Below are 114,026 nucleotides of genomic sequence, written 5' to 3'. Positions count from 1 at the left end.
AACGTCGTAGGCCAGGCCCCGCTCCTCCCTCATGGTGACGAATAGGCGGCTAGACATACCCATGCCCAGGTGGGCCTGAAGCAGCCTCAGGGCCAGCCCATCCGGATCGCCCAGTGGAACGGTAGCGGTACCCAGCATCAGTACCAGTTGCTCAATGTCCTGATCTAAGCAGGCAAAGCGCTCCTGCCCGGAGGCTGCTCCCGGTCCGGCGCCGGGGCTTGGCGGGGCCGTAGTCCAAGGGCACTGATTCAGGAGGGGATTAAGCAGCTGGGGAAGCTCGTCATCCAGATCGCCGCAGGCCACCAAAAGGGCGCCGTTCTGGCCGAGATCAGGCACCAACGCCCCTATCTGTTCGGTGTGCAGGGCAGCTAATTCCCCATCTACACCGAGGGGATCGTGGCCATAGGGCCCATCGCCGTAGAGCATGTGGCGCAGCTGGTCGTGGGCTAGCTGGAACGGATCTTCCCGCTGGCGCTGCAGACTTTGGAGGTTCAGGTCCCGCTCTAGCTCGAGTTGGTCAGGGCTGAGCCAGGGCTGCCTGGCCATTGACAGCAACAGGGGCAGCAGCTCGCTCGTGTCGCTGCTGGCGCACTTGAGGCTGATCACCAGGAAGTCTTCGGCGGCTTCAGCACGCAGGGCCGCCCCGCGACCCTCCACTAGGTCGGCCAAGGCTTCTGGCCCATAGCTGCCGCAGCCGCGGGTCATCAAGCCCGCCAGCAATTGACCAGCACCGCGCTGGCCAGGAAGATCCTGACTGCTGCCTCCCCGTATCCACAGCCTGCAGGCCACGATCGCCGGTCCAGGCCGGCGCTGCCAGATCAGCGGTAGGCCGCCCTGAAGACTGGTGTGCTGCCAGTTGGCCGAGGATGGATGGGTGCTGGTGCTGGTCATGCCGGTACCGCCTCGAGCACGCAGGCCCGGCTGGGATCCAGCAGGGGAACGGCCTGCTGCAGCAATTCGGACGCACTCCAGCAACCAATCTCTTCTAGTGGCAGCTCCAACCTGTGGTGGCGCCCCCAGAGGCGGCTGTTGCCTATCAGGCCAGCCACGCCGCCAGCGGCCTCTAAACCAAAGCGGTAGCCATTGGCCACCAGGCGCTGGGCTCGCTGCCATTCAGCCTCAGCCATACCCTCCTGAAACAGCTCGTACCAGACCGCATCAATCGCTTTGCGAACGGAGGCCAGCTCTTCCGTTTCGCAGATCGCCTCCAGCAGGGCAAAGCTGCCGAACTCCATTACGTGCAGATCGAGATCAATACTTTCCACGATGCGCAGTTGCTCTCGCAGCCTCTCCACTAAGCGGCTGCGGCGCCCCTCGGCCAGCACGGTTGTGAGAAGGTCTGCGCCCATCACGTCGTGCAATTGAGAGGCGGGAGGCAGACCCCAGAGCATCAGTAGGCGCGCCGATTCGAGGCGCGGCACTTCGATCCGGTGCTCCCCTGGCTGCACCAGAAGGGCTGGTCGGCGGCAGGGCTCCTCCACCAGCGGCAATTGGGCCAGGCCACTGGCGTCGATACGTTCGGCCAGGGTCTCCAGCTCGAGGGCGCCGCCCATGGCCAGCACGCAACGGTTGGCGCCATAAAGACGCCGATGGAAGGCGGCCATGGCAGCGGGTGTCTGTTCAAGCAGCAGTTCGCGCTGGCCCAGAATCGGTTCGCCGTAGGCGTGCTTTGGGCAGCCAAGTCGAAGTAACTGCTGCAGAGCGATTTCATCGGGCTGATCTTCGCTCTGGGCCAGCTCCTCGAGCACCACCTGCCTCTCCATGTCGAAGGCTGCAGCATCGAGGCGGGGATGCAGCACCAGATCAAGCAGTAGGTCGAGGGCGTCTGCAGCCGCCTCCGGTGGGATCAAAACGTGGTAGTGAACGTCGTCGAAGCCGGTGGCTGCATTGCTGTTGCCACCCATCGCCTCGATGCGAAGGTCGAATTCACCAGGCCCAAGCCGCTCGCTGCCCTTAAACACCATGTGTTCAAGAAAATGGGCCATGCCGCTTTCTGCGGAAGATTCAAAAACGCTGCCTGCCCGACACCAAAAGTCAAGGCAAACCAGCGGCGAGTCGGGCAAGGACAGGCTGACCACGGTGGCGCCGTTGGCAAGAAGTTGGTCGCTGGGATTAGCCAGGCCTGGCAGCAGGGGCTGGGATGGGGCCAGGGGCAAGGCTCAGATGCGTGGCAGGATCTGCATTCTGCTGGCTGCACCTCCTGTTGTGAGTTCCGCCCCCGCTTCGTCTCAGAGTCCCGACGGTGGCCCCGAGGGCTTTGGCGCCGAAAGCGGCGCGATTCATCCCCTGATGGAGGCCCTAGCGGCGCGGATTCGTACGTTCTGGCAGGGCCTGCCCGAATTGGAAGCGTTTGCGGTTTCTCCCGATCTCGAAGCCATCAGTGGCAGCCTCGATGGCGAATCGCTATTCATACGCAACGAGCTGCGTCGCTGCCTAGGACTGCGCAAGCTGCACCTGGAAACCGCTCGCCTTGGAGCGGGATTGCAGATTTTGCACTGCGTACTCTTCCCGGATCCCCGCTTCAACCTGCCTGTTTTTGGGGCAGACATCGTGGCCGGCCCGGCTGGGGTCTCCGCAGCCATCGTCGACCTCTCGCCAGTTTGCGGCGAGCTACCAATTGGTATCGCCGAAGCTCTTGCTGCCATGCCCCGCATCAGCTTTGAACAGGAACGGGAGCTGCCGGGCTGGGCGTCAATCTTTTCGCCCTACGTTCGCTTCGTGAGACCCACGAGCGACGCTGAGGAGGCCGGGTTTCTCTACGAGGTCAGCGGCTTTCTCGATGTGCTGGCGTCGGCCATGGCCACTAGCGAGGCTCAGGCACCAACCCATCCAGCTACGCTCGCCAGATGGCAGGGTCAGCTCCGGTATTGCAAGCAACAGAAACAAAACGACAAGACTCGCCGGGTGCTGGAGAAGGCCTTCAACCCGGAGTGGGCCGATCGTTACATCGAGGAGTTGTTGTTCGACGATCCGCCAGCACCGTGAAGCGCGCCTTGTTGGGGGTTAACCGGCTGTGGTGGCTCGGCGGAGCGGCCCTGGTGTTGATTTTGGCTGTCGCCCTAGTCCGCCAGCAGCGACCTTCCCCTGTGACTGCACCGGTGGTTGCCGTCACTCCCCGTAATCAGGAGGCGGTGGCAGCGCTTGGCCGGCTGGAGCCGGCTGGTGATGTGCGCTTGCTGGCGGCCCCCATCAGCGGCATCGGCGGTAGCCCCCGTATCTCCGAGCTGTTGGTTGAGGAAGGCGACCGCGTGAGCAGTGGCCAGCTGCTGGCCCGCTTTGACACAGCTCCAACCCTTGTGGCCCAGCAACGGCTAATCGAGGCTCGCCTTCGCAACCTTGACACCAGATTGGCTGTACAAACCCGCGACGTCCGTCGCTACCGCCAGCTGAGTCGTTCCGGAGCCATACCCAGCGGTGAGCTGGACAACCGCGAGACAGACCTGCTCAAGCTTCAAGGGGATCGCAACGAGGCATGGGCTGAACGCGAGAAACTCAAAGCGGAGTTGCTGCTTACCGAACTACGGGCGCCTATGGCAGGCACCGTGCTCAAACTCCATGCCCGAGTTGGAGAGCGCCCTAGTGAAACAGGCGTGCTTGAACTCGGCGCCAGCAACCGCATGCAGGCCTTGGTTGAGGTTTACGAAAGTGACATCGACCGAGTGCGCCTTGGCCAGAGCGTCACTTTGACCAGCGAAAACGGCGGTTATCAAGGCACGCTTACAGGCGAGGTGATTCGGATCAGTCCCCAGGTGCGGCAGCGTTCAGTGCTTTCAACTGATCCCACCGGAGACGCCGATGCCAGGGTTGTGGAGGTGCGGGTGGCCCTAGATCCTGCTGATAGCCAGCGGGTGCGTGATCTGACGGGCTTAAAGGTGATTGCGCGCCTCGCTGCCACCAGGGCGCCTGGGCAGCCCTGATGCTTGGCCGTATCTGGCAGGGCCGCCGCATTCCCCTTGCCTGGCTACTGTTGACTCGCCAGCCCGTGCGCCTGGCTGTCGCCCTGGCTGGCATCGCCTTCGCCGGCATCTTGATGTTTATGCAGCTGGGCTTCAGGGACGGCCTGTTTGATGCCAGCGTCACTATTCACCGCCTCTTTGACACCGACCTGGTGTTAATTAGCCCCCGTTCCAGCAGCTCGGTGAGCATGGCCGGCTTTCCCCGCCGCCGTCTGGTGCAGGCCATGGCAGATCCAGATGTGGAGGGGATTACTCCGGTTCACTGGAATTTGCTGCTTTGGCGCAACCCAGACACCAAGGCAACCCGCTCAATCCTCACCCTGGGCTTTGAACCTGCCGATCCCCTATTCACCGACCCCAGCCTCGCGCCTAAGGCAAAGCTTTTGCAGGATCGGGGCCGAGTGCTGTTTGACGAGCTCTCCAGGCCAGAGTTTGGGCCTGTAGCCGAATGGTTTCGCGGCGGACGCACCGTCGAAAGCGAGATCAATGGCAAAAAAGTAAGGGTGGCCGGTCTGGTGGGGCTCGGCACCTCCTTTGGCGCTGATGGCAATCTGCTCACCAGCCAGGAGACCTATCTCCAGCTACTGCCAAATACTCCTCCAGGCAGCATTGAGGTGGGACTGATCCGCTTGCGAGCTGGGGCCGATGCCGATGAGGTAGTTGAGAGGCTGAAGCGGGATTTACCAGATGACGTCAACGTGCTGACCAAAACAGGTTTTATCGCCTTTGAGCAGAACTACTGGAGATCCAGCACCTCCATCGGTTTCATTTTCACCCTCGGCGCTGCCATGGGTTTCGTGGTGGGCTGCGTAATCGTTTACCAGATTTTGTATTCGGACGTTAGCGATCATTTGCCGGAATACGCCACCTTGATGGCGATGGGCTACCGGCTCCCCACCCTGCTTGGAGTGGTGGCTAGGGAGGGGATGCTCCTGGCAGTGTTCGGCTATCTGCCTGCCTACGCAGCCGGCCAGGGCCTCTATCTACTGGTGCGCAACGCCACCCAGCTACCGGTGTCAATGAATCTGACCCGGGCACTGACAGTGTTCATCATGATTTTGGTGATGTGTATGGGCTCGGCAACCCTGGCAATGCGGCGCCTTGGTGATGCCGACCCCGCGGAGATTTTCTGATGGCAGCGATGGTGCGCCTGGAAGGCTTAAAGCATTCATTTGGCAGTGGCGTCAATCGCCGCCAGGTTCTCCAGGACATCAGCCTTTGCGTTGATCCCGGTGAGGTGGTGCTACTTACCGGCCCCTCCGGCTGCGGCAAAACCACCCTCTTGACCCTGATTGGAGCTCTACGGCAGGTGCAGGAGGGCTCGGTACAGGTGTTTGGCGAAGAGCTCAGGGGAGCAAGTCGCAGCGCCCGGCTCAAGCTGCGCCGCAGGATCGGCATGATCATTCAGGGCCACAACCTGCTCAGGTGCCTTACGGCGGAGCAAAACGTACAGATGGGTGCAGACCTGCTGCAAGGGCTCAGTTATCGAGCCCGTAGGGATAGATCTCGGGAGTGGTTGCGGGCCGTAGGATTGAGTGACCATCTCGGCAAGCTGCCCCACGATCTATCCGGAGGGCAGAAGCAAAGGGTCTCGATCGCCCGAGCTCTAGCCGCCAGGCCCCAGCTCCTACTGGCCGATGAGCCCACCGCATCTCTCGATTCCCGTACCGGGCGAGAGGTGGTCGAGCTGCTTAAGGGGCTAGCCAAGGACCAGGGATGCGGTGTGTTGATGGTGACCCACGACCCTCGGATTCTTGATGTGGCAGACCGTCTGGTGCAGATGGAGGACGGTCAGTTGAGCAAGGGCGCCTTCGCAATTGAGTAGGGTGGAAATTCGCATCTCTCCAACACGCCGCTCGCATGGCTAAGCGCAGGAATCTCAAGAAGGAAAAGCAAGAGCGAAATCGCCTCTACGCGCGCAAATTCAAGAAGCGCAAGCTGCGTAACGACGGTCGCGGTGAAGGCGCCGGCAATGGTGTGACTGGCACAGCCAACAACGGTGGCGCCGCCGACTGATCAGTGCAGCCCATGCATCGTTGAGGGGATCCGGAAGGATCCCCTTTTTGCTGTTTAGACCCTCGCGGCGACCCCGATGTTCCTCAGCGTCGTCATCCCCACCTACAACCGCCTGCCGATCCTGCAGAAGTGCCTGCTGGCCCTAGAGGCCCAGGATCCTTCAGCCTCGATCATGGGCTACGAGGTTGTGCTGGTCGACGATGGCTCAACCGATGCCACCGTTAGCTGGCTGCGGCAGCACAGCCTGCAGCTGCCGCACCTGCGACTGATCGAGCAGAAGCACGGTGGTCCGGCTCAGGGGCGCAATCGAGGTGTGGAGGCAGCCCGTGGCGACGTGGTCGTTTTTATCGACAGCGACCTGGTGGTCACCCCCAGCTTTCTGCGCAGCCACGCTGCAGCCCTAGAGCACGAGTGGCAGCGGCGCGGCAACCGCCGCTGTTTCACCTATGGGGCCGTCATAAACACCGCCAATTTCCAAGATCCCTGCAGCGAACCACACAAGCTTCAGGATCATTCCTTTGCCTATTTCGCCACCGGCAACGTGGCGATCGATCGGCAGCTGCTTGAGCAGGCCGGCCTGTTTGACACGCGCTTCCGTTTGTATGGCTGGGAAGACCTGGAGCTCGGCGAAAGACTGAGGCGGCTAGGAGTTGGGCTGGTGCGCTGCCCGGAGGCCGTTGGCTATCACTGGCATCCGGCCCTGAATTTGGAGCAGATCCCCGATTTGATTCGGGTGGAGCGGGAGCGAGCAAAAATGGGATTGGTCTTCTACCAAAAGCACCCCACCCGGCGGGTGCGGCTGATCATTCAGTTCACTTGGCTGCATCGCCTGCTCTGGGAGACACTCACCCTGGGCGGCCTGCTCAACGAACGCAGCCTGCGGCCCCTGCTGGCCTGGTTGATCCGTCGCGGCCATCCAGGGGTGGCCATGGAGCTGTTGAGAGTGCCGCTCAACCGCCTGGGAGTGCGGGCCCTGTTTGCAGAAGCCAAAGCACTCAAGGTGACAGGTCCAGCCCCTAGCCCTATTTGATAGGGTGCCTAAGTACAAATCACACCGCACACCTGCGTGTTTCGGGTGATCCGAGCAGCAATGCCCGTCGGCCCTTCTGGTCGTATGGGTAGTTCTGGATCCCTGGCAGGTGGAGGCAAACCCGAAACCCCAACCCAAAATTATGGCTGTTGTAACTCTCTCCGAAATGATGGAGGCGGGTGCCCACTTTGGGCATCAAACGCGCCGTTGGAATCCCAAGATGTCGCGCTACATCTACTGCGCGCGCAACGGGGTTCACATCATTGATCTGGTGCAGACCGCCGTCTGCATGAACAACGCCTATAAGTGGACCCGCAGCGCCGCCCGCAGTGGCAAGCGCTTTCTGTTTGTTGGCACCAAGAAGCAGGCTTCTGAAGTGATTGCGATTGAGGCAACCCGTTGCGGCGCCTCCTATGTCAACCAGCGCTGGCTGGGCGGCATGCTCACCAACTGGACCACGATGCGTGCCCGCATCGATCGGCTCAAGGATTTGGAGCGCATGGAAAGTTCGGGAGCCATCGCTATGCGTCCTAAGAAGGAAGCTGCCGTGTTGCGCCGTGAACTCGAGCGCCTGCAGAAGTATCTGGGAGGTTTGAAGAATATGCGCCGCCTGCCCGACGTAGTGGTGCTGGTGGATCAGCGCCGTGAAACCAACGCGGTGCTCGAAGCTCGCAAGCTTGATATTCCCTTGGTGTCCATGCTTGACACCAACTGCGATCCCGACCTCTGCGATGTGCCGATCCCCTGCAACGACGACGCCGTTCGTTCCGTGCAGCTGGTGCTTGGCCGCCTTGCCGATGCCATCAACGAAGGCCGCCACGGAGCTCAAGATCAGGGTCGTGACGACGAGGGCTGACCCCCTTGCCCCTCATCTTCTCACCATTTCGTAACCCCTACCCCATACCAACCCATGGCAGAGATTTCGGCAAAGCTGGTTAAGGAACTGCGCGATAAAACCGGCGCAGGAATGATGGATTGCAAGAAGGCGCTCTCTGAATGTGGCGGTGATGCCACCAAAGCCACTGAATGGCTGCGCCAGAAGGGCATTGCAACCGCTGAGAAAAAGGCCGGACGCACCGCCGCTGAAGGTGCAGTAGGCAGCTACATCCACACCGGCGCTCGTGTGGGCGTGCTAGTTGAGGTGAACTGCGAAACGGACTTCGTTGCCCGTGGCGACGTTTTCCAGGAATTGCTGCGCAATGTGGCCATGCAGATCGCTGCCTGTCCTGGTGTGGAGTACGTAAGCACCGATCAGATTCCGGCTGAGATTTCTGAGCGCGAAAAGTCCATCGAGATGGGTCGTGATGATCTCGAGGGCAAACCAGAGCAGATGAAGGTCAAGATCGTTGAGGGCCGAATTGGCAAGCGCCTCAAGGAACTAGCCCTGCTAGATCAGCCTTTCATCAAAGACAGCGCTGTCACCGTGGCGGAGATGGTGAAGCAGGTGGCCGGCAAGGTGGGCGAAAACATCCAGGTGCGTCGCTTCACCCGCTTCACACTTGGTGAGGGCATTGAGGTGGAGAAATCTGATTTCGCGGCCGAAGTGGCAGCCATGAGCCAGACGGCCTTATCAGCAAGCTAGTGACCCCATTGGAGGCTGCCCATCAGCAGCTTGAGGATCTTGAATCCCAGCTGGGGGCCTCCAACCCCCAGCTCTATCGCCACTTGGCTCTCTATCTCCAGGTGCTCAGAGACGGCCTGTTGAACAGTGTTCAACAGGCTTGTTTTCATGTTGCGACCCAAGTGCATCCTGATCGTTACAGCGATCTGGATGGCAACAAGCGCCGGGTGCTGCATCGGCGCATCCGCAACCTGGTTCAGCGGGCTAGCAGCTTGCTCACAGTTGAGCAAACCGCCCACCTAGCCGCTCAGATAGCCAGCGAACACAACAAGCAACTCAGCCGCCAACGCAGCAGGCTGCTGACGGTCCTGGGAGGGGACGACTCTGAATCAGAGGAGCATGACCAGGCTGAGGAGACTCCAGCAAGGGGATCAATCAACCTTGGAATGGCCCTTCCCATTGGAGCTGACTTCCTCAGCCCCTCCAGCTTCACCCTCCGCCCCCCGGTTGGGCTGGCGGAGCCCAATAGCAATAACCCAAGGGCTGAGATCGAGGAAGCGGACGAGCAACTGGAAGAGGTAGATGGCCAGCAAGATCTTGAGGTGACGATGCGGGCCATGGCGGAAGCCTTCAGCGATTGGTTGGTGGAGCCGTCCAACCGGACTCCTACGCCATGGGACGGAGGGCGCCTACCTTCAGACCCTGCGCTGCTGCTCGCCTGGATCGGCGGCTTTGAGCAGGCTCTCAGCCGCCGCCTGCGCAATCTCTCCCATGCTCTCAACGTTGAGCTAATGCGGCTGGGGATAACCACAACCTTGTTGCCTGTCAGCCTGCTTGATGCTGCTCTTACAGCGCAATTGGAGAGCTTGGAAGCTCCAGCGAATCTGCTGCGCTTGCCCCTGCCCTTCGGCCCGGAGCCTGCAGCCGGTCGCCTTGAAGCTATAGCGGTGCTGCTTCGGCCTGCTGACCTTGAGCATTCCCTGCCCAAATTGCACACCTGTCGTACCCGGATCCAGCAGCACCGGCAGGAGGTGCGCAGAATGGCTCAGCACTATCGCCGTCTCAGGCGGCGGGTTCAGGCATTAGAGGCGGAACAGCTGTGGCTGCAGGACATCAACCCAGCCCAGAGCCTGCCGAGCTGCCCGGACTAGAGGCCTGGCTGCGGGCTCTGCAGCAAGCCCTGCAGGTGGAGGCCGACCGGGGATTTATCGACCTAAAGGGCCGTCAAACCTGCTTCAGCAGCTTTGTGGTGCAGCAATTGCAACTGCGGCCGCAGGATCTGCCTGCCGATGCCCTGCAGCGCTTACTTGATCTTTCAGCTGGTTTTCAGTCCTATGGCGAGTTGCCTCTTGCCAGGCGCCAGAGCCTGGTGCGAACGGCTAGGGAAAGGCTGCATGCCCTACGCCAGGCCCAGCAGCCAGTGCTGGCGGTGGCGCCACCCCGGCTGCGACTGGTATCAAACTCAACAGTCGCCGGCAAGGCCCCCAATTCAGCCAGCCTCAACGCCGATACGCCCCTCTCGGAAGTTCGAGGGGTTGGACCCAAGACCGCTAGCCGTTTAGCCCAGCTCGGCTTACTGCTGGTGCGCGACCTGGTGCACTACTACCCGCGTGACTATCTCGACTACGCCAATCTCGTGCGGATCAACGGGCTCAAACCGGGAACCACCGCCACGATTGTGGCAACGGTCCGCCGCAGCCATGCCTTTGCCAGCCCGCGCAATCCCAATCTTTCGATTCTCGAACTTCACCTAGTCGATTGCACTGGGCGGATCAAGGTGACTCGCTTTTTTGCCGGGCAGCGCTTTTCCAGTCCTGGATGGCTGCAATCCCAGCAACGCCTGTTTCCAGTTGGAGCCACCGTCGCGGTCAGTGGTCTGGTCAAGGAAACCCCCTATGGGCCGGTGTTTCAGGATCCGTTGATGGAGGTTTTGGAGTCGCCCCAGTCACCGGTGCGCTCCGAAACGATCGGCAGGCTCCTGCCTGTCTACGGCCTCACTGAAGGATTGGGTGCAGACCGGCTGCGCCAGGTGGTCGAAGCCGTGATTCCCTTAGTGAGTAGCTGGCCAGATCCCCTGCCTGAGGCCCTGCGCCGCAGCCAGAAGCTGATGGGCCGCTCCGAAGCGCTTACCCAGATCCATGGGCCCAGCGGCCAGGAACAGCTACAGGCAAGCCGTCGCCGCTTGGTTTTTGATGAGTTTTTGCTGCTGCAGTTGGGCCTGGCCCAACGGCGCCGCCAACTGAGCCTGAGACCTGCTCCACCCCTGGCCTTGCCCCCTGGTGGCGAGGGCCTGGTGCAGCAATTTCTAACCATCCTGCCCTTTGGCCTTACCGGTGCCCAGCAACGGGTTCTGGCTGAGATCCGCGCCGATCTGGCCCGCCCCCAGCCCATGGCCCGTTTGGTGCAAGGGGATGTGGGCAGTGGCAAAACCGTTGTTGCCCTGGCGTCCCTACTCACTGCGATCGAGGCGGGCTGCCAGGGGGCCCTGATGGCCCCTACCGAGGTGCTGGCCGAACAGCACTACCGCAAGCTGGCGGAATGGCTGCCCCAGTTGCACGTCACTTCAGCTCTTCTCACTGGCTCCACCCCAGCACCGCGACGGCGCCAGCTGCTGCAGGATCTAGTCAACGGTCAGCTGCAACTGCTGGTGGGTACCCACGCCCTGCTGGAGGACCCAGTGCAGTTCGATCGGCTTGGTTTGGTTGTCGTTGATGAACAGCACCGCTTCGGGGTGCGCCAGCGCAATCGCTTACTGGCCAAAGGGCTGCAGCCCCATCTGCTGACGATGACGGCGACACCAATTCCTCGCACCCTGGCTCTGTCTCTTCATGGCGATCTGGATGTCAGCCAGATCGATGAATTACCCCCGGGACGCCAGCCAATCCGCACCAGCATGATCAAAGGCAGTCAGCGCCAGCGGGGCTATGAGCTGATCCGCGAGCAAGTGGCCCTTGGGCAGCGGGCCTATGTGGTGCTGCCGCTAGTGGAGGAGTCGGAGAAGCTCGAGCTGCGCTCGGCTGTGGAGGTGCACCGCCAGCTAAGTGAGGAGGAGTTTCCGGATTTAGCGGTGGGGCTATTGCATGGCCGGCTAAGCAGCGCTGAGAAGCAGGCTGCCATCGGCGCCTTCGCCAGCGGACAAACCCAGGTGCTTGTAAGCACCACGGTCGTAGAGGTGGGCGTTGATGTGCCGGAGGCCAGCGTGATGGTGATTGAACATGCTGAACGCTTCGGCCTTGCCCAGTTGCACCAGCTGCGGGGTCGAGTGGGGCGGGGAGCTGCCGCCTCCTACTGCCTGTTGATCAACGACAGCAGCAACGTGCTGGCCCGCCAGCGGCTGGAGGTGCTGGTGCGCACCAGCGATGGCTTTGAAATAGCCGAGATGGATCTGCGTCTGCGGGGGCCAGGCCAAGTGCTGGGTACACGCCAGAGCGGCCTGCCTGATTTGGCCCTAGCGAGTCTCACCGAGGATGGAACTGTGCTCGAAGAAGCCCGGGACGTAGCCCGCATGATCACAACTGCTGATCCGGAATTACAGCAGCATCAGGGGTTAGCCCATGCTTTAGCTGAGCAGCGACGCCGCCAGATGGATCAAGCGGCCCGGCTTAACTAACTACAAAAACCCCAAACATGAGGTGGCGTGCTGCCTTACTAGGCGGATAGGTAGTCGGAAACCTGCCCTGATAAATCGCGCATAGAAGCAACAGCTCGACGCTCTAGTCCACGGGAAGTATCACGGCTGATGCCAAGTTCACGGGCAACCGCTGACAAACTCAAAGCCGTCTCCTGGTCGATGACGTAAAGCATCCTAAGTAGTTGGACCTCCTGTTCAGGCAGCTGATCCAGCAACCTACGGATATTAGTCTTGAGACAATCCTCTAGTGCTAGCTGATCAGGTTGCACTCCATCGCAGGCTACTTTATCAAGCAGATTGATGGCTTCCCCTTCGGCTGTGGTGTAATCGCAGCTGAGCGGCTGCACGGCTCGAAACATCAGCTCCTCTACGTCCAGTTCAGACATGCCTGCGGCTGAAGCAAGCTCATGAAGACTGGGCGGACGGCCTAATAGCTGGATTAGCTCACGCTGGCAGCGTTTGAGTTTGCTGAGGGCGGCCGTGATTGGTGCTGGTAGGCGAATCGTGCGGCTCTTGTTCTTGATTGCTTGAGTGATGCCCTCCCGTATCCACCAGTAGGCGTAGGTAGAAAACTTATATCCACGACTAGGATCAAATCTTTCCACGCCTCGCACCAGGCCAATCGTGCCCTCCTGGTTCAGATCTGCAAGCTCAAAGCTGCTGTTGGTGTAGTTCTTGGCGATTGACACCACCAAGCGCAGATTCGCCGACACCATTCTTTCCTTGGCCTGCCTGCCATCTCGGATCCTGGCTTGAAGCTCATCTATTTCCAGATCGGCAGCAACAGCAAACTCTTGGTCATTTGGGGCAACCCCGCCAGCCCTCAGGTGAGCTCCTCGCGAACCTCATCGAGTGCGACCAGTTGTTGAACCTTGCGCCCAAGGGTGATCTCCTGCTCGGCGCTCAACAGCGGCACCCTGCTGATGTCGCGCATGTAGGAGCGCAACAAATCTCGGCCACGGCTGCCATCTAGGGGGTGATCGCCGCTCAAAACGAAGCGAGTGGGCATGGCCGAGGCCTGGGTGATTGTCAGGGTTTCGAAACCTTAAGGGCTGGATACCCTGATCTGCCGGCCACCTCTGGCTTTGCTGCCCAGCTTGAATGGCAAAGCCTGACTGGCAGCTCCTTTGCGCCCCTGGAATTCCATTCCGATTACTGAGGTTGATGAGCCGCTGCAGAAAATCCCAACGGCCTTGCTGCGGCTCGAACCCCATCCCTACGCGGCCCTGGGAGCGCCCTATGGGCCTGATGCATCTCCATTTCGGCTGCGCCAGGGGGTGGTCACCCGGCTGCTGCAAGCCCAGCAGGAGCTGCAGAAGGAGCAGCCTGGCTGGAGCTTGGCGATTTTTGATGCCTGGAGGCCCGTGGCCGTGCAGCGCTTCATGGTGCGCCACTCCCTAGTGGCCGAGTGTGGCCGAATCGGCAGCAACCCCGACCATCCCTCCCCAGAGCGAGATCGGGCAGAGGCTGCCGTGGGCCGCTTCTGGGCCCCTCCCAGCGATGATCCGGCCACCCCACCACCCCACAGCACCGGAGCCGCCGTGGATCTCACCCTTGCTGATGCTGGCGGCCAGGCCCTGGCGATGGGGGGAGAGATCGATGCAATTGGCAGGGTTTCCGAACCCTTATTTCATCAAGCTGCCGCCTTGGCTGATTCCAGCAGCCCTGCCGCTACCTGGCATCAGCGGCGCCAGTTGCTGGGCAGGGTGATGGCTGGGGCAGGATTTGAGCAGCACCCCAACGAGTGGTGGCACTTCAGCTGGGGGGATCAGCTGTGGGCCTGGCGTAGCGGCGCCAGGGAGGCTTTTTATGGACGAGTAGGTGATTCGGCCAGTTCCCGGCTCAGCTGAGCGGCCTGTTCCGGGCTCAGCAACTGGCGGCCTACGCAGCGGCTGAGGGTTTTGGCTGTCATCTCTAGCTGAATCTGGCGTAGGGGTGCCAGCACGGCATCACCCTGGTCAGCAAAGGGCTGCAGTTGCTGCTGAAAGGCGGTTCGAATCCGCTCCGAATCGCAAGTGCTCAGATCGGGGTCGTAGAGCGTTTGGCGTGAGGCAGGTGGTGGTGACTGTTGCCGGCCCTGAGCCAAGAGGGGAGCCCTTATCAAGGACACCTGCAATGTGAATGAGAGGAACAGGGCAAAGCGGGCCCAGCTCATCCAGCCGCTGGTTCTAGCCATTGCTGCACGGTGTCACGGCCACTGTTGACCACAAAATCGCCAAAGCTGCGGCGGCCGCCGGCACTCTGCCAAGCCTTCAGCAGCGGTTCGAGAGTTACTTCTAGATCATCCAGCGGCATTTTCTCTAGGTAGGGCTCCGCTAATCGGCTGAGGTTGGGGGTGCCCCCGAGCCACAACTGATATTGGTCGACCCCACTGCCAACCAGGCCGATCTCAGCCATGTAGGGACGGGCGCAGCCATTGGGGCAGCCGGTTATGCGAACTAGCACCGAGCGGGAAATTTCAAGGCGCTTGAGCTGGGCTTCCAGTCGGTCCAGCACGCTTGGCAGGATGCGCTCAGCTTCCGTAACAGCGAGACCACATAGGGGCAGGGCCGGACAGGCCAGTGCGTGGCGCTGCAGCGGTGCAGGTGCTTCCGGCGCATCCATACCAAGCTCTGCCAAGGCAGCACGGATGGTGGAGCGCTGGGAGGTGCCGATGTTGCAGAGCAGCAGATCCTGGTTGGGGGTGAGTCGCACCTCCAGCTTGTAGGTGTCGACCAGTCGACGTAAACCACTCTTGAACTCACCGGAAAGGCGTCCGCACAGCACCGGCAGGCCCACAAACCAGAGGCCACGGCTCTGGCGATGCCAGCCGAGGTAATCCTCGAGTTTGGTTTTTGGCTCTAGCCGCATCGCCTTGATCGGGTGGGCGAAATAGCGCTCCTGCAGCTCCTGACGAAACCAGTCGACACCGCGGTCGTGGATCAAATACTTCATCCGGGCATGACGCCGTTGCTCCCGGTCGCCGTGGTCCCGCTGGAGGGCCACGATCGCCTGCAGCAGTTCAAGCACGTGCCCATAGGCCACATAGCCGAGGCGGTCCGCTGTACGAGCGAAGGTCTCCTCCTTGTTGTGGGTGCGGCCCATGCCACCACCTACGTAAACGTTGCAGCCGAGGGGGCTGCCTTGGGGGTCACAGAACAGCACCAAGCCGATGTCCTGGGTCAGCAGGTCCACCGAGTTGTCGCCGGGAACGGTGACCGCAACCTTGAATTTTCTTGGCAAGTAGGTGCCGCCATAGAGCGGTTCGGCCGCATCACCGCTGAAGACAGCACCCTCCTGCTGCAGTGCCTTGATTTTGGCTACCGCCGGACTGGGCTTGATCCTGTAGCTGAGCTCACCATCAACCCAGAGGTCGAGGTAGGAACCCTCAGCCGCCTGGGGGGCGAGCAAATCAGCGATGTCGTCGGCAAGCTTGCGGGCTGCCGGGTAAGCCCCCTTTTCAAAGGGTGCTGCCGGGGCCATCACATTGCGGTTGATATCGCCACAGGCAGCCAGGGTCGAGCCCAGCTCGCGCACGATCGTGCCAATTACCTCTTTGAGGTTCTCCTTTCGGACACCATGCATTTGAAATGCCTGGCGAGTGGTGACCCGCAAGCTGCCATTGCCCAGCCGGTCTGCAAGCTCGTCTATCGCCAGAAAGAGAGTCCCAGGTACTCGGCCACCGGGATTGCGCAGCCGGAGCATCATCTGCCAATCCTTCTCCGCGCCCTTGCGTCGGTTTTCGCGGTCGTCCTGCTGGTAACTGCCGTGAAACTTCAGGATCTGGACAGCACCTTCCGTGAAATTGGCGGAGTCGTTGCCGAGCTCCGTCAGCAATGGCTCTTTCAGATGGCCACTGCTGTCCTTGAGCTGCTCAAATTTGGAGGCGGCCGGCTTGACTTCGGGCATCAGGTCCTTTGCACAACGCTCGGCACATCAGTGAAGCTAGCGAACGGCGTTCAATACAGTTGTCTTGTGTTGCCCTGACGCCGTGTCGACTTTTTTGCTCGAAATCGGCACTGAGGAACTTCCGGCCGATTTTGCGCGGCTAGCCCTGCCCCAGCTGGAGCAGCTAGTGCGCCGCGATCTCGCCACCCTGAGGCTTAGTCACGCCGGCATCTACTGCACAAGTACGCCCCGCCGTTTGGTGGTCAGCGTGACTGGGCTGCCGCATCGCCAGCCAGACCTGGAGGAGGAGCGCAAGGGCCCTCCCCAGGCCCAGGCACTCAAGGATGGCCAACCAACTGCAGCAGCCCTTGGCTTTGCGAAACGCTGTGGCGTCGCTCCAGAGGCCCTGGAAATTCGTGACACGCCTAAAGGGCCCTTTTTATTTGCCAGCTGCCTCGAACCAGGGCAGTCCACCACCGATGTGCTGGCAACCCAAGTACCCCTCTGGATTGAGGCCCTGCAGGGACGCCGCTTCATGCGCTGGGGGGAGGGGGAGAGTCGCTTCTCCAGGCCAGTGCGGTGGCTTGTGGCTCTACTCGATGCCGAGCTTGTGCCCGTAAGCCTCATGGGTAGTGATCCGGTAGTGAGGGCGGGCCGGGAGAGCCGGGGCCACCGCCTGCATAAGGCCAGTGTCACCATTCTTAGCGCCGAGGCCCATACCAATTTGCTGGCCGCAGCCGGGGTGGAGGTTGATCGCGATCGCCGTGGAGCTCTGATCCGCAGCGCTGTTGAGGCTGCAGCCTCAACCCACAACGCCGATGCCGATCTGCCCGAGGCGCTCTTCCAGGAACTAATCGACCTGGTCGAATCGCCCAGCTTGCTGGAGGGTCAATTCGATGACCACTACCTAGGCCTGCCAGCCGAGGTGCTCAGCACCGTGATGCGCTCGCACCAACGCTATGTACCTCTGTATTCAAAGGGCCATAACCTTGATCCCCTGGCCCTTGATGCTCGAGCCAGCCTGCTGCCACGCTTTTTGTGCGTCAGCAACGCCCTGCCCGAAGCCGCTGCCAACGTGGCGCGTGGCAACGAGCGGGTGCTGAAGGCTCGTCTGGCCGACGCTGAATTCTTTGTACGGGCTGACCGCAATATCGCCAGTATTGATCGTAGGTCTCAGCTAGGGCGTGTCACCTTCGCTGAGGGCTTGGGCTCCCTGCTAGATCGCACTGAGCGGCTCGAATGGTGCACCGACGTCCTACTTGAGCAGCTCGAGCTCTCCTCTAGTTGTGGCAGCCATGCCCGTCGGGCGGCCCATCTGTGCAAACACGACCTTGTCAGCCAGATGGTGGGTGAATTCCCAGAGCTGCAGGGGGCAATGGGGGGCAAATACCTGGTGGCAGAGGGAGAGCCCTATCAGGTAGGCCTAGCTGTGCTGGAGCACTACTTACCGCGTGGTGCGGGCGACGCCCTACCAAGCTCCGATGCGGGAGCTGTTGTCGCCTTGGCTGAGCGCCTGGAGTTGCTCTTAAGCATTTACGCCAAGGGCGAACGTCCTAGCGGCTCCTCCGATCCCTACGCCCTACGCCGTGCAGGCCAAGGCCTGCTGCAGATTTTGTGGAAGAAGGGCTGGCGCCTGGATCTGCTCGCCCTGTTGCAGCGCTCATGTCAGCACTGGGCTGAGCTGCTGCCCCACTACACCATTGATGCGGAGGGATTAACCACTGAGCTCGCCGACTTTCTGCGCCAGCGACTGGTGAGCCTGCTTGAGGAAGGTGGGATGGATATCGACCTAGTACAAGCGGTGTCTGGGCAAACGGGAGATCAAGGACGGGTGCTTTCCGATCCAGAGGATGCACGCCAACGTGTTGAACTGCTTATGGAGCTGCGCAGCTCGGGTCAGTTGGCAGCGGTGCAGGCGGTAGTTACCCGTGCTGCGCGGCTCGCAAACCAGGCCGATCTGCCGTACAGCGACCTCAGTGCCGTGGCAGTAGTCGATCCTGGCCTATTTGAAAAAAGCAGTGAGGCAGCCATGTTGGCGGTGCTCAACAAGCTTGAGCCCTTCGCCACCAGTAGCGCCAACGATCGCTACCGCAACCTGGCTAGCGGACTTTCGGCTGGCGCCCCAGCCCTGGCGGCCTTCTTTGATGGCGAGCAGAGCGTGATGGTGATGGCCGAAGATGGAGCGGTACGCAAAAACCGTCTCCATTTGCTGGGGGTGCTGCGCAATCAAGCTGCCGTATTGGCTGACTTCAGTCGCATCATGGGATGAGATTCCCGTAGAGTGTTGGCATGTTATTGAACAAAATGCCTGTCCAAATTGAGGGTAATTAGTGAGTTTACTTCCTTCGCAACAGGCCCAATCGCCACAGGCCCAATTGCAACAGACACCTTCACCACAGGCCCCGCCGGCGATTTCCCCCCGCCGCCGAGATTTTCAGCTCGAGGCCTTTCGCCTAGGCGATAACCGTATCGCCAGCTGGCAGCTAATCAATACCCTCCTGCCGACAGCCCTGCTTTGGGTATCCGTGCCCACGCTCGCTGCCGCCGGGCCTGCTCTACGACTACTGCTGCTGCCAGTGCTGCTGCTACTAGTCCTCTTTTCGGCGCGCTCATTCGCGCTAATGCACGATTGTGGCCACGAATCTCTCTTCAAAACTCGCTGGTTAAACAGGCCCGTTGGTTTTCTCCTGGGTTGCTTAAATGCGATCCCCCAACATCCCTGGTCCCGCGGCCACGCTTTTCACCATAAACATAACGGCAACTGGGATCGCTACCGAGGCCCATCTGCGTTGTTGACCCTTAGCGACTACCTGGCCCTATCACCACGCCAACGTTGGTTTTATGGACTTAGCCGCCACCCTCTGATGCTTTTTCCAGGTGGTTGCTACTACCTACTGGTTCGGCCAAGGCTTGAGCTTGTGCTCGGTGTAGCTGAATGGCTGACATCTATGGCATCCCATATAGGCCATAAGGGGCTAGCTGGCCTTGCCGAGCTGCCAGAGCTGAGCCGTAATTTTCGCTCCAGCCATTGGTACACATCGGCTGAGTGCATAGATCTTTTTGCTAATAATCTAGTGGTGCTCACTAGTTGGTGGCTGATGGGATCCTGGCTTGGCCATAGCCTGTTTTGGAGCTGCTATTTTCTTGTAATGACTTTATCGGCAGCATTATTTCTCTGCATCTTTTTCGTTCAACACAATTTTGCAGATTCCTATGCCAGCAGCGACGAAGGCTGGGACTATCAGCGCGGCGCCCTAGAAGGTAGTAGTAACTTGGAAATGCCAGCAATACTTAACTGGTTTTGGGCAGATATCTCCTTCCACAGCATTCATCACCTCTGCGAAAGAATTCCTAATTACCGCCTGCGGGCCTGCCACGAAGCCAATTCAGCGTTATTGATCGATTCTCCGAAATTAAGTCTCAAAGACTTCCCCAGCAGCTTTAGGTACGTTCTGTGGAATTCAGAGGCAAAAAAATTGCTCACATTGGCAGAAGCCAATATGAGCGCTGGAGATACCAAAATCAAGTAGCAGCTAGCCAACTAGCTGTAGAGAATCAATCCTTTCCGGCCAGGGCCGGTTCGCGATCCTGTTCAGGCTCTGCGCTGTCTGCAGTGATGGTTTCAGTTTTGCGAGATTTAACACCCACTTTAATACCACCTTTGATGGTGCTAACCGCCAGCATGGCATTAACTTCAGCTTCGCCTCGCACAGCGCTATCCACCGGCTTGTAGCCCTGGGGAGCGAGAGCATTGCCCCTAAGTACCGAACCTAGGGTAAGCAGGGTCAGCTTCAACTGCTGCCACGGATTCATCATTACCACCCGCTTGTAGAGGTAACTGTCGAAGGTTAGTCGCTGCACGTCCTTGTCGTCGCACATTTCGACAAATGCTTCACGAGCTGCATCGTTTCGGTAGAAAATATTTTGAAGAATCTCAAGCACTTTGTAGGTGGCGCCGTATTGGCGATCCCATTTCTTCAGATACTTTTTGAGATCTGCCTCCGTAGGAACCTTGGCACCACCGGCACTAGATTCAACAATCTGTTCGGCGCACATACGGCCGCTTTTGGCTGCAAAATAAATGCCCTCGCCAGAGCTCTTGGTGACATAGCCAGCAGCATCGCCAACTAGAGCCATGCGGCCAACCACCCGACGGGGACGGGGATGTTCTGGGATCGGATGGGCTTCGACTTTGATTACTTCGCCGTTAACCAGCCGCTTTTTGGCCCGTTCGCGGATGCCTTCCTGAAGTCCCTTGATCAGCCCTTGGTTTTGTTGCATGGTTCCAGTACCAACCGCCACGTGGTCGTACTTGGGAAACACCCAGGCATAAAAGTCAGGAGATACATCAGTACCCACATACATCTCTGCCAGGTTTTCGTAGTACTTCATCTCCTCGGCAGGCAGCCTGATGCGCTCCTGGAAGGCAATGGCTACGTTGTAGTCGCCGGCATCCATAGCCTTGGCAACTCGACTGTTGGCTCCATCAGCCCCCACAATCAAATCAACTTCAAGAGTCTTGGTTTCTCCAGTTGCTTCTCCAGCACCATAATCAGAGTAAGTGAGAGTATAGGGGCCCTGTCGTTTGGCACCCGTATCAATTTTGGTAACCAAGCCGTTCACAAGCTGGGCACCTAGTTCGGCAGCTCGGTTGCGGAGAAAGGCGTCCATAACCTCCCTGCGGCACATGCCAATATACTCATTCTCATTTTCTAAATTAATATCTACCTCCCTATTTGAGGGGGAGATCATCTTCATGTTGCGCACCTTGCGGTCGATGATCGACTCAGGCAAGTCGAATTCCTCAACCATGCAAAGAGGAATGGCCCCGCCACATGGCTTGGCGTTGTCGAGCTTGCGCTCAAAAATCCAAGTTTGAATACCGGCCTTGGCAAGCTCCTCAGCCGCACAGGATCCACTGGGGCCGCCACCCACAACCGCGACTCGCAACATCAAAAAAACGCTCCGCCAATATGGATGCTGCTGGGAAGCTAACACCGATAACCGGTCAGGTGGTGGGCAATCCGACCTCCCCGCCTAGGATCTTCATTGCTTGTGTTTAGGAAGATTGATCGGTGCCAGGCAGGGAACCCGCGTGACGCATCGCAATTCCCGCAGGCCAGGCCAACCCCTAGCCCTGGGTGACATTCCTGTCGCCCGCCGCACCAGCCCGCCTTCAGCCAAGGCCAACCGCTGGCTACTAGGGGTCAGCGTGGGCACAGGTTCGCTTTTGATAGTCCTTGCCTTAGTTGTGGTTTGGCGCCCAGGGCCGCTGCAACGCCTATTGGCCCCACCGCCAGTAAGGGGACTAGACGCGCGCACAGGCCTTGATGGGCGCCTGCTGGGCCATTTCCCCTACGGCGAGCTGGCCGCCTACAAACGTGTGGCGATTGCCCCTGGGCTAAGCCTGCATCGAGACGCTGCAGCAGCTCTTCTGGCGATGCAGCGTGATGCAGCCAGCAGCGGGGTCGAGCTAGTGGTGCTGAGCGCCTTCCGATCTCATACGCTTCAAAAAGAGCTCTTTTTTGAAGTGAAATCGGATCGCAACCAGAGCGCTCGAGAAAGGGCCATGGTTAGCGCCCCGCCAGGGTTTTCTGAGCACAGCACCGGCTTCGCCATCGATCTCGGCGATGCCCTGGCACCAGCCACCAACCTCTCACCAAGCTTCGACCAAACCGCAGCCTATGCCTGGGTGCAGGCCAATGCCGCTCGCTATCACTTCACCCTCTCCTTCCCCCGGGGTAATTCCCAGGGGGTGAGCTACGAGCCCTGGCATTGGCGATTCGAGGGCAGCGCCGAGGCCCTGCAGTTGTTTGAGCCCGCCCAGCGGTTGGCGCGCTGATGACTGTTCCGGAACTTCTGGCCCCTGCGGGTAATTGGCAGGCCCTGCGCGCCGCGGTAGCAAATGGCGCCGACGCTGTTTATTTCGGTGTGGAGACATTCAACGCCCGCATGCGGGCCGCCAATTTTGACCAGGAGGAATTGCCAGAACTCATGCACTGGCTGCATCGGCGGGGTGTGAAGGGTTTTCTCACTGTCAATGTGCTCGTTTTCAGCGATGAGCTGGTTGAGGCGGCAAGCTTGATCAGGGCTGCGGCTGCGGCCCATGTCGATGCCCTAATTGTTCAGGACGTTGGCCTGGCCCGGCTGGCGCGCAGGCTGGCGCCCAAACTGGCTGTGCACGGATCCACTCAGATGTCGATCACCAGCGCCGCAGGGGTCGCCATGGCCGCAGAGCTTGGTTGTGCCCGGGTCGTGCTTGCACGGGAGCTGACTCTCACCGACCTAGGCCGCTTGCAAAGTCAGCTGCAACAGCGCCAGTTGGCCATTCCCCTGGAAGTGTTTGTGCATGGTGCACTGTGCGTTGCCTATTCGGGCCAGTGCCTCACCAGCGAAGCCCTGGGCCAGCGCAGTGCAAACCGGGGCGAGTGTGCCCAGGCTTGCCGCTTGCCATACCAGCTGATTGTTGACGGCGAAGAACGCGATCTTCAAGACCAATGATATCTGCTCTCACCCATGGATCTATCAGCCTGGGAGCTTTTGCCCCAGCTCGAGCAGATCGGCATCGCCAGCCTCAAGATCGAGGGGCGTCTTAAGGACGCCACCTACGTGGCAGCCGTTACCGATGCCTACCGGCAAGGACTCGATCGTTTAGCCGAGGGCCTACCCAGCGCGCCCCAGTCAGCTGAGCAGAAGCGCTCCCTGGAGTTGAGCTTCTCGCGGGGGCTTTCCACAGGGTGGTTGGGGGGCCTCGACCACCAGGCGCTCGTGCACGGCCGCTGGAGCAAAAAGCGTGGCCCGCAGATTGGGGTATTCGCGCGCGTGAGTGCCGACGGCTGGTGGATCATCCAGACGAAGGCGGATCTGAAACCAGGCGATGGTCTTGTGTTTGAGGCCGCTGGATATGGTCCACTCGAGCCACCAGCCGAAATTGGCGGCCGGCTGATGGCTGTGCAGCAGCGCCCGATGGGCCGGCTGGCCGTACGGCTCGGCCCTGGCCGGATCGAAGCCGGCGGGCTGTCAGCGGGTAGCCCCTGCTGGCTTACCAGCGATCCCGCCCTTGAAGGTCAATGGCAGCGCATGGCTGGCCAGGCAACTCCGGAATGCAGCCGAGGCTTGCGGCTTCGCCTGCAAGGACGGCTTGGCGAGCCCTTGGTGCTGCGGGTTGAGTGGGCGGAGGGTCTCGATCCAGCAGCAACTGCGCAAATAAAGCTGCTCTCCGCCTCGGCCCTGCAGGCAGCCAGCGAGCAAGCCCTAGACACCTCCAGACTTCAAACCCAGCTGGGGCGCCTTGGCGGCACCTGCTGGAAGTTTGAGCGGCTTGAGCCTGCTCTCGAGGGAGCCCTTTTTCTGCCGATAGCCCAGCTCAACAAGTTGCGCCGCGAGCTAGTTGAGGCGCTTGCCGCAATTGAGCCGGGACATAGCGGCTCGCAGGCCCCCCTTGCAGGGGACACAACCGATTTCACCGAGTTACTGCAGGTTCTTTCAATCCCTGCCCACGCTTCGCCCCAATCTGGGCCTGGTTCGAGCACGGCTGTGAATTCGGAGCCGCAGTTGGTTGTGCTGGTGCGCAGCCTTGAGCAATTGAAGGCCCTGCGGGATTAACCAGTTGCGTCAGTTATTGCTGACCTAGATCAGCCGGCCGAGCTGCGCGAGGCCGTGGCAATCGGCCGTGGCTGCTGGCCTGGAGGCATCTGGCTGGCTGGCGCTCGGATCACACGGACTGATGAGCGCTGGACCCTGGAGCCCCTGGTGCGGGCGGCCCCCGATGGCTACCTGGTGCGCAATGCCGACCAGCTCGAGGTGCTCACACCCCTTGCTCCCTACTGTGGCGATTTTTCTTTAAATGTCGCCAATCCACTGTCGGCCGCGTGGTTTCTGGACCATTGGAAGCTGCAGCGAATCACCGCCAGCTACGACCTTGACCTCAAGCAGATGCTGGCCCTGGTGCGGGTCTGCCCCCCCGGCCAGGTTGAGGTAACGGCCCACCAGCACATGCCCCTGTTCCACATGGAGCACTGCCTCTTTTGCGCCTTCCTATCCGACGGACACGACCACACCGACTGCGGCCGCCCTTGCGAAAAGCACACGGTGCTTCTGCGTGATCGCAGCGGCAGTGAGCACTTTCTGCGGGCTGGTCTTGGCTGCCGTAACACCTTGTTTAATGGCCAAGCTCAGACAGCTGCTGAGGCCCTGCCCAAGTTGATGCGTGCTGGGGTGAGGCAGTTCCGAATTGAGTTGCTGCAGGAATCAGCGTCCGAGAGCCAGCATCGGGTGCAGCAATATTCAGCGGCCCTGCGTGGTGAGATCAGCGTACGAAGCCTCTGGCAGCAGGAACAGTTGGACAGCCGTCTTGGCGTGACCCGGGGCAGCCTCAAAAGCGGTAGGGGTGTGGGATAGAGTTGGACCATGGCTTCAAGTCTGCGTAAACGTTCCATCAAACGTTCCGTCTACATAAACTTAAAGTCAACAGATTCCATTCAACGTAAAAGTAGAGTTTTATTTGTATGAGCGGTGCACACCCAGGTACGCCGATTCGCAACATTGCGATCATTGCCCACGTTGACCATGGCAAAACCACATTGGTGGATGCCATGCTCACCCAATCGGGCATCTTCCGCGAGGGAGAGGCGGTTCCGACCTGTGTGATGGACTCGAACGATCTTGAGCGTGAGCGCGGGATCACAATTCTTTCCAAAAATACCGCCGTCGATTACGAAGGAATTCGTATCAACATCGTTGACACTCCTGGCCACGCTGATTTCGGCGGCGAGGTGGAGCGGGTTCTCGGCATGGTTGATGGCTGCCTGCTGATCGTTGATGCCAACGAGGGGCCCATGCCCCAGACCCGATTTGTGCTTAAAAAGGCCCTTGAGAAAGGGCTACGTCCAATCGTTTTCGTAAACAAGATTGATCGGGTCCGAGTTGACCCCGAGGTTGCTGTCGACAAGGTTCTCGACTTGTTCCTTGAGCTGGGTGCCGACGACGATCAGTGCGATTTCCCCTATTTGTTTGGGAGTGGCATGGGCGGCTACGCCAAGCCAGACATGAAAACCGAGAGCGACAATATGAAGCCGCTCTTCGATGCAATCCTGCGGCACGTTCCGCCCCCGGTGGGCGATCCCGAGAAGCCGCTGCAGCTTCAAGTCACCACCTTGGACTACTCCGACTTTTTAGGTCGGATCATGATCGGTCGCATCCACAACGGCACAATCAGGGCTGGCCAACCTGCCGCCCTTATCCGTGACGACGGCAGCATCAAGCGCAGCCGCATCAGCAAGTTGCTTGGCTTCCAGGGTCTGCAGCGGGTTGAGATTGAGCAGGCCAGCGCTGGCGATCTCGTGGCCGTGGCCGGCTTTGACGAGGTCAATATTGGTGAGACGATTGCCTGCCCCGATCACCCTGAGGCCCTGCCCCTGATTCGGGTTGACGAACCCACCCTGCAGATGACTTTCGTCATCAATGACTCTCCCTTCGCTGGCAAGGAGGGCAAATTCGTGACCAGCCGTCAGGTGCGGGATCGCCTGCAGAAGGAGCTGCTCACCAACGTCGCCCTGCGGGTAGAGGACACCGACTCACCGGATCGCTGGGCTGTCAGCGGCCGTGGTGAATTGCACCTCGGCATCCTGATAGAAACGATGCGTCGTGAAGGCTATGAATTCCAAGTATCCCAGCCCCAGGTGATTTTCCGCACCATTGATGGCACCCCATCAGAGCCCTACGAAACCTTGGTTTTGGATGTGCCTGAGGAGTCGGTGGGCGGCTGCATTGAAAAGCTCGGCGTCCGCAAGGCCGAGATGCAGAACATGGAAAATACGAACGACGGCCGCACCCAGCTTGAGTTTGTGGTGCCAGCTCGAGGGCTGATTGGCTTCCGCGGCGAATTCATTCGCGCCACAAGGGGCGAGGGGATCATGAGCCACTCCTTCCTTGACTACCGGAAAATGCAAGGAGAGATGGACAACCGCCGTAATGGTGTGTTGATTGCCTTTGAGGAGGGCACAGCGACTTTCTACGCACTCAAGGGTGCGGAAGATCGCGGCCAGTTCTTCATTACGCCTGGCACCAAGGTCTACAAGGGGATGATTGTTGGCGAACACAACCGACCACCTGACCTAGAACTCAACGTCTCCAAAGCAAAGCAGGTGACCAACATCCGCTCGGCTGGCGCAGAGGTGCTCGACACCCTGCAGGCACCAATTCAGATGACACTTGAGCGAGCTCTCGAGTACATCGGACCCGATGAAATGCTTGAAGTCACACCCCAATCGATCAGACTGCGCAAACTGCCTTCCAAAAAGGCCGCTAAGCGCTGATCGGTGCGCCCGAATCCTGAGCAGCAGTTTTTAAGCGAAGAGCAGGAATTATTGGCGGACACCCGCTTGGGCGAGGCCATATGCTTGTTTAACGGCGCTGACTGGTATGCCTGCCACGACGGCTTCGAAGCCCTTTGGCATGAGACCGCTGGCCCTATGAGGCCGGTTTTGCAAGGAATTTTGCAGATCGCCGTGGCTGAACTGCACCTTGAACGGGGTAACTGCAGCGGCGCCACAATTTTGATGGGTGAGGGTCTCGGCCGCCTTAAGGCTTGTCCCCCTAACTCCCTAGGCATAGATTTAGCTGCCTTGATCGACTCATCTATGCAGCGTCTGCTGGCGTTGCAGCAGCAGAGGTCAATTGAGGGCTTGGAATCGCCCAGATTGGTTGGGACAGCGCCCCAAAACCCTTCTGTAGATTAAAAATTACGCCATGTCCCACACCCAACTGTTGCTATATCCCTTTGTGCGCTCCGCGTTCTTGCGGCTGACGGCCCTGCCCCTTTTCCTCTCGGCAATGTTGGCCCCTGCGCTTGCAGCCCCCGCCGTGGTGACTCCCACCAGCGGGCTGGTAACAATTGAATCCGACCTGCAAAAGGCCGATAACAGCACCGGAGTTGTGACAGCAACCGGCAATGTGCGCATCGTTTACCCCGACCAACGGGTGGTAGCCACGGCCCGTCAGGCCCAATACTTCAGTCGTGAGGGCAGGGTGGTGCTCAGCGGTGATGTGGATGTAATTCAAGATACGGGTCACAGCATCCAGGCAGAAAGGCTCGTGTATCTGGTGGAGAGGGAGCGGATCGTGGCTGAGCCGGCCCCTGGTCAGCAAGTGATCACCCACTACCGAATGAATGCGCCTACACCAAAGGAAGGCCTGATGCCATGAGTCTCGAGCTCGTAAATGTGGCGCTAGCCATCGGTGGCCGGCTGCTGGTCAACCACGTTTCCCTACAGCTTGAGCCAGGTGAAGTAGTGGGCCTGCTTGGTCCCAACGGGGCGGGCAAAACCACCACCTTTGGCTTGGTGACTGGCTTATTGCGCCCTGACTCCGGCCAGGTATTGATGGATGGCAAGGCAATCGAAAAACTGCCCATGCCCCAACGAGCCCGCCTAGGTATTGGCTACCTGCCCCAGGAGCCCAGCGTCTTTCGCCAGCTAAGTGTGCGTGACAATCTGAGCCTTGCCCTGCAGGAAAGTTCCACCCCGATGGAGCTGAGGCGCAAGCGTCTCAATGGCTTAATCGAGGATTTTCACCTCAGCGAATTTCAAAACCGCAAGGGATATCAGTTGTCCGGAGGCGAGAGGCGGCGCTGCGAAGTTGCCCGGGCATTGGCCGTGGGTATTGAGGGTCCCCGCTACCTGCTGCTGGATGAGCCTTTTGCGGGAGTCGACCCAATCGCGGTGTCGGATCTGCAGCAGTTGATCCACCAGCTCAAGGGGCGGGGCATGGGTCTGCTGATTACAGACCACAACGTGCGCGAGACCCTGGCAATCACCGATCGGGCCTACATCCTTTCTGAGGGATCGATTTTGGCTGCCGGCAGCTCTCAGCAGGTGGGTTCCGATCCCCTGGTCCGCCGCCATTACCTCGGAGAATCCTTCCAGCTATGAGTTGGTCACACCGCGCACGCCAGCAGCTGCTGACCCCTTGGCGCCAGCTACCCCTGCTGGATCGCTGGCTCCTAGCCGAACTGATCGGCCCCCTGATTTTCGGTGTAGCCGCATTCACCGCCGTATCCCTTTCAGTGGGTGCCGTATTTGAACTTGTGCGCCGGGTTGCGGAATCGGGGTTGCCCCTAGATGTGGCCGTGCGGGTGCTGGTGCTGGAGATGCCCTCCTTTTTGGTGCTCTCCTTCCCCATGGCCACGCTGATGGCCACCTTGCTCACCTATTCAAAGCTTTCAGGCAACAGTGAGCTCACCGCCCTGCGAAGTGTGGGGGTTGCCACTTGGCGAATGGTGGTGCCCGCCGTTGCCATCGCGCTGGTGATGACCATGCTCACCTTCACCTTCAACGAGGCAATCGTGCCGCGCACCTTGTTCGAGGCTAAAAACACCCTCAACCGAGCGATTGGCCGTGCCGTGGCTGGCGAACAGAAAGACAACGTCATGTTCTCTAAATACGGCGAGATACAGGCTGAAGACGGCAGCACGGAGCGGGGCCTTACCCACTTTTTCTACGCCCAACGCTTCAATAAAGGGGTGATGGAGAGGGTCACCCTGCTTGACCTTTCACGCCGAGGTCAACGGGTGCTGCTCAGTGCCGATCGGGCCCGCTGGAGCGAGGCCGAGGCCCAGTGGGAATTCCTTGATGGCCATGTCTTTGGAGTCACGGAGGGATCGGACAGCTCCACCACTTCAGCTGATTTCGACCGCTATCTATATCCCCTTGGTAGTCAGCCACTCCAGGTTGCCAAGCTGCCAAAGGATTCCAATTCAATGACAATCGGCCAAGCGCGAACCGCCGAGCGCCTGCTCAGAGAGGCCAGTGATCTGCAGGGTGCCCGCAAGCTTCGAGTTCGCATCCAGGAGAAGTTTGCCTTCCCCGCGGTCTGCTTGGTGTTTGGCTTAATCGGTAGCAGCCTTGGAGTGCGCCCCCATTCGCGCCGCAGCCGTAGCCAGGGTTTCGGGCTCAGCGTCCTGCTGATCTTTGGCTACTACCTGGTGGCGTTTGTTTTCAGTTCGCTCGGGGTCAAGGGAACGCTGAGTCCCTACTTCTCCGCCTGGCTGCCAGTGGTGATCGGTTTGGGTGGCGGCGTGTATCTGTTACGCCAGGCCAGCCGCTAACAGCACCTGCCATTCGCCAAACTGAGCAGATATCGAGTCGTTGCCCGTGCCCGCCCTGTTGAACGACCCAGTGCTTGGACTGGGTCTGACGGCGTTTGCCCTCCTGCTAGTCGCCCTGCCGCTGGCCTTCTGGTCCCTTAGCGGCGGCCGATCAAGCACGGCGGTCCGCTTGCTGGTTGCCGGCGCCAATCTCTGCCTCACGGCCCAATTGGTCTTGCGCTGGTGGGAATCGGGCCATTTCCCGATCAGCAACCTCTACGAATCCCTCTGCTTTCTCGCCTGGGGCTGCACCCTCACCCAGCTGCTGGTGGAGCGCACCTGGCCTTCGCCATTGGTGCCTGCAGCGGCTACCCCCATGGCCCTCGGCTGTGTGGCTTTCGCAAGCTTCGCTCTGCCGGATCGGCTCCAGGAAGCCTCGCCCCTGGTGCCGGCCCTGCGCTCTAGCTGGCTAGTGATGCACGTGAGCGTGATCATGATCAGCTATGCGGCCCTGCTGGTGGGGTCATTGCTTTCGTTAGCGGTGCTATTCACTGACCGCGGCAATTCAATGGAACTGCGCAGCAGCTCCATTGGTAGTGGCGGCTATCGCCAGGCCCAGCTGGCTACACCCCAGTTACAACTAAGCAGCGTGGCCATGCCTGCGGTTGAACAGCTTGATTCACTCAGCTACCGCACGATCACAGTGGGCTTCCTGCTGCTATCGGTTGGTCTGGTAAGTGGAGCGGTGTGGGCCAACGAGGCCTGGGGCAGCTGGTGGAGCTGGGATCCGAAGGAAACCTGGGCCCTGATCTGCTGGCTCGTCTACGCCGCATATCTGCACACTCGCTTGATCCGTGGCTGGCAGGGCCGCAAGCCCGCGCTCGTAGCCGCAGCGGGTTTGGTCGTGATCGTGGTTTGCTATATCGGTGTAAATCTTCTGGGCATTGGCTTGCACAGCTACGGGTGGTTCTTTGACAGCTAAAGCCTAAGCGCGCCTATCCAAAATATATTAAGTGTGAAACCTTATCTGCCCCCCCCCGCGAACACGGGCGAGGGGGTATTTTGAACTAGTCAGATGCTCATGCGCCGGGATGCTTGCTGTTGCGAATACCGGTGATTGCTGCGGCGTAATCAGGCTGGTTGAAGACACCAGAACCACTAACAATGGCATTGGCGCCCGCTTCAATCACCTTCCAGGCGTTTTCAGCCTTGATGCCGCCATCCACCTCAATCCAGGGATCGAGGCCACGCTCATCGCAAATGCGGCGCAGGTCGCGAATCTTTTGCACCTGGTTGTCGATGAAGCTCTGGCCACCGAAGCCCGGGTTGACACTCATGATCAGCACAAGATCGCAGAGCTCCAGGCAGTAGTCCAGCGTGTCTAGAGGTGTGCTGGGGTTGAGCACTGCACCAGCGAGCTTGCCAAGATCCTTGATCTGGGCAAGGTTGCGATGCAGGTGCGGGCAAGCCTCAACCTGCACAGAAATGATGTCAGCGCCAGCCTTGGCAAAATCAGCCACGTATCTCTCGGGCTCAACGATCATTAGGTGAACGTCGAGGGTCTTGGTGGTTACAGGCCTCAACGCCTGCACAATTAAGGGTCCAATGGTGATGTTCGGCACAAACCGGCCATCCATCACGTCAACGTGGATCCAGTCGGCACCAGCTTGATCGACAGCACGAACGTCTTCGCCGAGACGGGAGAAATCGGCGGACAGAATTGACGGGGAGATCACCAGGGATTTGGTGCTCATGCTGGATCAACCGATCGGGTGGCTTTGGATTGTAGGAAGTGGTCTGCAAACAAGCCTTGGGTGGTCCCCAGGTCCCATGGCCGCGAGCACTGATACAGTTGCGGCCGCTTCATCTTCGAAAGGCTTGGCAGCAACAGGCTTCTGACCTCGTGTCCCGCCAGGCCGACGCCATTACTGAAGCCCATTCCCCTGCCGGATCAACGTGGATCGCACCCTCATCCAGGAAATTCTCGAGGTCGTTGAGCAAGCTGCCATCGCCTCTGCCGAACTGACCGGCCTTGGCAAGAAGGATGAAGCTGACGCTGCAGCAGTCGAGGCCATGCGCACTCGCATGGGCCTAATCCAGATGCAGGGCCGCATCGTTATCGGTGAGGGCGAGCGCGATGAAGCTCCCATGCTCTACATCGGCGAAGAAGTTGGCAGTGGCACCGGCCCCGGTGTGGATTTCGCCGTTGATCCCTGCGAGGGAACCAACCTTTGCGCCAACAGCCAGCGAGGCTCCATGGCTGTCCTGGCCGCTTCTGATCGCGGTGGACTTTTCAACGCTCCCGACTTCTACATGAAGAAATTGGCTGCACCCCCTGCAGCCAAGGGCAAGGTGGACATCCGTAAGTCGGCTACCGAGAACATCAAGATTCTCAGCGAGTGCCTTGGTCTTGCAGCCAGCGAACTGACCATCGTCGTGATGGACCGTGCTCGTCACAAGGATCTGATCGCCGAGATCAGGGCCACTGGCGCCAGGATTCAACCCATCTCGGATGGCGACGTTCAGGCCGCCATCGCCTGCGGTTTTGCAGGCACTGGCACCCATTGCCTGATGGGCATCGGCGCAGCCCCCGAGGGCGTGATCTCCGCCGCAGCCATGCGGGCCCTTGGCGGTCACTTCCAGGGCCAGCTCGTGTACGACCCGGCCGTGGCTCAGACCTCTGAGTGGGCTGACTACACCAAGGAAGGCAACATTGCCCGTCTTAACGAGATGGGTATCACCGACGTAGACAAAATCTATGAGGCAGAGGAGCTTGCCTCCGGTGAAAACGTGGTCTTCGCTGGCAGTGGCATCACCGATGGCCTCCTGTTCCACGGTGTCAAGTTTGAGAAGGATTGCACCCGCACCAGCTCCCTGGTGATCAGCAACCTGGACAACACCGCTCGCTTTACCAATACCATTCACATGAAGGATGGGGCCCAGAGCATTGCGCTGAGCTGACGCCCGCCCCAGTCCGAGCACCCCAGCCAGCCTCCATGCACATTGCCGTCGTCGGCCTCAGTCATCGCACGGCTCCAGTGGAGATCCGGGAGCGCCTCAGCATCCCGGATCAAACCATGGAGGCTTCGCTGCAGCAGCTGCGAGCCGACGACCAGGTGCTGGAGGCATCCATCCTCAGCACTTGCAATCGGCTGGAGATTTACACCCTGCTCCGTCATCCGGAGCGGGGTATTTCCGCTGTCGGAGCTTTTTTAAGCCAGCTCTCCGGCCTGGCGGTCGAGGAGCTCACACCACATTTATTTACCTTTCATCACGAGGAGGCAATCAGCCACCTGCTGAGGGTTTCAGCAGGCCTCGATTCCCTAGTGCTTGGGGAGGGGCAAATCCTCTCTCAAGTAAAAAAAATGGTGAGGCTTGGCCAGGAGCACCACTCCGTTGGGCCAATCCTCAATCGGCTGCTTACCCAGGCGGTTAGTACCGGTAAACGGGTCCGTACGGAAACGAAACTTGGCACCGGCGCTGTCTCGATAAGTTCAGCAGCTGTGGAGCTGGCCCAGCTCAAAGTGGGTCAAGCACGAGGCCTCGATGAGCTGGTGCCCCTTGATCAGGAGCAGGTGGCGGTGGTGGGGGCAGGGCGCATGGCCCGCCTGCTGCTTCAACACCTTCAGGCCAAAGGCTGTAAGGGGCTTGTGCTGCTCAACCGCACGGTTAACAAGGCGGAACTACTGGCCGCTGACTTTCCAGCTCTGCCCGTTCAGTGCCGTCCCCTTGACGACCTGGACCATTGCCTCAGCACCTGCTCGCTGGTTTTCACTAGCACCGCTGCTGACACACCAATCATCACGGCTCAGCGCCTCAGCGGACTGAATCGCCGCTCCAGCTTGATGCTGGTTGACATCGGCGTGCCACGCAACATTTCGGCGGATACGGCTGGCCTGCCCGGCGTGCACTCCTACGACGTTGATGATTTGCAGGAGGTGGTAAATCGCAACCAGGAGGCTCGGCGCGAAATGGCAGCTGAGGCCGAAGGGCTGCTGCAAGAGGAGTCTCGTGTCTTCCTGGAATGGTGGGACGGGCTTGAAGCGGTGCCGGTTGTAAACCGGCTTCGGCGCCAGCTGGAAGACATCCGTGAGCAGGAGCTCCAGAAGGCCTTAAGCCGCATGGGTCCAGACCTGTCAGCCAGGGAGCGCAAGGTGGTTGAAGCCCTCAGCAAGGGCATCATCAACAAGATCCTGCACACCCCTGTTACCAACCTGCGGGCCCCCCAACCGCGCCAGCAGCGACACAGCGCCATGAGGGTCCTGGAGGATCTGTTTGATCTGCAGGAGCGTCCGCCAGAGCCTTGAACCAGCCTTGGGCACTGCAACAGTTCGTGCCGCAGGGGATCAAAAGGCTCGCCCAATAGCAGGACGCTCAAGTACGGTCAGCCCCGAGAACCGCTGGCAGCAGGATTTATGAAGCGTGTACTGGCAATAATTCTGGGAGGTGGTGCTGGTACCCGCCTTTACCCATTGACCAAAATGCGGGCCAAGCCAGCTGTGCCACTGGCAGGTAAATATCGGCTAATTGATATTCCAATCAGCAATTGCATTAATTCGGAAATCAATAAAATATATGTACTTACCCAGTTCAACAGTGCGTCGCTGAATCGTCACCTGACGATGAGCTACAACCTTTCGGCTGGATTCGGCCAAGGCTTTGTAGAGGTTTTGGCAGCCCAGCAGACCCCAGAAAGCCCAAGCTGGTTTGAGGGCACCGCCGATGCAGTCCGTAAGTACCAAGGACTTTTCCACGAATGGGACGTGGACCACTACCTGATTCTTTCCGGTGACCAGCTCTACCGGATGGACTACAGCCGTTTTGTTCAGCACCACATCGACACCGGCGCCCAGCTCACCGTTGGCGCCCTCCCCGTAGATCCTGCCCAGGCTCAGGACTTTGGCCTGATGCGCACCAGCAGTGATGGCCGTATACAAGAATTTCGGGAGAAGCCCAAGGGTGAAGCCTTGGAGACCATGCGGGTTGACACCCAGGCCCTTGGCCTGTCGCCGGAGGAGGCGGCCAAGCGCCCATACCTCGCCTCGATGGGCATCTATGTGTTCAGCCGCGACACCCTCTTTGACCTGCTGAGCAGCAACCCGTCCTCAACAGACTTTGGCAAGGAGATCATCCCCGCCTCACTGGCCCGCGGCGACCGGCTCCAAAGCTTCCTCTTTGACGACTACTGGGAGGACATCGGTACTATCGGCGCCTTCTATGAAGCCAACCTGGCGCTTACCGATCAACCCAACCCGGCCTTCTCCTTCTACGACGAGAAGTTCCCGATTTACACCAGGCCTCGCTACTTGCCGCCCAGCAAGTTGCAGGACGCCCAGGTAACCGCCTCGATCATCGGTGAGGGATCCTTGCTCAAGGCCTGCAGCATTCATCACTGCGTACTGGGCGTGCGCTCCCGAGTTGAAGACGAGGTAGTGCTCCAGGACACCCTGGTGATGGGAGCCGACTACTTCGAGTCCTCTGAGGAACGCCTTCTACTACGTGAACGTGGGGGCATCCCCATCGGCGTGGGCAGGGGCAGCACCGTTAAACGGGCCATCATCGACAAGAACGTGCGGATCGGAGACAACGTCACGATCGTCAACAAGGACCACGTGGAGGAAGCTGACCGGCCCGAGCTCAGTTTCTACATACGCAACGGCATTGTTGTGGTTGTCAAAAATGGGACCATCGCCGACGGCACGGTGATCTGAGCAGGGAAAGCTGCCAAGGTGTCAGGCCAAAAACCAGGAGTTGCTGACACCTTTGCCACCAAGTTGTGACGGATGCCTGGGCTGACCAGCACGCTTCGCCACACTGTCGCCAAAAGCTTCAAATTGAGTCATGGGCAAGGCGCATTTCGGCCTGATCGGTTTGGGAGTGATGGGGGAAAACCTCGTCCTAAATGCTGAGCGCAACGGCTACTCCTCCGTTGTGTTCAATCGCACCAAGGCAAAAACCGATGAGTTTCTGGCTGGTCGTGGCGTCGGCAAGGACATTGTTGGTGCCGCGACCCTTGAGGAGTTTGTGTCGACCCTGGAGCGTCCACGCCGCATCCTGATGATGGTCAAAGCGGGACAGCCTGTTGACGACACGATTGCGGCAATCTCCCCCTTCCTTGAAGAGGGTGACCTGCTGATTGACGGCGGCAATTCTCTCTACGCCGATACGGAACGCCGCGTTGCCGAGCTGGAGAGCAAGAGCTTCGGCTACATCGGCATGGGCGTCTCCGGTGGCGCCAAAGGCGCCCTCGAAGGGCCGAGCATGATGCCCGGTGGCACCAAGGCGGCCTACGACGCCATTGAACCGTTGGTGCGCAAGATGGCAGCCCAGGTAGACGATGGTCCCTGTGTCACCTACATCGGCCCCGGGGGCGCTGGCCACTTCGTCAAAACGGTTCACAACGGCATCGAGTACGCCATCGAGCAGATCCTTGCTGAGGCCTACGACCTGATGAAGCGGGTTGGCGGATTGAACGGCGACCAGATGGCCGACGTTCTAGCCAGCTGGAATCAAACCGAGGAGTTGGCCTCATTCCTGGTGGAGATCACCGAGGTATGCCTGCGCACCAAGGATCCCGAAACCGGTGCCGATCTGGTTGAGGCGATCGTTGATGCGGCTGGCCAAAAGGGCACTGGTCTTTGGACCGTGGTGAGTGCCCTGGAGATGGGTGTACCCGTGCCCACCATCTATGCCGCCCTAAATGCCCGAGTGCTGAGCTCCCTGCGCTCCGAGCGCCTCGAGGCGGGCGCCCTGCTTCCAGAGCCTGCCCCCCACAGCTTCGATCTTGGCAGCGCGGCAGATGCCATGGCTCCCCTGCGCGATGCCTGCATTGCCGCCTGCATCGTCAGCTACGGCCAGGGCATGGCCCTGCTGCAGGAAGCCTCAAAGCTGCACGATTACAACCTCAATTTTTCGGCCATCGGCCAGATCTGGAAAGGGGGCTGCATCATCCGGGCCCGCTTGCTGCAGCGAATTCAGGATGCCTATGGCGCCAATCCCAGCCTGGCAAACCTGATGCTCGACCCCTGGTTTGCCGAGCAGATCAACAGGCGTCTGCCGGGGCTGCGGCAGGTGGTTGCCGGCGCTGCCCTGGCGGGGATTCCCGTGCCCTGCTTAAGCAGCACCCTCGATTACATCGACAGCTACCGCAGCGCCCGCCTACCCCAAAACCTGGTCCAGGCGATGCGCGACTGCTTTGGCTCCCACACCTACGAGCGGGTCGACAAGCCTGGCAACTTCCACACCGAGTGGCTGGACTGATCCAATGACCCCAATCACTCCAGGCTCCACCACTCGCTATCGCCTGGTGGTGGCTGAGTCGGCAGCTGAGCTCGCCCGTCAGACGGCTCAAGCCCTGGCCTCTGAGATTGATCAGGTACTTGCCCAGCGCGACCGCGCCCAGATAGCACTCGCCGGCGGAGAAACACCAAAGGCGACCTATCGCTTACTCGGTCAGCAACACCTGCCCTGGGATCGGGTCGATGTGCTCCTTGGCGATGAGCGCTGGGTGCCAAGCGAAGACCCCTCCAGCAACGCCCGCATGCTTAGGGAAACCTTGATGGCGGATCTCCCCGGTGGCAAGGCCTGCTTGCACCCGGTTCCCACCCAGCTCGCCAGCCCGGAGCTAGGAGCGGCAGCGTACGCAGACCTGCTGCAACAACTGTGCGGCGACTTCCCACCGGTGCTGGACGTGGTGCTGCTGGGCCTCGGCGACGATGGTCACACCGCCTCGTTGTTTCCTGGCACCGTTGCACCGGGGGTGAGGGACCGCTCCGTAACCCTGGGGGAGGGCAAGGGTCTGCCCCGGGTCAGCCTTACAGCCCCAACCCTTTCAGCGGCGCGGCGGGTGATCTTTCTAGTGAGTGGGGCCGGCAAGGTGCAGGCCCTGCAACGGTTACTCGATCCCGAAGAATCGCCCATGCGCACCCCAGCCAAGTTGGTGCAGCCCACCACTGAGACTGAGGTGCTGATATTTGCTGACCAAGCAGCAGCTGCTGGAGTTGGCCAGTGATTCCCATCGCCAGCGGCGACGGCTTCATTGGCTGGCATCCCTTAAACGACACCGTGATGGGTGGGCGCAGCCAGGGCAACTGCCGGATCGCCTCAACAGGCCTTGAGTTTGAAGGCACGCTCGTTGAGGAAGGAGGGGGCTTCATCAGTTGCCGCTCGCCTCTGTTTTCTCCCCCTCTCGATCTTTCGAGTTGTGAGGGGCTCGAACTTGAGCTGCTTGGTGCTGGCAGACGCTTCAAGTTGGCGGTTGCCTGCGCTGACGGTCTGGCCGGTCTCACCAACTTGATCCCGGGGGGCCTGCGCTGGGTGATCGAATTCGCTACGGAGCCTGAGGGGCCCAGCCTCGTGAGGATTCCCTTCGCGGATCTAAGAGCCTCGGTGCGCGCTAAGCCGGTGGGGTTGCCCTTGAACTTTGACCCAAGTCGGATCAACAGACTGCAGCTTTTGCATTCACGCTTCGCCGATGATGGCGGCTTAAATGCTGGCTTCCGCGCCGGTCCGATCTACCTACAACTTCGCGCTGTACGTGGCTACCCCTGAGCTAGTTAATAGCAACCTGCAACAGCTGGTGGCAGCCGCCGCCGATCTCTGCCGCAAGCCATGGCGTCATGCCGTCCTGCCCCTGGATGATGCCCAGCGCTGCGACGATTGCAACCTGCGACTTGAGGTAAGACAGGCTGATGGGGAGCGCTATCCCGCCGCCGATCTCGAAATTGAGATCTATCGCAGCGGTAATGACCTCAACCTCACCCTGGCCTGGTGCCACGACCAGCAACGCCCCCTGCTTTGGCAGGGGAGCCATCCGGTGTGGATGGAGCCGGAGTCAGGGCTCCGCTGCGAGCGACCAGTTGATGGTGCCCCCCTGGAGGCTTTGGCACGAAGGCTCAGGGCGCTTTTGATGCCGCTTGACTGAGTCTTAGCTCAACCATCAGATCTCATCGGTCACAGCGCCCCTGCTGCTGCTGCCAACCAGGCGGGCATATTTGCCAAGCACCCCGGTGCGATAACGGGGCTCAGGCTTGACCCAGGCGGAGCGCCGCCGAGCGATTTCCGCATCTGGCACATTGAGCTGGATCAGCAGTTCGATGGCGTCCACCGTGATGCTGTCCCCTTCCTCCACCAAGCCGATTGTTCCGCCCACAGCAGCCTCGGGTGCAACGTGACCCACAACAAGACCAAAGGAGCCACCTGAAAAGCGACCATCGGTGATCAGGGCCACCGAATCGAGCATGCCCTGCCCCACGATTGCCGCCGTGGGACTAAGCATCTCCCGCATCCCAGGGCCACCCACCGGGCCCTCATTGCGCACAACGACCACATCACCGGGGCTGATCTGCTTATCAAGGATTGCGGCCAGGCAGGATTCCTCGCTTTCAAAAACCCTTGCTGGACCAGTAATTACAGGGTTTTTAACACCACTGATCTTGGCCACCGCACCTTCTTCAGCCAAGTTTCCCTTGAGTATCGCCAAGTGCCCTTTGGGATAAAGGGGGTTGCTAAGAGGACGGATCACGTCCTGACCAGAGGGGGGCTCGGAAGGAACAGACGCCAACAACTCAGCCAGAGTTTTGCCCTCAATGGTGCGGCAATCACCATGCAGTAAGCCCGCATCGAGCAGCAGCTTCATCACCTGTGGTATGCCACCGGCCTGATGGAGGTCAACGGTCACATAGCGGCCACTGGGCTTTAGATCGCAGATCACTGGCACCCGCTGGCGGATCGTCTCAAAATCGTCGATGGTTAGGGTTACTCCAGCGGTGCGGGCGACCGCCAGCAGGTGCAACACGGAATTGGTAGAGCCACCTACCGCCATGATCACGCTGATCGCATTTTCGAAGGCCTCGCGGGTGAGTAGGTCGCTAGGCAAGATATTTGCCTCAAGAGCATCAACCAAAACCTCAGCGCTGCGAGCAGCACTCTCTGCTTTCTCAGGGTCCTCAGCTGCCATGGTGGAGCTGTATGGCAGGCTTAACCCCAACACCTCAAAGGCGGCACTCATGGTGTTGGCGGTGAACATGCCACCGCAACTACCGGCACCTGGACAGGCATTTTTTTCAATAGCAGTGAGCTCCTGCTCATCAATACGACCACCGCTGTATTGACCGACTGCCTCAAAAGCACTTACTACCGTGAGATCACAGGCACCAAGCTTGCCAGGTTTAATCGTGCCACCGTAAACAAAGATCGAGGGAATATTCATGCGGGCCATCGCCAACATGGCTCCTGGCATATTTTTGTCACAACCACCAATTGCCAGCAAGCCATCCATACTTTGGGCGTTGCAGGCAGTTTCAATCGAATCGGCAATCACCTCGCGGCTCACCAGGGAATACTTCATACCCTCCGTGCCCATTGATATGCCATCGCTCACCGTGATGGTGCCAAACATCTGGGGCATGGCACCGGCTGTTTGAAGGGCCGTCTCAGCGCGCTGGGCCAGCTCGTTTAAGCCCAGGTTGCAGGGTGTAATTGTGCTGTAGCCATTGGCAATGCCAATAATCGGCTTGTTGAAATCGCCATCGCCAAAGCCAACCGCCCGCAACATGGCACGGTTAGGAGAGCGCTGGATGCCTTGCGTGATCGCTGCGGAGCGGAGCATGGTGACGGGTTGGGCTTGAAGAAACCTACCCACCGGGCCGAATGGCGCCGAAGCCCTAACCCTGGATGGTCATGGTCTCCAGTTGACGGCGCACGTCGTCGATCGCCTGGTTGAGCTCATGGACCCGATCGTGAAGGTCCCGATCCGTCCTGACAGCCTCCGGCGAGGCTGCGATTCCAGCGGCCCGGGCAGGCCGGCCTTGGTGCCGGCGTCGCTCTGCTTCAGCAAGCAACCACCAGGCAAGGCCAGCAGCACCAATAACAGCCCCAGCCAAGACGCTGAGGCTGGAACTGCCACCGGCTGGGGTGACGCCGTTGTGATTGCCCATAATTCAATCCCTTCTGTAGCGAGCCTAGGTATCGGTGGGCAATTCATCCAGCACCGTGCCACCGAACAACCGCTGCCTCACATCGCCGATACCAGGCACGATCGCCCCGGCTTCGTTCAAATCCGGATCGATGCCAGCGGCGTAGATGGTGAGGCTGCCGTGCCGCTCCCCCACAGCCTTGAGTCCTAGACCAGAGGCCAGGGATGTAATCACTCGTAAGCGATCGCCGGTCACGCCTAGGGCTGAAAGGTCATCGAGGAGTTGGAGCAGGGATTCGCCGTCTCCCAGTTCCGCTACAAACAGTAAAACTCCGCAGCGGGAGGGGATTGGCCCGGCTGGAGGGGTTATCACACCCAGGCTTTCTTGTAGATGGAGCACCTGGGCCGAGGGAAGCACTGTTTGGCCGCCCTGCCAAAGGCCAAGCCCAGCGGTCAGCAGGGGCAGGGCCAGCAGGGGAACCGCTGGATCCACCACGTCTGCCTCCGCCGCACAAAGGGGTGTTTCCAGCTGGATGCGCCTGTGGGGCAGCCAATCGCGCACAGCCTCATAGGTGAGCCAGCGACCTAGCTCGGCAGTAGCGGAGGCGTAAAGCGAACTAGGCGTGTGTCGATCGCGCAGTACGCCAAGCCAGTGGCCAATCAGGGGGTGGGGGGGAACCACCACCCGCAAAGCCATCACCATGGTTGCCATAACTTGATGATCAACCGTAAGTGCGCGCCCATGAGCTCGAGATCTGAAAGCCGAGCGAGTTGGTCTGGTGGCTGGCTGCTGGCCGCACTGGCCCTGGTGCTGACCTGGTGCCTTGGGGTCTTTCCTGCCGCAGCGATCACCGCGCCTGAGCTGCGCAGCCAGCGTTCGCTACAAGACCTCCAACCAGACATGCACGGCCGCAACCTTCAACAGCAGGAGTTTTTGAAGGCGACTCTGGCTGGCTTCGATCTGAGCGGCACCGATCTGCGCGGAGCTGTTTTCAACAGCAGCGACCTACGGGGAGCCAACCTGAAGGACGCCAACCTGGAAGACGCGGTGGCCTTCGCAAGTCACTTTGAAGACACTGACCTCAGTGGTGCTGTGCTGCGAAACGCCATGTTGATGCAAAGCCACTTCAAAGGGGCAACCATTGAAGGAGCCGACTTCAGTGATGCAGTGTTGGATCTGCCTGAGCAGAAAGCACTCTGTAAACGAGCTGCCGGTGTCAATCCGAGCACCGGAGTAGCCACCAAGGACAGCCTGGCGTGCCGATAGGGCCCCTTGCCTTTAGCATCTAATTTCCGGTTCCAGTGGGGATCAGCCACTGGAGGAAAGGGGGAAAGGTCGGTGAAAATCCGGCACTGTCCCGCAGCTGTGAAGGCTATGGCCCGCAAATCTGCTCCAACTTTGGGGCCTGCTTGCGATCCATTACCAAGTCAGAACGCCCGCCGGTTTTGTTCCTCCTACGGCGCGGACCGGCCCATGAATTTGATCAAAACAGCACCCAACGGCCAAGCCCTGGGCCGCTGGCTCCTAGTTGCTGGCCTGGCATCAATCGGCATTGGCGCCCTTAGCCCAGTCCAGGCCCATCATTTTGCCGATATCGGCCAGCTAAAGCCCAGCATGTTCAATGGCGTTCTGAGTGGCCTCGCCCACCCAGTGCTGGGCCCGGATCATCTGCTTTTCCTACTGGCACTTTCCTTGGTAGGGCTGCAAAAACGGCTTAGCTGGAGCCTGGGACTTCTCGCTGTTGGCTTGCTTGGTAGTGGCGCTGGACTGCTGTGGCCAGGGATGCCAGGCGCTGAATCCCTGGTGGCCTGCACCCTCATTGTTGAGGCACTGGTGTTGCTACGGCGCTTGCCGTCCTTGCTGCTGCTTCCCGCCATGGCCTTGCACGGCTATGTACTAAGCGGCCCCGTTTTTGGCTGGAGCGCCATGCCCGTAGTTGCCTACGGCACGGGCCTGTTTCTTTCACAGGCAGGCCTGCTTGCGATGGCACTTATTGCCTTGCGGCCCTTGGGAGCTCGCCTTTCTTCAACCCAGCTGCGCTGGCTTAGTTTCGCCCTAATGGCTCTTGGCGGCACCTGGGCCCTGGCGGGTTTGGCGGCCTGAGATGACGACACAAAGTAGAAGGCTGCCTGTCACCGTGGTGACAGGTTTTCTCGGTGCGGGCAAAACAACCCTGCTGCGCCATTTGCTGCTCCACAGCGGTCAGCGCCTGGCTGTGCTGGTAAATGAATTTGGCGAGGTGGGTATCGACGGAGACCTGCTACGCAGCTGTGGTTTTTGCCCCGAAGATGAGCTAGACACCCGCCTGGTGGAGCTGGCAAATGGCTGCCTCTGCTGCACGGTCCAAGACGACTTTTTGCCAACTATGGAGAAGCTGCTTGAGCGAGCAGACAGCCTGGATGGCATCGTGGTGGAAACCAGTGGCCTGGCCCTGCCCGAACCACTGATTGCAGCCCTGAATTGGCCGCAAATCCGCACCCGCATTCGCCTCAATGGCGTGGTGGCAGTTGTTGATGGCGAAGCCCTTGCAGCAGGCAGTGTGGTGGCAAATCCAGCCGCTCTCGAGGCCCAGCGGCTCGCTGATCCAAGCCTGGATCACGCTTCGGCTATCGATGAACTGTTTGCCGAGCAGCTTGAGGCTGCCGATCTGGTTTTGATTAGCCGGGCCGACTGCCTATCTGCGGGCGAGGTTGATCTGGTGCATAAGGCCCTTGCCCCCCAGCTGCAGCCAGGAGCTGTGCTGTTGTCGATGGGTAGGGGGATGGTCTCCCCAGAGCTGGTGCTGGGCCTTGAGCGCCGGCAGCCAACCACCACAGGCCATGAGCATCACGACCACGACCATGATCACCACGATCACGAGCATCACGATCACAGTCATGTTGCCATCGAGTCGCTTGCCCTCGAGCTGGCTGGCGATTTCTGCCGGGTTGCCCTTGAGCAACAACTGCTGCAACTGGTGAGTGATAGCGCCCTGATTCGGCTCAAGGGGCGTCTTTGGCTTTCAGGTAAAAACCGACCGCTTCAGATCCAGGCTGTTGGGCCGCGGCTGGAGTGCTGGTTTGAACCAGGGGCTGGGCAGGCTTCGGTCACCCAGCAGGCCCCAGGCCTAGAGCTGGTTTTGCTTGGCTTCCAACTGGATCGCCCTGCCATCGAAGCCTGCCTAGACCAGGCCCTGACCGGTGAGCTGGCAGCTGCTAACTAGCTGATCAATCCAAGGGGATATCCCCTTTGGGCATAGCCCGTTCCAGCAGAGCGCAGGCCCCGCAATCCAGTTGGTTTCAACCGGCAACCACCCTGTTGAATCAAGCATCTGCACCGTGCCACTGCCGTCGTTGCGGAAGTCGATTCGACGCGGGCCGAGCTCGATCGTCCACCGAATAGGCAGCTCTGCTGCCGGTGCTTGAACGAGCATGGTGCATGGCTGCCAAGGCCCATCAGCCAGACGGCACTGCAAAGGCTGGGCAAGCGCAGCTGGTACACAAAGGGCTATCAAGCCAGCCAGCAGTGCCCTGCAGGCTGGCCAGACGCCAATAGGAACTGAGTTGAAGCGCCAAACCACGGCCGAAATGCCAGCGGGCTGCTTTCAAGCTGACCAAAAGTGACGTCAGCGGGCCACCGGGCTGCCAAGATTTAACAAACCTTCTGCTCCTCTGGTGCCACTCTTCCGCGCGCGCGTTCAGGTTTCACTTCGGCCCTCGGTGCTTGATCCGGCTGGCGAGGCCACCAGGGCTGCAGCGGCCCGACTCGGCGTCGACGGCGTCCGCAGCCTGCGCATCGGCAAGGCAATAGAGCTGGAACTGGAGGCTCCGGACAAAACCACCGCCCAAGGCCAGCTGGAACTACTCAGTGACCGCTTGTTTGCCAATCCAGTAATCGAAAATTGGCAGCTAGAGCTGCTTGAAAAGGCCGGGGAGCAACAGCAATGACCATTGGCATCGTGGTTTTCCCAGGCTCAAATTGTGACCGAGATGTGCGCTGGGCCCTAGAGGGTTGCGTCGGTCTACCGACCCGCTTCCTTTGGCATGAGGAGCGCGATCTCAGCGGCCTAGACGCAGTGGTGATCCCTGGCGGCTTCAGTTATGGAGACTATTTGCGCTGCGGTGCAATTGCCAGGTTTGCCCCCGTATTGGAATCGGTGAGGCTTTTCGCAGAAGCAGGCGGTGCGGTATTGGGTATCTGCAATGGCTTTCAGGTACTCACTGAGATGGGGTTATTGCCAGGTGCTCTCACCCGCAATGCTCGGCTGCATTTTCTCTGTGAACCAACCCCGCTGAGCGTTAAACCTGGCAACTGTCGCTGGCTGAAAAGCTATAACGAGGCAGAAGCGATCGTGCTTCCGATCGCCCATGGGGAGGGGCGATACCAGTGCGAGAGCGAGCAATTGGCTGAGCTCGAAGCAAATGGTCAGGTGGTGTTGCGCTACGCATGCAATCCCAACGGCTCGGTTGGTGATGTGGCGGGCCTGACCAACGCAGGAGGCAATGTGCTGGGTCTGATGCCCCATCCGGAGCGCGCCTGCGACCCGCTCACGGGGGGGCTCGACGGCTTGAGACTGCTTGCCAGCCTGAGCAATTGAAGCCTGGCGAACTCGACTCTCAGCAAGATGTCGCAAAAAAGGGGGCCAAGGGCCCCCCGGTTTGATCGCAGAGGATCAAACAATTGCAGCCCTGCTAGCAATCAGTTAACGGCGGCGAAGAACTCCTTGCTCTTAACTGGGTCAGGATTCATGGTCTTATCCCCTGGATTCCAGTTTGCTGGGCAGACTTCGTCTGGGTTGTTGCGGATGTGCTGGAAGGCCTGCAGCAAACGCAGGGTCTCGTCCACACTACGACCGACGGGCAGATTGTTGATTGTGCTCTGCATGATCACGCCATCAGGATCAATGATGAACAGACCACGTAGGGCCACACCTGCGTCCTCATCGAGTACTTCGTAGGAGCGGGCGATGTCCTTTTTGAGGTCAGCAATGAGGGGATAGTCAATATCGCCAATACCTCCGTTTTTGCGATCCGTCTGAACCCAGGCGAGGTGGCTGAACTGGCTGTCAACGGAAACACCCAGCACTTCGCAGTTGCGGCTGGAGAAGTCGTTATAGCGTTCGGAGAAAGCGATGATCTCCGTAGGGCAGACGAAGGTGAAATCGAGGGGGTAGAAGAACAGCACCACGTACTTGCCGCGGTACTGGGAGAGACTGATCTCCTTGAATTCCTGATCCACCACTGCGGTGGCTGTGAAATCTGGAGCCTGCAGGCCAACTAGCCGGGACATGCTGGTTAAGTAAGTGAGGGCTGGGCGCACTGGGGACTACAGTCCAAAGTCGGATCGACTACCAGTTGCTATTCACAATTTATCACATGATCCAGGCTGCCGGGGCCATAGGCTGATTCAAGTGATGTCTATGGGAGTGATGGCGATGGCTTGGGAGCCGAGTGTGCTGCGGAAATACAACACGACTGGGCATTTCCGTCTGCTTAGCCAGCTGCGCTCTGAACTGAAGGGCAATCCATTGGTCCGGCCCAAGGACGGCCAGAGCATTGGAGAGGTCAACCGCAGCAAGTCTTTGATTCGGGCAATTGAGGGGCGCTCCCAGGGCTATGGCCGTGCACGACGGGGTGGTGTTGCCACAACTGCTGGCACCTCCTCCGCCTCGCCTGAAGTTCAACAGCTAAAGCCTGATCCAGATCCCTTTGAGCTGATGGGCGGCATTGCAAGCGATCAGGACGATGTGGCCTCATTTCGAGCAAGGCTCAACACAGTCGAGTTGCGCTAGTTAGGAGACAGATAAATAATAAAAAAGGGCCAGAATCAAGGCCCAGTCAGAGAAAATGGCTCGGGGGAGACTTGAACTCCCGACCTTGGGGTTATGAATCCCACGCTCTAACCAGCTGAGCTACCGAGCCGTTGATTGAGTTTATCAGGCCCTAGGTGGCAGGAAATAAAGAGGGTTGGCAGCCCCGGCGCTCGGGGGATGGACCTCGAAGTGCAGGTGGGGGCCGGTGCTTCGGCCCGTGCTGCCCATATGGGAAATCAAAGATCCCTGTTCAACATCCTGCCCTACTCGGACCATTAGGCGGCTGTTGTGGCCGTAAAGGGAACGGCTGCCATCGGCATGGGCCAGGGTTACCAAGTAGCCGTAGCCGCCGTCGTGCCAGCCAGAGAAGACCACCCGACCAGCCTTGGCCGCCACGATCGGTGTCCCCACGTTGTTGGCCACGTCGATGCCCTTGTGCATGCGACCCCAGCGCCAGCCGTATCCGGAAGTAAAAACTCCCTTGGTCGGCCAAATCCAGCCCTGGGCTGAGCTTGGACCAGCAAAGGGCTGGTTGAGCTCATCAAAACCAGGCAGTTCGGGCCAGCTGATGCCGCCGCTAGTGGTTGGCTTGAGCCCCAGCACCATGCGGGTGCGGCCGGATGAAGCCTGCGCAAGCCGTACCTGGGAACCGACGACAAGGCGTGCGGTTTCGAGACCAGGATTGAGACGCAGCAGTTCCTGCAGGGTCAATCCATAGCGCTGAGCAATCTTTACGACCGTGTCGCCAAAGCGCACAACAGCACGCTCCTCCACAGGCGGTAGGGACTGGAGAGGAGGTGTGCGACGCAACTCGCTGGTATCGATCGCTGCCAGCTGCTTTATTTGCTTCGATTGCTGGCTGGGAACAACAAGCCAGTCACCTTGACGGAAATGGTGGTCTTCGTTGACGTCGTTGAGCTTGGCCAATCGCTCTTCAGCGAGCTTGAGGCTGCTGGATAGCTCTTCAACGCTGATGGGCTGGCGCACCTTGACCCAGATCTTGTCGATGCTGGGGGCAGGTAGGGCAGCGATCAAAGAATCAACAGAAGCCTTCTCGATATCGGCGGGGTCAAGAGCTGCGACCACTGCCGGCAGGGCAATGGCGCAGGGGATCAGGAATCGCAGAGTCGTTTGCAAAGGCTTCATGCAGTTCATTCAGTCGGACAAAGCTTGTGGAGAAGCCGATATCCCCAAGCCGGCCAGACAGTAGCGGACGGAACTCACCGCCACAAGTGCTGGTTGCGACCAAAGGCGCTGATGGGGTGACCAGAACCCTGTCACCTCAGGGGATCACGCCAATGTCAGCGAATTCTGTTGTCGAAGCGCCTCAAACAACACCACCCCAACCGACACGGAGAGGTTGAGGCTACGCACTCCGGCCTGCTGGGGCCGCTTGGCACCTGACATTGGGATCGTGAGAGCCGCATCGGCCGAGGCCAGCACATCCGTTGGTAGGCCGTCGGTTTCGCGGCCAAACAGCAGCCAGTCATCGGGTTCAAATTGCCAACTGGTGTAGGGCTGGCTTGCATGGCTACTAAGGGCGATCAGGCGACCGCCGCTGCGGACACGGTGATCAGCAAACGCTGACCAGTCGGCATGGCGCTGCAAGGACACCAGGGGCCAATAGTCGAGGCCAGCCCGCTTGAGCTGGCGATCATCGATTTGGAAGCCCAGGGGCTCCACTAGGTGCAACTCCGTGCCGGTGGCCGCGCAGGTGCGGGCAATGCTGCCTGTGTTGGGTGGAATCTGGGGCTGAAATAAAACGATCTGGGGCACGATCAAACAGCAGGTACGGCAAAACCCAAGTTGCTCAGATTGAGCGCGCGGCCCGCAACAACAAGCCAGGTAGCAGCGCAGAGGGGGGCAAGCTGCTGCTCCAAGGAGCCAAGGCGATCTCGAAACAAACCGCCTATCGCAGTGGCAGGCACAACCCCCCACCCGGTTTGCTCACTCACGAGCAGCACGGGCACCTTGCAGCGGCTCAAGCTTTGTACAAGAGCTGTACAGCGCTGTTGCCAAGCAGAACTATCGAGCTCGAGGCCAGCAGCGACCCAGGTGCCGAGGGAATCGACAAGAGCAAAGCCAGGGGGGCTGAGGCAGTCGAGGGCGCCGGCTAAGGCGCTATCAACCTCCAAGACGCTCCAGTGCTGTGGACGTCTAGCGGCGTGGGCCTCAACCCTCGCCAACCAGGCAGCATCTTCGGCGCTTGGCTGAGGCCCGGTTGCCAAGTAGGTAACCGGCAGGCCCGACTGCATGGCGAGGTGCTCGGCCCAGCGGCTCTTGCCACTACGGGCAGGACCGAGCACAAGAGTGCATGGCTGGTAGGAATCAACCACCACCATTCATGTTGTGGAGCGTGGCCACAGAAGAAGGTGAAACACGGTTGAGATAGCGGAAAATCCAGTATTTGAACACGGTCGCTAAAACCACCGGGAAGGTAGCAATAAATAGCATTATGAAATTCTCCTGGGCAGGCAGGCCGAGGTGGTTAGCAACGCCATCCAGCAGCACTGTCCAGCCCTCCGGGCTGTGAAAGCCCACAAAAATATCGGTAAATAAGATGATTCCGAAGGCCTTGGCGCTGTCGCTCAATCCATACACAAGCTCATCTAGGAAACCGCGCAACACCTGAAGATCACGACGACCAAAGAAGCAAACGCAAACAAAACCGACCAGGCCACCGAGATCGGCAAGCACGTTCTTAATGGCGTGGGTGCTTTCCAGATCAGCTTCATCCTTGAGCGACTGAGCCTTGCTCGCCAGCTGCGTCTGCAGCTCATCACGGCTTGGCAGGGGATTGCCGTTCAAGAGGGCGTCAAATTCAATTTCCGCCTGGAAAAGCCGTAATTTCTCTACGGCCTTCTCCTCAAGCTTTGGTTTCGGATAGGTAAGAAAAGCGTTGTCTGGAGCGAAGCGATCAACCAAAGGTGAAAACACATAGGTGCGGCTGATCTGCTGCACCAGCACCGGCACCAAAATCAGCAGTAGCAGGATGCGCAGTGACACCAAAGTGGAGTCTCTGCGCCGCCGAAAACCAGCCACCACATTCGCTTCCGCCTCGGGGTCGAGCTGGCGACGCACCTGATCAACAACACCAATCAAGCTGCGGGGCAGCACCTCCGGGGAGCGACTGATAGCAGGCAGCGGATCCCTACTGGCCGCGTAGCGGGCAACTACAGACTCAATTAGTTGAAACTGGCGAATTTCCTGACCGGCCAGCTCGCCTCGGTGGGTCTGCAAGGTTTGTACAGACTGGCGGCAGACCTCTAGCGCAGCTCGAAAACGACGCAGTAACTGCGCCTGTGCCGACCTGGGAATACGCAGGTCCAATTCAGGACGTACGGGCCGGTCGTTGTAGTGCTCTAGCTCAATGCTCTGGATGAGCAGGGCGGATTCATAACCGCGCTCAAGATCGTTGCTGAGGTCTAGGGCTTGGGCGCGCCCAAATGCCCCCATCCAGTTGGTTAGTGCCATCGGATCAGCGCGAGAAGACCCACCAAGTGAGCATGGGCACAATTGTGCCAACCGTTAAAAGCACCACAATCCAAGTAAAGGCATTACTTGACTTCGTTTCCTCCTTCGTGGGGATGTTGGTGGGCTGGCTGACAACCTCAGCGGTGATTGGTTCACCGGGATCCTCACCTCCCTGCAGCACGGTGAGCAGGCGAGTCATGGCATCGAGGCTGCCCTGGCGATAGCGACCGCCATCGCGGATCGGCTGGGCCATCGTGGTTCGGGCCGTGCTGCGTAGCAGGCTGGCATCAAGCTGGGTAACCAGGCCTGGAGAGGAAACAACCGCCGCACTGTTCGTCTGGCTGTCGATTAAAAAGAGCACCTGGTTGGGCTCGCCCCCAGACTCAGACCAACGCTCCAGCACTGAATTTCCGAGCTGGGAAAGGCTAAGCCCATAGTCAAGGCGGTTAACGGTGATCAAGTGGGCATCCACCCGCTCTGCTGAAAAACTTTCGAGGGTTTTACTGAGCTCGCCGATGGCTGCTCGGCTCAGCACATCTGCGGTGTCAAGAATGCGTTCCTGGGGAGCGGAGGCCGGTAGACCACTTGCGGCAATTGCCAGGGCCGGGGCAGGCATCCAAAAGGCTGCAAAGCCCATAAACAGGGCTGCCACAACTCCCAACAAGGGAATCCGACGGGTCACACGCAGGGAAGGTGGCAACGGTTCAGGGCCAACATGGTTCTAGTTTGCCGCCTGCGGGCCCAGCTGTCGCCTCCTGCTTGACCCCTATGGCCCCCTCCACACCCGCAAGGGTCTGTTTTCTCTCTGGGGTGGCCTCCCTGGCCCTGGTTGTACTGAATCAAACAACCGCGACCAACATCGATCCCGCCCTCGAGCGAGCCGCCGTATTGGCCAGCTTCCTGGCGGTGGCTCTGATGTTGGTAGGTGTGCTCTGGACCCGGGCCTTGCCCGAAGCGGCTGCCCGAGTTGCCCTCGAAGGCGTGCAGGGAGTGGAGCTCGCAGATGGGCTACCTGAAGCGTTATTAGAAGAATTGGGGTGGGGTAGCCAGATGTTGCTCACCGCCACCCCGGCGGCAGCGGTGGTGGTGCTGTGGCAAAACAAGTGTTTACTGCGCCGCGGCCTACTAGCGCAGGTGCCCTTTGAACCAGGAGCTATCTGCCAGCGAGCCCAAGAGAAAGGGGCCGCCATCTCACTTGTAGACCTGAACCTCTATCCAGGCCGTGCTGAATTTGAGAGCCTGCTGCCAGGGGTGCCAGCCGTAGTGGTTCAGCCGATTGACTCAAGGGGCTTGGTAGTGCTTGCAGGCTGGTCGCCGCGCTGCTTTAGCCGCAGCGATTTGATCTGGCTCGAGGGTTGGGCCCAGCGACTTAAAGAGCGAATGGAGCCGGCTTGCGGGAATCAGGACCTGATCGAGCCCGGGGAGGCAAGGTCACCCGAGATTCCACCCGCGCCCCCGGACTGCTAAACACGGCCATCCCCTGCTTAGTAAGCACGCCCTGAAGCCGCTGAGAGCGGGTGACCTGGGCAAGAGCCTTGCGGCGCAGCTCGACAGCACCAAGGGCTTCAATCTTATTAGTCTGCCAATTCCAGCTGCAGCTATTGGCGACGAGGGAATCGGCTGGTTGGTTTAGGCGGCAATTGAGGGGAACCATCAAGGTGTGACTAGGACCAATCGCTTCAAAGCCCGTGCCGCTAAGCCGGGACTGATCCAGCACAGCGGTGAATGGATGGGCACTGCTAATGCGTTCCCGCGCCAGGTCGAGGCGGGTATGGCTGGCATCAAGACGGCCCTTGCGGCCAGGATCCCGCACCTGCACCGGTGCCTGTAGGTCGATCAGCTGAAGCAGGGAATTACCGGTAAGGGATGGCGCCGAAAGTGTTTGAAGACCACTAGCTGCTATGCGCCGTTCTCCCCGAACTGGCCCTCGACCGATCAGTTGGCCAGTGGTTGGGAACCAATCTGCAGAACTCAGCGCCAGCTTCAAGCCGACCGCCCCTGAACGTTCCAACAGGGGCTCCCCCCTCAACTCCAACTTGTCCTGCTTGATCCAGAAGCGGGCCCGGCGAGCGGACACGAGCAACTCCCCCTGGGAGGCGCGGGGACTGCGGTCCAATTCCATGCGCTCCTGCTTGGGATACCAACGCACACGAGTAGAGGTCACAACAAGTGGCTTGGGCCCAAGGCGCTGCAGCCGGATTGGGCCCTCCAACTGCACCACTTCGCCATCGTTAATGACGGTGCCACTGCTGGCCGTTATTCGATACAGGGGTTTTCCCTTGGCATAGATGGTGCCGCGCAGGTCGCGGGCTTGGGCAACACGACGACTGAGGTCGTAGCGGACCTCCGGGCTGGTCAATTCCCACAGGGGCCGTCCGCTGGAATCCTTCTGGCGCAGGTTGAGGGAGCGGAAGACAAAAGGCTGGGCCGGCTCCTCCTTAGACACCTGGGTGCCGCATCCAACCAGCAGCACGGGCAGGCTTACTAGGGCACCCAGGCTCAGGGCCAGCAGGGGGCACCACTGCAGCCGGGCAGTCGTGGTCACAGAGGTGACTCGAGCTCAAGTCGCAACATCACCGGCTGCGGCTCAATCAGGGCGAGTCCGGGCTCCAGCAGACCCCATCGCTGGGCGAGCAGCCAAGGAGAAGCTTGGCTGCCAGGGGCGCAGGCAGGAGCCAGCTGACCGCTAGCAAATGGTTCCTGACCAAGCTGGAGCAGCATCCGATCAGAAAGCTCAGGCAGGAGCGGGGCCAGCAGCACTGCCACCCAGCGGGTGGCCTCAAGCACAGCATAAAGATTCGCTGCCACCAAACCCTCCTGACCCTCCAACTTCATTTGCTTCCAAGGGGCCTGGTCGTTGAGGTAGCCATTTGCAGCGATTGCTAGTTGCAGCGCCGCTTCAGCGGCACGACGGAAGTCCAGGTCGTTTAGGGCCGTATTGACAATGTTGCCGGCCGCGAGGGAAGCAACAGCCAGGGGGTGATCGGCCTGGGCAGCGGCTCCGGCTGGAGGCACGGCATCTGCAAACCAGCGCCGTGCCATCGAAGATGTGCGATTCAGCAGGTTGCCGATCGTATTTGCCAAATCGTTGTTGACCAGATCAGTGAAGCGCTGCTGCTGGAAATCACCGTCCTCGCCGAAGGGAATGTCGCGCAGCAAGTACCAGCGCACCGCATCGCGGCCACAACGCTCCAGCAGCACATCAGGATCGAGCACATTGCCAAGGGACTTGCCCATCTTCTGGCCTTCGCGGGTCAAGAAGCCGTGGCCAAATACGCGCTCTGGCAGGGGCAACCCTGCGGACAGCAACATCGCCGGCCAATAAACCGCATGGAAGCGCAGGATGTCCTTGCCAATCACATGTAGCTGGGCGGGCCAGCCACGCTCCAGCACCTGCTCCAGCACAACTGGCTCCTCCGGGTCGAGCAGGGCCGTGAGATAACCGAGCAGGGCGTCAAACCACACATAAAAGGTATGGCCTTCATGGCCGGGGACCGGAATGCCCCATGGCAGGTCGATCCGGGAGATTGAAAAATCGCGCAGTCCCTGGGCCACAAAGTTTTCCACCTCCTTCTGCCTGCTGGCGGGGGCAATGAAGCCCGGCTGGCGGATCAAGGCCTCGATCTGCGCCTGATAGCGGGAAAGGCGGAAAAACAAATTGACCTCATCGCGCCACTCCAGGGGCTTGCGATGGATGGGGCATTCGGGATCCTCACTGCCCGGTGCGTCATCTTTGAATTCCTCACAAGCAACGCAATACCAGCCCTGCTGACGCCCCTCCACTACGTCGCCGTTGGCCTCCACGCGGGCAAAAAATTGGGCCACCAATTGGCGGTGGCGTGGGTCGGTGGTGCGGATGAAGCGGTCGTTGCTGATTTGCCAACGGTTCCAAAGATCGCGATATCCCTCGCTGATTAGATCGCAATGGGCCTGCGGACTGAGTCCAGCCGCTTCGGCCGTGCGCTGGATCTTCTGGCCGTGTTCATCGCAGCCGGTGATGAACATCACCGACTCCCCCCTCAGCCGCTGGTGGCGTGCCACCGCATCGCAGGCAAGCGTTGTGTAGGCACTGCCGAGATGGGCGCGATCGTTGACGTAATAGAGGGGGGTGGTGAGCGTGTAAGTCATCCTTTTGATCCTACGGAGCGGCGACGGACATAAAGGCTGACCACGAGCACGCCTGCTCAGATCATCTCCTGCGAGTCTTGGGTCAGCCGTGTCCGCCAGCCATGACCCTGCCATCAGAAGCAGTGGATGTATTGGTGTGGGGGGGCGGCACCGGTGGCGTGGCCGCAGCAATCCAGGCGGCCCGCGGCGGTGCCAGCACGCTCTTGCTCACCCCTGGCAACTGGCTTGGGGGCATGGTGAGCGCCGCCGGCGTTTGCTGCCCCGATGGCAATGAGCTCACCCCTTGGCAGACAGGTCTCTGGGGAGCCTTTCTGCGCGCCCTTGAGCAGGCCGAGCCCGAGGGACTGGATCAAAACTGGGTGAGTTGCTTTGGTTACCGGCCCGCCACCGCAGAAGCGATCCTGCAGGGCTGGGTAAGCGAGCTGGCCAATCTCCAGTGGTGGCCAAGCTGCAGGCTGCTGGCGGTGCGACGTCAGGGGGCCCGCATCACAGCAGTACAGCTGGAGCACAAGGGTGAAACCCAATGGCTGGACTGCAAAGTTGTCATCGATGGCAGCGACCGCGGCGACCTGCTGCCCCTAGCGGAGGCTCCATTTCGACTCGGCTGGGAAGCCCAGGAGCAATGGGGCGAACCCAGTGCCCCCAGCCTGCAACGGTTGCAAACGGAAGTTTTTTTTAAGCAACAACCTGTGCAATCGCCCACCTGGGTGGTGATGGGCCAGCTCCAGAGCGAAGTGTTGACGCCAGCTGCAGCCCCACAGCCCTTGGCTGCGCCATTTGAACGAGCAAGCGAGGCCTTCGGTTTAGAGCGCACGATCAACTATGGGCGCCTGCCTGGGGGCCTGGTGATGCTCAACTGGCCGCTGCACGGCAATGACTGGCACCAGGGGCTGGAACGCGCCTTCAGCGCTGATCCGGCTGAGCAAGCTGGGTTAGCTGCCGAAATGCAGTCCTACAGCCTGCAGTTTGCAAGAGCCCTTGAGCAGGCAAGTGGGGGCTGGCTTCAACTGGGCCATGCCTTTCCTGCTGAAGCCGGCAGTCCTGCCCCCTGGCTAGCTGCCATGCCCTACTGGCGGGAGGGGCGAAGAATGCTGGGCCGCTCGCTGGTGCTGGAACAGCACCTGCTCCCCCTAGGCAGCGCTGAATCCCAGGGGCCACTGCCGCTCAATGCCAGCGGCGAACTGGAGTCGATAGCGGTGGGCAACTACGCCAACGACCACCACTACCCAGGGAATGACTGGCCACTGGCACCTAAAAGCATTCGCTGGGGAGGGCGCTGGAGCGGCACTCCCTTTTGCATTCCCTACGGCGCGCTGCTGAGCGCTGAGATCGACAACCTGCTGGCAGCTGACAAGGCCTTCAGCAGCAGCCACATGGCCAATGGGGCCACCCGTTTGCAGCCCCTAATTCTGAACATCGGCCAGGCGGCCGGGGCGGCAGCGGCCCTGGCGGTACAGCGGGGCATCCCCCCAGCTGAGCTTGCGCCCCTGGACGTTCAGCAGTGCCTGCTCCACGATCACCGTGCTCCAGCGGCGGTAGTGCCGCTCTGGGATACCCCCTGGCATGCCAGCGACTGGTTAGCCCGACAGCTGCAGCTGCTGGCCAATCCCGACCTCCTGCAGGCCAATGGCCAAATTGAGCGCCCATTCCAAAGACCCCTAAGTCCGAGCCAGGGCCGTCCAGAACCCAGGGAGTCTCTGTGGAATGGAAGGGTGCTGCCGGACGGCCAGGGCGGCTACACCTTTGTATGCGACACCGATTTCAGCAGTGATAACGCCAAACGGGAGTGGCCTCTCATCACCTTGGAGCCAGGCCTGAACCGCTGGCTGCAGAACCTTGATAAGCCGACCCAGGCCAAGTTAATTGGCTGTGCCAATCCTTGGGGGCCGTGGTTGCGTGCCTCGCGACTGGCCGCGGATTAGCCCGTGGCCTGCAGTCGCAATTGGTCGCGCAGGGGGTCTACCGCCTGAACTCGCAGTTGCAGCAGATCGCCTGGGTCCGAGCCGGCTGGGCACTCGGCCGCCAGATCCATGGCCAGGGCCTCAATGTGCACCAGCCCCAACCTGTCCTGGGGCCGCAGCCAGCGCAGGAAACAGGCCTGCCAATGCTGACTCCCATGCGCCGCAAACCACACCTGCTGCCAGTGACGCTGGTCTTCCCTGCTGATCTGCATCCCCTGCTTGAGCGGACCGTCTAAGTCGGAGAGCAGGGCGGCTAGATCGGTGGCAACCATGGGCTGGCTTCCCTGTTGAAGTGCCAGCAGTTGCCGTTGCGCCACTAGATCGGCGTAGCGGCGAATCGGCGAGGTGACTTGGACATAGGCCGGCAAGCCCAGGCTGAAATGGGGGCTTGGCTCCGTGCCGGTATGACCGCGGCTTAGGCACCGCTTAATGGCGCAATGGCGCACCGGGCCAGCCGGCAGGGCTGCCAGCTCGGCCTCCGGCGGCAAAGTTGCTGTTAGTTGGCTGCGATAGGGCAGAGCTAAAGCTTGTTCTTGGCCAAGACCAGCTACCACCGCGCCCGCCAGAATCATCGCTTCGGCCACCATCAATCGGGCGGGGCTGGGTTCGGTGATCTCAAGCTGGGGAGCGTCTCCCTGGGCCGCGTCTCCCTGGGCCCGAATCCGACCCTCCGGCTGATCCAGCAGCAGGGCACCCTGGCGCACACGCCACTGGCGGCGGCGCAGCAGCAGGCCGTGCAGGTCGGCAAGCTCGCGCTCCTGAGGCGGGGCTAGATCGATCAGGTCGTCGGCATCGCCATAGCTGAGCCGGTAGGTGGGCTTAACCCAGCTGCGCTGCAATCCCGAAGCCTTAACAGCCCCATCGCCGTCGAGTTCAACCCAGATGCTCCAGGCGGCACTGCGATGCCCGGCCCGCAGGCTCATCGGTCCGGTGGCAAGCGCCTCCGGGAACATCGGCAAAATTCCAGATGCCAGATAAAGACTGCTGCCCCGCCGTCGTGCTTCTAAGTCGAGGGGCGAATCCAGCGCAATCAAGCGAGCTGGGTCCGCCACGTGGATCCAAATCTTCACCTGGCCAGCGGGGGTTGTTTCCAATGCCAACCCGTCGTCAATGTCGCAGGTATCAGCGTCATCAATGGTGACGCTGCGCTGGCCGCTGAGGTCCAGGCGCTCGGCATCACCCGGTAGTTCAGTTTCAGCGCTAGCTAGTAAGCGTTCGGCATCAGCCAGTAGATCAGCAGAAAAGCCTTGCTCCCAGACCGTGGCTCGCAGGGACGGCAAATTGTGGGCTTGCCACTGGCCCAGATCAACCAGCAGGTGGCGAATTGAACCCGTATCCGCCGTAACTTTGGCGGCCTGCAAAGCCTGGCGCAGGGGAAGGGGTAGGGGAGTTGTGCACTCACCGCCAGCCCAATCAATCAATAGCTCAAGCTGCTGGCGCTGCTCTGCGCTGAGCAGTTGCAGATCAAGCGGCTGACGATCGCGCAGCTGCTGCTGCCAGCGCATTTCAGCTTGCTCCTGGAGCACCCGCAGTCGGCGTTCTCGCCGCAGCCGGCGAAGATCCGTCAGGGGCCTGGCCTCAACGAGGTTTTGACGCAGACGGAACAGGGTCTGGGGACCAAGACACCAGCGCCAGCAAGATGCAATAGCTAAGCCATCCCGTCGCGAAGAAACCAGATCAACCCAGTCGCTCAGCTGCAATCCCTGAGGTTCAGCCTGCATCAGGATCCAAGCTGCCGCGAAATCGCTTCGAGAAGGCAGCACTGCCGTCAACGCGTCGTCACTAATCGACCACGGAGCTTGGCCAAGGCGCTGGGGTGGGTTGCACTCGCCGGAAAACGCAGTGAGAAGCAACAGTTGCCGCAGCGGCTGGATCTGCTGCCTAGCGCTGGTACCAATTGCTAAAGAGGCCTTGTTTGAGGCCACAGCCAAAACAACAGCAAGCTGGGGACCGCGCTCATCGCCCAGTCCCACCAGATCGCCAGGATGGAAGGTTGAAGCCGCCAGGGGAGAGGCCTCAGCCTTCGGGATTCACAAAAGGCAGCAAGGCCACAATTCGGGCACGCTTAACAGAGTTGGTCAGGTCACGCTGCTGTTTGGCTGTCAGGCCAGTGAGCCGGCGGGGCAGGATCTTGCCGCGCTCGGTGATGAACTTCTTGAGCAGATCGACGTCTTTGTAGTCAATCGGATCGCCAGGCTTGATTGGCGACAGGCGCTTTTTGAAAAAAGAGCTAGACATGGATTACGAAGGCGAGTAGTGAATGAAGCTGGATCTGACTAGTACCTGACGGGGCTGGGGCAAATCGAGTTGAAACTGATCATTGAGCTCCAAAGCTGGGGCCCAAGCCTGAATCACTTGATTTCCTTGTGAACCGTCGAGGAGTTGCAGTGGGTACAGAACTTCTTCAGCTCAAGCCGTTCGGTGGTGTTACGGCGATTCTTCTCAGTGGTGTAACGGGACACACCTGGAGAACGCTTTGCGGGGTTGGACCGGCATTCGGTGCACTCGAGAGTGATCACGATCCGGACGCCCTTGTTTTTAGCCATGAAGGACGTTGCGCCGCTGGAGCGATGCGAAAGGACAAGTTGACACCTTACCTGGCGGTAGTCCCACCCCCCAGTTGATCCCTAAGATCAAGGTTCAACACACCACGGGCTATGCGGGTCTCGCTCCAATGGCTGCAGGAGCTGGTGACCGGCCCCGAACAAGCCCTCGCTCCAGGGCCGCTAGCCGAGCGTCTGTCTTTGGCTGGTTTTGAGGTAGATGCCATAGAGGACCTAGCCGCCCAGGCCGACGGTGTCGTGGTGGGCTTCGTGCGTGAACGCCAGGCCCATCCCAACGCAGACAAGCTGAGCGTCTGTTTAGTTGATATCGGCGCCGCCGAAACCCTGCAGATCGTCTGCGGGGCAGCGAATGTACGGGCGGGTATCCATGTGCCCGTTGCCCTGGTGGGCGCCACTCTGCCGGCGGTCAACCTGACGATCAAGCCCGCCGAACTGCGCGGTGTGGCCAGCAGCGGCATGATCTGCTCCCTTGCCGAGCTTGGCCAGACGGCAGAGGGGGAAGGAATCGCCATTCTTGATGAGCTGCTGGAGCAGGTGCCCCCCCTGGGCGCAGCAGTGGGACCAAGCCTGGGGCTGGATGACCAGGTTTTGGAGTTGGCGATCACCGCCAACCGACCTGATGGCCTCTCAATGCAAGGCATAGCCAGGGAGGTGGCGGCCCTGGTGGGCGGCCAGACCCAGATAAAGGCCCCTGAAATTGCCGCAACAAGCCAGCCGCTGCCTCTTTCCGCCAGCGACCGGGTCGCAGTTGAGGCTGGGGGGCTATTCAGCATCACGGCCCTCGACGGGCTGAAGGTCGCCCCATCGCCCCTCTGGTTGCAGCAGCGCCTGCAAAAGGCCGGCATTCGCCCGATCAACAACATTGTTGACATCACCAACTTGGTGATGCTGGAGACGGGACAACCCCTGCACGCCTTCGACAGCAAGCGCCTCGCCGTAATCGACGGAGACAGCGAACCCCAGCTAGCCAGCCTGGGGCTACGCCAGGCCCTTGATGGTGAGGAATTCACCAGCCTGGACGCCACCGAGCACAAACTCAGCCCCGAAGCCCTGGTGGTTACTTACAGCAACCGCCCCATCGCCCTGGCTGGCGTGATGGGTGGTGCGGATGAAGCCGTTAATGAAGCCACCACCTCAATCTGGCTTGAGGCTGCTGTGTTTGCTCCCCAGGCGGTGCGCCGCTCCGCCCGCAGCGTTGGCTTACGCACTGAAGCAAGCAGCCGTTTTGAGAAGGGGTTGCCAAGGGAGGCCACCCTCGCTGCTGCAGATCGGTCCGTGGCCCTGCTTAAGCAACATTGCGCTGCCAAGGTTTCGGGCCGCTGGCTGCATCAACGAGCCGAGCATCCAATCGAGCCGTTGCAGCTGAGGCGTGACGCCCTGCACAATCTGCTTGGACCTGTTCAAGACGGCGAAGACTATTCAGATCTCAGTGACGACAGGATCGTCCAGACCTTGACGGCCCTTGGTTGCCAGCTGGCAGAACAGATAGATGGTGAGGGTTGGCTGGTCACCGTGCCCCCCTCACGGTTGATGGATCTGCAACGGGAGGTTGACCTAATCGAGGAGGTGGCCCGCCTGGTTGGTTACGACCACTTCGCCTGCCACTTACCCGACCCACTGGAGCCTGGGGGACTTAATCCAGCCCAGCAGGTGGAGCGCCGCCTGCGCCGCCAACTGTGCGCTGCCGGGCTGCAGGAGGCCTGCAGCTTTTCCCTGGTGGCGGCAGCAGCTGGGCGCATACCCCTGGCTAATCCCCTGCTAGCTGATTACGGCTACCTGCGCGACAACCTGCATGGCGAATTGCTCGCCGCTGCACGCCGCAACTTGCAAAGTGGGCAGCCAGGTTTCTGGGCTTTTGAGATCGGCCAGGTGTTCAGCAGCGATGCCGCCAGGTCTGCTCGCCAGCTGCTGGCTGGGGTTATCTGTGGCGAACGGCGAGGTGAGCGCTGGAGCAGCAGTGGTAAACCCCAGCCTCCCAGCTATCACCAGGCCCGCGGCCTGCTGCAGCAAGCCTTGGCAGCGCTGGCGATCCCAATCGAAGATCGCCCATTCACCCAGCACCCATTGCTACACCCGGGTCGAGCCGCCCAGCTTGTAGTGGAAGGGCGGCCACAAGGCTGGTTTGGCCAGCTGCACCCTGAGCAGGCCGAAAAGCTAGACCTGCCGCAAACAAGCATCATCTTCGAGCTCGAACTCGATGCCTTGCTGATCGCCGCCACCCGCCGCAACCGCTGGCAGCCAGCCTTTGCCCCCTATCCCACCGTCCCCGCTTCGGAGCGAGATCTGGCCGTAGTGGTGGCAGCCAGCACGAATTCAGCTGAGCTGCTCCAGGTGATTCGCAAAGCCGGCAAGCCGCTGCTGGAGCATGCGGAATTAGTAGACCGCTACGAGGGCGGTCAACTTGCTGCAGGCCAGTGCAGTCAAGCCTTCCGGCTGCGCTACCGCGATGCCAGCCGCACCCTCACCGATGAAGAGGTGGAAGCAGCCCACTCCTCGATCCGGGCAGCCCTGGAAAAGCAGCTGGGCGCCCTGTTGCGCAGCTGATATCCAGGTGGCGGCAGATCTACCCCTACTCCTGCTCCGCTGCCTCGGGCTGCGGGGTTGGGACGCCAGCACCAATACGGCTCAGAACGGTCAATGTTTCTACGTGGCTTGTTTGGGGGAAAAAGTCGATCGGCTGAACGCTCTCCAATCGATAAATGCCGCCGCTAACCAGCTGGGCCAGGTCCCGGGCCAGGGTGGCGGGGTCGCAACTGAGGTAGAGCAGGTGGGCCGGGGGGCGTTCGATGATCGCCTGCAGGGTGGCGGGCTCCAGTCCCTTGCGGGGAGGATCGAGAAACACCGCATCGCAGTGAACGAGGTGCTCAGCCAGGCACTCGGCCACGACCCCGGTCTCAAAGGTGGCTGATTCACTTAGGCCGTTTTCGCGGGCATTGGCCTTGGCCTGGTGCACGGCCTCGGGGCTTAGTTCAATGCCGTGAACGTGCCAGCCAGCCGCAGCCACCGGCAGGCTGTAGGTGCCAATGCCGCAGTAGGCATCAACCATCACCCCAGGCGCAGAGCCCGCAAGGGCTGCAAGCACCAGGGGCACTATTCGCTCAGCCTGTCGGGTATGGACCTGGAAAAAGGTGTCTGCTGCAATGCGCAGCTCGAGATCGCAGAAACGCTCCTGCACCCAGCTACGTCCCACGACCACGCGTGTCTCGGGTCCCATCAGGGTGTTGGTGGCTAGGGGTTGCAGGTTTAGGCACACCCCCACTAGTTCGGGCCAGCGGTGCATCCATTGGGCGGCCAGGATCTCGATGCCCTCCAGGTCTGGGGTGCTGCTTACCAGGGTGATCAGCAACTCACCTGTGTAGCTGCCGATTCGCAGGGCCAGATGGCGCAGGCCGCCCCCCTCGCGGAAGTCCCGATCAACGGGCCAGTCACTGGTCTCAAGATCCGACTTAAGCGGTGCGATCAAAGCGTCCAGGCGCGGATCAAGCACCGGGCAGCGATTCATATTGACAATTTTGTGGGTGCCAGGGCGATAAAAGCCAGCCCGCAACCGCCCGTCCTCGCAGCGCTCAAGCGGGATGATCGCCCTGTTGCGATAGCCGAGCCCTTCTGGCGCTGCCATTAAGGGCGCAACATCCGTATCAAGGTGGGCAATACGCCGCAGAGCATCAACAACTTTTTGGTGCTTCCAGTGCTGCTGCGCCGAGTCGTCGAGGTGCTGCAAGCTGCAACCACCACAGTCTTCAGCAAGGATGCAAGGAGGTCTTCGACGCTCCGCTGCCGGCTCAAGCACCTGTTGCAGCTCAGCTAGCCAGTGGCGACGGGCCTTATGGGTGAGGCGTACCTTCGCCTGCTCGCCAGGCAAGGCACCAGCTACAAACAAGACCCGATCTGCGAGACGGGCCACGCCCTGCCCGTCATGGGATAGGCCGGTGATGGTCACCGTCACGGTCATGCCGGTGGAGAGATCGAGGCCATCACTCTTGCCACCACCAGCGCCGTTGCCAAAGCTTTTAGTGCCCACGCCCGCCTACCAATCCTTCACCCTACGCCGTGCAAAGGGGCGTTACACCTTGCGGCGGGGCACGGTGATCTTGCTGAGGAGTCGATACAGTGATGGACGCGTGTGGTCGCTGCGATGAGCGTCGTTCGGGATCTGATCCTTCAGGCTGATGATCAGCTGCGGTATCCCAGTGGCGGCGAGTTGCGCTCCATGGTGGAGTACCTCAGCCGGGGAGCCGAAAGGCTGGTGGTTGTGCGGCTTCTTACCGACAACGAGAAAAAAATTGTTGATGAGTCGGCCAAGCAGCTCTTCCAGCGCAACCCCGACTACGTGGCCCCCGGTGGCAATGCCTACGGCCAAAAGCAGCGGGCCCAGTGCCTGCGCGACTACAGCTGGTATCTGCGCCTGGTGACCTACGGCGTTCTCGCCGGCAGCACCGAGATGATTCAACAGATTGGCCTGGTCGGCGCCCGTGAGATGTACAACAGCCTCGGCGTACCGATGCCAGGCATGGTGGACGCAATGCGCACCATGAAGGAGGCCTCGCTCGCCCTGTTGAGCACAGACCAGGCCTCCCTTGCGGGCCCTTACTTCGACTTTCTGATCCAGGGCATGCAAACCAGCACCTGATTCAGACCATCCCAACCAGCACCAGGACCCGGAGGAGCGCTTGTCTCGTCCGGGTCTTTTTGTTGGACTATTAATGGGTCCCGGTTGGGATGCAAAAGAATCATCAATTGCTCGCACGGATGGAGCGACAGGATGATGCTCACTTTTAATACCCGCCGGCGGGACCGCGCACCTCACCCACCCCCCTTATCTAAAGTCTCATCCAAGACGCAGCAAGGGTCTATAAATAAGTCTACCATGAGACAGCTGATCATTCTGTTGGCAAGCTGCTCGACCAGCTCCAGGGCCAGCTCCAGGGCCAGCAAGTCTCGAAGCCTCAGCAAGCCTGTTGCATAGCCCTAAGAGCTTGCGTACCTGTGTATGACACAGTGACGCAAGACTTCAGAGTCTGCTGCTGCAACGACTCTGAAGCGAGACGGATGATCTGGACCAGACCAGGTGAGATGGCTGGACAAGCTATTCAGGCCGTCTTCCGGCCACAACTACAAAGAACCCATGAAACACACGACTAGGGAGATGCAGGCAGAAATACGGAAAAATTGGAAATAAACCCAACTAGATGCCATCAACTAGGGGGCAAAGCTCACTTGCATATGCATCAGCTATCTCATCCAAGACTAATTAGTGGTCTCATTACAAGACCAGGCTGCTCAGGCCAAGAATAAAAAATCCCACTCTCCCCAGGCAAGACCCTTAACAAGACCAACAATGAATCTCATGTGAGAAAAGAAAAACAGCTATCCGTCCAACATCTGAGCAGTCAAACCGTTGTGGCTAGCAATGATGATGCGCCCAAGCAAGCCGCAAAGTGCAGATCGCTAGTCTCATCCGAGAATCATTCCAGGACCAATTAGGTGTCTCAGATGAGAAGTAATATACGAGTCTATTCGTTGCGGTAGAGCTCTTTCAGTAGCTGGTAGGCCTCGTTTAGGCGCCGCATGGTTTCTTCCGTGCCGCCAGAGTCGGGGTGATGGCTCATCGCCAACTCGCGGTAAGCCTCCCGTATCTGTCGCAGGGTGAGCCGCTGACCCGGCGCCGTTGGCAGTTGCAGCAGCTTCAAGGCCCCATGCAGGGTCATGGTGTGTTCCAAGGTCTGGAACGAGGTGCCCTTACGTCGCTTGCGGAAACGATGAACAAAGCGCCTGATCAGCGTTGGTAAGCGGAGTTCCAGGGTTGAAGTGCTGAAGGGATCCTCCAGCAAACCTGCCATCACCATGACTCGCTCAAAAGTTGCGGGCTCCCTGCCCCAGCTGGGAGCCGTATTGGCCACCACATCGCAGGCAAGCGACCAAGTAAAGGGGCGGCCCTCACTTTGATCACTCTGGTCCCAAATGTCCTGGGCCAACCACACCATTGCGGCTTCCAGTACCGCCTCATTGGCAACCTTGCCGTAGAGCTCAAGCCAGTGGTCACGGGCTCTGGCCAAAGAGCGTTCGAGCACATCACCGCCTACATGGGGGAGAGGTTCTTGCGCCAGATCCATGGGTTGGCGTAAGGGCTGCAAACTGCGCTTGAGCTGGTCAGATTGGCGCCTCACAAAGCCAGGTAGGTCAATGCCGCTCTGACGAGGGCGCACATCCGCTGCCATTGACGCATCAACATCGAAGTCGAAGGCAAATTCACGATCAGCTGATTCCCGATCCAGGCACAGGTCTCCCCCGGAGCTCCGGGTCATCAACACCAAAGCCCCCTGTTCGTTGAAGGTTGATTCCAGGCTGGTTTGTTCGCTAAGGCAACCATCAGGCTGGTGATTGCCGTCGTTGGCAAGAACAGAGGTCTCAGCTTCCTCAGTATTTGGGAAGATCTCTTGTAGCAGACGCTCCAAAATATCTCCGCGACTGCGGATGCCCCACTCGGCCCGCAGCGCATCAATTTTGTCGAGCAAATCGACGGGCAGCTCCAGGCTGAAGCGGCGACGATTGGGGTCCGCCGGCTTAGCCATGCCTAACGGCCAATAAGGTCGCGCATCATTTCCTGCTGCGCTTCCAGGGCCTGCTGGTAGCGATCAACCAAGCTTTTATTCCCAGGGGTTGAAGTTTGGTTGGGGGAATAACGCGGCTGATAAATTGGCGGTGGTGGCAGAGGATTTGCTCTGAGGGGCGGCAGGCTGGGGAAGCGTGGCTGCAGCACCAACGGGGCCATTAATTCTGATCCATCCTGACCATCACGATCCTGATCTGGAATCGCAGGCAGGGACTGGGGGGGCGTCATCGCCGCGGGGGAGGCTGTGTTGCGAGCCAACTCAAGCAAACGCTCTCGCTCCTGCACCATGGCGACCTGACTGGCTGGCACGATGCTGAGTAGGTGACCAGGGGTGGCATCGGCCGGATAAACCAAGCTGATTCGAACTGGGTTGGATACACCTCCCCGAAGATTCAAAGAGGTGAGGGGCAAGCTTTGGCCAGAGCGCATGCCTACGTGCATTTCTTGAAGCCCTTCCTCCGTGCGTACTTGCAATGATCCCCTGAAGGCGGTGAAAGGTTTACCAGTGCCTGAGGCGGTGGGATGGCTGAGAACCAGCTCATAGGGGCCAGCCCCCTTGAGATTCAGATCGACATCAAATCGAACGCCGTAGGTGCCCACATTGTCTAGGGATGAATCCACCATGCGGCTGGCGAGTGGATTGACCTGCACCTCGCGCGTGCCGAAATTATGGCGGTTAGTGCTCGTTAGCGGAAAATGTAATGGACCTTGCTGAGCGAGATTATGGTTCAGGGTGGCTTGATAAGTATCACCTATAGCAACACCTCCCACACGGGAGAAAATTCGGCGGCCATTGATGTCAGCGATGCGGTTCAGGTAGACCCTGCCCGGAGCAAGCCGTCCCCGATCCAAAATAGCGATTAGATCCCAGTCGCTATTGGGTTCTTTCCCAGCAACAACAGCCATCTGAAAAGGTCCATCACTATTACCTTTCAACAAGGCGTTAGCAATGCCAAGCGCAGGCAGCTGGGTCTGAAATAGCACAATACGGCTGCGGGCAGGAATAGTAATATCCTGATCAAGTTTTGGATCTAGACGACTGCGTAGAACTTGCACAGCTGTTGCATCTCCAGGACCGGTATTCCAAGGGCGAGGCCCGAGAGGTCTTACTCCCATCTTGAAATTGACAAGATAGGGCGCCTCAAAGCTGTTGCGTACTGCACCGGTTTCAAAGCGGATGTGCACTGCCCGCATTCCGGGATTGATCAGAATCAGCCCTAGGGTGAGTTCTGGACGCCTACCAGAGCGGGATAGCTGGCGGCGGTTCGGGGGGAAATACTTGTGGTGCATGTGCACCCCAAAATCACCGTTGAAGGTGAATTCGGCGTTGCGCAAGGGCTGTCCAGTCTCTTCGGCGTAGGCATACCCCGGCGCGGTGCTGATCAGGATCCCGGGGCCTTCAACCTCCTCCGGCTGGTTCGAGTGCAGAACCGGCACCTTGTTGAAGGTGCCATTTAGGGGACGGGCCTGTTGTCCCGCCATTAGAGCCACGTAAGCGGCCGCTGGCAGCGCCTGCAACAGGCCGAGGGGAGCCCCCAGGGCAGCTGCTATCAGCAGTTTGATCGGCCGCAACGGAAATCTGGTAATCAGGGTGTTGGGTTTGAGTGCAATGGCCCCTATTCCAAAAGGGTATGACGGGAAGTTGGTTGCAAACCCAGATTGAGAGCTCGTACAGGGGCTGGGAATGGAACTGACCGAAGGGTGTTTCGGGGCCATCGCTGGGGGAGAAACACAACACTCGGCAAGCCCGTCAGGGTCGCTAGAACCTTGAGGAACTTTCCCACTTTCTCATGCTTCCCCTCCTGGGCTGCTGTGGCAGCGTTGATGACGGTGGTGCTGGTAGCTGGAGGCGTCATCAAGAGCGCAAGCTGCGCATGCTTCAGTTCTGGCGGGACGGGGTGGAACGCCAGCTGGCAGCCGTAAATGCCACGATCAGCACGCTGGAGCAACAGATGGAGCGGGATGCGGCCTCGGCTGGAAGCTGAGGCTTGAGAACGCGTCTGCATTAAGTAGAGCGGCACGCATCTGTGCCAGGCCCTGCTTGAGCCTCCGCTGCACGGTCATCGGACTCACCTGAAGCAAGGCTGCCGTGCGCCGGTAGCTCCAGCCCGAGAGCACTACCTTCTGGATCACACGACGTAATCCGGGCTCAAGGCAAGCAAGTTGCTGACGCACTTCAGCTCCCTGATCCTCCCAGTCATCAGCGCCGGTGAATTCAGAGTCCGAGGGCCTGCCGTTCGAACCCTCATGAAGTCTGGTTTCCTCATAGCCAGTCTCCAGATCCAGGGGCCTGGCTAGGGCTTGACCACGTAGCAGTTCTTGCCATTGCTCAAGGCTGAGCTGCAGAGCTAGTCGCAGATCTTCGGCGCTGGGCTCCCGCCCATGGACACTGCTCCAGCTGGCCTTCAGTTGGCGCAGCTTGTCGTGCAGCTCCATCTGCCGGCGCGGTAACCGCACGGCCGATGCCGAATCACGCAGGTAGTGCAAGATGGCGCCCCGGATGTGCGGTCTGGCAAAGGCCTCGAAAGGAGTTGCTGTTTGTGGTTGATAGAGCTCGGCGGCTCGTAGCAGGCCCATCAGACCCACCTGAACCAGGTCGTCGAGGGGCTCCGGACAGCGGCGGCAGTAGTGCACAGCAATTGGGGTAACCAGACCGCAGTACTGGTTCACCCGCTGGTTGCGTTGTTGCAGGGCACGGCGGCAGAGGGATTTGGTTTTGATCGATTGGGTCATGGGCTGAAGTTGGGTTGGCAGGGTTTTGGTTCCCTTCCTTTCCAACCAGCCGCGACGGGGCCCTATTGCGCAACCGAAAAATTACGGAACGTTGATCACATGTCCTTGTCGGGGGCAGCGGCAACCGCCTGCAGTAAGGACCAAGGCCCCTCTCGCTCCAGCAACTCGAGATCGGACCTTTCCGTGGCCAGCAGATAGCCAGCAAAGGCAAGGGCATTGAGGCTGAAGCCAGCGCAATGTTCCTGGGTGCGCCGCACGGTGAGCAGCCAGTTGTCGTCAAAGAGCAGGTTGTATGGGTGCCTGGGCTGGGCGTCCTGGTGGGGATAGCCCAGGCCCAGTTGCTCGGCATGCTCCAGGTAAAGGGCGGGTAGATCCCTACCCCCGTGGGCATCTGTGCGGCGACTCAGCCGATAGGCCCAGGGCCAGGGGCGCTCGCCCCTATCCAGCTGAACTTGGATTGCCGCAGACAGGGGCGTGCTGGCTTCTCCAGCGCGGCGGGGCAGCAGTTGCAGATGCCGGTGGGGCTGGCTGGCGCCAGAGGCGGCACAACTGTTGAAGAACCACAGCCCACCGGTGTCACTGGCCAGCAGCGAGACCCCGCGCCAGTCGTCAACAGAAAGCCAGCCGGATTGCGGCTGCCAGGAGTCCGTGATCAGGAGCAGATGGCCCGCCTGCACTGGATATTTGTTGAGCAGCACCACATGGCCGCTGCTGAGCCGTTCCACTTCCAGAGCTTGCTCCCAGGGCAAAAAAGGATTCGGCTTGGGGCCACCACGGCGTAGGTGTTTGGGGGTGGTGCTCAGCAAACGCCGCAACACAAATGGCTGGTGCTGCGGGGCCGCCAGGACCTCGGTAGCTAGGGGAACCAGGGAGCCGCTGGCCTGCGCCTGGCTGGATAACTGCAGCGCCAGCTGCCAGATGCGCTCAGCTCGCACCAGCCTTGAGGCGGGCCAGAGATGCTCCCTGGTAATAGTGACCAAGAATCTGGTTGTAGCGATAGCCCTGCATAGCCAGATCCTGGGCGCCGTGCTGGCTCATGCTTGCGCCGAGATGGCCATGGGCTTCCAGGGATATCTGGCGGTTGGCGGCATAAAGACTTTCCACGATGGCGCCCTGATAGCTGAGGATCATGCCGGCGGTGCTGGCGGCAGCTTGGCGGGTGCGTTCGTTGCTGCTCGAGAGGCCCTTGTAGGCCTGCCAGCGGGTTGTGTCACCAAGATGCCAGTGACGGTTGGCTGGGCGAGCCATGTGGGCGAGGGCATAGGAGCGGGCGGCTACGGCCTGGGCCCGCAGAGCCTCTAGCGACCAGCTGCTAGGCATCTCAGCTCCAACCACGGCACCGATGTAGTTCTCCAGACCAACGTGATTGACCACCCTGAGCCCGCCACTCTCCGGAATCAGACGCAGGCGCCCTCCATAGGGGCGGCCGTTGACCAGTACGGAGGTCCCACTGGTCTGCAGCCAGGCTTCTGGGCCCTGGAGCCAGAGTTCATTGAGGTTCACCGAACTGCCAGCGCCGCCCTGTTGGAGCAGCTGGCCGTCTCGGCTGACAACCTGCCAGGCTCCGCTGGCGGAGAGATCGGGGTTGGTGCCGGCGCCAAGCAGGGCGACGCGGATTTCCAGATCAACTCCCGGACCCGCTTCGGGCTCATCCAGGCCGAGGCTGGCAGTGGCAGTGGCAGTTGCTTGAGGGGTGGCTCGGCGCGCCTCGAGACGACGCAATTGCTCAGCTGCGGTAGTGGTGTCTTGAGCCGGGGGCGGCGTATCAATAAGGGCATCCAGCAACTCGCCCTGGGCGGCCCCATAGGGGCGGGGAGCCAGGCCCTGGGCCGCAAATCCCACCGCCACGGCTACAACGGCCATTGGGCCAGCCAGCATCAGTCTCCGGCTGAAGAGACCATGCAGATGAAGTCTTCTTGTCTGGAGAAGACTTCTGTTCTGGAGTAGTCCTCTGTTCTGATGTAGTCCCTGATTCAGGCGCAGACGGCTAGGGAGGCCCAGGAGTCGGCTCCGGAGCCATCGGCCTGCACCCGCAATGTGCCGTTCCAAAGGAGGTGGCCCGAACCGCTAAGTCGGATCATGCCCGAAGAAGCGCCATCACACACCATCCCCCCCGGCCGCGGCGAGCACTGCCAACCCACTACGGAGCTGCGGCCTAGGCGATCGAGCCAAAAAGGCGCAACAAGAGCGTGGGCAGATCCAGTAACCGGATCCTCATCAATGCCAAGTCCTGGAGCGAAGAACCGCAGCTGGTAGTCGGCTGGCCGTCCAAGCACGGAGGGAAGGTCGTCTATCGGTCCCTTCTCGATGGCCTGCATCAATACCAAGCCGCCCCGATCAGGACCCTCTAATTCCGCAGCCAGGCCAGGCAACTGGGCCAGCGCTGCCTCTGGCGAAAACAAGGCCACCCGATAACCGAGGCCTGAGCTCCAGTAGGCCAGGGGTGCCCCCCCTAGGCGTTCATGCAGCAACTGGATCAACGCTGGCGATGGCTCGGCCGGCAGCAGACCGGCGCTAGGCAGCACCAGCTGCCCTGAGCTGCCGCTGGCATCAAGGGCTACCGCCAGGGGGCCGCTGCGGGTGAACAGCTCCAATCCCCCGCCGGGCACCAGCTGCTGCCAGTGGCCCAAGGCCAGCAGGGCGGCGAGTGTTGCATGGCCGCAGAGGGGGACTTCGCAGCTGGGGGTGAACCAGCGCAGGGTCCAGCGGCCTTGCTGCTGCAGCAAAAAAGCCGTCTCAGACTGGTTGAGACTGCGGGCAATGGCCTGCAGGGCAACATCGCCCATGGGCTGAAGTAGCTGCACCACGGCCGCACCGTTGCCGCAACAGGGTCGGTCAGCAAAAGCCTCAACCAGCACAGCTGGCAGGGAGACAAGTGGCGTTACAGCAGAGCCAGGAAAGGTCATGCTTGCTGCCACTCCGGCCGCAGATCGCGCTCCATCAGAGCCTTAACGGCGGCAGCAGGGGTGGTGTGGCCTTCGAGCACCAGCACAACCTGCTCACAGATCGGCAGATGCCAGCCTTTGCGGCTGGCAAGCTGCAGGGCCGCTCTGGCCGTGCGAGGACCCTCAACGGTTGCTGAAATGCGCTCGCTTGCCTGCTGCTCGCTGCAGCCCTCGGCCAGAAGCACGCCGCAGCGATAGTTGCGGCTGAGGCTGCTGTTGGCGGTGGCCAACAAATCACCCAAGCCAGCCAGGCCGTAGAGAGTGCTGGTGGCACCGCCTAAACCCTCCAACACCACGCCAATCTCGGCTAAGCCACGGCAGAGCAGGGATGCCTTGGCGTTCGCACCTAAAGCCAGACCATCGGAGATGCCGGCGGCTACTGCAATAACGTTTTTGAGTGCCCCTGCGGCCTCGGTGCCAATCGGATCTGTGTTTGTGTAGAGGCGCAGCGATGTGTCGCTGAGGTGCTGCTGAAAGCGGCGGGCTAGATCCTGATCCGCAGCTGCGATCACGCTGGCCGCAGGTAGCCCTTGGCGCACCTCGGTTGCCAGATTCGGCCCACTCAGCACCAGCAAGGGGGCATCCGCCAACTGGTTTGACCAGAGCTGGGTGGCAGTTGCCAGCAGCTGGAGATCCAACCCCTTGCTGCAGCTCAATAGCGGCAGTCCAGTGGGCCAATGGGGAGCCAGCTGCTCAGCCAGGGGCTGGACCCCTGCCATGGCTACCGCCGAAACCACCAAATCCTGGTTGGCAAGCAGGTCCACCGGACTGCTGCCAGAGCGCCGGGACCAACCCGTGACGATGTGACCTTGCTGACCCCAGCGCTCAAGCAGGGTCTGGCCCCAAGCCCCCAGGCCCAACACGGCGATGCGAATGCCCATCGACTCCGAAGCAGCAGGCAGGTATGCACTGCCATCATGCGGCAGGCCCGTGGGTGCGGCTTCGGCTCTGGAGTTTTTGTGGCAATGAGCTCAGCTTCGCCGTGGCATGACTGGCATGGCACGGGACTGGTGGTGGGGTGTGGCGGCATCGGCCAGGCCCTGCTCCAGGAGCTGGGCCGAATCGCCCCGGGGCTGCAGCTTGTGGGAGCTTCACGGCAGGACTGGCGATTGCCTGGGGATCCCCTGTGGCGCGAGGTCGAGTTTTTACCGGTGGATCTCACCGACGACTCCAGCCTCTCGGGGTTGGCAGCAAGCCTTGAAAATCACCCCCCCCTGCGGCTGGTGATCAACACGGCCGGCCTGCTGCATGGGCCCTTGCTCCAACCGGAAAAGCGCCTCAGTCAGGTGAATCGCCAGGCCCTAGAGCTCAGCTTTGCGGTGAATGCCTTTGCATCCCTGCTGCTGGCCCAGGCGATCGAATCCCTGTTTAGCCCCGCAGACCCATTTCATTTCGCCAGCCTTTCGGCCCGGGTGGGAAGCATCGGCGACAACCAACTCGGTGGCTGGTATGCCTACCGGGCGGCCAAGGCTGCCCAAAATCAGATGCTGCGCACCCTGGCCCTGGAATGGGCTCGCAGAAAGCCCAAGGGGTGTGTGAGCCTGCTCCACCCCGGAACCACGGCCACGGGCCTCTCCGCCCCCTTCCAGGCCGGTGTGCCGCCAGATCGGTTGTTCAGCCCAGAGCGCGCTGCTCAGCAGCTGCTCGACGTATTGGCGGTGCTTGGGCCCCAACAGACTGGGCAGTTCTGGGCCTGGGATGGGCAGCAAATCGCCTGGTAGCTCTCAAATCAAGCAGCGTTTGCTTGCAGGATTGCTAAGGAAATCACCTCAAGAGCGGAATCCTCCGTGGCCTCTAGGCGCACAGGTGGTGCCATGCCGTCCTCGTAGGCCTCAAGCCAGCGCGGCGCACACACACACCAATGGTCTCCAGGCTTGAGCCCGGGGAAGCCATAGGCGGGCGCCGGGGTGCTGAGGTCGTTTCCCTGGGCCTGGCTGTAGCGCAGGAAGGCATCGCTCACGACACAGCAGACGCTGTGACGACCCAGGTCGGCGGCATTGGTGCGGCAATGACCGTCGCGGAACCAACCTGTCATTGGTTGGCAGCCGCACACAACCAAGGGTTCACCCAGCACATTTAGCGAAGCGGAAGCTGGCTGGCTGAAATCGCTCACGGGAACCGGGGAAAATGTGGATAGCTCCAGTCTGGCCAGGCAGTTCGGAGGTTGCAGCACTGGGCTGACGACAAGCTTCAGAGCTATGCGAAAGGCAACACACCCGCACAAAGTTGGGCTAGGTAGTTGACGGATTCCGGGGGGGAGGCGTTAAAGGTCGAAGAGCGCGTTCACCCTGTCTTTCAGCGCGGCCCCCTTCATGAGCTGGGAATTCACCGAAGACGCGGCCTTTCTGGCCCTCTGCGACGCGTACAAAGAAAGCGGTGAACCCTCCGCCATGGAATTCCTCGCCCACGGCGAAGGGGCTTTCCATTTCCAGGAACTCACCCAGAACGCCGCCGGCGAAGGCATCGACCTGAGCGACTCCTCCAACCTGGAGAAGTTTCAGCAGGAGGTGATCGACGCCCTCGAAGACCTTTGCAGCTAGAGCTCAGGAGTAGAAAAAAGCAATCTCCTTAGCTTTCAAGCCATCCCATCCGGCGGCCTTAAGCCGGGCATCAAGGCTGGCTTGGTCGAAATGCTTCGAGCCTGTCTTGACGATGCGATTGCGCATCGATTTTTTGACACCGCTGCGGGCCCGCTGGCTTTCCAGATCCATCACCTCCGTGTATAGAGCGATCATCTCGGAGGGGATCGGGGTGCCATCCAGGTCGATGCCCGAGGCGATTGCGGCATCAACGCCGCCAGGTCCGGCAATGGCCATAGCCGTTTTGCAAGGTGATTGGCCAGGCTAGAAGCCGCCGCCCCCCTGCTCAGGCTGAGAAGTATCGAGCTTGGGTATGTAGGGCCACTAGGGCAGTGGTGCTCTGCTCTGGTTCGAGTTGGTCGCTCTCATCCATCGACATACCAATCCGCTCGGCACCGAGCCAGGCGAGCTGCTGGCGGGAGTCGGCCACATTTGGACAGGCGGGATAGCCAAAGGAGTAGCGGCTACCGCGATAGCGCTGAGCCAGCACGTCGCGCAGCGGCATCGCGGTGGGATCAGCAAAGCCAAGCTCCCGCCTGATGCGCACATGCACCCATTCGGCCAGAGCCTCAGCCAACTGGACTCCAAGTCCATGGAAATAGAGGTAATCGGTGTATTGATCGGCTTTGAAAAGCTGCTGGGCAAAGCTGGTGGCGCCTTCGCCCATGGTTACGGCCTGCATCGGCAACACATCGGTTGGCAGCGACGAACCATCGGCTGCAATTGCGAGATCTCGGTAGAAATCAGCAATGCAATAGCGGTTGCCTGAGCGCTGGCGGGGCAGCTCGAAGCGTCCTAATTGTTGCTTGCGCTTCGCTGGGTCAAACAAGACCACGGCGTTGCCACTACGGCCGCAGGGGAAATAGCCGTAGGCCACCCGAGGTGAAAGCAGGCCATCCTCGAGACAGCGCGCCATCCATTGCTGCAGAACGGGCTCCGCCTTCTCGACCAGCATTGCTTCGTAGTCTTCGCGGCTCTGCTGCTGGGTCTTACGCAGCTGCCACTGGCCTGCAAATAGGGCGTTGCGATCGAGGTAAGCGAATACTTCCTGCAGGTCGATCTCCTGCTCAGTCAAAATCTGGCTACCCCAAAAGGGTGGCTCAAGGGCGCTCTCTTCAGTCACAGCCGTAGAGCGCTGATCATTTGGTTCAACGCTGACAGTGACTTCTGTGGGGGAAATAGCTACGGCTTCTCTTGCCCCATCCGCCTTGGCAGGCTCTTCTGCGGCGGTCTCGGGAGAGACGATGCCAAGCCCCTCCGGAATCGGTCCAAGGAAACCCCGTAGGTCGTCCCAGGCACCGCCTGCTTTTGCCTCCATCAGGGCGTCCATGAAACGGAGATCGGCAAATGCGTCGCGGCCGTAGACAACCTGACCTTGATAGGCGGCCCGGCAATCACCATTAACAAACCTAGGCGTAAGTGCTGCCCCGCCAAGTATTACCGGCACAGCAATACCAGCCTGATTAAAGGCTTCTAGATTGTCTTTCATGAAGGCCGTAGACTTCACAAGTAGACCGCTCATGGCGATGCAGTCGGCCTGATGCTGCCGCTGGGCATCGATTATAGCTTCACAACTTTGCTTGATGCCTAAATTGACTACGTTATAGCCGTTGTTGGTGAGAATAATATCTACAAGATTTTTGCCGATATCATGCACATCGCCTTTTACGGTGGCGATCAGGAATTTACCCTTGGCCGAGCTTTCTCCCTCGGCCGTTTCCATGTGGGGCTCGAGATGGGCTACTGCCGCCTTCATGGTTTCGGCGCTCTGTAAAACGAAGGGCAACTGCATCTGGCCGGAGCCAAAGAGCTCGCCCACTACCTTCATGCCGTCGAGCAAAAAGGTGTTAATGATCTGCAGTGGCGGGTAAGTAGCAAGCGCTTCGTTTAGGGAGGCATCAAGCCCGATTCGCTCACCATCAATGATGTGCTGCTTGAGACGCTCCTCCACCTTCAGGTCGGCGAGAGAGGGGCCTGAGGCCCTGGCCTCTTTGGCGCTCACCCCTTCAAACAGGGTTGTGAGCACGGTCAGAGGGTCGTAGCTGCAAATAGAACCCGGCTCATTGGTCTCAAAGCGACGCCGGTCGTAGATCAGATCGCGGCACACCTGCTGGTGCTCTGGACTGATCTTTGCCAGGGGCAGAATCTTGGCAGGGCTAATGATCGCCGCGTCCATACCGGCTTCGCAGCAGTCGTGCAGAAATACCGAATTCAGCACAATCCTGGAGGCCGGCGACAGGCCGAAACTCACGTTGCTGACGCCCAGCACCACATGCACCCCTGGTAAGTCGGTGCGAATGCGGCGGATTGCCTCAATCGTAGCCGCACCATTGAGCCGATCTTCCTCAATTCCCGTGGATATCGGTAGGGCTAAGGGGTCATAGAAAATCTCGTGAGCAGGAATTCCAAACTCAACCGCGTCTCGGTAGGCGCGCTGGGCGATGGCAAATTTGCGCTCCGCTGTGCGTGCCATTCCCTCTTCATCGATAGTGCCCACGACCACCCCGGCGCCATAGGCCTTAGCTAGCTCCAGCACCTTGAAGAAACGCTCGTCACCATCTTCGTAGTTGGTGGAATTGAGTATGCATTTACCACCGGACACCTTGAGCCCGGCCTCCATCTTCTGCCACTCGGTGGAATCAAGCATCAACGGCAGGTTGACGTTGGTGACGAGACGGCTCACCAACTCATGCATGTCCCGTTCACCATCGCGACCGACGTAATCGACGTTGACGTCGAGCACATGGGCATTCTCCTTCACCTGACCGCGTGCCACTCCCACTAGGCCATCCCAATCCTCCTCAGCTAGCAGCTCGCGCACTTTCTTGCTGCCACTGGCGTTAAGCCGTTCACCAATGATCAGGAAGGAATTGTCCTGGTGGTATGGCGTGGTGCTGTAGATCGAGGCAGCAGCAGGCTCACCCTGCAGCAGGGGGCGTGCGTGCTGGGTCTGGGGGGTACGCACCGGTCGAGCAGCTGGTTGCAACTCGGCTGCCAACTCGGTCAATGCGGCGATGTGGGCAGGGGTGGTGCCGCAGCAGCCACCGATCACCTGCACGCCTAGATCTTCAACGAAGTGCAGCAACTGCATCTTCATTTCGAGCGGTGTCAAGCGGTAGTGGGCTACACCGCCGATATTTTCTGGCAGGCCTGCATTGGGGATACAGCTCACCACAAACGGACTGTGCTCGCTCAGATAGCGGATGTGCTCCTTCATCTGCGCCGGTCCAGTGGCACAGTTGAGCCCCAGCACATCAATCGGGAATGGCTCCAAAATCGCCACCACAGCAGCTATATCGGAGCCGACCAACATTGTGCCGGTGGTCTCCATCGTCACGCTCACCATCAACGGCCGCCTCTGGCCGGTCTTGGCGAAGGCGTCCTCAATGCCCTGCAGGGCCGCCTTGATCTGCAGCACGTCCTGGCAGGTCTCGACAATAAATAGGTCCACATCTCCCGCCAGCAGCCCTTCGGCCTGCTCAGCAAAAGATGCCTTCATCGTGTCGAAGTCGATGTGGCCCAGGGTCGGCAGCTTCGTGGTTGGCCCCATGGAGCCAGCCACGAAGCGCGGCTTCTCTGGCGTTGAATAGGCAGCCGCCACTTCGCGGGCCAGCTCTGCCGCCCTTTTGTTGAGGGCAAAGGTCTGGTCGGCGATGTCGTATTCAGCCAGCACCAACGAGGTAGCCCCGAAGGTGTCGGTTTCGATCACATCGCAGCCCGCCTCCAAAAACTGGCGATGCACTGCCTGAACAGCATCGGGGCGGGTGAAAACCAGATTTTCATTGCAGCCCTCAAGGGCAGCGCCGCCGAAATCATCGGGGCCCAGATCCATCTGCTGCAGCGAGGTGCCTGTGGCACCGTCGAAAACCAGCACCGGCCGCCCAGGACCATGCAGGCGCTCAAGAAAGCCGATTCGCTTAGCCAGCTGGTGTGCTACTGCCTCAATCATGTTGATCAACCGTCTACGCGAATCCGGGTCACCCAGTGGTCATAGGCGGAATCGCGGCCTTCCGTGATGGCCGTTAGGCGCTCACGAATCGCGGTCATTACCGGCCGATTGCCAGGCATGTCGGTGGTCTCCACCCGGCGCACCGGGGTGACCTTGGCGGCGGTGCCACTGAGGAAAACTTCATCGGCCACAAACAGCTCGCTCTTATCGACAGGACGCTCCAGGGTGGGAATGCCCATGGCCTGGGCCAGTTCCAGCACGCTGGCCCGGGTGATGCCTTCAAGGATGTCCTGATCTACCCCGGGGGTGATAAGAACGCCATCTCGCACAATAAAAAGATTCATGCCGCTGGCTTCACTTACCTTGCCGCGACTATTGAGCAGCAAAGCCTCATCAAAACCGCTTTTTACAGCTTCTGTCTTGGCCAGGGAGCTGGTGATGTAGGCGCCACTGATCTTGCCGCGCAGGGGCAGGGAGCGGTCTTCCTGGCGGGTCCAAGAGGAGATGCGGCAACTCACACCCTCAGGGGCGAGGTAGTCGCCCAGCTCCAATCCATAGATGAGAAAATCGGTCTCAATATCGTGTAGCCGGGGGGCGATACCCAGATCACTGGTGTAAACAAACGGGCGTAAATAAACCGGACAGGTTGGTTTATTTGCCCGCAGGAAGGTAACGATCGCGTCGTGGATGGTTTCTTCTGGTAGCTCAGTGAGCAGCAGCCGAGCACTCTGGCTGAGGCGGCGGGTGTGGCGATCGGCGCGGAAAAGCAGGATCTCAGCCGGGTCGGTGGGATTGGGCAGGGCCCGCATGCCGCCAAAGGCTCCAGTGCCGTAGTGGAGGGCGTGGGTGGCCACCGACAGGGTGGCTTCGGCAAAGGGCACGCATCGGCCACCGAACCAGGCGTAGGGCAGGAACTGGTTCATGGTGAGGGCGAAGCGGGCGGTGCTGGCGCGACGGCCTGTGGCCGAGATGGACCGATCTTCTCACCGCAGCAAGCAGGATGGGGCGATGCATCGCTTGGCATCGGTACCTGGGGGAGGAGCAGCTGCCGATATCGGCGCGCTGGTGGAGCAGCCTGCCGCACCTGTGCTGCTGCTGAGCAGTGCCGACACCGACCTGCTGGCCATTGACCAGTTACTTGAGCGGGAACCCCAGCTGCTGAAAGCGGAGCTGCGCGGCCTAAACCTGGCGGCCCTGGCTCACCCGGCCCAGATCGACCACTACCTCAATTCCACGGTGCGCCACGCCCTGCTGGTGGTTGTGCGGTTACTGGGGGGCAGGGGTCACTGGAGTTATGGCTTGGAGCAGCTCCAGAGCTGGGCAGACAAAGCCCCAGAGCGGCAATTGCTTGTGCTGGCTGGCACGGCCGATGAGGAGCAGGTGCTGGCGGGGCTGGGCACCGTCGCCCCTGCGTTAGCAATCGGCCTGGCCCGCTGCCTGCGGGAGGGGGGACCCGCCAACCTGCGCCAACTGCTACGGGCTTTGCAGGCTCTGCTCGAAGGTCGGTCCCCAGCGCCGCCACGAGCCGAGCCCCTCGCCGATCCACTAGCCCATGATTGGCAGCAGGAGAAAGGCCCTCGCGTAGGCGTGATCGCCTATCGGGCCCTGCTTCAGGCCGGTGACCTGGCGCTGATGGATGCCACCCTGCTGGCCCTGCGCCAGGCGGGACTATGCCCGCGGGCGCTTTGGGTAAGCGGTCTACGGGATGGGGCGGTGCAGCGGGGCGTGGCCGACCTGCTGCAGCGGGAAGGAGTCCAGGCCGTGTTGTGCAGCACCTCCTTTGCCTCAGTGCAGTTTGAGGAGGCCGGCCTAGGGGCGCCGCTATGGGAGCAACTTGGTGTGCCTGTGCTGCAGCTGCTTTGCAGTAGCCAGCCCCGCAGCCGCTGGCAGACCAGCAGCATCGGCTTAGGCCCGACCGACCTCACCCTCCAGGTGGCCTTGCCAGAGTTGGACGGGCGGCTCACTACCCGCATTGGGGCCTTTAAGGAGACCGTGGGCGCCAGCGAGCGTCTGGCTTCGGCCCTGCAGCGCTACCAACCGGATCCGGAACGGCTGACCTGGATCGCCCAGCTCTGTGCCAACTGGATCCGGCTGCGCCAAACCCCAGCTGCCGAAAGGCGCGTTGCGCTTGTCCTGGCCAACTACCCAACCCGCAACAGCCGCCTCGCCAATGGCGTCGGACTCGATACGCCGGCTTCAACGGCCTTGATGTTGCAGTGGCTTGCCGGGGCTGGTTACAAATTGCAGGGCCCAGTGCCTGTTGATGGCGAAGCCTTGATCCAGATGCTGCTGGCTGGACGCAGCAACGATCCGGAAAGCGAGCACCGACCCGCCCTGACCCTGCTGCCCCTTGCCACATACCAGGCCTGGTATGCCTGCCTCCCCAGCGAGGGCCGCCAAAGGCTGGAGGCGGTGTGGGGACCGCCCGAACTCGATGTCGCTCTGGTTAGCGCCGCCGGAGCTGTACCCGGCTTCCCGATCCGGGGCTTGCAGCTGGGGCATGTGAGCGTATTGATCCAGCCCGACCGCGGTTACGACAGGGATCCGGCCCTCAGCTATCACAGCCCCGACCTGCCCCCCACCCACGCCTACCTAGCCCAATACCTCTGGCTGCGCCTTGAGTTTGGCGCCCATGCAGTGGTGCATGTAGGCAAGCACGGCAACCTGGAATGGCTGCCTGGCAAGGGATTGGGGCTGTCCGCCAGCTGTTTTCCGGAGTGGGCTTTAGGGCCGCTGCCACACCTTTATCCCTTCATCGTCAACGATCCCGGCGAAGGCTCCCAGGCCAAGCGGCGCAGCCAGGCGGTGATCCTTGATCACCTGACACCGCCCCTGGGGCGGGCGGGCCTGTATGGGGCGCTGCAGCGACTTGAGGTTTTGCTGGATGAGTATTGGGAGGCCTGTCAGCTCGGCAGTGAACGGGCAGGCCCCCTGCGCCAGACCCTGGCCAAGGAGCTCGAGAGCATGGAACTGCCGCTCGGTAGCGCCGCGGAACTCGATAGCCGGCTCGATGCAGCCGATGGCTACCTCTGCGAGCTCAAGGAGGCCCAGATCCGCCTGGGGCTCCACACCTTCGGCACCCTGCCGGAGCCCGATCGGCTGGCCGAGCTGCTGCTCTGCCTTGCCCGCTGTCCGTTGGCAGCGCAACCCGGCCTCACCCAGGCCCTGGCGCAAGACCTGCAGCTCAGCTTCGACCCCTGGGGCGATGAAGACAGCACGCCCCTAGGCCAGCCAGACCAGCAACGGCTCCAGGCCGCCTTTGGCGGAGAGCTACCGCGCCTGGTGGGAGATGGGGTTGCGCTGTTGGAGGCGCAAGCACTGACCTTGGTGGAGCAGGAGCTGGCCGGTTTGCAACAAAGCCAAGCCAAGGCTTCGCCCTTGGCTGGACCCAGGCTGCAGCGGGCGCTGCAGCACCTGCGCCAGGCCCTGCTGCCCCCCCTACTGGCCTGCGGCCGCGCCGAACGGGAAGCCTTCCTGCGGGGCCTGGAGGGGGAGCGCATTGCCGCAGGACCATCCGGAGCACCCACCCGCGGCCGACCAGATCTGCTGCCGACGGGGCGCAATTTTTACAGCGTCGACCTGCGCGGGCTACCCACTGAAGCGGCCTGGGACCTGGGCCGACGCAGCGCCGAATTGCTGCTGGAACTGCACCTTCAGGAACAGGGGGAGCACCTGAGCAGCTTGGCCCTATCGGTTTGGGGCACGGCAACGATGCGCAATGGCGGCGAGGACATCGCCCAGGCCCTGGCCCTACTTGGCGTGCGACCGGTTTGGGATGGACCAACCCGCCGCATGGTGGATCTGGAGGTGATTCCCCTGAGCCTGCTGGGCCGTCCGCGGGTGGACGTGACCCTGCGCATCTCAGGACTGTTCCGCGACGCCTTCCCCCAACTGGTGGGGTGGGTCAACCGGGCCACTGAACTGGTAGCCGCCCTAACCGAACCAGAGGCGGACAACCCCCTCGCCGCCGCCTATCACCGCGAAGGCCACAGCGCCCGCATCTACGGCTCAGCGCCAGGCGCCTACGGGGCAGGACTGCAGGGCCTGATCGACAGCGGCCACTGGGAGGAACGGGCTGACCTGGGCGAGGCTTTTTTGAACTGGAGCAGCTGGCGTTACGACAGCCAGGCTGGGGCTTCTGGGCAGGCTGGCATCGAAGCCCAGGCCGACCGGAGCGGCCTGGAGCAGCGGCTCAAGGCGGTGCAGGTGGTGTTGCACAACCAGGACAACCGGGAGCACGATCTGCTCGATTCCGACGACTACTACCAGTTTCAGGGAGGCTTGAGTGCAGCGGTGGAACGGGTCTCAGGGCAGCGCCCAGCACTTTGGTTTGGCGACCATTCCCGAGCTGCCAGGCCCCGGCTGCACCGGCTGGAGCGGGAATTTGACAAGGTGCTGCGCAGCCGCGTGCTCAACCCCCGCTGGATCGAAGCGATGAAAGGCCATGGCTACAAAGGCGGCTTCGAAATGGCTGCCAGCCTCGATTATTTGTTTGCCTACGACGCCAGTACCGGCCGAGTCCCCGACTGGGGCTACGGCGCCATCTGCGACCAGTGGCTCGGGGATCAGACAGTGCGTGATTTTCTGGTGCAGAGCAATCCCTGGGCCCTGCGCGACATGGCCGAACGGCTACTGGAAGCCCACAACAGGGGGCTGTGGGAAGGGGCACAAAAAAACCAGCTGGAGCAGTTGCGCCAGCTGGTTCTTGATAGCGAAAGTCTGATTGAGCAGTGCTAAGGCAACCAAGCCAACTTGATCAACCTTTTAATTCTCTGCTCATGCGTTTGAAGGGATCAATGTCGCCAGCTTTGCCGCTGGCCTGCTGGCTGATCTGGACCTGCGGGCTTGCCATCGCAGCGGCCTGGGCCTGAGCTTGAGCCTGCTCCTGCTCCTGCTTTATCGCTGCAGTACCACCAGGCACATTCACGCCCATGGCAGAACCTTTCATGCGCTGATCAAGCTCCGCCTGGGACATGGTTTGGGCGAAGGTCTTCTTAACCGGCTTTGGGACACCTCGGGTGAGATCAAAGGCTTGTTCAGCCTGGCTACTCTGGCCACCCAATCCATCAGACACCCGCTCCAGCCGCGACTCCATCGAAGCCACTTCTGCCACCATCTCCTTGTTGCCGGGGCTATCAGCCGTGCCCGGGAAGGTGCGGCGAATGGTGTTGGAGCGCCGCATGAAATCAACGTTGCCCATGCTGCTGGAAGCGTCGGCGTCCAGGAAGAAGGTTTCAACCTCCTTTTTGGGCTGGGGGGTCTTCGGGGCGGCGGCGTTGCCGTCGCGGGTGGCGAACAGGCGATCAAACAAACCCATCGTCTGCCAGGGGTAAGCGTCAGGAAACCCTAGCGGCCGAGAAGCGCTAGTCCATGGGTATCGGTACCGCAACTCATCAAAAGGCCACGTTGCTGCAGCTCAGCAGCAATCGCCTCGCACACCAGAGGCGTTGGTGTCCAGCGCGGCTGCATCTGGTAGTCGTACCAAGCCTCGGCGCCATCAAAACCGAGACGATCGGCGGCGGCGATCAACCGCTGGAAGGGCAGGCGATAGCGGGCGGGATGGGCAAGTAGCAGCAGACCCCCCGCTTGGCGCCCCGCCTCCAGCACCGCCTCAGCCTGGAGCGCTGGCCCCACCAGCGCCCGCCCCTGCAGATAGGGCTCAAGGCTGGGGTGATCGGCATCAAAGCCAAGCACCAGCACATGCACCAAGCACCCCTCGAGCAGGCAGCTGATTTCCACACCTCGCCAGAAGCTGGGCACGGCACGGCCCTCGCTAGCCGCCGCCATAAAAACCTCCATGGCAGGCCCGTGGGCGGCCAGGCTGTGGTGATCGGTGATGGCTAGGTGCTCCAGGCCGAGTTCTAGGGCCTGCTGGGCCAGCTCAAGGGGAGTCAGGCTGCCGTCACTGCAGATGGTGTGGCAGTGGAAATTGACCCGGCTAGGGCAGCAGGCCGGCGTCAGCTGGCGGAGTACGTGCCGCAAGGGGTGATCAGGCACGAGTTCAGGCATTCGCGGACAACCGCTCCGCCCGCAGCCGCCGCCAGCGGGCATAAAACTGAATCGATGCGGCCATGAAGACCACCAGGGCCACGATGAACCAGGTGGCAGCGCCGGTGGGGAATTGGTTTTTGAACACCACCAGCATCACCACGATCACCAGCAGCAGGGTGGGCAACTCGTTTAAGGCCCGCAATTGCTTAGGGCTCCAACTGCAGGCTCCCCTGTTGAGCTGGCCCATCAACCGATAGCAAAAGGCGTGGTAAGCCAGCAAGGCAGCCACGAAGGCCAACTTGGCGTGCATCCAGCCCTGCTGCAGCCAGGCGGGATTCACGCTCAGTAAACCAGCCGCACAGACCACTGCGACCACCATGCCGGGGGTGGTGATGATGTTGGCCAGACGGCGCTCCATCAAGCCGTACTGGGCCTGGAAAGCCGGCCGCAGCGACTCCTCCAGCTCCTCAGCCTCGCGGTGATAGATGAACAGCCGCACCAGATAGAAAAGCCCGGCAAACCACACAACCACCCCCACGATGTGGAGAGTCTTGAACCAGAGGTAGGCCTCGGCGGGCCAGCTCAGGGTCAATAAGGGCATGGCGGCAGTTCAAGCAAGGGCCAACAAACTAGGGCCGCAGCAGTCAGTGGGCTGAAGCAGTCAGTGAGCCGCAGCTGTGGCCCGGATCGCCGCCAGCTCGTCGGGGGGGATCTTCTCGAGCTGCTTCATCACCAGCCCCATGCGGTGATTACGGCGCAGTCCCTCTTGGTTGCGAGCCAGGAAATCCCAATAGAGCGCGTTGAAGGGACAGGCATCCGCTCCAGTGCGCTGCTTCGGGTTGTAGCGACAGCCCTTGCAGTAGCTGCTCATCCGATTGATGTAATTGCCGCTGGCGGCGTACGGCTTGCTGGCCAGCATGCCGCCATCGGCAAACAACCCCATGCCGAGCACGTTGGTTTGCATCACCCAGTCGTAGCCATCAATGAACATGCGGTGAAACCAAGCGGTGAAGGCCTGGGGATCGAGGCCGGCGATCAAGCCGTAGTTGGCTAGGACCATCAAGCGCTGGATGTGGTGGGCGTAGCCGCTTACCTCGAGTTCGGCCAGCACCGTGTCCATGCAGGCCATGCCACTGCCGCCCAGCTGCTCTAGCCAGCCCGGCAACGGACGGTTAGCGCCGAAGTGATTTCGGGCGGGATAGTCGGCGCCAAACCACCAGTAGAGGCCGTGGGTGTATTCACGCCAGCCCAGGATCTGGCGAATCACCCCTTCCAGGCAGGCAAGGGGCGTACCCCGCTCCAGCCCGGCCTGCTCCAGCCGACGGATCACCTCAAGCGGCTGCAACAGGCCAATGTTGAGATAAGGGGAGATCAGGGCGTGCCACAGGGTGGGCTGGCCGCTGACCATGGCGTCCTGGAACGGGCCGAAGCCATCGAGCCGCGTATCGATGAAATGCTCCAGCACCGCCAGCGCCTGGGTGCGGGTAACTGCCCACCCAAACGTCGCACTAATCCCAGGCAAGCCAGGTTCAGAGGCGGCCTCAAGCTCCTGAGCCAGCTGGTCCACCTTGGCAATCACGGCCCGGGTGATTGCATCTGGCGCAAAGACCAATGGTTCAGGCCCCACCAGCCCCTTTGGCGGTGCCTTGCGATTCTCCTGGTCGTAGTTCCACTGTCCACCAAGCGGCTGGCCGTCATCGCCCATCAGCACGCCAAAACGCTTGCGGCCCTCCCGGTAGAACAATTCCATGCGCAGCTGCTTGTAGGGAGCAGCCCAGGCGCCGAAATCATCCCGGCTCCAGAGAAAAGCATTGGAGAGGTGCCACACCAGGGGCGTAGGCAGGGGCAGCCGTTCAATCGCTTCACGAAAGGGGCGCTCGGCTGGCTCCATCAGATGCAGCTCGCTGATCTCGTGCTCGGCCAGCCAATCCTTCAGCGCCTCAGCAAAGGTCGGGGCCTCAAGCAGATCCACCGTCCAACCGCGCTGGCTCAGCTCGGCCGCGAAGTGCCGCATGGCACTCCACACCAGCACAAGCTTCTGGCGGTGATAGCGGCGTTGCCGCAGCACCGAGCTGCTCTCAATCAGCAATACCCGGGCGGTTGCAGGGGTGTGGGCTGCCAAAGCTGCCTGGAGGGGGTCCAGCTGGTCGCCCAGCACCCAGATGCCAATCACGCTCAGGCCTCACCAGCCAGCCGGCAGGCACGGCGGGCTACGGCCGCGGCATAGCCCCGCTCCACCGGACCAGCCAGGGGGCTGAGCACCCCATTGCGGCAATCCACCACCAGACGCTCGTGCTGACCCTGCTGGTCGTTTACCCGCAGCCGCAGCTGCCAGTGATGCTTAGCGCTGCGGTGGATCTCATCACCACAGACGGGCCCAACGCAGATGCCGGGGGCGCCGAGGGCCGGCGGCGTTAGGGCAGGTGAAAAAAGCAGCAGCAGCCCCAGGGCCAAGGGCAGTAGCAGCAGGGAAGCCAGACGCCTCAACTGGCCAACTCCTCGCTAACGAGCTCGTCACTTGGGTGAAAGTAATCCCACACCTGGCGGGCCAGGGCCGGCCCCACTCCCGGGGCAGCGGCGATCTGCTCTGGACTGGCCAACTGGATGGCATCAATCGAGCGGAAGTGGGCCAATAACTCCTTGACCCGTTTCGGTCCCAGGCCAGGAATATCGGAGAGGCGCGAGCGCTTCATCCTCTCGCCCCGCTGCTGGCGATGGAAGCTCACAGCGAAACGATGGGCCTCATCGCGCAGACGACGCAACAGCTGCACACCCAGCTGGTCGGGCTCACTCTCCAGGGGCTGCTTGGCCCCTGGCATAAACACCTCCTCCCGCTGCTTGGCCAGGGAACAAACCACCAGCTCTTCGTGCAGATTCAGCTCTCGCAGGGCCTCCATCACCGCCGAGAGCTGGCCCTTGCCGCCGTCAATCATCACCACATCTGGCCAATCATTGAGGCCACCGGTGTGGAGCGTGGTGTTGGCGGCCCGCCGGAGCTCGCCCAGGTCGGCACCCTCGGCCTTGGCCTGGGCCCAGCGGCGGAAGCGGCGGCGCATGATCTCGGCCATGGCCATGAAGTCGTCGGAGTGGCCTGAGCGGATCGAGCTGCTTTGAATCTTGTATTTGCGGTAGTGCTGCTTGGCCGGCAGCCCATCGATGAACACCACCTGGGAGGCCACGGCGTCGCTGCCCTGGATGTGGCTGATGTCGTAACCCTCAATGCGCCGTGGTGGGCTGGGCAGCTCCAGCAGCTGGGCCAGGTCTTCGGTGGCCAACAGTTGCTGCTCGGCGCCGCGCTGGGCCCGCTTCAGTTCGTAGCTGGCATTGCGCTCCAGCAGCTCGATCAGATCGGCTTTCTGCTGCCGCTGGGGCACGGCAAGTTTCACCTTGCGGCCGCGGCGCTCCGCCAGCCACTCCTCGATCAGGGGCTGCTGGGGTAGGGCGTGCTGCAGCAGCAGCTCGGGGGGAATCTCCACCGGCTCCACCTGGCTGTAGTGCTCCTCCACCACCCGCTGCAGGATGCGGCCGGGCTCCAGGGGCTGGCCATCGGCGCCTACGGCATCAGCGGTGAAGCCAAGCCGCCCCACCAGCTTGCCGGCCCGCATCTGGAACAGCTGCACCGCCGCCACCCGCTCATCGGCGGCTAAGGCCACCACATCACGGCTCACCGAGCTGTCGCCGAGGCTCATCTTCTGATCAGCGGTGAGGGTGTCGATGCCCTGCAGCTGGTCGCGCACCCGCGCGGCGCTCTCGAAGTCAAGCCGCTCGGCATATTTGCCCATCTGCTCATTCAGCAGCTCAAGTAGCTCCTCGTTGCGCCCTTGAAACACCATCGCCACCTGGCGCAGGGTGAGGTGGTAGGCCTCGGAGCTGATCTTTTCCTGGCACACCCCTGGGCAGCGGCCGATGTCGTAGTTGAGGCAGGTGCGCTCCCTGTAGAGCGGCTGGGGTCGCTGACGCAGCGGAAAAACCCGCTTCACCAGGGTGAGGGTGCGGCGCAGCAGGCCCACATCCACGTAGGGCCCGTAAAAGCGATCCAGGGGCGAGCGAAACCGCCGCCGCCGGGTGATGAAGATGCGCGGGTAGGCCTCGCTCCAGGTGATGCAGAGATAGGGATATTTCTTGTCGTCTTTCAGCAGCACATTGAAGTGCGGCTGGTTCTGCTTGATCAGGTTGGATTCGAGCGCCAGCGCCTCGGCTTCACTGTCGGTGACGATGAATTCGATCTCACACACCTGGCGCACCATCAGGGAGATGCGCGGGCTGTGGCCATGGCCGCTACCGCTTTGGAAATAACTGCGCACCCGATTGCGCAGCACCTTGGCCTTGCCGATGTAGAGGATGCGATCGCTGGCATCGCGCAGCAGATAGCAACCCGGCTCGGAGGGCACCTCCTTGAGCCGGACCTTGAGGCGTTCGGGTTGCTGCAGCAGGGGCAGGCTCAACCGCCGTATTGCCAGCCGGTGCTGCCGAGCTCAAGGGCAGCACCATCGCGGTGCAGGGTGGCCGTCTTCACCTCGCCCACGAACACGGTGTGGTCGCCATGGGCCACCTGACCCACCAGCTCACATTCCACCGCACCAAGGGCGTTGTCGAGAATCGGCAAGCCCAGCTCACCGAGGCTGAAGGGGGCTGCATCGAAGCGACCGCCCATGCCTTTTTGGGGTTTGAAGAAAACTGCGGCCAGGTCCTTCTGGTCAGCGGCAAGGACGTTCAGGGAAAATTTCTTGGTGCGCTGAATGATGCCGTTGCTGGTGCTGTCGGCCCGCACAGCCATCACCACCAATGGCGGCTCAAAGGAGCCTTGGGTCACCCAGCTGGCGGTGAAGCCATTGACCTCATCCCCCTCAGCTACGCCGCAGATGAACACGCCATGGGGAATTTTGCGCAGCAGGGTTTTCTTGGCTTCGGCGTTAAGGGCGGCGTTAAGGGCCATGGCGGCAAGAGCGCTAAGAACTACATCCACCCTAGAAACGCCTCGGGCACCCATAGGCTGGCCCGATGCGCGCCCTCTACCCCGGCAGCTTCGATCCCCTCACCCTGGGCCACCTCGACCTGATCGAGAGGGCAGCACGCCTGTTTGACGGCGTGGTGGTGGCCGTGCTGCAGAACCCCAGCAAGCAGCCGGCCTTCAGCCTCGAGCAACGCCTGGAGCAGATCGGCACCGCCACGGCCCATCTCCCGGGGGTTGAAGTGGGCAGTTTTGATGGCCTCACCGTCGATTTCGCCAGTCGTTGCCAGGCCCAGGTAATTCTGCGGGGCCTGCGCGCCCTGAGCGACTTTGAATTCGAGTTGCAGATCGCCCACACCAATAAGAGCCTGGCCCCCCAGGTGGAAACCCTGTTTCTGGCTACTGCTGTGCACCACAGCTTCCTGAGCAGTTCAGTGGTGAAGGAGGTGGCTCGCTTTGGCGGCGATGTGCGTCACATGGTGCCCCCCAGAGTGGCGGAAGACCTGTGCAGGCTTTTTAATCGGACATCTGTTTAGAGCTGTACATGACCGAGCCCACCATCACCGTGCTGGATCAGCTCGATCAGCTGGAGGAGATCGTGCTGGAGGGCAGCCGCATTCCGTTCAGCGGCGGACGGCTGGTCAATGAGCAGGACGCCATTGAGGTGATGGATGCCCTGCGGGAATCGTTGCCGGGCCAGCTGCAGCAGGCCGTAGCGCTAATCCGCCAGCGTGAGGAATTTATTGGCCAGGCGCGACAGCAATCAGACGAGATCATTGCTGCTGGCAAAAGGGAGCGGGAGCAGCTGATCAACTCTGCCGCCATTCGTCAGGAGGCGGAGCGGCAGGTGGGTGAGCTGCGGGATCAGGCCCGCCAGCAGTGCGAGCAGCTGATGTTGCAAGCCCGCCAGCAGGTTGCCCAGGCTGAGCAGGAGCACCAGGCCCGCACGGCCCAGATGGAGCAGCAATTTGCGCTCCGCCGTCAGCAGCTCGAACAGGAAACGGCTGAGCGCAACCGCCAGCTGCTCGAACAGCACGATCGCAATCGTCAACAGGCGATGGCTGAACTTGAGCAGATCCGCCAAGAGGGAGTGAGGGTGCAGCGCGATAGCCAGGCAGAAGCGGAGCGGGTGCACAACGACGCCCTGCAGTTCCGCCAGCAGACCCAGCAGCAATGCGACGCCCTGGTGAGCCGCAGCCGCCAGGAGTCGGCCGCCATTCAAGAGGGTGCCAACCGCTACGCCGAGCAGGTGCTGGGCGAACTCGAGGGCAGGTTGAAGGAGATGAGCCAGGTGGTACTGGGAGGCCGCCGCGAGCTGGTGCGACTCCAGGCGCCAGAAGCTGCCGCGCCAGCTGTAGAGGAGACGACGGGCCGCCGCCGCCGGGTAGCCAACACTCTCAAGCAGCTAGCGGGCTAGGGGGGGCACAGCTGGCTGTTTTGCGCTTGACGCAACACCTTGCCAATAGTGACGTTGGGCGAGCTGGCGCCATTACTGATGGCACTTACGTAGCGGGGCCCAGCTGCAGTCATCAGCACGCCACTGATGGAGCGCACTCCGCTGATCGTGCCTGTTTTTCCAAAGAACTGCCCTTGCAGGGAGGTGCCCACATAAAGATTGCGCAGGGTGCCCCGCTGGCCCGCAACCGCCATCGACGCCAGATAGGCGCGGCCGTAGGGGTGCTGATCCATGCGCATAAGCAGCGCAGCTAAGAAGCGGCTGGTGAGTCGGTTGGCGCGGTCGAGGCCGCTGCCATCGGCAACGCGAACACCCTGCATCGGCAGGCCCTGTTCGGTGAGCCAGAGCATTTCAAGCTGGGTGGCTCGGGCCAGATCCCAGGTACCAGCGCCCTGCCTCAGCAGTACTTCGGCGGTGAAATTGTGGCTTTCGGTGTTAGCCAGGCTCAGCAGGTTGTGCATCGGAGCCGATGGCTCCTGATGCAGCAGCACCGCATCAGCGGGCAGGGGAGCGCGAGCCGAAACCAGTGACACCTGCGCCTTGGCCCCCCGCTGAACCATGGTTTTCTGCAGCAGGGTCTGTAGTCGCGAAGGCGGATTCATCACCGCCTCGTTGATGGCATTGCTGGTGACCGCCAGCCGGGTGATCGGCGCGCCGTAGGCGTAGTAGCGGTCATCTGGGTGCCAACCTTGGGGCCACCAGGCCTGGCGAGGCTCCTCGGCGATCTGCAACCGCACCAGCGAAGGCGTCTCACCACTGCTGCCACCCGATCCCATCGCCAACATGGCGAATCGCTGCAGCTGGGGCAGGGCCAGGTCGGGGTCGCCCTCTCCGGTGAGGCGGAAGCTGCCATCACCCAGCCGCCAGAGCTGGGTATTAAGGCGATAGTCAGGGCCCAATCGGTCTAGGGCGTAGGCCGTGCTCACCAGCTTCTGATTGGAAGCAGGAATGCGGGGCCGGGTGCCGTTGAGGTCGGCCAGCAGGCGGCCCTGGGCATCGGCAATGGTGATGCTCCACACAGAAGCCTCGCCTGCCACGGTGGCAAGCAGCCGCTGCTGCAGCGCCGGACAGCTCAGCTGAGCCTGAAGCTGGGGCAGGCCAACCGGTGGGGGCAGGGGCGGCAAGGACGCCAGGGGCACCTGCTGGGCCAAGGGCACCTGCTGGGCCAAGGGCACCTGCTGGGCCAAGGCAGTGGCTGGCGCACCCGCCAAAACGAGCACTAGGGCATGAACACCAGAAAGGCGCAGCAGAAGCTGACGCTTAGCAGGGGTTTTGAGAGGGGCCATCTCAGCCACCTCCAACCTGGAGGCCGCTAACCGTGCCGCCCACGCGGAATTGCTCCCCCTCTATTTCCACTGGGGCACCAATCTTGATGGTTTGGTTGCCAAAAACCACACCGCCAGCACTCTTGCGGCCCTGGCCCTGGAGCACAAAACGAGCATCGAGGCTGCCCAGGGTTGCCTGGTTGGGGTCCACAGCCGTCACCACCGATCCGTTGGGTTGGACCGCCACCAGGCGCCGCTGCAGGGGCAATACCTGCTTGATCGCCACCGAGCCATGGGGCTGGTTACGGATCACGATTGCAACCTTGCCCTCCTCCTGGGCGGCCTGAATCAAGGCCCTGGGATCAGCAACCGGCACGCCACGCACATCCACCAGCACGGTGACTGGGGTGAGGCCACCGGTGGCCTGAGCCACCGCTCCGCTCAGCTTGGGGCTCCAGATCACCCCTGCGGCAGCCAGGAGCACCGCAACTCCGGCTCCGATGTCAACAAGGCTCCAGGAGCGTCCTTTTGCTGCAGGGCTCTGGTCGCTCTCGGAAGCCATCGACAAGGTCTGCGTTTGGCGAAGTGTACGGAGGCTGGCCGGTTAGATCCAGTGCAAGTGGGTCCGCAGGGGGCTAGTTGCGCAGGCCTTCGATGAAAGCGTCCATGACTTTGAGGTTGGCGCCGAGCCCCAGGCCGGCTTCACCCGCCATGGCTAACGCCCGTTGCTCCATGTCTGGCTTCTGGTCGAAATTGCAAACAAAGCGATAGCCATCGGCATCGCAGCGATACAGCTCCCACATCCCCGGACAGGCCCGACGCAGGGCCCCATCTCCTGTTGGAATCAGGGCATAGGCGCTCTGCCAGCCGGACAGAAAACCCTTGCGACGCTCCCGAGCCACACTGCCGATACCGATGGCCGCATCCTCGAGGTTGCCGTTTAACAGCAAAACAACTCCGCGGTGCAGGGCGCATACCTGCTCCACCTCCTCGTAGTCGGCGGGGGAAGGTGCCACCAGCAGCAGCACGCCCTCGCTGCCGCCGTCAGCCTGCTGAAGGCGCATCTGATCGCGCAGGCTGGCAATTCGGGTTGCAAAATCAGGGGCATCGCGTTGGGCAAGGGCAGTGGCGCCGGCATCGGCACAAAGCAGCCTCAGGCTGGGTGCGCCGGAACTAAGACCAGCCTGCAATCGCAAGGCCAAAGGGAGCAATCGCAGGCCCTCGAAACGGAGCTCGACACTCCAAAGCCCCTTGGCTCCTGCTGCCAAGGCGCTCTGAATCGCCGCCAGTGCTTCAGCTTCGGCGCTGCGCAGATCGGGGGGGAGCATTAGGCCGTCAACGGATGCTCCGACGCTAACGAGGCCGCAAGCGCCACCTGCAACGCCTGGACCAGGGCCTCAAGATCGGCGGCGCAATGCCAGGGCCCGAGGCTGATGCGCAGGCCACTTGCGGCGTCGGCCTCGCCATAGCCCAGGGCTCGGAGCACGGAGCTGGCAGCCGATCCAGAGCTGCTACAGGCCGAACCGCTGCTCAGGGCGAAGCCCTGGCGGGAGAGCTCACGCACCAAGTTCCGGCCGGAAAGCGGCAGGCCAGCGTCGCTAGCCACCAGCAGGCTGAGGTGGTGAGGCAGGCGGGAGTCGCCCGGGGGCGGACCGCTCAACCGCAGCCCGGGAAGGCTCAAAAGCCGATGCAGCACGGAGTCGCGCAGGGGTGCCAGCGAAGGCGTGGCACAGCTGAGCTCCAGGGCCTTGGCGAAGCCGCTCAACAGCACCACAGGTTCGGTGCCGCCACGCCTACCGCCCTCTTGGCCGCCACCACCAAGCTGGCCCTGGAGGGCGAGGCCACGACGCACCAGCAGCAAACCAACCCCCCTGGGGCCCTGCAGCTTGTGGGCCGCCCCACTCAAAAAATCAATGGGCAGCTGGCGAAAATTGATCGGCAGGTGGCCCAGAACCTGCACCGCATCAACGTGCAGCAGCACCCCCTCCCGCCGGCAACAGGCCCCGATCGCCTCAATCGGCTGGAGGCTGCCAACCTCGTTTTGGCCCCAGATCACCGAGACCAGACGGGTTGGAGGCACCAGCAAGCCATCGAGGGCGTCGAGATCAAGCAATCCCTGCCTATCCACCGGCACCGCTTGGACGCTCCAGCCGCGCTGCTGCAGTTGGGCAGCTGCCGCCAGCGTGGCGGGATGCTCGACCGCCGATATCACCAGCCGGCCGGGTGTGAGGCCAGCAGCAGCGCCGAGCAGGGCCAGATGAATGGCCTCGGTACCACCGGAGGTCACCACCAGTTCATCTGGCTCGCAGCCCAGCCCAGCAGCCAGGCTTAGGCGCGAGCGTTCGAGCTGCTCTGCTGCCGCAAGGCCAGGGGCGTGGAGGCTTGAGGGGTTAGCCCAGGCCGTGGCCTGGGCAAGGGCCATGGCCTCCAGCACCTCAGTGGCGGTGGGAGTGGTGGCGCTGGTGTCGAAGTAGCCAGCCAGGGCTGGCAGCTGACTGGCCGAATAGCCCACCTAGCCTCCCTGGGCTTGATCCAGCTCAAAGCGGGAGCGAATCCGCGATTCAAGGGAATTGGTGGCCAGTGCCACCAGGTCGTCGAGGGAGCTGCTGTTGAGCAGGGCATCAACCCTGGCCCTGGCTTCGGCTGAAGGGCAGGCTTCAGGTCGGATGCAGCCATTGATGCAGACGCTGGCGCAGTCGACTGCAGGCGAGGCGTCTGGAGAAGCGTCTGGTTGCTGTTGCACCGGGGCGGCGGCCTCGAGTTCACAGGGCTCATCGCCCCAGAGCTCGGGGGTCACGACGCCATCAAAAACAGCCACAGCGGGGCCCGCCATAAACACATGACCACTGGCTACATCCCAATCAATTTCCAGGGGCCCGCCTGGGAGATCGAGGCGCGCGCAGCGTTCAGCCAGCCCCAGCAGATGGGCTACCACGAGGGTGGCGCAAGCACCGGTGCCGCAGGCCAAGGTGGGGCCCGCTCCGCGCTCCCACACCCGCATCACCAGGTGAGTGCGACTGATTACTTGAACGAAATGAACGTTGGTGCGGGCGGGGAATGCGGGGTGAACCTCGAATGCCGCGCCATAACGCTCCAAATCCACCGCCTCAACGTCGTCAACGGGGATCACAACGTGGGGATTGCCCATACCGGCCGCCCCGACCGCAAACGAGGTGCCAGCCACTTCCAAGTTGCCCTGGGCCAGCCCGTTATCGCCGCAAGGCAAGGTGGTCGGAATACCTTCAGGATCGAGAAAGGGGGCTCCCATGTCGACGCGGATGCTGCCGTCCTGACGCAGCTCGGGAACGATGCGCCCCGCCAAGGTTTCGATCTGCCATTGACGCCCGGGAACATCGTCATCGCTATCGGCCAGAAAGCGGGCCAGGCAGCGCATGCCATTGCCACACATCTCAGGTTCCGTGCCATCGGCGTTGAAGATCCGCATGCGCAACTCCCCGCCCTGGCGGGGCGGCAGGGCCAGGATCACACCGTCAGCGCCAACCCCGAAGCGGCGGTCGCAGAGGCGCTGAATACGGTCCGGGGTGAGGCCGTAGCTGGCATCGGTGCTGGAGGCTCCCCTGCCATCAAGCATAAGAAAATCATTTCCCAGGCCTTGATATTTGCTGAACTGGAGCACGATGGGGGCGAGCGCAGCCACAGCTAGATCTTATGCAGAGCTTTTTCGAGAAGCGGGCCACCGCCCTCGATACCTCGCAACCCAGCATTCGGCATTTGCAGGATCTGATTCGCCATAAAACCCCGGTGGCGGTCCAGGTGCCGGGTGTGGGGGAGCTTGAGGGAATCCTGCATTGGCAGGACATCGACTACCTGGCCCTCAAGCAGGACGAAAATCGTCCCCTCACCCTGATCAATCGTGCGGCCGCGGCGACGATCCGTGCGCTCGGCTGAGCAGGAGTCATCCAACTGGGCTGTGGCACGATCAAAGCCCTGATCCAGCCTGGCTGCCGTGAGCGACGCCCCCCGCTACCAACCCCAGGCCCTCGAATCGCGCTGGCAGCAGCACTGGGAGAGCGCGGCTCAGCACCGCACGCCAGCCATGCTGGATGGGTCCTGCGGCGACAGCTATTACGCCCTGTCGATGTTCCCCTATCCATCGGGGAACCTGCATATGGGTCACGTGCGCAATTACGTGATCACCGATGTGATCGCCCGGGTGCAACGTTTACGGGGCAAGCAGGTGCTGCATCCGATGGGTTGGGATGCCTTTGGTTTACCAGCCGAAAATGCGGCCATCGAGCGGGGAATTGAACCCGGCATCTGGACCGATCAAAACATCGCCTCGATGCGGGAGCAGCTGAAGCGGCTTGGCCTCTCCATCGACTGGGATCGAGAGCTAGCTACCTGCCATAGCGACTACTACCGCTGGACCCAGTGGTTATTTCTGCAGTTTCTAGATGCAGGGCTCGCTTACCAGAGAGACGCAAGTGTCAACTGGGATCCCATCGACCAAACGGTGCTTGCCAACGAACAGGTGGACGGCGAGGGCCGCTCCTGGCGTTCCGGAGCCCTGGTGGAGAAACGCAAGCTGCGCCAGTGGTTTCTCAAGATCACCGCCTACGCCGACCAACTGCTGGACGATCTGCCCAAGCTCGAGGGTTGGCCGGAGCGGGTGCGCACCATGCAGGCCAACTGGATTGGCCGCAGTACGGGCGCCGAGCTGCACTTTGAGGTTGTGGATTCATCTGGCGCCGGCACCGGTGAACAGATCACCGTGTTCACAACACGCCCGGACACCATCTTTGGCGTCAGCTACCTGGTGCTGGCCCCAGAACACCCCCGGGTAGCTGGACTGACCACCGCCGAGCAGACGATCCACGTGCAGGCTTTCTGTGATCTGGTGAGCCGCCAAAGCGAGCTTGAGCGCACGGCCGACGACAAACCCAAACGGGGTGTGTCGATCGGTGCCCGGGTGCGCAACCCAGCCAATGGCGCCCTTATCCCCCTCTGGATCGCCGACTACGTCCTCGCCGACTACGGCACCGGCGCAGTGATGGGGGTCCCTGCCCACGACCAGCGCGACTTCGTATTCGCGCGGCAGTACGAATTGCCGGTGCAGCAGGTGATCATTCCCCAGGGCAGCGACGAGCACGCCTTCGAAGGTGGTGCCTGGACAGAAGCCGGGGTTTTGATCCACTCCGGTTGCTTCGATGGTTTACCAAGCGGTGAAGCCAAAAGGGCGATCACCGAGGCAGCTGCGGGTCAGGGTTGGGGCAATGCCAAGGTGCAGTTTCGTCTGCGCGACTGGCTGATCTCGCGCCAGCGCTACTGGGGCTGTCCCATCCCGGTGATCCACTGCGAAAGCTGCGGTGTGGTGCCCGTACCGGCCGAACAGCTGCCGGTGGAGCTGCCGGTGGGGGCCAACCTTGAGGGCAAGGGCGGATCGCCCCTAGCCCAATTAGAGAGCTGGGTGAACGTGGACTGCCCTTGCTGCGGCAAGGCGGCGAAGCGTGAGACCGACACCATGGACACCTTCATGTGCTCCAGCTGGTATTTCCTGCGCTACAGCGATCCCCACAACACAGACCTTCCGTTTACACGCGAGGCCGTGGACCGCTGGTTGCCGGTTGATCAATACGTGGGCGGGATCGAGCACGCGATCCTCCACCTTCTCTATGCCCGCTTCTTCACCAAGGTGCTGCGAGACCGGGGCCTGCTGGGCTTCGATGAACCCTTCATCCACCTACTTACCCAGGGGATGGTTCAGGGCATTACCTACAAGAACCCCCACTCCGGCAAATACATCGCACCGGGCGATGTTGTCGATCCAAGTGACCCCCGTGATCCAATCAGTGGTGAAGTGCTAGAGACTTTCTACGAAAAAATGTCGAAGTCGAAGTACAACGGCGTCGACCCTGCCCAAGTAATTGATAAGTATGGCGCTGATACGGCCCGGATGTTCATCCTGTTCAAGGCTCCACCGGAAAAAGATCTGGAATGGGATGACGCCGATGTGGAAGGCCAGTTTCGGTTTTTACAGCGCCTGTGGCGGCTGGTGGATGGGGCCTGCGCCCGGGACCTGCAGCTGTCAGGTGTAGGGAGGGCGGTTGAGCAAACTACGGCCCAGTTTGCCAACACAACACTGACTGCATCTGAGCTGGAGCTGCGCCGGGCAGTGCACACGGCCATAGCCGAGATCAGTGAGGACCTCGATGGTGAATATCAGTTTAATACCGCCATTTCTGAGTTAATGAAGCTCAGCAATGTGATGGCTGAACATCTCGAGGCCGCCACTGCGCCCGTAGCTAAAGAGGCATTGCACACCTTGCTGGTGCTCCTGGCTCCGTTTGCCCCCCACCTGGCGGAGGAGCTTTGGCTGCGTTTGGGCGCCAATCCAGACAACAACTGCAGCATCCACGCTCAGAGCTGGCCGCACCCAGACCCTGCAGCCCTAGTGCGCGAAACTATTGATTTGGTTATTCAGGTCAAGGGCAAGATGCGAGGCAGCTTGGCGGTGCCCGCCAACGCTGATAAAGCAACCCTTGAACAGCTGGCGCTCAATAGCGAAATCGCACAAAAATGGCTGGAGGGCAAGCCCCCCAGCCGGGTAATCGTGGTGCCTGGAAAGCTGGTGAATCTGGTGCCCTAGAACCACTCAGCCACCGCTTCTTCAGCGGTGTTGACATTGGCGTGCGGGGTAGTGCGGACGAATTCAAGAGTGATATTGCGACGTTGTTCGCCGTCAGCTGCTACGGCAGTAATGGGGTACAACTGCTTGCCATCACGGAAGGGAACCTGAAGCCTGAAGGTGCCGTCTTCGCCAAGGGGCACGACTTCCTCACCAATCCGCAGGGTTGCCGCCGGATCAGTAGCTCCATAAACAATCAATTCGGCATCGGCTACTAGCCAGAAGGCTCGCTGACGAGTAGCCACACCACCAGCACCCGACTCGTTGCGGCCGCTGGCCCAAACACCGGCGCCGGAAGCATTCAGACCCTGATTGTGGTCGGAATTGGCATCCACCTCGTGGAAAGCCTCAGAACCGCGGCCTACCGCCCGCCAAGTAGTGGTGGCAGCCTGATAAACGCGCTCGTGAATACCAGGAGCTGCATTAGGCATAACAGCAGAACCAGCTGCAGCAGGAGCAGGGGCCCCTAGGGAGAAGGGCACAAACTGATCGAGGATCTGCTCACTGGGATGGAGGGCAGGTACCCGAGCCACCGAGGAGAAGGCCAATGAACGCCAACCGCCACCAGCGAGCCGGTAGCCAAGTTCAACCCGATAGTCCCGGTCGCTGAGGGGAACAGGCAGGTACCACTCGGTGGCATGGCTATTAACCACTACTTCCTGCATGGTGTGCTGGTGGGCAGCACCAGCACCAAGACCGGTCACATCCACAACTCGAAGTACCAGCTGGCTGGCACCGTCGGCCATCGCCTGGCGACGGTCTGAGTCGGAGAGCTCCCAAAACACGTAGGCCCACTGGGGATCCCTGGGCAGAAACACAACTGCCGTTTTGGAGGCGGGCCGGGGAGCAGAGCCCATCTCGGCTTCCATGCTGCGCAGACCCTCATCCTCTGGCACCTCACCATCAGGCTGGCTAGCTGGGGCCTGGGAGTCTGACCTTCCCTGAATAGCCCGCAACAGCTGATCCTTCAGCATCCGGCTATAGCGGCCGATGCCGAGGTTGCTGGCCATCTGGCGCAGTTGACGCAAGGTCAGGTCGTTGGCCTCGTAATCACCCGACATCGGAAAACCTGAAGTAGTCATAACTGCTGCTTTCCGAATAAACTCAGTTGATTTTCAGGGATTACGGCCCTGTTTCTGGAGCCTTGTCAGCAGATCGCCACGTCCGGGGAGCAAGCGGCCCCGTCAGGTATTGCCGGCAAGAGCCGATTCCAGGCGCTCCCCAGCGGGCAGCCAGGGCTACGGAAGACTTAGCTCTGTCAGCGGGAGCAAATCAAGCGATCCGCCAAGAAGGGTCGAGGCCATGGCCCTTGGCGACTTGTGTCAATGAATGGCCGTGCCCCTCCCAAGGAGCGAGGTCCGTTCTTAAACAAGGTGAACTCCGCGGACCTATCTATGCGTTGGCTGGGCCTGGTGCTGTGCCTTCTGTGGCTGGGCTGGCGGCTCCAGGCCCTGTGGCAGTGGACTCAGCGGCAATGGCGCCTAGATCCGCTCAGCAGTGAATTCCAGCAGGAACTACGCCGCCGCGGCTTAGTGGGGGTTTTGCCCTGAAAACTAAGCGCTAGCTACAAGGCGCTGCCTAAGCAATTGAATGTGGTCGTCAATGAGGGTGCGAGCCTCTTCAAGGCTGGCTACTGAACCCATGGGCATGCCACTGCAGTGCTGAATGCGGTAGGCCTCTGCAGCTGGACAGCGCCTGATCAAGCGCACGCTGCAGCCGCGATGTCGCCACTCCGCAATAGCAGAAGAATCAGGCATGGCACGCTCTGCGACCATTGCAATCAACCAAAGCTGTCCAGGGATGGCAAGGGGAAGTGTTGGTGCGACAACCAGCCTCAGGCTTTCTGGCTTAGCCGCCAAAGCTCGTTAACGGTTTTTCCTGATTCCACAGCCCGCAGACGCTTGACCAGCTCGAACATATCGGTGCTGGCCAACTCGCCATTTTCTTGCCACTCCAGGCTGCGGGGCTCGAATAATTCCTGGCGAGGCGCTCTGTCCTCTGAACGATTCATAGCTGCTGCACGTTGATTGCAAGACCATATGGAATTGATCAGGGGATCGAGACCGGTTCCAATCTTTATCAATGGAAGATTGTGTGAAGGAACACCGGCCCAGAGGCCGGCCGCAGGCCTAAATAGGCCAACCCCGCTCGAGCTCCGTGGCCCTGGTACACCGCGAAACCCCATATCCACATTGGGAGTTCGCCAGCGACTCCGGCGATCTGCTGCGGGTGGTGCCTGAGCGGGGAGGTCTGGTGACCGGCTGGCGCTGCAACGGCAAGGAGCTGATTTACCTCGATCTTGAACGCTTCCTCGACCCCGCCCAATCAGTGCGGGGCGGAATTCCCATCCTCTTCCCGATCTGCGGCGGCCTGCCGGACAACACCTTGCCCCTGCCCCAGGGGAACTTTCCCCTAGGTCAGCACGGCTTCGCCCGGCAGCTGCCATGGCAGTTGAGCGCTCTCGAGGATGGCCAAGGGATCGCCCTTGAACTCAACGACAGCGAGACAACCTTGACGAGCTATCCCTTCAGCTTTCTGCTGAGGCTTGAGCTGCGCCTGGTGCCAGGGGCCCTCGAGATCGACACCACGGTGCAGAACCGCAGCCAGGAGCCGATGCCATTCAGCTTCGGCCTCCACCCCTACTTCAACCTCAGCAACCTCAAATCTCCCCGCTTTGAGGGGCTACCGGAGCGCTGCCTAAACCATCTATCGATGGCCGACGCCGACACGGCAGAACAAATGGCGCGATTGGACGACGGAATTGACCTGTTGGTCCGTCCCAGTGGTGACGTGCGCTTGCTGGATCCGGAAGCCGGCCTGGCCCTTGATCTGCAGCTCAGCGCCCCGTTCAACCTGGTGGTGCTCTGGACCGAACCGCCCCGTGCGATGGTCTGCCTGGAGCCCTGGACAGGACCTCGCCAGGCTCTGATCAGTGGCGATGGCAAGCTTGAAATTGGTCCCAGCGAAACCTGCCGGTTGCAGACCCGTTACGCCGTTAGCGCCTGCTAAGCCCCATCAAGTTTGGCGGCCAAAACTGCGTCAGCTCTGGTTAGGCCATCCACCTTGTGGGTGTACACCTCAGCGCTGGCGTGACCCCAGCCAATGCTGAATTCGGCATGGTGACCCTCCGCTTCGCAGATCGCTCCAGCCCGGTTGAGCCAATCGAGAGCCTGCTGAAAATCAGCGAAGCTCCAGGCCTTTTGCAAGTGGTGTCCATCCACAACAACCCAACCGGGCAACTGGGGCAACAATTCCGCTAGTTCAGCGGCATCCAGGAGCGGCGCCCCATCGCGGCAGGGAAGACAGCTTTCTTGGTGGAGGGCCATGGGAAGGGCTGCTGGGAAGGTCTGTTGGGAATAGCTAAATCATGGCCCTAGTGAAGCCCGGTTGGCGGGCCCAAGACTTCCTAGGATTGGAATTATCGGCGAGGTTCATGCCGTATCCCGACTACCCGATTCCGGCGGATGAATCCCAGCGCCAAAGGGATTTAGAGCGCCTGGGGGTACTAAACCATCCAGGCGATCAGCACTTCGAGCGACTGGTGCGGCTCGCCTCGACTGTGCTGGAAACCCCGATTGCGCTCATCTCCTTGGTGGATGGCGACCGCCAATGGTTCCTTGCCCACCACGGCATAGACAGCACCGAAACACCGCGGAAGATGGCCTTTTGCGCCCACGCCATTGCCGGTGATGAAACCCTGGTGGTGCCAGATGCCCACCAAGACCCGCGTTTCTGCACCAATCCCCTGGTGACTCAGGTCCCAAAGGTGCGCTTCTACGCAGGTACACCGCTGCAGAGTCGTGACGGCCACAACCTGGGCACCCTGTGCGTGATCGACCGGTTGCCGCGCCACTTCAGCTCCAGCCAGGTGCGACTGCTCGAGGATCTAGCCCAGCTGGTGCTGCGTGAGCTTGAACTGCGCCGACTCACCACGGTGCATCCAGTCAGCGCCTTAGCAAACCGAGCAAACTTCCTGGAGCAAGCTGAGCCTGAGCTGCTGCGAGCCCGCCAGGCAGGCGAAAACCTGGCCGTGCTGGCCCTGCAGCTCGACCACTTCGACCAGATCAAGAACCGCTGGGGTCTGCAGGCCTCGGATCGCGCGGTAATGGACGTTGCCGCCCTACTGCGCTCCCAGCTATGCGAGCAGGACCTGGTGGGTCAAACCGGCGATCAGGAATTCGCCCTATTGATGGTGAATGTTGAACTTGCTACAGCCATGGAACGGGCTGATGCCATCCGCACTGGCGTCAGCGAGCTGCGGGGCGTCTTTTCGACCAGCGGCCACCAGCTAACGGCCAGTGGCGGCCTGACCCTGCTTGCCCCAGCCGATCGCCAGGCGCTTGATGCGCTGCTTCGGGCCGAACGGGCCCTAATCCTGGCGCAGGGCAATGGCCGAAACCAGATCGCCGAAATACTGGCTGACCCCCTAGAAGCAGAAAGCGTCCTAGGCTGAATTTATCCACGCCCTCCAGCGGCCAATTCTGAGCCCTGAAATCAGCACCTCAGACTTATCTCAAGCCTGGGTAAATGATGGGTCCTGGCTTATTTGGCATTTCAAAAACAGGTCAACGACCTGACCATTTCGATTGCACCGCATCAAGTTGCGGTTAAATCGGCTGCAGTCGTTTACTGCGAGGGAAACTTCGCTGGGCTCGATGGCAAAACCGCCCACGGCCTAGTGCGCTTCTGTGAGGCCTTTGAAATCAGGGCCATTATTGATAGCCAATCAGCTGGAATTGATGCAGGCCTGCTACTAGACGGCATCAGCAACGGCATACCCATCGTGGCTGATCTAGATGAGGCCCTTGCCTTGCCAGGGCCCCGCGCCAGCACCTTCATCTATGGCATGGCGCCTGCAGATGGCCTCTATGGCAAAGACGATCGCCGGGCTCTGCTGCTGGCCATGGCAGCTGGCCTGAATCTGGTCAGCGGCATGCGCGAATTCCTTAATGACGACAGTGAATTTGCCCTAGCGGCCAAACGTCATCAAGTGTCAATCCGGGATGTGCGTCGTCCAGCCGCTTTGAAGGATCTTCGCCTGTTCAATGGTTCGATCGCCAAGGCACGCTGCATTCGAATCGCCGTGCTCGGCACCGATGGCGCCATCGGTAAGCGCACCACGGCCACGGTTCTGGTTCAAGCCCTAAATGCCAGCGGTATCCGCGCCGCTTTGGTGAGCACCGGGCAAACCGGATTGATTCAAGGGGGGCGCTATGGCATTCCCCTTGATGCCATTCCGTCGCAGTTTTGCTCAGGGGAGGTGGAGGCCGCAGTGGTGGAGGCCTACTGCACGGAAAAACCTTCGGTGATCGTGATTGAAGGCCAAGGGGCCCTCAGCCATCCCGCCTACCTCTCTTCCAGCTTCATCCTGCGGGGCAGCCAGCCCCAGGCGGTGGTGCTGCAGCACGCACCGGCACGGCGGCAGCTGAGCGACTTTCCGTTTATGCCGATGCCCACGCCTGCAAGCGAAATTCGCCTGATCGAATCCTTTGCGCCAACAAGGGTAATCGGCCTAACCCTGAACCACGAGGGCATGAATGACGCCGAGGTGAGTGCGGCCATCGCCCTCTATGCGGCCGAGCTCGCCATTCCTGTTACCGATGCGGTGAGCCGACCTGCCTCTGCTCTGGTGGCAATGGTGCTGCGAGCTTTCCCCGAGTTGTGTACATCAACTGACGGCCAGCTTTGAGCGCACCGCGGCTGGAGATTCATCTCGAGCACCTACAGCACAACGCCACCACCATGGTGAATCGGCTTGCCCGCCAAGGAATCAAGGTGACCGGGGTGAGCAAGGCAACCCTGGGACTGCCGGAAATTGTGCGCACCTGGGTTGCGGCAGGGGTGCACTCCATCGGTGAATCACGAATCGAATCAATCGAATCGCTTAGCCGCTGCGAGCTTGGCGTTCCCCTGCTGCTGATTCGCTCGCCGATGCTCAGCCAGGTGGATCGGGTGGTGGCCCATGCGGCGATTAGCTGCAACAGCGAGGCGGTGGTGCTCAAGGCCTTGGCAGCTGCAGCGCATTGCCAGGGGGTGCGCCACGGAGTGCTGCTGATGGTGGAGTTAGGGGATCTGCGCGAGGGAATTCTCGCAGCAGACCTTGAGGCGATGGTGTTACTAACCCTGGCCCTGCCAAACCTGCTGCTAGTGGGCATCGGCACCAACCTGGGCTGTCAAAACGGCGTTGCCCCAGATGAAGCGAATATGGGCGAACTATCGCGTCTGATCGAAGCCCTGGAAAGGCGTTTTGGCATCAGGCTCGAGTGGTGCTCGGGAGGTAATTCAGCCAATCTTCCCTGGCTGACTGGTGGCGGCGATCCGGGCCGCATCAACCACCTGCGCCTCGGCGAGGCCCTACTGCTGGGGCGAGAGCCCCTCACCCGCACAGCCATACCAGGGCTGTATACCGATGCCATCACCCTGGTGGCAGAGGTGATCGAGTCCAAGCGCAAGCCAAGCCGTGCCTGGGGAACGCGTCACTGCACCAGTTTTGCCAAAGGGCCAGTTGCTCCCCAAAAGCAACCAGACCAACCCATGGCCATGCGAGCGCTACTTGCCCTGGGCGAACAGGATGCCGATCCGACCGGTCTTAGTGCCCCTGGGATCAGCATCGAGGGCGCATCCAGCGACCACTTGGTGGTGAGCGGAGCGGCAGAGGCGTTGGAGCCGGGCGATGAGCAGCGCTTCCAGGTCAGCTACAGCAGCCTGCTGCGGGCGATGACATCTCCATTTGTGAGCCGTTGTTTCATCGGCGGACCTGCCTAAGGTTCGCAATTGGTAATGGCCCCTTCATGCAGTCGCCCCTTCGCTCAGCTGGCAGTCCCGATGGTCCTGGAGCAACCCTCAGCCTGATTGCGGCCGTTTTGGTGGGCATCGCGATTCTGCTCAGCCAAACCGTGTTCATCGTGCCGGCAGGCAACGTGGCCGTTGTCACAACCCTGGGCAAGGTCACCGGTACCCCCCGCAGCCCCGGCGCCAACATCAAGGCCCCCCTGGTGCAGAACACTTCGCTGTTTGACGTGCGCACCCAAGTGCGACCAGAGCAGTTTTCGACTCTCACCAAGGATCTCCAGGTGATTCAGGCCACCGCCACGGTGAAATACGCCATGAAGCCTGCAGAAGCGGGGCGGATATACGAGACGATCGCCACCGATGACCAGCAGATCTATCCCCGCGTGATCCAACCATCGCTACTGAAGGCACTCAAATCAGTCTTTTCGCAATACGAGTTGGTGACTATTGCCACCGAATGGAACTCCATTTCGGAGCTGGTGCAGGAGAAGGTGGCCGAGGAACTGCGCAAATTTGACTATGTGAGCGTGCAGGGACTAGACCTCACTGGCCTGCAAATCGCCGAGGAATACCGCGCCGCGATCGAGCAGAAACAAATTGCCGAGCAGCAGCTTTTGCGTGCCCAGACCGAGGTCTTGATCGCCGAGCAGGAAGCCAAGCGCTACGAAACGCTCAACTCAAGCCTCGATGACCAGGTGCTCTACAAACTCTTCCTGGACAAGTGGGACGGCCAGACCTCCGTGGTGCCAGCATTACCTGGTACTGCTGGGGGGAGCGGCAACTCGGTGATCGTCAACGGACGGCGCTGATGCTGGCTTGAATCAGCCGGTCTTGAGCAACTGCGCAGGCCAACAATGCCAACTTTCCTAGTTACCGGCAGCAACCGCGGCATTGGCCTCGAATACTGCAAACAACTACAGGCCCGCGGCGATCAGGTGATCGCCGTCTGTCGCACGCCGTCGCCGGAACTGGAGGCGCTGGGGGTGCGCATCGAGGCGGGGATCGAGCTCACCGCTGAAGAGGATCTTGATGATCTGGTGCAACGGCTAGCTGGCCAGCCGCTTGAGGGGGTGATCCTCAATGCCGGCATCCTCGAAGGAAACCGCCTGGAGAATCTCGACAGCAACAGCCTCAGGCGTCAGTTTGAAGTGAATGCCCTGGCGCCCCTGCTGCTCGTGGCCGCCCTGCTGCCGAATCTGCAGCCCGGTTCCAAGCTGGCACTGATGACCAGCCGCATGGGCTCGATTGACGACAACAGCTCCGGCTCCTCCTATGGCTATCGGATGTCAAAGGTGGCGCTGAACATGGCAGGGCGATCCCTGGCGATCGACCTGCGGCCACGCGGCATCGCCGTGGCAATCCTCCACCCGGGCCTGGTGCGTACCCGCATGGTCAACTTCAACCCCCAGGGCATCAGCCCCGAGGAGGCGGTGCGGGGCCTCCTGGCCCGCATCGACGCTCTCAGCCTGGGAACAAGTGGTGGCTTCTGGCACGCCAACGGCGAGGTGCTGCCTTGGTAGGAGCCCCAGCCACCTGGAAGCCCTTGCTGAACCAAACGCCCAGTAAGACATGACGACATCGGTAGCGATCCTGGTCAACGGCGCCAGCTCATCGGGGAAGTCAACCCTGTGCAAGGCCCTTCAAGATCACCTCACGGAGCTGGCCGATGGCGATCCTGCTGCTGCCTATGGGCTAGTGGCTTTCGATGACATCGCACTGCTGCTGTCTGACAGGTTGTTTCCGCGAAGTCTGGTGAAGCTGCAGGGGGGAGATACCAGCCGCCTGATCTCTCGAGAACCCCACGACGGCAGGGCCGCCTGGGAGTATGTCGACAACAGCCAGGCCGAAGGCAGGCATGGCGGCAGCCCCCGGATGCGCCTGGAGCTCAACCCTCTGGGACGGAGAGTGTTGGCGGGGCTGCACCGAAGCTGGGCCCAGCACCTCAAACTGGGCACAAACCTGATCATCGACCACTTCCTGCAGGAGCAGGGGTGGCAGCAGGAGGTGCTCGAGCAGCTGCGTGCCTCCGGGGCCCGGGTGGTGCTGGTGGGGGTGCACTGTTCCCTGTCCGAATTGGAGCAGCGTGAATCGGGTCGCGGCGATGGTCGGCTGGAGGAGCGACCGCTCGGCTTAGCCCGCCGCAGTGATGAGCTCTGCCACTCCCATGGGCTGGTCTACGACGTAAGCGTTGACACAAGCCTTCAGACCACCGCGGAGGCGGTGCTGATGATTCTTGAGCAACTTCAGGCCTCCCCGCACTAGGGAGAAGGAATGCCCATCAGTATTTGCGAGCCACAACAGTGGGAAACATCCGCTGTTCGTCGTGGTGCACGGCGACCACCGCGAAGCCCGCATCCTGCAAGTGCTGGCGCATCTGGGACTCCTCTCGAAAGCAGTTCCATCGGGGCGGAATCACCTTCTGGAACAGAAAGCGCTGATGCTCGAGATCACTTGCCTGCCGGGGTTGCCACTGCTCTGGGGGGGTGATGAAGCTGATCACGAAAATCCCATCGGCCCGCAGCGCCTGGGACACCTGGCGGTAGAAGTCAACGCAACGGTCGTCCTCCTGCACATAGATGTTGAGGCCGTTGCTGGTGAGCAGGTCCCACCGCTCCGTACTGCCCAACTGCCAGGCATCGCGATGCTCGAAGGCTGCCGCCACAGGTAGGCGAAGTGTGTTGCAGCGATTTTCAGCTTCACTAAGGGCCTCGGGATCCAGATCGATGCCTGTGAGCTCCAACCCCTCATGCTTGGTGTAATCCAGGCTCAGTAGATCGTCCATCAGGCCGCAGGGCAGTGACGCCAGCGCCATGCCGGCTCGCAGTTGCTGCTGCGTGACCGTTTGCGCGATCCGGAATCGCTCCTGGGTGGCAAGGATGATTGGGCAGCGGTTCAGCAGCCACGACTCAAGCTCGCTCAGGGGTGTGCCATCGCTGCTCAGGTTGGTCTGACGGCCCCGATCGGGGAACAGCAAGACATAGGAGGTCCAGTGTCCGTTCAACCCCCGGTTATCGAGCAGGAAGCGCCCGAGCTCGAACTGACCGAGGGCCGAACGTAGACGCAGCGCCTCGGGATCGGTCGCGGCACTTGGCTCAGGTTCCCTATGGCCATGCGACAGGATCTCCATCAGCGGGGTCAGACAGCTACGGGGCTGGCGTCGTGGTTCCAGGCTCATAGTGTGACCCGGGAGGACCGGACGACAGTGACTGCCATGAGCCTGCGACTTGCCCCATTCGTACTGCCGCTGCTACTGGGACTGTTCGGGTTTCCCGGGACGGCACTGGCCGAAAGGTATGCCCCTGGATCCACCAGCTCCAGCAGGCCCGCTCAAGCCGCTGAGAGCGGCTGGCTCAAATCCGAGCTGTACTTCGGTGCCCGAATCGCCAACGGGAGTTTGATCAGCCCGGAAGCTTGGGCGGAGTTCCTTGAGCAGGTGATCACTCCGGCCTTCCCCGATGGGCTCACGGTGGTTCAGGCCCTTGGCCAGATGAGGAGTTCCAATGGCGTCATCCGCCAACAACCCACCTGGGTCGTGGTGATCCTGCGGCCCAGAGGCTCCCTTGAGGACCAGCGGATCCGCTCTGTGATCAACAATTTCAGAAGCCGTTTTAAGGGCGCTGAGCTGATGCGCGTCGATATCCCTGTGACCCAGCCCCAGTTCTTCGCCAACTAACGGTCGATTAGGCGCTATTGCCCACCGATGCGCTGCCATGGAGCTGAACAGGCTCCGGCATTAGCCGTGCGCCACGATGGGGCCCAACTCGATGTTGATTATTCAAACTGGAAGTCGAGATGGGCCGCCACCCAACCCGCAGCAGCAGCATTGAAGCTTGCATGTTCAGGAGTATCGAAGTCACTCACGGACAGCATGCGGCGAACCGCCCTGGATCTCGGTCTCACCTACCGCGCCCTAGCCGATGGGGGCTGTACGCGTCAGTCTTGCAACGAGGACATCCCGCGCCGATGGATCTCAACGGCGTAGTCGGTCCAAGTGCCCTGGCCCCAATAGCGAAAGCAGCTGGTTTGCAGCAGCAACAGATGCAGCAGGGCTTCCTGGTAAGGCCCGCTGCTAGTTACGCAGGGATCTGCAGCCACCAGGGCATCGAAGCGTTGGTGAAAGGCGGCGCTGAAGCTATTCATCGGTTCCAGCACGTTGGCGTAGCCCTCCACCCAGCTGAGGTTGTTGGTCCAGGAGGCACCGGCCATCGAGAAGGAGGAATCGCTGGCCTGAAGCGCTGTGATGGCGTCTTGTACGGATTCCTGGGTAGGCACGGCACCCCTGCTTTGCTGGGCGACCTCTTGCCACAGCTTGTGTTGGTGCACAGCCTGAATCGGCGGATAGTCGCCGGCAGACAGCCCGGCGGCCTCGAGTAACTCGAGATATTCGCTGCCATTAATTGCCACCGTGGACGCCACGGTGGCAACGCCACCGCCCTCGGCGGCGATGCGCTGGTGAGCCTGAATGAAGGCCTGAGGAAATTCGTTCATCATCACGCCACCGTTCTCGCCATCGGCGATCTGGGAAACGAGGGCAGGCACGGACTTGCCGCCAAGGGGTATGGGTCCCCGCCCCAGGGCTTCGTAGTAGGGCTGCATCTGACCCACCAGCTTGGTGTCGGAGCCCTGGGTTTTGATCAGCGCCGTGATCGACGCCAGCTCACCGCTGGAACTGCGTGCCACCAATTGGTTGGGCACAAGTTTCTGCTCCTGGCTGAGGGCGGAACCATCGGGATTCTCAACGCTGTGCTCCTGCACCAGCAGCCAGCGGTAGCCGCACTCCCGCAGAGCATTGATGAATTCGTAGAGCGTGTCTGGGTGATTGGGTAGGTGCATCTCCGGCGGCGAGAAACCCTTCACTCGCTGCAGGGCCGCATCACCAAACATGGCCGCAAAGTGATGCTGCCAGGCCAGGATCTGCAGCTTGAGATCGGGAATTGGCGTGGAGGGAGCCACGGCATGGCTCCAGAAAGTGCCGAGCCACTCCACATGGGGTTGAAGGGCAGGATCACAGGCCAGCCGCTGCAGCGCTTCGAGGATGTCGTGGCGACCCATCTGCTGAAATCCCCACAGCAAATTGCCGGAGTAATCCAGCATGATCCGCGGATTGGCGCCCTCAGCAATCAGCTGGTGGATGATGTCGGCCAAACGCCGATAGCAATGGGCGAAGGCTTCTGCGTTGTGGTTGTCACCCTCTCCGGGATGCTCAACCATGTATTGGAGGTGGGATATCAGCTCTCCATTGGCACCGGCTGGAATCGTGGGCTGGTGCATGTGCAGGGCACAGGCGAAGCCTGAACGAATCTGCTCCAGCTGGAGATTGGTGGTGGGCAGAAATGCAGGCTGCTGCTGCTGCACCAGGGCGAGGATTTCTGCTTCGCGGCCAGCGATCGGCGGCAGGGAGTGGTTGCTCACAGGTTTGAGATAATCAAAGAGTGGCAATGCGCTGGCGAATCAGCGGCACTGATGAACTTGCAAGCTGCTGAGAAAGGATGGTTTGACCGCGTTCCCAAGCAGATCGACGCGACAGAAGCTCCAAATCATCAAACCAAGCTGACTTGGTCATTTGGCCGACATGGAGGCGGATGTGATAGACGTAATCAGAAATAAGAACGCCTGCAGCACTACTTGTAACCGCGATCATCATGCCTACATCTTCACCTTGTGGCAGGCCCATCCAGCCACCGACACGCTTGAGTAGGGCAGTCTGTACAAGCAGGGTGGTTGGCCCCAAGGGAATGCTGTCATGGGGGGATGGCCAGGCTCGCCAGACATCACCCGCCAGACATGGACCAGCGGCCACAATGGCAGGATCATTTTTGAGATCGTCAGTGCAATAACCTGCAGCCCATAGGGCCCCTGCCTGGCCATTGATTGCGGCCAGGCGCTTGTCGATGGAATGGGGGTAAAGCCAGTCGTCGTCGTCAGCACTGGTGATCCACTCCCCCCGAGCAACAAGCAGGCCAAGATTGCGCGCTGCCGCCTGACCAATCGGCCGGGCAGACGCAATCACTGTCGCGTTGGCTGCAAGCTCAGCAGGCAAGGCCTCAAGGTCGTTGCCATCAACGACAATCACATGTTCGATGTTGCAGTTATTTTCGTTCAGGCTACGATTAAGCTTGCTCAGCATAGGCAATCGATCAGGCAAAAGCCTGGTCGGAGTAATGACGCTAACGGTCGTCAAATTAGTTGAATTATTGCGAGCTCATCCACCCTAGTCGACCCTGGAGACCCCAAGCCCTTTGCTACCTGATCAAATAGGCAAAACCGAATGATTTGACCATGAAACTGATCAAATCAAACTTTCCAAAACTTGAGCGCAAAGGCGCACAGCACGGATGTGTGCTTGGGCCTTTGCGCACCACCAGGCCTGCGGCATCCTGGGTTGAGCCCTTGATCTACCCGCGGTGGACACTGCCCAGCTGCGCGCCTTGTTCAACAAGCCCTACGGCGCTCCCGGCCCGAGCGAGGCGCAATGGCGGCAGCTTTACGCCGAGGACGTGCACTTTAGCGATCCAACCCAGGAGAGAGATGGCATTTCGGCGTACATCAAAGCCCAGGAGGGCCTGCTGAAACGCTGTGACGACACCTACCTCACCCCCGGCGCGATTGCGATCGAAGCCAATTCAGCCTTCGTGGAGTGGGAGATGGGTCTGAAGATCAAGGGCATTGAGTTTGTGTATCCAGGCACCTCCCGGCTGCTTTTCAACAGCGAGGGCAAGATCTGCGACCACCGCGACTACTTCGACTTCGTGGGCCCCACCTTCGGTCCGGTGCCTGTGCTCGGGGGCTTTGTGCGCTGGCTTTACAAGCGCTTTGTGGGCTGAGGCAGCTGCAGAAGCCGTGATGCGCCCTTTCTCCACACTCGCTCTGCTCGCCCTGGCTACGGGGCTTTTCGGCTGCGGCACCAACAAGCAACCCAAGCCAGGACCGGCCGCCGTTAGCGGTCCCATCCGGATCGAGCTCGACCCAAAGGATCCCTCGAAGAGCTTCGGGGTGTTGCCACGGGGCGAGGAGCGCACCATTTTCAAGGTGGGTTTCGGCCGCAACGGCATCACCTGCGCGGGCAGCCGCTTCGAGGAGGGCTACACACCCCTGGGCCGCTTCCGGGTGAATGCCATCCTCAGCGGCAACACTTTCGTGATGGATCCCGCCCTGATCGCCAAGTCGGGCAAGAGCGAGGCCGAGCTGCGCAAAACGCTTTTTGGCAACATGAACGCCATCGACTTCGACGGCGATGGCGAAAACGGTGAATACGGCAGCGGCTACGTAAGCCTGGAGCCGGTGGACAGCGTCAAGCAGCCCTTCGCTTTCAACACCTACGACGGCAAGTTTCGCTGGTACAGCTTCGCCATTCACGGCAGCAACAACGACAAACGCATCGGCCAAAAGGTAACCGGCGGCTGCGTGAACGTGGCCGAGCCAGATTTGAAGCTCCTGCTCTCAGCCGTGAAGCTCGGCGATGAGGTGGTGATCAACGCCGCTGGCGGCAAGTGTGTTCAAGACGAACAGCTGTAGTGCGACACCCCCCCGGCGTTGAAGAACTCCCTGGGTTTGAGGCGGTCGTAGGTCGCCGCCAGCTCCGCTGAGGGCGCGTCGTAGGGATGGCTGAACACCGCTTGCAGCTCCTGAAGCAAGGCGGTGTCGCCCTGCTCCGCCTGTTGATAGGCCGGTGCAATCAGCCACTCGCGCCAGGTGATGGCGGGGTTGCAGCGTTTCATGGCGGCGGATGTCTCGACGAGGTCGCCAATCTGGGCACGCCAACGCTCCAGCCAGCCGCTCCATGCCGCGTCGAGGCCCTCCGAACTCGGCTCATAGAAGCTCTGCTTCAGGGCTGAGAGGTGCTCGGGGGTGGTGACAGGAATCTCCGACAACCTTCGGAAGAAGATCGTGTAATCCGCTTGGGAGCGCAGCATCAACTCCAGCAGCTCATTCACCAAGGCAGCATCAGGGGCAGCCAGGCCCAGCTTGCGGGCCCACATCGCCTCGAGCTCCTGGTTCATCGCGCCGGCAAAGCCATCGCGAATTTGATCCAGCTGCGCCAGGGCATCGCTGTTGTCAGCCAGCAATGGCCGCAGGGCCGTCCAGAACATTTGGTAGTTGGCTCCGGCGGCCAAAGGTTGGTTGAAGAAGCTGAAGTGCTCGCCGCCACCGGTCCAGGGCTGGAAGCCGGGATCGAACCGTTCGCAGAAACCGAACGGGCCGTAGTCGAGGGTGTAGCCACCGGCAGCGCAGTTGTCGCTGTTGAAATTGCCCTGGCAAAACCCCACCCGCATCCAGTGGGCCACCAAGGCAATCAGCCGCGTGCGAAACAGGCCGGCCAGCTCCAGCACCTGGTCGCTGAAGGGCAGGCTCGGATCGATCTCGGGCCGGTAGTTGCGCTCAATCAGGTGGGCCACGATCAGGCGCAGCTCGTTAAGCGCCTCCGGATGGGCCTGGCGGCGCACGCGGCGGGCAAACAGCTCCAGCTGGCCCACCCTCAAAAACGAAGGCGCCACCCGGGTTGTGATCGCCGCTGGGTTGTCGACCAGCACGTCGGGATCAAAGGAGGTGGACCCCGGCGCATACCAAGGCCGGCGCACGGTTTCGGCGCCGGATCCATAGATGGTCAAGGAGCGGGAGGTGGGAACGCCCAGGGCGTGCATGAACTCCTGGGCCAGAAATTCGCGCACGCTGGAGCGCAGCACGGCCCGACCATCGGCGCCGCGGCAGTAGGGCGTAGGTCCACCGCCCTTGAGCTGCAGCTCCCAGCGCTGGCCGTTGAACACGCCTTCAAAAACGGAAATGGCCCGGCCATCGCCGTAGCCATTGCCGGTGCCAAAAGGACACTGCTGGATGTATTCAGCGCCGTAGATCGAGAGGGCATAGCCGGTGGCCCAGCCGTAGGGGCGCATGGGCTGCCGCGCCACGCTGATGTCGCCGGAAAACAGCCGCAGGAAGGCCTCGTCGTGGGCCAGAGAATCGCTCAGGCCCAGCTCCTTGAACAGGGCGGAGCTGTGCGCCAGATAGGCGGGCACAGGCAGGGGCGTGGGTGTGACCGGCACGTAATGGCCTGAGAACACCTGACGGGGGCGGTGATCGTGGCCATCCAGCGTGGCCTGGGGATCCGGCTGCAGCGACTCCAGCAGCGAATAATCAGCCCGTTGCGCGAACTCAGAGAAGGATGTGATCGGAGTGGTGCTCACGGGGCTCGCGGGTTCTGGCCGGCAGGGATCAGTGGAGGCTAGGGATGGAGGCCTCAGCTTGAGCGATTGGGCCGATGGGGCCGCAAAGCAGCGACCTAATCGAAGGTGAATTCTTTGAATACGAACCTAGCCAAGATTTATGAGTTCTTCACCCAGCATCGAGCGCGGGTGACACGCACACTCGTTAAAAGGCGCATGATCTGTTTGTTGCCAGCTGATGAAACTACTTGAGCTGCTACAGGCCAGATTTGAAGGAAATCACTTGATATACTAACACCCAAGATCAGAAGCGGGCATTATTTGCTTGCATAGACAGTTCCATTCGCTCCAGCCTTCTGAATCTTGTTGTTAGTCTTAAAGCGGCTGCGTTCTCGATGAACGCCCCGACAATATCCTTGAAGAGAAGAGCCCGTCATGCGCGACCCTCGCGAAGATTGGCGGCGTTTCGACGCCGCCGCGATTCCGAGCAAGGATTCCACGCCGCACCTCGACTCGTTCCTGCACGAGGTGAAGACCGAAGCGGCGGGCCGGCCGCTCATGCTCCTCGACGTGGGCTGCGGCAACGGGCGGCTGAGTCGAGGGCTCTTCGAGCAGGGGTTTGCCGTGCTCGGTGTGGACATTAATGCGGGCGCTATTCACGCCGCAGAGCACAACGCAGCGACCGCCGATACCGTTGGCCGCTCGCTGCGATTTGCAGTGGCCGACTTCGCCGAGGATGCCGCGCCGCTGCTCGACGGCGGGCCGTTCGACGTGGTCGTCTGCCAACTCGTGATCTCGATCATCGGCGACGTGCGCCATCGGGCAAACCTCCTCCGGCATGCACGAGAGAATCTCCGGCCCGGTGGTCGGCTCTTCCTGTCGGCCTCGGGGGTTTCCGACACGATCAACGCCGGCTACGCGAGGCTCTACGCCGAAGACCTTCCACTGACCGGCGAGCGTCACACC

General features: G+C 60.9%; 111 protein-coding genes, 1 tRNA gene, 1 pseudogene and 1 riboswitch (1 of these 114 running past the window's edge). Of the genes and pseudogenes, 58 read left to right on the top strand and 55 right to left on the bottom strand.

The features are described 5' to 3' along the window. Positions 1–891 carry the 5' portion of a M16 family metallopeptidase gene (locus tag KBY72_RS00565; RefSeq protein WP_254959942.1) on the bottom strand. 414 nt of this gene lie to the left of the window's left edge, so the window shows 891 of its 1,305 coding nt (coding positions 1–891); its start codon is at positions 889–891; the stop codon falls past the left edge of the window. Beyond that, positions 888–2,156 carry a M16 family metallopeptidase gene (locus KBY72_RS00560; protein ID WP_254959943.1) on the bottom strand — a complete coding sequence of 423 codons (1,269 nt, stop codon included), beginning with the start codon at positions 2,154–2,156 and terminating at the stop codon, positions 888–890. Before KBY72_RS00560 ends, KBY72_RS00565 begins: the two co-directional genes overlap by 4 nt. Positions 2,157–2,205: 49 nt before the next feature. Here KBY72_RS00560 and KBY72_RS00555 point away from each other — a divergent pair, with 49 nt between their 5' ends. The 10 genes from KBY72_RS00555 (at position 2,206) to recG (ending at position 12,173) form a co-directional block, all read left to right on the top strand. Next, complete coding sequence (locus KBY72_RS00555; protein WP_396121803.1) at positions 2,206–2,985, top strand: phycocyanobilin:ferredoxin oxidoreductase; 780 nt, start codon at positions 2,206–2,208, stop codon at positions 2,983–2,985. Further along, positions 2,982–3,917, top strand: a complete 936-nt coding sequence (locus KBY72_RS00550) for an HlyD family efflux transporter periplasmic adaptor subunit (protein ID WP_254959945.1) — start codon at positions 2,982–2,984, stop codon at positions 3,915–3,917. Before KBY72_RS00555 ends, KBY72_RS00550 begins: the two co-directional genes overlap by 4 nt. After that, a complete protein-coding gene (gene devC, locus KBY72_RS00545) occupies positions 3,917–5,089 on the top strand; it encodes an ABC transporter permease DevC (RefSeq protein WP_254959946.1) in 1,173 nt (390 codons plus the stop codon). Before KBY72_RS00550 ends, devC begins: the two co-directional genes overlap by 1 nt. Further along, positions 5,089–5,781: a DevA family ABC transporter ATP-binding protein gene (locus KBY72_RS00540; RefSeq protein ID WP_254959947.1), complete on the top strand. Its 693-nt coding sequence runs from the start codon at positions 5,089–5,091 to the stop codon at positions 5,779–5,781. The genes devC and KBY72_RS00540 overlap by 1 nt, the downstream gene beginning before the upstream one ends. A 35-nt stretch (positions 5,782–5,816) precedes the next feature. Further along, entirely contained in the window at positions 5,817–5,972 is a 156-nt protein-coding gene (locus tag KBY72_RS00535; RefSeq protein WP_254959948.1) for a hypothetical protein, read from the top strand. 76 nt (positions 5,973–6,048) lie between these two features. Further along, positions 6,049–7,002: a glycosyltransferase family 2 protein gene (locus KBY72_RS00530; RefSeq protein ID WP_254959949.1), complete on the top strand. Its 954-nt coding sequence runs from the start codon at positions 6,049–6,051 to the stop codon at positions 7,000–7,002. Positions 7,003–7,144: 142 nt separating this feature from the next. After that, positions 7,145–7,858 (top strand): 30S ribosomal protein S2, encoded by a 714-nt coding sequence (gene rpsB, locus KBY72_RS00525; RefSeq protein WP_254959950.1) that lies wholly within the window; start codon positions 7,145–7,147, stop codon positions 7,856–7,858. Between the two features lie 54 nt (positions 7,859–7,912). Continuing rightward, positions 7,913–8,584 (top strand): translation elongation factor Ts, encoded by a 672-nt coding sequence (gene tsf, locus KBY72_RS00520; protein ID WP_254959951.1) that lies wholly within the window; start codon positions 7,913–7,915, stop codon positions 8,582–8,584. After that, positions 8,584–9,714 (top strand): hypothetical protein, encoded by a 1,131-nt coding sequence (locus KBY72_RS00515; protein WP_254959952.1) that lies wholly within the window; start codon positions 8,584–8,586, stop codon positions 9,712–9,714. The genes tsf and KBY72_RS00515 overlap by 1 nt, the downstream gene beginning before the upstream one ends. Then, positions 9,663–12,173, top strand: coding sequence for an ATP-dependent DNA helicase RecG (gene recG / locus KBY72_RS00510; RefSeq protein ID WP_254959953.1), 2,511 nt, complete (start codon positions 9,663–9,665; stop codon positions 12,171–12,173). Before KBY72_RS00515 ends, recG begins: the two co-directional genes overlap by 52 nt. 38 nt (positions 12,174–12,211) lie before the next feature. Here recG and KBY72_RS00505 read toward each other — a convergent pair whose 3' ends face one another. Beyond that, entirely contained in the window at positions 12,212–12,907 is a 696-nt protein-coding gene (locus KBY72_RS00505; protein ID WP_254992924.1) for a sigma-70 family RNA polymerase sigma factor, read from the bottom strand. A gap of 110 nt (positions 12,908–13,017) precedes the next feature. Then, the gene (locus KBY72_RS00500) at positions 13,018–13,203 is read right to left on the bottom strand and encodes a sigma-70 factor domain-containing protein (RefSeq protein WP_254992923.1); all 186 of its coding nucleotides are present in this window, start codon (positions 13,201–13,203) and stop codon (positions 13,018–13,020) included. A gap of 118 nt (positions 13,204–13,321) precedes the next feature. On the opposite strand from KBY72_RS00500, the gene KBY72_RS00495 reads away from it, so the two are divergent. Continuing rightward, positions 13,322–14,044: a M15 family metallopeptidase gene (locus KBY72_RS00495; RefSeq protein WP_254959954.1), complete on the top strand. Its 723-nt coding sequence runs from the start codon at positions 13,322–13,324 to the stop codon at positions 14,042–14,044. Here the strand turns inward: KBY72_RS00495 and KBY72_RS00490 are convergent. Together KBY72_RS00490 and sir are read right to left on the bottom strand one after the other, a co-directional pair. Then, complete coding sequence (locus tag KBY72_RS00490; protein ID WP_254992922.1) at positions 14,002–14,349, bottom strand: hypothetical protein; 348 nt, start codon at positions 14,347–14,349, stop codon at positions 14,002–14,004. The genes KBY72_RS00495 and KBY72_RS00490 overlap by 43 nt on opposite strands. Continuing rightward, complete coding sequence (gene sir, locus KBY72_RS00485) at positions 14,346–16,082, bottom strand: sulfite reductase, ferredoxin dependent (protein WP_254959956.1); 1,737 nt, start codon at positions 16,080–16,082, stop codon at positions 14,346–14,348. The genes KBY72_RS00490 and sir overlap by 4 nt, the downstream gene beginning before the upstream one ends. A gap of 82 nt (positions 16,083–16,164) precedes the next feature. Between sir and glyS the strand changes: the two genes are divergently transcribed. Beyond that, the gene (glyS, locus tag KBY72_RS00480; protein ID WP_254959957.1) at positions 16,165–18,330 is read left to right on the top strand and encodes a glycine--tRNA ligase subunit beta; all 2,166 of its coding nucleotides are present in this window, start codon (positions 16,165–16,167) and stop codon (positions 18,328–18,330) included. A 61-nt stretch (positions 18,331–18,391) separates the two neighbouring features. Then, positions 18,392–19,591, top strand: coding sequence for a fatty acid desaturase (locus tag KBY72_RS00475; protein ID WP_254992920.1), 1,200 nt, complete (start codon positions 18,392–18,394; stop codon positions 19,589–19,591). A 25-nt stretch (positions 19,592–19,616) separates the two neighbouring features. On the opposite strand, the gene chlP is transcribed toward KBY72_RS00475, so the two are convergent. Then, positions 19,617–21,014 carry a geranylgeranyl reductase gene (chlP, locus tag KBY72_RS00470; RefSeq protein ID WP_254959959.1) on the bottom strand — a complete coding sequence of 466 codons (1,398 nt, stop codon included), beginning with the start codon at positions 21,012–21,014 and terminating at the stop codon, positions 19,617–19,619. A gap of 142 nt (positions 21,015–21,156) precedes the next feature. Here chlP and KBY72_RS00465 point away from each other — a divergent pair, with 142 nt between their 5' ends. The 8 genes and pseudogenes from KBY72_RS00465 (at position 21,157) to ccsB (ending at position 30,127) form a co-directional block, all read left to right on the top strand. After that, entirely contained in the window at positions 21,157–21,903 is a 747-nt protein-coding gene (locus KBY72_RS00465; RefSeq protein ID WP_254959960.1) for a D-alanyl-D-alanine carboxypeptidase family protein, read from the top strand. Continuing rightward, positions 21,903–24,461, top strand: a pseudogene (locus KBY72_RS00460) (U32 family peptidase). The gene KBY72_RS00465 and the pseudogene KBY72_RS00460 overlap by 1 nt, the downstream one beginning before the upstream one ends. A gap of 107 nt (positions 24,462–24,568) precedes the next feature. Continuing rightward, positions 24,569–26,377, top strand: a complete 1,809-nt coding sequence (gene typA, locus KBY72_RS00455; protein ID WP_254992919.1) for a translational GTPase TypA — start codon at positions 24,569–24,571, stop codon at positions 26,375–26,377. Positions 26,378–26,380: 3 nt separating this feature from the next. Next, the gene (locus KBY72_RS00450) at positions 26,381–26,800 is read left to right on the top strand and encodes a DUF309 domain-containing protein (RefSeq protein ID WP_254959962.1); all 420 of its coding nucleotides are present in this window, start codon (positions 26,381–26,383) and stop codon (positions 26,798–26,800) included. A 94-nt stretch (positions 26,801–26,894) separates the two neighbouring features. Continuing rightward, positions 26,895–27,266, top strand: coding sequence for a hypothetical protein (locus KBY72_RS00445; protein ID WP_254960004.1), 372 nt, complete (start codon positions 26,895–26,897; stop codon positions 27,264–27,266). Next, complete coding sequence (lptB, locus tag KBY72_RS00440) at positions 27,263–27,991, top strand: LPS export ABC transporter ATP-binding protein (RefSeq protein WP_254959963.1); 729 nt, start codon at positions 27,263–27,265, stop codon at positions 27,989–27,991. The genes KBY72_RS00445 and lptB overlap by 4 nt, the downstream gene beginning before the upstream one ends. Further along, positions 27,988–29,166, top strand: a complete 1,179-nt coding sequence (locus KBY72_RS00435; RefSeq protein WP_254941064.1) for an LptF/LptG family permease — start codon at positions 27,988–27,990, stop codon at positions 29,164–29,166. Before lptB ends, KBY72_RS00435 begins: the two co-directional genes overlap by 4 nt. A 46-nt stretch (positions 29,167–29,212) precedes the next feature. Continuing rightward, complete coding sequence (gene ccsB / locus KBY72_RS00430) at positions 29,213–30,127, top strand: c-type cytochrome biogenesis protein CcsB (protein ID WP_254941063.1); 915 nt, start codon at positions 29,213–29,215, stop codon at positions 30,125–30,127. A gap of 97 nt (positions 30,128–30,224) precedes the next feature. On the opposite strand, the gene rpe is transcribed toward ccsB, so the two are convergent. Then, positions 30,225–30,899, bottom strand: coding sequence for a ribulose-phosphate 3-epimerase (rpe, locus tag KBY72_RS00425; RefSeq protein ID WP_254959964.1), 675 nt, complete (start codon positions 30,897–30,899; stop codon positions 30,225–30,227). A 202-nt stretch (positions 30,900–31,101) separates the two neighbouring features. Between rpe and glpX the strand changes: the two genes are divergently transcribed. The 7 genes from glpX to KBY72_RS00390 all read left to right on the top strand — a co-directional run bounded on the left by glpX (position 31,102) and on the right by KBY72_RS00390 (position 38,068). Continuing rightward, a complete protein-coding gene (gene glpX / locus KBY72_RS00420) occupies positions 31,102–32,106 on the top strand; it encodes a class II fructose-bisphosphatase (protein WP_106501811.1) in 1,005 nt (334 codons plus the stop codon). Between the two features lie 35 nt (positions 32,107–32,141). Continuing rightward, positions 32,142–33,452, top strand: a complete 1,311-nt coding sequence (locus KBY72_RS00415) for a glutamyl-tRNA reductase (RefSeq protein WP_254959965.1) — start codon at positions 32,142–32,144, stop codon at positions 33,450–33,452. 108 nt (positions 33,453–33,560) lie between these two features. After that, complete coding sequence (locus KBY72_RS00410) at positions 33,561–34,856, top strand: glucose-1-phosphate adenylyltransferase (RefSeq protein WP_254941060.1); 1,296 nt, start codon at positions 33,561–33,563, stop codon at positions 34,854–34,856. A gap of 130 nt (positions 34,857–34,986) precedes the next feature. Beyond that, the gene (gndA, locus tag KBY72_RS00405; protein ID WP_254959966.1) at positions 34,987–36,405 is read left to right on the top strand and encodes an NADP-dependent phosphogluconate dehydrogenase; all 1,419 of its coding nucleotides are present in this window, start codon (positions 34,987–34,989) and stop codon (positions 36,403–36,405) included. A gap of 4 nt (positions 36,406–36,409) precedes the next feature. Then, positions 36,410–37,156: a 6-phosphogluconolactonase gene (pgl, locus tag KBY72_RS00400; protein WP_254959967.1), complete on the top strand. Its 747-nt coding sequence runs from the start codon at positions 36,410–36,412 to the stop codon at positions 37,154–37,156. Then, complete coding sequence (locus KBY72_RS00395; RefSeq protein ID WP_254959968.1) at positions 37,153–37,695, top strand: CIA30 family protein; 543 nt, start codon at positions 37,153–37,155, stop codon at positions 37,693–37,695. The genes pgl and KBY72_RS00395 overlap by 4 nt, the downstream gene beginning before the upstream one ends. Continuing rightward, positions 37,682–38,068, top strand: coding sequence for a hypothetical protein (locus KBY72_RS00390; protein ID WP_254941056.1), 387 nt, complete (start codon positions 37,682–37,684; stop codon positions 38,066–38,068). Before KBY72_RS00395 ends, KBY72_RS00390 begins: the two co-directional genes overlap by 14 nt. A gap of 15 nt (positions 38,069–38,083) precedes the next feature. Here the strand turns inward: KBY72_RS00390 and ilvD are convergent, their stop codons facing one another. Genes ilvD through KBY72_RS00375 form a run of 3 tightly spaced genes read right to left on the bottom strand, consistent with a single transcriptional unit; the run spans position 38,084 to position 40,772 of the window. Beyond that, complete coding sequence (gene ilvD, locus KBY72_RS00385) at positions 38,084–39,754, bottom strand: dihydroxy-acid dehydratase (protein WP_254941055.1); 1,671 nt, start codon at positions 39,752–39,754, stop codon at positions 38,084–38,086. Positions 39,755–39,809: 55 nt separating this feature from the next. Then, the gene (locus KBY72_RS00380) at positions 39,810–40,082 is read right to left on the bottom strand and encodes a hypothetical protein (protein WP_254959969.1); all 273 of its coding nucleotides are present in this window, start codon (positions 40,080–40,082) and stop codon (positions 39,810–39,812) included. 24 nt (positions 40,083–40,106) lie between these two features. Then, complete coding sequence (locus KBY72_RS00375; protein WP_315859509.1) at positions 40,107–40,772, bottom strand: uracil phosphoribosyltransferase; 666 nt, start codon at positions 40,770–40,772, stop codon at positions 40,107–40,109. 30 nt (positions 40,773–40,802) lie between these two features. On the opposite strand from KBY72_RS00375, the gene KBY72_RS00370 reads away from it, so the two are divergent. The 5 genes from KBY72_RS00370 to purQ all read left to right on the top strand — a co-directional run bounded on the left by KBY72_RS00370 (position 40,803) and on the right by purQ (position 44,637). Next, complete coding sequence (locus tag KBY72_RS00370; protein WP_254959971.1) at positions 40,803–41,327, top strand: pentapeptide repeat-containing protein; 525 nt, start codon at positions 40,803–40,805, stop codon at positions 41,325–41,327. A gap of 10 nt (positions 41,328–41,337) precedes the next feature. After that, positions 41,338–41,520, top strand: a riboswitch (cobalamin riboswitch). A gap of 14 nt (positions 41,521–41,534) precedes the next feature. Continuing rightward, positions 41,535–42,164 carry a HupE/UreJ family protein gene (locus tag KBY72_RS00365; RefSeq protein ID WP_106501801.1) on the top strand — a complete coding sequence of 210 codons (630 nt, stop codon included), beginning with the start codon at positions 41,535–41,537 and terminating at the stop codon, positions 42,162–42,164. Position 42,165: 1 nt separating this feature from the next. Then, positions 42,166–43,263, top strand: coding sequence for a cobalamin biosynthesis protein CobW (gene cobW, locus KBY72_RS00360; RefSeq protein WP_254959973.1), 1,098 nt, complete (start codon positions 42,166–42,168; stop codon positions 43,261–43,263). 451 nt (positions 43,264–43,714) lie between these two features. Continuing rightward, positions 43,715–43,987: a phosphoribosylformylglycinamidine synthase subunit PurS gene (gene purS / locus KBY72_RS00355; RefSeq protein WP_106501799.1), complete on the top strand. Its 273-nt coding sequence runs from the start codon at positions 43,715–43,717 to the stop codon at positions 43,985–43,987. Further along, positions 43,984–44,637 (top strand): phosphoribosylformylglycinamidine synthase subunit PurQ, encoded by a 654-nt coding sequence (purQ, locus tag KBY72_RS00350; RefSeq protein ID WP_254959975.1) that lies wholly within the window; start codon positions 43,984–43,986, stop codon positions 44,635–44,637. The genes purS and purQ overlap by 4 nt, the downstream gene beginning before the upstream one ends. A 101-nt stretch (positions 44,638–44,738) precedes the next feature. Here the strand turns inward: purQ and KBY72_RS00345 are convergent, their stop codons facing one another. Then, positions 44,739–45,329: a peroxiredoxin gene (locus KBY72_RS00345; protein WP_254959976.1), complete on the bottom strand. Its 591-nt coding sequence runs from the start codon at positions 45,327–45,329 to the stop codon at positions 44,739–44,741. 145 nt (positions 45,330–45,474) lie between these two features. Between KBY72_RS00345 and KBY72_RS00340 the strand changes: the two genes are divergently transcribed. Further along, complete coding sequence (locus KBY72_RS00340; protein WP_254959977.1) at positions 45,475–45,831, top strand: hypothetical protein; 357 nt, start codon at positions 45,475–45,477, stop codon at positions 45,829–45,831. A gap of 56 nt (positions 45,832–45,887) precedes the next feature. Here the strand turns inward: KBY72_RS00340 and KBY72_RS00335 are convergent. The 6 genes from KBY72_RS00335 to psb32 form a co-directional block, all read right to left on the bottom strand. Next, a tRNA-Met gene (locus KBY72_RS00335) sits at positions 45,888–45,961 on the bottom strand. 14 nt (positions 45,962–45,975) lie between these two features. After that, positions 45,976–46,998 (bottom strand): peptidoglycan DD-metalloendopeptidase family protein, encoded by a 1,023-nt coding sequence (locus KBY72_RS00330; RefSeq protein WP_254959978.1) that lies wholly within the window; start codon positions 46,996–46,998, stop codon positions 45,976–45,978. Between the two features lie 144 nt (positions 46,999–47,142). Next, positions 47,143–47,628 (bottom strand): tRNA (cytidine(34)-2'-O)-methyltransferase, encoded by a 486-nt coding sequence (locus tag KBY72_RS00325; RefSeq protein WP_254992918.1) that lies wholly within the window; start codon positions 47,626–47,628, stop codon positions 47,143–47,145. Between the two features lie 2 nt (positions 47,629–47,630). Next, positions 47,631–48,158, bottom strand: a complete 528-nt coding sequence (gene cobU, locus KBY72_RS00320) for a bifunctional adenosylcobinamide kinase/adenosylcobinamide-phosphate guanylyltransferase (RefSeq protein ID WP_254992915.1) — start codon at positions 48,156–48,158, stop codon at positions 47,631–47,633. 22 nt (positions 48,159–48,180) lie between these two features. Further along, positions 48,181–49,326 carry a proton extrusion protein PcxA gene (gene pxcA, locus KBY72_RS00315; protein ID WP_254992914.1) on the bottom strand — a complete coding sequence of 382 codons (1,146 nt, stop codon included), beginning with the start codon at positions 49,324–49,326 and terminating at the stop codon, positions 48,181–48,183. A 4-nt stretch (positions 49,327–49,330) separates the two neighbouring features. Beyond that, on the bottom strand, positions 49,331–50,008 hold the full coding sequence (psb32, locus tag KBY72_RS00310; protein WP_254992913.1) for a photosystem II repair protein Psb32: 678 nt from the start codon (positions 50,006–50,008) through the stop codon (positions 49,331–49,333). An 86-nt stretch (positions 50,009–50,094) separates the two neighbouring features. Between psb32 and KBY72_RS00305 the strand changes: the two genes are divergently transcribed. Then, positions 50,095–50,793, top strand: coding sequence for a cofactor assembly of complex C subunit B (locus KBY72_RS00305; RefSeq protein WP_254959984.1), 699 nt, complete (start codon positions 50,095–50,097; stop codon positions 50,791–50,793). Here KBY72_RS00305 and lptC read toward each other — a convergent pair. Both lptC and KBY72_RS00295 read right to left on the bottom strand, forming a co-directional pair. Continuing rightward, positions 50,696–51,871, bottom strand: a complete 1,176-nt coding sequence (gene lptC / locus KBY72_RS00300) for an LPS export ABC transporter periplasmic protein LptC (RefSeq protein ID WP_254959985.1) — start codon at positions 51,869–51,871, stop codon at positions 50,696–50,698. The two genes, KBY72_RS00305 and lptC, sit on opposite strands and share 98 nt — an antisense overlap. Beyond that, entirely contained in the window at positions 51,868–53,454 is a 1,587-nt protein-coding gene (locus KBY72_RS00295) for a methionine--tRNA ligase (RefSeq protein ID WP_254959986.1), read from the bottom strand. Before KBY72_RS00295 ends, lptC begins: the two co-directional genes overlap by 4 nt. A gap of 101 nt (positions 53,455–53,555) precedes the next feature. On the opposite strand from KBY72_RS00295, the gene KBY72_RS00290 reads away from it, so the two are divergent. Further along, positions 53,556–55,376, top strand: coding sequence for an FAD-dependent oxidoreductase (locus KBY72_RS00290; protein ID WP_254992911.1), 1,821 nt, complete (start codon positions 53,556–53,558; stop codon positions 55,374–55,376). Here the strand turns inward: KBY72_RS00290 and KBY72_RS00285 are convergent. The 3 genes from KBY72_RS00285 to rpmG form a co-directional block, all read right to left on the bottom strand. Beyond that, positions 55,373–57,136, bottom strand: coding sequence for a ribonuclease catalytic domain-containing protein (locus KBY72_RS00285; RefSeq protein WP_254992910.1), 1,764 nt, complete (start codon positions 57,134–57,136; stop codon positions 55,373–55,375). The two genes, KBY72_RS00290 and KBY72_RS00285, sit on opposite strands and share 4 nt — an antisense overlap. Before the next feature lie 295 nt (positions 57,137–57,431). Continuing rightward, positions 57,432–57,653, bottom strand: coding sequence for a 30S ribosomal protein S18 (gene rpsR, locus KBY72_RS00280; protein WP_106501788.1), 222 nt, complete (start codon positions 57,651–57,653; stop codon positions 57,432–57,434). Positions 57,654–57,766: 113 nt separating this feature from the next. Continuing rightward, positions 57,767–57,961, bottom strand: coding sequence for a 50S ribosomal protein L33 (rpmG, locus tag KBY72_RS00275; RefSeq protein ID WP_106501787.1), 195 nt, complete (start codon positions 57,959–57,961; stop codon positions 57,767–57,769). 111 nt (positions 57,962–58,072) lie between these two features. Between rpmG and pheT the strand changes: the two genes are divergently transcribed. Then, positions 58,073–60,523: a phenylalanine--tRNA ligase subunit beta gene (pheT, locus tag KBY72_RS00270; RefSeq protein ID WP_254992909.1), complete on the top strand. Its 2,451-nt coding sequence runs from the start codon at positions 58,073–58,075 to the stop codon at positions 60,521–60,523. A 25-nt stretch (positions 60,524–60,548) separates the two neighbouring features. On the opposite strand, the gene rlmD is transcribed toward pheT, so the two are convergent. Further along, on the bottom strand, positions 60,549–62,000 hold the full coding sequence (gene rlmD, locus KBY72_RS00265; RefSeq protein WP_254959990.1) for a 23S rRNA (uracil(1939)-C(5))-methyltransferase RlmD: 1,452 nt from the start codon (positions 61,998–62,000) through the stop codon (positions 60,549–60,551). 114 nt (positions 62,001–62,114) lie between these two features. On the opposite strand from rlmD, the gene KBY72_RS00260 reads away from it, so the two are divergent. Then, complete coding sequence (locus tag KBY72_RS00260; RefSeq protein ID WP_254959991.1) at positions 62,115–62,609, top strand: allophycocyanin subunit alpha-B; 495 nt, start codon at positions 62,115–62,117, stop codon at positions 62,607–62,609. An 883-nt stretch (positions 62,610–63,492) separates the two neighbouring features. Here KBY72_RS00260 and KBY72_RS00255 read toward each other — a convergent pair. Together KBY72_RS00255 and KBY72_RS00250 are read right to left on the bottom strand one after the other, a co-directional pair. Further along, the gene (locus KBY72_RS00255) at positions 63,493–64,551 is read right to left on the bottom strand and encodes a DnaJ domain-containing protein (protein ID WP_254931404.1); all 1,059 of its coding nucleotides are present in this window, start codon (positions 64,549–64,551) and stop codon (positions 63,493–63,495) included. 2 nt (positions 64,552–64,553) lie between these two features. Beyond that, positions 64,554–66,074 (bottom strand): DUF3370 family protein, encoded by a 1,521-nt coding sequence (locus KBY72_RS00250; protein WP_254992932.1) that lies wholly within the window; start codon positions 66,072–66,074, stop codon positions 64,554–64,556. A gap of 308 nt (positions 66,075–66,382) precedes the next feature. Here KBY72_RS00250 and KBY72_RS00245 point away from each other — a divergent pair, with 308 nt between their 5' ends. Then, positions 66,383–66,577: a sigma factor SigF gene (locus tag KBY72_RS00245; RefSeq protein WP_254959992.1), complete on the top strand. Its 195-nt coding sequence runs from the start codon at positions 66,383–66,385 to the stop codon at positions 66,575–66,577. On the opposite strand, the gene KBY72_RS00240 is transcribed toward KBY72_RS00245, so the two are convergent. From KBY72_RS00240 to KBY72_RS00220, 5 genes are all read right to left on the bottom strand, one after another. Then, the gene (locus KBY72_RS00240) at positions 66,525–67,325 is read right to left on the bottom strand and encodes a sigma-70 family RNA polymerase sigma factor (RefSeq protein WP_254931403.1); all 801 of its coding nucleotides are present in this window, start codon (positions 67,323–67,325) and stop codon (positions 66,525–66,527) included. The two genes, KBY72_RS00245 and KBY72_RS00240, sit on opposite strands and share 53 nt — an antisense overlap. A gap of 95 nt (positions 67,326–67,420) precedes the next feature. Continuing rightward, positions 67,421–68,305, bottom strand: a complete 885-nt coding sequence (locus KBY72_RS00235; protein WP_254992908.1) for an ATP adenylyltransferase — start codon at positions 68,303–68,305, stop codon at positions 67,421–67,423. Next, a complete protein-coding gene (locus KBY72_RS00230) occupies positions 68,250–69,203 on the bottom strand; it encodes a SpoIID/LytB domain-containing protein (protein ID WP_254992907.1) in 954 nt (317 codons plus the stop codon). Before KBY72_RS00230 ends, KBY72_RS00235 begins: the two co-directional genes overlap by 56 nt. A gap of 95 nt (positions 69,204–69,298) precedes the next feature. Further along, positions 69,299–70,231 carry a PhzF family phenazine biosynthesis protein gene (locus tag KBY72_RS00225; protein WP_254931400.1) on the bottom strand — a complete coding sequence of 311 codons (933 nt, stop codon included), beginning with the start codon at positions 70,229–70,231 and terminating at the stop codon, positions 69,299–69,301. Then, the gene (locus tag KBY72_RS00220; protein ID WP_254959994.1) at positions 70,228–71,151 is read right to left on the bottom strand and encodes an NAD(P)H-dependent glycerol-3-phosphate dehydrogenase; all 924 of its coding nucleotides are present in this window, start codon (positions 71,149–71,151) and stop codon (positions 70,228–70,230) included. Before KBY72_RS00220 ends, KBY72_RS00225 begins: the two co-directional genes overlap by 4 nt. 84 nt (positions 71,152–71,235) lie before the next feature. Here KBY72_RS00220 and KBY72_RS00215 point away from each other — a divergent pair, with 84 nt between their 5' ends. Further along, positions 71,236–71,991 (top strand): SDR family NAD(P)-dependent oxidoreductase, encoded by a 756-nt coding sequence (locus KBY72_RS00215; RefSeq protein ID WP_254931398.1) that lies wholly within the window; start codon positions 71,236–71,238, stop codon positions 71,989–71,991. An 8-nt stretch (positions 71,992–71,999) separates the two neighbouring features. Here KBY72_RS00215 and KBY72_RS00210 read toward each other — a convergent pair whose 3' ends face one another. After that, positions 72,000–72,383, bottom strand: coding sequence for a DUF2237 family protein (locus KBY72_RS00210; protein ID WP_254931397.1), 384 nt, complete (start codon positions 72,381–72,383; stop codon positions 72,000–72,002). A gap of 199 nt (positions 72,384–72,582) precedes the next feature. On the opposite strand from KBY72_RS00210, the gene KBY72_RS00205 reads away from it, so the two are divergent. Then, entirely contained in the window at positions 72,583–72,810 is a 228-nt protein-coding gene (locus tag KBY72_RS00205; RefSeq protein WP_254931396.1) for a hypothetical protein, read from the top strand. 3 nt (positions 72,811–72,813) lie between these two features. Here KBY72_RS00205 and KBY72_RS00200 read toward each other — a convergent pair whose 3' ends face one another. The 3 genes from KBY72_RS00200 to KBY72_RS00190 are packed head-to-tail and all read right to left on the bottom strand — an operon-like array spanning position 72,814 to position 77,721. Then, complete coding sequence (locus tag KBY72_RS00200) at positions 72,814–73,086, bottom strand: DUF4090 family protein (RefSeq protein WP_254931395.1); 273 nt, start codon at positions 73,084–73,086, stop codon at positions 72,814–72,816. A 49-nt stretch (positions 73,087–73,135) separates the two neighbouring features. After that, complete coding sequence (gene metH / locus KBY72_RS00195; protein WP_254992906.1) at positions 73,136–76,798, bottom strand: methionine synthase; 3,663 nt, start codon at positions 76,796–76,798, stop codon at positions 73,136–73,138. Between the two features lie 5 nt (positions 76,799–76,803). Continuing rightward, positions 76,804–77,721, bottom strand: a complete 918-nt coding sequence (locus tag KBY72_RS00190) for a branched-chain amino acid transaminase (RefSeq protein ID WP_254992905.1) — start codon at positions 77,719–77,721, stop codon at positions 76,804–76,806. A gap of 85 nt (positions 77,722–77,806) precedes the next feature. On the opposite strand from KBY72_RS00190, the gene cobN reads away from it, so the two are divergent. Further along, entirely contained in the window at positions 77,807–81,535 is a 3,729-nt protein-coding gene (cobN, locus tag KBY72_RS00185) for a cobaltochelatase subunit CobN (protein WP_254992930.1), read from the top strand. Between the two features lie 19 nt (positions 81,536–81,554). On the opposite strand, the gene KBY72_RS00180 is transcribed toward cobN, so the two are convergent. Genes KBY72_RS00180 through KBY72_RS00150 form a run of 7 tightly spaced genes read right to left on the bottom strand, consistent with a single transcriptional unit; the run spans position 81,555 to position 87,725 of the window. Continuing rightward, positions 81,555–82,115, bottom strand: a complete 561-nt coding sequence (locus tag KBY72_RS00180; RefSeq protein WP_254961398.1) for a hypothetical protein — start codon at positions 82,113–82,115, stop codon at positions 81,555–81,557. A 29-nt stretch (positions 82,116–82,144) separates the two neighbouring features. Next, positions 82,145–82,807, bottom strand: coding sequence for a PHP domain-containing protein (locus KBY72_RS00175; protein ID WP_254992904.1), 663 nt, complete (start codon positions 82,805–82,807; stop codon positions 82,145–82,147). Next, positions 82,800–83,390, bottom strand: a complete 591-nt coding sequence (gene hemJ, locus KBY72_RS00170) for a protoporphyrinogen oxidase HemJ (RefSeq protein WP_254941638.1) — start codon at positions 83,388–83,390, stop codon at positions 82,800–82,802. The genes KBY72_RS00175 and hemJ overlap by 8 nt, the downstream gene beginning before the upstream one ends. Before the next feature lie 60 nt (positions 83,391–83,450). After that, the gene (locus KBY72_RS00165; RefSeq protein ID WP_254992903.1) at positions 83,451–84,962 is read right to left on the bottom strand and encodes a cryptochrome/photolyase family protein; all 1,512 of its coding nucleotides are present in this window, start codon (positions 84,960–84,962) and stop codon (positions 83,451–83,453) included. Between the two features lie 2 nt (positions 84,963–84,964). Next, complete coding sequence (locus tag KBY72_RS00160; RefSeq protein WP_396093092.1) at positions 84,965–85,276, bottom strand: hypothetical protein; 312 nt, start codon at positions 85,274–85,276, stop codon at positions 84,965–84,967. Further along, on the bottom strand, positions 85,273–87,234 hold the full coding sequence (gene uvrC, locus KBY72_RS00155; protein ID WP_315859508.1) for an excinuclease ABC subunit UvrC: 1,962 nt from the start codon (positions 87,232–87,234) through the stop codon (positions 85,273–85,275). Before uvrC ends, KBY72_RS00160 begins: the two co-directional genes overlap by 4 nt. Beyond that, positions 87,231–87,725 (bottom strand): flavin reductase family protein, encoded by a 495-nt coding sequence (locus KBY72_RS00150; RefSeq protein WP_254961401.1) that lies wholly within the window; start codon positions 87,723–87,725, stop codon positions 87,231–87,233. The genes uvrC and KBY72_RS00150 overlap by 4 nt, the downstream gene beginning before the upstream one ends. Before the next feature lie 65 nt (positions 87,726–87,790). Here KBY72_RS00150 and coaD point away from each other — a divergent pair, with 65 nt between their 5' ends. Both coaD and KBY72_RS00140 read left to right on the top strand, forming a co-directional pair. After that, complete coding sequence (gene coaD, locus KBY72_RS00145; RefSeq protein WP_254961402.1) at positions 87,791–88,276, top strand: pantetheine-phosphate adenylyltransferase; 486 nt, start codon at positions 87,791–87,793, stop codon at positions 88,274–88,276. A gap of 8 nt (positions 88,277–88,284) precedes the next feature. Next, positions 88,285–89,157, top strand: a complete 873-nt coding sequence (locus KBY72_RS00140; protein WP_254961404.1) for a hypothetical protein — start codon at positions 88,285–88,287, stop codon at positions 89,155–89,157. Here the strand turns inward: KBY72_RS00140 and dacB are convergent. From dacB to dapF, 5 genes are all read right to left on the bottom strand, one after another. After that, a complete protein-coding gene (gene dacB, locus KBY72_RS00135; protein ID WP_254992902.1) occupies positions 89,154–90,482 on the bottom strand; it encodes a D-alanyl-D-alanine carboxypeptidase/D-alanyl-D-alanine-endopeptidase in 1,329 nt (442 codons plus the stop codon). The genes KBY72_RS00140 and dacB overlap by 4 nt on opposite strands. A gap of 1 nt (position 90,483) precedes the next feature. Then, positions 90,484–91,023, bottom strand: coding sequence for a DUF4330 domain-containing protein (locus KBY72_RS00130; RefSeq protein WP_254992901.1), 540 nt, complete (start codon positions 91,021–91,023; stop codon positions 90,484–90,486). Positions 91,024–91,096: 73 nt separating this feature from the next. Further along, positions 91,097–91,789, bottom strand: coding sequence for a DUF1995 family protein (locus KBY72_RS00125; RefSeq protein WP_254992900.1), 693 nt, complete (start codon positions 91,787–91,789; stop codon positions 91,097–91,099). Continuing rightward, positions 91,789–92,973, bottom strand: a complete 1,185-nt coding sequence (locus tag KBY72_RS00120) for a cysteine desulfurase family protein (RefSeq protein ID WP_254961408.1) — start codon at positions 92,971–92,973, stop codon at positions 91,789–91,791. The genes KBY72_RS00125 and KBY72_RS00120 overlap by 1 nt, the downstream gene beginning before the upstream one ends. Next, on the bottom strand, positions 92,974–94,098 hold the full coding sequence (gene dapF / locus KBY72_RS00115) for a diaminopimelate epimerase (RefSeq protein WP_254961424.1): 1,125 nt from the start codon (positions 94,096–94,098) through the stop codon (positions 92,974–92,976). It abuts the gene before it with no gap. Between the two features lie 32 nt (positions 94,099–94,130). On the opposite strand from dapF, the gene KBY72_RS00110 reads away from it, so the two are divergent. After that, a complete protein-coding gene (locus KBY72_RS00110) occupies positions 94,131–94,370 on the top strand; it encodes an Hfq-related RNA-binding protein (protein WP_254961409.1) in 240 nt (79 codons plus the stop codon). A gap of 58 nt (positions 94,371–94,428) precedes the next feature. Continuing rightward, positions 94,429–97,068: a leucine--tRNA ligase gene (leuS, locus tag KBY72_RS00105; protein ID WP_396121846.1), complete on the top strand. Its 2,640-nt coding sequence runs from the start codon at positions 94,429–94,431 to the stop codon at positions 97,066–97,068. Here leuS and KBY72_RS00100 read toward each other — a convergent pair. Then, complete coding sequence (locus KBY72_RS00100) at positions 97,065–98,168, bottom strand: DUF4912 domain-containing protein (RefSeq protein ID WP_254961410.1); 1,104 nt, start codon at positions 98,166–98,168, stop codon at positions 97,065–97,067. The two genes, leuS and KBY72_RS00100, sit on opposite strands and share 4 nt — an antisense overlap. A gap of 312 nt (positions 98,169–98,480) precedes the next feature. Here KBY72_RS00100 and KBY72_RS00095 point away from each other — a divergent pair, with 312 nt between their 5' ends. Continuing rightward, on the top strand, positions 98,481–98,657 hold the full coding sequence (locus KBY72_RS00095; protein WP_254992899.1) for a hypothetical protein: 177 nt from the start codon (positions 98,481–98,483) through the stop codon (positions 98,655–98,657). Between the two features lie 3 nt (positions 98,658–98,660). Here the strand turns inward: KBY72_RS00095 and KBY72_RS00090 are convergent, their stop codons facing one another. Further along, positions 98,661–98,864, bottom strand: a complete 204-nt coding sequence (locus tag KBY72_RS00090) for a hypothetical protein (RefSeq protein ID WP_254961411.1) — start codon at positions 98,862–98,864, stop codon at positions 98,661–98,663. 77 nt (positions 98,865–98,941) lie between these two features. Then, entirely contained in the window at positions 98,942–99,118 is a 177-nt protein-coding gene (locus KBY72_RS00085; RefSeq protein WP_254961428.1) for a hypothetical protein, read from the bottom strand. A 146-nt stretch (positions 99,119–99,264) separates the two neighbouring features. Here KBY72_RS00085 and KBY72_RS00080 point away from each other — a divergent pair, with 146 nt between their 5' ends. After that, positions 99,265–100,116, top strand: coding sequence for a galactose mutarotase (locus KBY72_RS00080; RefSeq protein WP_254931920.1), 852 nt, complete (start codon positions 99,265–99,267; stop codon positions 100,114–100,116). Here the strand turns inward: KBY72_RS00080 and KBY72_RS00075 are convergent. Continuing rightward, positions 100,113–100,433, bottom strand: a complete 321-nt coding sequence (locus KBY72_RS00075) for a 4a-hydroxytetrahydrobiopterin dehydratase (RefSeq protein WP_254931919.1) — start codon at positions 100,431–100,433, stop codon at positions 100,113–100,115. The genes KBY72_RS00080 and KBY72_RS00075 overlap by 4 nt on opposite strands. Positions 100,434–100,540: 107 nt before the next feature. Between KBY72_RS00075 and KBY72_RS00070 the strand changes: the two genes are divergently transcribed. The 6 genes from KBY72_RS00070 (at position 100,541) to KBY72_RS00045 (ending at position 106,161) form a co-directional block, all read left to right on the top strand. After that, a complete protein-coding gene (locus KBY72_RS00070; RefSeq protein ID WP_254931918.1) occupies positions 100,541–101,560 on the top strand; it encodes a GGDEF domain-containing protein in 1,020 nt (339 codons plus the stop codon). 93 nt (positions 101,561–101,653) lie between these two features. Then, positions 101,654–102,796 carry a DUF1611 domain-containing protein gene (locus KBY72_RS00065; protein WP_254961412.1) on the top strand — a complete coding sequence of 381 codons (1,143 nt, stop codon included), beginning with the start codon at positions 101,654–101,656 and terminating at the stop codon, positions 102,794–102,796. Then, the gene (locus tag KBY72_RS00060; RefSeq protein ID WP_254931916.1) at positions 102,793–103,872 is read left to right on the top strand and encodes an alanine/ornithine racemase family PLP-dependent enzyme; all 1,080 of its coding nucleotides are present in this window, start codon (positions 102,793–102,795) and stop codon (positions 103,870–103,872) included. Before KBY72_RS00065 ends, KBY72_RS00060 begins: the two co-directional genes overlap by 4 nt. A 26-nt stretch (positions 103,873–103,898) precedes the next feature. After that, a complete protein-coding gene (locus tag KBY72_RS00055) occupies positions 103,899–104,708 on the top strand; it encodes a prohibitin family protein (RefSeq protein ID WP_106501758.1) in 810 nt (269 codons plus the stop codon). Positions 104,709–104,753: 45 nt separating this feature from the next. Continuing rightward, positions 104,754–105,419 (top strand): SDR family oxidoreductase, encoded by a 666-nt coding sequence (locus KBY72_RS00050; protein ID WP_254961414.1) that lies wholly within the window; start codon positions 104,754–104,756, stop codon positions 105,417–105,419. 49 nt (positions 105,420–105,468) lie between these two features. Then, complete coding sequence (locus tag KBY72_RS00045) at positions 105,469–106,161, top strand: phosphotransferase-like protein (RefSeq protein WP_254961415.1); 693 nt, start codon at positions 105,469–105,471, stop codon at positions 106,159–106,161. Positions 106,162–106,177: 16 nt separating this feature from the next. Here KBY72_RS00045 and KBY72_RS00040 read toward each other — a convergent pair whose 3' ends face one another. Further along, positions 106,178–107,026, bottom strand: coding sequence for a methyltransferase domain-containing protein (locus tag KBY72_RS00040; protein ID WP_254961416.1), 849 nt, complete (start codon positions 107,024–107,026; stop codon positions 106,178–106,180). Between the two features lie 84 nt (positions 107,027–107,110). On the opposite strand from KBY72_RS00040, the gene KBY72_RS00035 reads away from it, so the two are divergent. Next, positions 107,111–107,572, top strand: a complete 462-nt coding sequence (locus KBY72_RS00035) for a DUF3574 domain-containing protein (protein ID WP_254961417.1) — start codon at positions 107,111–107,113, stop codon at positions 107,570–107,572. Positions 107,573–107,832: 260 nt separating this feature from the next. On the opposite strand, the gene KBY72_RS00030 is transcribed toward KBY72_RS00035, so the two are convergent. Next, positions 107,833–109,311, bottom strand: coding sequence for a glycosyl hydrolase family 57 (locus KBY72_RS00030; protein WP_254961426.1), 1,479 nt, complete (start codon positions 109,309–109,311; stop codon positions 107,833–107,835). A gap of 13 nt (positions 109,312–109,324) precedes the next feature. After that, entirely contained in the window at positions 109,325–110,080 is a 756-nt protein-coding gene (locus KBY72_RS00025; RefSeq protein WP_254961418.1) for a glycosyltransferase, read from the bottom strand. A gap of 223 nt (positions 110,081–110,303) precedes the next feature. On the opposite strand from KBY72_RS00025, the gene KBY72_RS00020 reads away from it, so the two are divergent. Both KBY72_RS00020 and KBY72_RS00015 read left to right on the top strand, forming a co-directional pair. Beyond that, complete coding sequence (locus tag KBY72_RS00020) at positions 110,304–110,723, top strand: nuclear transport factor 2 family protein (protein WP_254961419.1); 420 nt, start codon at positions 110,304–110,306, stop codon at positions 110,721–110,723. Positions 110,724–110,742: 19 nt separating this feature from the next. Further along, positions 110,743–111,414, top strand: a complete 672-nt coding sequence (locus KBY72_RS00015) for a L,D-transpeptidase (protein ID WP_254961420.1) — start codon at positions 110,743–110,745, stop codon at positions 111,412–111,414. Here the strand turns inward: KBY72_RS00015 and KBY72_RS00010 are convergent. Then, a complete protein-coding gene (locus tag KBY72_RS00010; RefSeq protein WP_254961421.1) occupies positions 111,396–113,081 on the bottom strand; it encodes a protein adenylyltransferase SelO family protein in 1,686 nt (561 codons plus the stop codon). The genes KBY72_RS00015 and KBY72_RS00010 overlap by 19 nt on opposite strands. A 414-nt stretch (positions 113,082–113,495) precedes the next feature. Here KBY72_RS00010 and KBY72_RS00005 point away from each other — a divergent pair. Then, positions 113,496–114,026: class I SAM-dependent methyltransferase (locus KBY72_RS00005; protein WP_254992898.1), on the top strand; the 531-nt coding region annotated here is incomplete at its 3' end.

Origin of the sequence: Cyanobium sp. BA5m-21 (assembly GCF_024346235.1) — a bacterium.
Classification (GTDB): domain Bacteria; phylum Cyanobacteriota; class Cyanobacteriia; order PCC-6307; family Cyanobiaceae; genus Cyanobium_A; species Cyanobium_A usitatum.
The sequence above is the reverse complement of the archived record's forward strand: the minus strand, read 5'-3'. Positions and strand labels throughout refer to the sequence as shown.

Coding starts and splice junctions, on each gene's coding strand:
- pxcA (WP_254992914.1), bottom strand. CDS start 49,326: ATGGCACTAACCAACTGGATGGGGGCATTTGGGCGCGCCCAAGCCCTA.
- KBY72_RS00045 (WP_254961415.1), top strand. CDS start 105,469: ATGACGACATCGGTAGCGATCCTGGTCAACGGCGCCAGCTCATCGGGG.
- KBY72_RS00295 (WP_254959986.1), bottom strand. CDS start 53,454: ATGACTTACACGCTCACCACCCCCCTCTATTACGTCAACGATCGCGCC.
- KBY72_RS00110 (WP_254961409.1), top strand. CDS start 94,131: ATGCAGAGCTTTTTCGAGAAGCGGGCCACCGCCCTCGATACCTCGCAA.
- KBY72_RS00130 (WP_254992901.1), bottom strand. CDS start 91,023: ATGGCTTCCGAGAGCGACCAGAGCCCTGCAGCAAAAGGACGCTCCTGG.
- KBY72_RS00140 (WP_254961404.1), top strand. CDS start 88,285: ATGACCGAGCCCACCATCACCGTGCTGGATCAGCTCGATCAGCTGGAG.
- KBY72_RS00240 (WP_254931403.1), bottom strand. CDS start 67,325: ATGACCCAATCGATCAAAACCAAATCCCTCTGCCGCCGTGCCCTGCAA.
- cobW (WP_254959973.1), top strand. CDS start 42,166: ATGACGACACAAAGTAGAAGGCTGCCTGTCACCGTGGTGACAGGTTTT.
- KBY72_RS00150 (WP_254961401.1), bottom strand. CDS start 87,725: ATGGCCCTTAACGCCGCCCTTAACGCCGAAGCCAAGAAAACCCTGCTG.
- KBY72_RS00410 (WP_254941060.1), top strand. CDS start 33,561: ATGAAGCGTGTACTGGCAATAATTCTGGGAGGTGGTGCTGGTACCCGC.
- KBY72_RS00365 (WP_106501801.1), top strand. CDS start 41,535: ATGAATTTGATCAAAACAGCACCCAACGGCCAAGCCCTGGGCCGCTGG.
- devC (WP_254959946.1), top strand. CDS start 3,917: ATGCTTGGCCGTATCTGGCAGGGCCGCCGCATTCCCCTTGCCTGGCTA.
- KBY72_RS00090 (WP_254961411.1), bottom strand. CDS start 98,864: ATGCCTGATTCTTCTGCTATTGCGGAGTGGCGACATCGCGGCTGCAGC.
- typA (WP_254992919.1), top strand. CDS start 24,569: ATGAGCGGTGCACACCCAGGTACGCCGATTCGCAACATTGCGATCATT.
- dacB (WP_254992902.1), bottom strand. CDS start 90,482: ATGGCCCCTCTCAAAACCCCTGCTAAGCGTCAGCTTCTGCTGCGCCTT.
- KBY72_RS00345 (WP_254959976.1), bottom strand. CDS start 45,329: ATGTCCCGGCTAGTTGGCCTGCAGGCTCCAGATTTCACAGCCACCGCA.
- ilvD (WP_254941055.1), bottom strand. CDS start 39,754: ATGCTCCGCTCCGCAGCGATCACGCAAGGCATCCAGCGCTCTCCTAAC.
- rpsB (WP_254959950.1), top strand. CDS start 7,145: ATGGCTGTTGTAACTCTCTCCGAAATGATGGAGGCGGGTGCCCACTTT.
- KBY72_RS00445 (WP_254960004.1), top strand. CDS start 26,895: ATGTTGGCCCCTGCGCTTGCAGCCCCCGCCGTGGTGACTCCCACCAGC.
- KBY72_RS00535 (WP_254959948.1), top strand. CDS start 5,817: ATGGCTAAGCGCAGGAATCTCAAGAAGGAAAAGCAAGAGCGAAATCGC.
- KBY72_RS00070 (WP_254931918.1), top strand. CDS start 100,541: ATGCCGTATCCCGACTACCCGATTCCGGCGGATGAATCCCAGCGCCAA.
- KBY72_RS00255 (WP_254931404.1), bottom strand. CDS start 64,551: ATGGCTAAGCCGGCGGACCCCAATCGTCGCCGCTTCAGCCTGGAGCTG.
- KBY72_RS00500 (WP_254992923.1), bottom strand. CDS start 13,203: ATGCCCACTCGCTTCGTTTTGAGCGGCGATCACCCCCTAGATGGCAGC.
- KBY72_RS00340 (WP_254959977.1), top strand. CDS start 45,475: ATGGCTTGGGAGCCGAGTGTGCTGCGGAAATACAACACGACTGGGCAT.
- purQ (WP_254959975.1), top strand. CDS start 43,984: ATGACCATTGGCATCGTGGTTTTCCCAGGCTCAAATTGTGACCGAGAT.
- KBY72_RS00225 (WP_254931400.1), bottom strand. CDS start 70,231: ATGACCTTTCCTGGCTCTGCTGTAACGCCACTTGTCTCCCTGCCAGCT.
- KBY72_RS00415 (WP_254959965.1), top strand. CDS start 32,142: ATGCACATTGCCGTCGTCGGCCTCAGTCATCGCACGGCTCCAGTGGAG.
- KBY72_RS00205 (WP_254931396.1), top strand. CDS start 72,583: ATGAGCTGGGAATTCACCGAAGACGCGGCCTTTCTGGCCCTCTGCGAC.
- lptB (WP_254959963.1), top strand. CDS start 27,263: ATGAGTCTCGAGCTCGTAAATGTGGCGCTAGCCATCGGTGGCCGGCTG.
- KBY72_RS00260 (WP_254959991.1), top strand. CDS start 62,115: ATGAGCGTCGTTCGGGATCTGATCCTTCAGGCTGATGATCAGCTGCGG.
- gndA (WP_254959966.1), top strand. CDS start 34,987: ATGGGCAAGGCGCATTTCGGCCTGATCGGTTTGGGAGTGATGGGGGAA.
- KBY72_RS00125 (WP_254992900.1), bottom strand. CDS start 91,789: ATGCTCCCCCCCGATCTGCGCAGCGCCGAAGCTGAAGCACTGGCGGCG.
- KBY72_RS00530 (WP_254959949.1), top strand. CDS start 6,049: ATGTTCCTCAGCGTCGTCATCCCCACCTACAACCGCCTGCCGATCCTG.
- KBY72_RS00290 (WP_254992911.1), top strand. CDS start 53,556: ATGACCCTGCCATCAGAAGCAGTGGATGTATTGGTGTGGGGGGGCGGC.
- KBY72_RS00085 (WP_254961428.1), bottom strand. CDS start 99,118: ATGAATCGTTCAGAGGACAGAGCGCCTCGCCAGGAATTATTCGAGCCC.
- cobN (WP_254992930.1), top strand. CDS start 77,807: ATGCATCGCTTGGCATCGGTACCTGGGGGAGGAGCAGCTGCCGATATC.
- KBY72_RS00285 (WP_254992910.1), bottom strand. CDS start 57,136: ATGCAGGCTGAACCTCAGGGATTGCAGCTGAGCGACTGGGTTGATCTG.
- KBY72_RS00230 (WP_254992907.1), bottom strand. CDS start 69,203: ATGCTGGCTGGCCCAATGGCCGTTGTAGCCGTGGCGGTGGGATTTGCG.
- KBY72_RS00055 (WP_106501758.1), top strand. CDS start 103,899: ATGCAGTCGCCCCTTCGCTCAGCTGGCAGTCCCGATGGTCCTGGAGCA.
- hemJ (WP_254941638.1), bottom strand. CDS start 83,390: ATGCCCTTATTGACCCTGAGCTGGCCCGCCGAGGCCTACCTCTGGTTC.
- KBY72_RS00190 (WP_254992905.1), bottom strand. CDS start 77,721: ATGAACCAGTTCCTGCCCTACGCCTGGTTCGGTGGCCGATGCGTGCCC.
- KBY72_RS00370 (WP_254959971.1), top strand. CDS start 40,803: ATGAGCTCGAGATCTGAAAGCCGAGCGAGTTGGTCTGGTGGCTGGCTG.
- rpe (WP_254959964.1), bottom strand. CDS start 30,899: ATGAGCACCAAATCCCTGGTGATCTCCCCGTCAATTCTGTCCGCCGAT.
- KBY72_RS00035 (WP_254961417.1), top strand. CDS start 107,111: ATGAGCCTGCGACTTGCCCCATTCGTACTGCCGCTGCTACTGGGACTG.
- chlP (WP_254959959.1), bottom strand. CDS start 21,014: ATGTTGCGAGTCGCGGTTGTGGGTGGCGGCCCCAGTGGATCCTGTGCG.
- KBY72_RS00490 (WP_254992922.1), bottom strand. CDS start 14,349: ATGAGCTGGGCCCGCTTTGCCCTGTTCCTCTCATTCACATTGCAGGTG.
- rpmG (WP_106501787.1), bottom strand. CDS start 57,961: ATGGCTAAAAACAAGGGCGTCCGGATCGTGATCACTCTCGAGTGCACC.
- sir (WP_254959956.1), bottom strand. CDS start 16,082: ATGCCCGAAGTCAAGCCGGCCGCCTCCAAATTTGAGCAGCTCAAGGAC.
- pgl (WP_254959967.1), top strand. CDS start 36,410: ATGACCCCAATCACTCCAGGCTCCACCACTCGCTATCGCCTGGTGGTG.
- rpsR (WP_106501788.1), bottom strand. CDS start 57,653: ATGTCTAGCTCTTTTTTCAAAAAGCGCCTGTCGCCAATCAAGCCTGGC.
- KBY72_RS00180 (WP_254961398.1), bottom strand. CDS start 82,115: ATGGGTTTGTTTGATCGCCTGTTCGCCACCCGCGACGGCAACGCCGCC.
- tsf (WP_254959951.1), top strand. CDS start 7,913: ATGGCAGAGATTTCGGCAAAGCTGGTTAAGGAACTGCGCGATAAAACC.
- coaD (WP_254961402.1), top strand. CDS start 87,791: ATGCGCGCCCTCTACCCCGGCAGCTTCGATCCCCTCACCCTGGGCCAC.
- KBY72_RS00040 (WP_254961416.1), bottom strand. CDS start 107,026: ATGGAGATCCTGTCGCATGGCCATAGGGAACCTGAGCCAAGTGCCGCG.
- KBY72_RS00215 (WP_254931398.1), top strand. CDS start 71,236: ATGAGCTCAGCTTCGCCGTGGCATGACTGGCATGGCACGGGACTGGTG.
- KBY72_RS00050 (WP_254961414.1), top strand. CDS start 104,754: ATGCCAACTTTCCTAGTTACCGGCAGCAACCGCGGCATTGGCCTCGAA.
- KBY72_RS00175 (WP_254992904.1), bottom strand. CDS start 82,807: ATGCCTGAACTCGTGCCTGATCACCCCTTGCGGCACGTACTCCGCCAG.
- metH (WP_254992906.1), bottom strand. CDS start 76,798: ATGATTGAGGCAGTAGCACACCAGCTGGCTAAGCGAATCGGCTTTCTT.
- KBY72_RS00305 (WP_254959984.1), top strand. CDS start 50,095: ATGGCCCCCTCCACACCCGCAAGGGTCTGTTTTCTCTCTGGGGTGGCC.
- KBY72_RS00200 (WP_254931395.1), bottom strand. CDS start 73,086: ATGGCCATTGCCGGACCTGGCGGCGTTGATGCCGCAATCGCCTCGGGC.
- KBY72_RS00540 (WP_254959947.1), top strand. CDS start 5,089: ATGGCAGCGATGGTGCGCCTGGAAGGCTTAAAGCATTCATTTGGCAGT.
- KBY72_RS00330 (WP_254959978.1), bottom strand. CDS start 46,998: ATGAAGCCTTTGCAAACGACTCTGCGATTCCTGATCCCCTGCGCCATT.
- KBY72_RS00100 (WP_254961410.1), bottom strand. CDS start 98,168: ATGTCGGGTGATTACGAGGCCAACGACCTGACCTTGCGTCAACTGCGC.
- KBY72_RS00375 (WP_315859509.1), bottom strand. CDS start 40,772: ATGGCAACCATGGTGATGGCTTTGCGGGTGGTGGTTCCCCCCCACCCC.
- KBY72_RS00245 (WP_254959992.1), top strand. CDS start 66,383: ATGCTTCCCCTCCTGGGCTGCTGTGGCAGCGTTGATGACGGTGGTGCT.
- KBY72_RS00250 (WP_254992932.1), bottom strand. CDS start 66,074: ATGGCGGGACAACAGGCCCGTCCCCTAAATGGCACCTTCAACAAGGTG.
- KBY72_RS00380 (WP_254959969.1), bottom strand. CDS start 40,082: ATGGGCAATCACAACGGCGTCACCCCAGCCGGTGGCAGTTCCAGCCTC.
- KBY72_RS00015 (WP_254961420.1), top strand. CDS start 110,743: ATGCGCCCTTTCTCCACACTCGCTCTGCTCGCCCTGGCTACGGGGCTT.
- KBY72_RS00435 (WP_254941064.1), top strand. CDS start 27,988: ATGAGTTGGTCACACCGCGCACGCCAGCAGCTGCTGACCCCTTGGCGC.
- KBY72_RS00220 (WP_254959994.1), bottom strand. CDS start 71,151: ATGGGCATTCGCATCGCCGTGTTGGGCCTGGGGGCTTGGGGCCAGACC.
- pheT (WP_254992909.1), top strand. CDS start 58,073: ATGCGGGTCTCGCTCCAATGGCTGCAGGAGCTGGTGACCGGCCCCGAA.
- KBY72_RS00075 (WP_254931919.1), bottom strand. CDS start 100,433: ATGGCCCTCCACCAAGAAAGCTGTCTTCCCTGCCGCGATGGGGCGCCG.